Origin of the sequence: Achromobacter deleyi (genome assembly GCF_016127315.1) — a bacterium.
Lineage (GTDB): Bacteria > Pseudomonadota > Gammaproteobacteria > Burkholderiales > Burkholderiaceae_B > Achromobacter > Achromobacter insuavis_A.
Genome location: NZ_CP065997.1, coordinates 6658857 through 6769846 on the forward strand (window position 1 = coordinate 6658857; position 110990 = coordinate 6769846).

The following is a 110990-nucleotide window of genomic DNA, read 5'->3' on the forward strand; positions in this document are numbered from 1 at the left end:
GGCCGGCCTGGAAGTGCTGCGGCGGCTGCGGGCCCGCAACTCCGCCCTGCCCGTCCTGATCCTGACCGCCGCCGACAGCATCGAGCAGCGCGTCAAGGGGCTGGATCTGGGCGCCGACGACTACATGGCCAAGCCGTTCGCGCTGTCCGAGCTGGAAGCGCGCGTGCGCGCCCTGACGCGGCGCGGCGCGGGCGGCGGCGCCACCCTGCTCAAGCACGGCCGGCTGGTGTTCGACCAGACCGGGCGCGTGGCCATGGTCGACGACCAGACGCTGGACCTGTCCGCGCGCGAAGTCAGCCTGCTGGAGATCCTGCTGACCCGCAGCGGCCGCATGGTCAGCAAGACCCAGCTGGTCGACCACCTGTGCGAATGGGGCGAGGAAGTCAGCACCAATGCCATCGAAGTCTACGTGCACCGCCTGCGCAAGAAGCTCGAACCGAGCGGCGTGAAGATCGTGACGGTGCGCGGCCTGGGCTACTGCCTGGAGCGGGATCAGGGTGCGGCCTACCTCGCCAGCTGAACCGCCCCAGCCGGAGGCGCTCAACCAGGAAGCGCTGGATGTGATGCAGGCCGGGGCCCGCGGCCCCAGCTTCGCGCCGCCGCAGCGCTCGCTGCTGGGCGAGATCCTCGACTGGATGCTGGCGCCACTGTTCCTGCTGTGGCCGATGAGCGTCGCCATCACCTACGTGGTGGCGCAGAACATCGCCAACGTGCCCTACGACCGCGCCCTGGCCAACAACCTGCACGTGCTGACGCGCCAGGTCCACGCCCAGGACGGCCGCGCGGTGCTGCGCATGACCGACCCGGCGCGCGATGTGCTGCGCGCCGACGAAACCGACAGCGTGTTCTGGCTGGCGCTCGGCAGCCGCGGCGAATACCTGGGCGGCGACCGCGCCCTGCCCCTGCCCGCCTCGGTCGGCCAGCCGCGGCCCGGCGAGGTCCAGTACGAGGACGACACCCTGCGCGGCTTCGGCGTCCGGCTGGCCTTCACCTGGGTCGACCTGAACCTGCCCAATACCCAGCCGGCGCTGCTGATCGTGGCCGAGACGGTCGAAAAGCGCACCCAGCTGGCCAACGACATCATCAAGGGCGTGATCATTCCGCAGTTCGTGGTGCTGCCGATCGCGGTGCTGCTGGTGTGGTTCGGGCTGTCGCGCGGCGTCGCGCCGCTCAATGCGCTGCAGCAGCGGCTGCGGGCGCGGCGGCCGGACGACCTGTCGCCGATCGACGAACGCGCCGCGCCCTCCGAGATCGCGCCGCTGGTCGCGGCCATGAACGACCTGCTCGACCGGCTGTCGGACAACGTCCAGGCGCAGCGCCGTTTCGTCGCCGATGCCGCGCACCAGCTGAAGACCCCGCTGGCGGGCCTGCGCACCCAGGCCGAGCTGGCCCTGCGCGACGCCAGCCCCGAGGAGATGCAGGCCAGCCTGCGCCAGCTGGTGACCGGCTCCGAGCGCGCCACCCGGCTGGTGAACCAGCTGTTGCTGCTGGCGCGGGCGGAAAACCCCAGCGCCATCGGCCTGGCCGCCACCGACCTGAACGCCATCGCCTACGAACAGGCGATGCACTGGGTGCCGCAGGCGCTGTCGCTCGGCACCGACCTGGGCTTCGAGGGCTCCGAGACCCCGGTGGAGATCAACGGCAACCCGCTGCTGCTGGCCGAGTTGCTCAACAACCTGGTGGACAACGCGCTGCGCTACACGCCGCGCGGCGGCCACATCACGGTGCGCGTGCAGGCGCTGGGGGATCAGGGCGTGCTGGAGGTCGAGGACTCCGGCCCCGGCATCGCGCCGGAAGAGCGCGAGCGCGTGTTCGACCGCTTCTACCGCGTGCTCGGCACGCTGTCGGACGGCAGCGGGCTCGGCCTGGCCATCGTCAGGGAGATCGCGCAGAAGCACCAGGCGACCGTCGTCGTCACCGACCATCCGACCCCGCACTCGAACCTTCCGGGCACCCGCATCCGGGTGGTCTTCCCGCTCTACGTCGAGCCGGTCGACGACCTCGGCGACTGAGGCCGGTCCACCCCGCTTGAAACCCTGACGGGCGCCTCGCTCCGGTCCAGGCGTTTTCCTGCCCGGCGCCGTCGCGCGCAGCGCTTGCCGCCATGCGAGTTCCCCGTTCCGTCCCTAGGACTATCCCTAGCCTCCCCAGTGGAGTTTACTTTTTGTTTCAAATTTAAGATTCAGGTAAGGGTCACGTCAGAACCTCGTCAGCCTCGCGCCCCAACCTTGCGATAGCTCGATGTCGGTCTCGCCGGCGGAGGGTCAAGCACGGCGGAAAACCGCCGGCCAGAAAAATCGAGGAGACATCATGAGCACAACTACCATGGCAGGTCGCGGTCCATCCGCGGATCCGCGCCCGATGACCAAGGATGAACGCCGCGTCATCTTTGCCTCGTCGCTGGGCACGGTGTTCGAGTGGTACGACTTTTATCTGTACGGTTCGCTGGCGGCCATCATCGCCCAGCACTTCTTCTCCGGCGTGAACCCGACCGCGGGCTTCATCTTCGCGCTGCTGGCCTTCGCCGCCGGCTTCGCGGTGCGTCCGTTCGGCGCGCTGGTGTTCGGCCGCCTGGGCGACCTGGTCGGACGTAAATACACCTTCCTGGTCACCATCGTGCTGATGGGCCTGTCCACCTTCCTGGTGGGCGTGCTGCCCAGCTACGCCAGCATCGGCCTGGCCGCTCCCGCCATCCTGATCGTGCTGCGCCTGCTGCAAGGCCTGGCGCTGGGCGGCGAATACGGCGGCGCCGCGACCTACGTCGCCGAGCACGCGCCGCACGGCCGCCGCGGCTTCTACACGTCGTGGATCCAGACCACCGCCACGCTCGGCCTGTTCCTGTCGCTGCTGGTGATCCTGGGCATCCGCACGGTCATGGGCGAAGACGACTTCAAGGCCTGGGGCTGGCGCATTCCGTTCCTGATCTCGGTCGTGCTGCTCGGCATCTCGGTGTGGATCCGCCTGCAGCTGAACGAATCGCCGACCTTCCAGCGCATGAAGGAAGAAGGCAAGGGTTCGAAGGCGCCGATCAAGGAATCGTTCGGCCAGTGGAAGAACCTGAAGGTCGTGATCCTGGCGCTGCTGGGCCTGACCGCCGGCCAGGCCGTGGTCTGGTACACGGGCCAGTTCTACGCCCTGTTCTTCCTGACGCAGACGCTGAAGGTCGATGCCAACACCGCCAACATCATGATCGCGATCGCGCTGCTGATCGGCACGCCGTTCTTCGTGATCTTCGGCGCGCTGTCTGACAAGATCGGCCGCAAGCCCATCATCATGGCGGGCTGCCTGATCGCCGCGGCGACCTACTTCCCGATCTTCCAGGGCCTGACGCACTTCGCCAACCCCGCGCTCGAAAAGGCGCAGGCGACTGCCCCGGTCACGGTCATCGCCGACCCCTCCACCTGCTCGTTCCAGTTCAACCCGGTGGGCACCTCGTCGTTCACCAGCTCGTGCGACGTGGTCAAGTCGTTCATGGCGCGCAATTCGGTGAACTACAAGAACGAAGCGGCCCCGGCCGGCGCGGTCGCCAAGGTCAAGATCGGCAACGACGAGTTCGCCTCGTTCGACGGCAAGACCATGGCGCCGGCCGACTTCAAGGCCAAGGCCGCCGAACTGGACAAGGCCCTGACCACCGCGATCCGCAGCCACGGCTACCCCGCCAAGGCCGATCCGGCGCAAAGCAACAACGTCATGGTCGTCGTGCTGCTGACCATCCTGGTGATCTACGTGACCATGGTGTACGGCCCGATCGCGGCGATGCTGGTGGAAATGTTCCCGACCCGCATCCGCTACACCTCGATGAGCCTGCCGTACCACATCGGCAACGGCTGGTTCGGCGGCTTCCTGCCCCCGGTCGCCTTCGCCGTGGTGGCCGCCACCGGCAACATCTACGACGGCCTGTGGTACCCGATCATCATCGCGGTCATGACCCTGGTCATCGGCACGCTGTTCGTGCGCGAATCCAAGGACAACGACATCAACGCCTAAACGACCATCCCCCGCCGGGCGGGACTGCTGCGCCTGCCCGGCCTTTCAAAAGCTCCTCTGGGAGCTTTTTTTTTGCGCGCGCGAAATGGCGGACTCGCGGCGCCCCTGATTCAGGACGCTGTCAGACCCCCGCCGTTAGACTGGCGCCTCAGATTACGGCCTTGCGCCTGATCGCCCGGCGATTGATCCCCCTGCCAGGCGGTTGCAGGGCTAGTGTTCTGACACCGATACCGCGTTCCCCGCGAGCCTTTTATGACGCGGTATTGTGTGCTCCCGTACCGGCCCGGCCTCTATTGAGCCGGGCCGCTTTTTTTTCCGAACGCGTTTCGCGCGCCCATGAAAAAGGCGGCCTCGCATCGGCCGCCCGGGTATTGCGCGCAACGCGCCTCAGCGGCGCATGCCCACGCCGATGACCAGCACGCCGGCCACGATCGCGGCGATACCGGCCCACATGGGAATCGGCACGGACTTCTCGGTCTCGGCCGTGGCCTTGACCGAACCGACCTGCAGCACGGTTTCCTCGGACTTGTAGCTGAAGCCCTTATACGCCAGGGCGGCGATGCCCAACACGATCAGGATGGCGCCGACGATCTTCATGCTTCTTCTCCTATTGCACACGGATGCCGCGGACATTACCGCATGGCCGCGCGGCTGTCAGTGACAGAACGTGTCGCCTGACCCCATCGTATTGCACCGCTGGGGCAAAGCCGTCCGCGTCGTATAGAATCTACCCTTTTGGCCGACGCTCATGTGGTTCAAGAATCTCAAGATTTACCGTCTCTCCTCGCCGTGGACGCTGACCGGCGAGCAGCTTGAAGAAACGCTTGCGCGGCATGCCTATCAGGCCGGCAACAACCTCGAAATGCAAAGCCTGGGCTGGGTCCCGCCGCGCGAGAACGGCGGGCTGGCGCACGTCGTCGGCGGGCAGATCCTGCTGAACCTGCGCGCCGAGAAGAAGCTGCTGCCCGGCACCGTGGTCAACCAGGTCGCCAAGGCGCGCGCCCAGGAGATCGAAGAGCAGCAAGGCTACAAGCCGGGCCGCAAGCAGATGAAGGAAATCAAGGAGCGCGTCACCGACGAGCTGCTGCCGCGCGCCTTCAGCGTGTACCGCGACACCCGCGTCTGGATCGACCCGCAGAACCACTGGCTGGTGATCGATGCCGCCGCTTCGGCCAAGGCCGACGAAGTCATCGGCCTCCTGGCCAAGTGCGTGGATCCGTTCCCGCTCGAAAACCTGTACGTGGCCCAGTCGCCCGCCTCCGCCATGACCGGCTGGCTGGCCGAGGACGAAGCACCGTCCAACTTCAGCATCGACCAGGACACCGAGTTGCGTTCGTCCGGCGAAAGCGGCGCGGCCATCCGCTACGTCAAGCACTCCATCGACGCCGATGACGTGCGCCGCCACATCCAGTCGGGCAAGCAGTGCACCCGCCTGGCCATGACCTGGGCCGACCGCATTTCGTTCGTGCTGACCGAAGGCCTGGACGTCAAGCGCGTCGCGCCGCTGGACGTGCTCAAGGAAGGCAACGACACCGTCGCCACCAATGACGACGAAAAGTTCGACTCCGACATGATGCTGATGACGGGCGAGCTGGCCAAGATGCTGGCCGAGCTGGTCGACGCGCTGGGCGGCGAAAAGAAGATCTGAGCCCCGCGCTCCGGCTTCACCGCGACGGGCCGCTCCTCAGGGAGCGGCCTTTTTCATGGCGCGGGGCCGTGCGGTCGCCGTCAGGCGGCGACGCTGCGGTCGCGGCCCAGCTGCTTGGCCTGGTAGAGCGCCTTGTCGGCGCGGTCGATCAGGTAGGCGTAGTCCGGGTGGCCATCGAAGGCCGCCACGCCGATGCTGGCGGTGATGCGCAAGGTGCCCACTTCCGGAATGGTGAAGGCGTGGCGGCGGATCTCGGCGCCCAGCTTCTCGGCCACCAGCAGGGCCGCGTCGCGCGCCGTGTCCACCAGCACCACCAGGAATTCCTCGCCGCCATAGCGGAACACGAAGTCGCTCGATCGACAGGACTGGTGCACCACCTCGGCGAACTGCCGCAGTATCTGATCGCCGCCGGCGTGGCCGTGCTGGTCGTTGACCGCCTTGAAGTGGTCGATGTCCAGCAGCAGCACCGAGAACGTCGACCGCTCGCGCGTGGCGATCAGGATCTCGCGGCCGATCACCGACGGCAGGAAGCGCCGGTTGAGCACGTTGGTGAGCGGGTCGCTGCCGCTCTCGATCTCGGCCACCATGTCGAACAGGCCGTTGAGCAGGTGCTTGATGCGCGCCACCAGTTCCTGCAGTTCGCGCACCTGGTCCGGCAGCCCCGCCAGGTCGGCCTGCAACAGACCGGGCAACACCACGTCGTCCAGCCGCGCCACCGCCTCGGTGATCTGCCGCAGCGCCGGCGCGCTCTCGAACAGCACGCCGCCCTTGTGCTGCAGCCACAGGCCGAACTCGGAGGCCGCCAGGCGCGGCAGCACCTGTTCCGGCGCGCGGTAGTGCAGGCCGATCAGCACCGCCTGGCTCCATTCGAGCAGGGCGGCGCGCTGGCGCTCGCGTTCGGTGGAAATGTTCTGGCCCAGCGCGAACAGCCGGTAGGCCTCGTCGTTGCGGGCGCCGCGGTTGATGTCGCGCATGAAAGCGCGGCTCATCTGCTCGATCGCCAGGTCGAACAGGTTGCAGACGTACTGCGTCGCGACCGATGCCGCCACGCCGTCCAGGTCGCTGGCGCGCAGGCGCAGCGCGATTTCGTTCTTCAGGATGCGGGCGCCGGCCATCACCAGGTGGATCGGGATGTGCACGCGCGCATGCACCTCGCCCACCTTCTTCTGCACCGCCATCAGCGCCGCGATGTCGCCCTGCTCGCGCACGCACAGCAGGCCCTTGAGCCAGCCCTTCATGCCCTTGTGCAGGCGGGTGGCGACGATCTCGTGCGACAGGCGCGGGCCGGCCTCGGCATCGGCCAGCAGCGTGGAATAGAAGGCGTCGACCAGCTCGTTGGCGCTGTCCGACACCACTGCCGCGACCTGGCCGCGGGTATAGGCATCGACCGACGAATAGACCGCCTGCCAGGCCTGGGCATTGGACGCGCTCAGGTAGCACGCCTGCCCGGCGGGATCAGGAGAAGACGGGACCGCGCGACTGCTCGAAGACATAAGACCATCCGACCGAAGATTCCATGGCGTGTCTCGGAGCGACACGCGACAGGAAAAACCAGCGCGGATTATGCTTGAAATCGCCGGCGTCGGCCGTCATGACGGCCGCGCCACGCTGCCCCGCGAACGCCTTACTCCAGCCCGTGGAACACGGAGTCGTCCGGACCGATGTGCGACGGGTGCTGCCAGGTCACATCGCGCAGCGAGTGCTGCACCAGCCCTTCCACGCCCAGCAGCACCGCGAAGATGGCCATGCGGATGGGGATGCCGTTGTCGGTCTGGCGGAAGATCGCCAGGCGCGGGTCATGGTTCAGGTCCACGCTCAGGTCGTTGGCGCCCGGCCGGCTGTCGCGCGGCAGCGGGTGCATGACGATGGTGTCCGGGCCGCAATAGGCGTCGATGATGGCGCGGTTGATCTGGAAGTCGGGCGTGTAGCCTTCGTTCTCTTCGTTGGCGAAACGCTCTTTTTGCACCCGCGTCGCGTAGATCACGTCGGCGCCCGCCAGGCCGTCGGCCAGCGAGGTCTTCTGCTCGATGATGTTGCCGTTGCGGCTGGCCTGCTCGATGATGTACGAAGGCATTTCCAGGCCCTTGGGCGACACCAGCGAAAACTTGACGTTCTTGTACAGCGCCATCAGCTTGATCAGCGAATGCACCGTGCGGCCGTACTTCAGGTCGCCGACCATGGCGATGTGCGCGCCGTCGAGCAGCTTGCCCAGGCGCGAGAACTCCGTGAGGATGGTGTACAGATCCAGCAGCGCCTGGCTCGGGTGCTCGCCGGGGCCGTCGCCGCCGTTGACCACCGGAATGTTGGTGGCGCGCGCGAATTCGGCCACCGAGCCCTGGTCGGGATGGCGGATCACCATCGCATCGACGTAGCCGCTCATGACGCGGCTGGTGTCGTAGATGGATTCGCCCTTGGCCATCGACGAGAAGGTGAAGCCGGTGGTGTCGCAGACCGAGCCGCCCAGGCGGCAGAAGGCCGAGCCGAAGCTGACGCGGGTACGGGTGCTGGCCTCGAAGAACAGGTTGCCCAGCACCGCGCCTTCCAGCACGCGCGAGACCTTCTGGCGGCGTGCGATGGGCTGCATCATGTCGGCCACGCGGAACAGGTCCTCGACCGATTCGCGGGTGAACTGGTCCACCGACAGCAACTGGTTCTTGCCCTCGACCGCGATCCGCTCACGCAGCGGGCCATCTTGTACGCTTTGCGTATATTTTTCGAGCAGCACGCCGTTCTGGACGATCTCGCTGACGAAACGCTGCACCACTTCCGGCATCGCGCGGAATTCCTGCGAGCCCTCCGGCAGCAGCCAGGTATCGAGCGCGCGGCGTTTGACGCCGATCCGGGTCGCGAACACGTCGCGCGTGAGATTCAGGCGGCGCATCGCATCGCGCAGGAAAGCTTGCTGGGAAATGGTCATGACAGGTCCCGAAGAAAGGGTTTATATACGCACTGCGCATATTATTCCCAACGCAAGTGCATGTCCAACACTTTTGCGCACACGGGTTTACCCTCGAAACTCAGCGTCGAGCGTAGGTCGTCATCTGTGGCGCGGCATCCGTCGTGCCCTGCCCGGCCGCCAGCCAGCAACCCGCGCAGAACGCCAGGGCGCTGACGAGGTAGCAGAGCATGGCCAGCACCTGCGCCGGCAGGTGCGCGCGGGTCATATGGCCGGTGTAGCCCTGGCGCAACAGGCTGACCTGGGCCAGGTAGGCGAACAAGACCCCGAGGCAGGCCAACAGCAGGCCGGCCAGCAACAGCAGCAGGGGCAGTTGCAGGTCGGGCGCGGCGATATCGCCCCCGACGATGCCCAGCGAAAACGCCGCCAGCCCCAGCGCGGCGCCGCCGTTCAGCCAGCCCAGGAAGCGGAACGCGCCTGCCAGCAGCGTGAACGGCAGGCCGGCGGCGCGGAGCTGCTGGGCGCGCGGGTCCATTTAGTCTTCCTTGCGGCAGACCGGCGTGGCGGTCTGGATCGAGGCGCGGGCGGCGGCGATCTCGGCCGCGTTCCAGCGGCCCTGGCCCAGCACGGTCACGGTGACCTTGGCCTTGGCCGGGCCGTCGGACTCGGCCGAAATCAGCTCGAGAATCTTGGCGGTTTCGCCCACCTTGTAGACCTGGACTTCGTCCGGCGCGCCCTTCTCGCCGAGGACGTGCTTCCAGGCATACGCCACGTTGTACGGATGCTGCACGTTCACGTGGCAGGTGCGCACGTATTCGCCGGCGCGGCGGAAGGCCGCCTGGTAATTGGTATCCACGCTGAAGGTTTCCTTCAGCACGGTATCGGCCTCGTAAACGCCCGTGCTGGCGCAACCGCCCAGCAACGCCATCAACGAGACACCCACCCATACAGACTTGCGCATGATTCTTCCTGCCATCGGATTCGGATTCCCGCGATTATGCCAGCGGCCGCAAAAAGGCCACGCCCGAAATGTCGCGACATTTCTGCGTGGCCCTGGGCGCGCCCGGGGGCGCGCGGAACGCCCGGCACCCTTTACTTGGTCGCGGCGCCCTCGATCTTCTCGCCGCCGCGCTGGATATCCTTGCCAGCGCCGGCGACGGTATTGCACCCCGCCGACATGGCGGCAATCGAAAGCAGCATGACGAGAATCACTTTGTTCTTCATGGGCATCTCCTGTCGAGGCGTGAAAACCGAAGCCAGCATACCGCAAAGGCCACCGTTTGCGCAGGGTGCGCCCCCTCCCCCGTACGCCTGTCGCGTATTTGGCGGCAATGGATTAGGATGCGCTATGAACAAGAAACACGTATCGGAAAACGCGGGCGGCACGCCCCAGGCATGGGGCTGGGAACAACCGCAATGCCGCGGACAGGCGGCGCTGGCGCTCTTCATCGACGATCTGCACCGCATCCTGCAGAACTACACCGCCGGCAAGCTGGCCGCGAGCAGCACCCTGGCCGACGCCCAGGAACAGGTCGACCAGTTGCTGGCCCGATACAACGAGATCGCCGCCGCCCCCGAGATCTTCCTGGGCCAATCGGTCCAGCTCAAGGAAGGCGTCGATCGCAGCGGCGTCTCGCACACCGTACCCATTTTTTCCGCGCGGCTGAAGCAGTCCCTGGTCGCGATGCTTGGACAAGGACCCGGCTGACCCCACCTCCGGCGTGCGCCAGCCGCCGGACAGAACCACTCCAAAGAGAGGGAGACCGAAGCATGAATACAGACAATGTCGTGGAGTTTCTCCGCCTGCTGTCGCTGGATGTCTCGCTGGGCGCGGCCGCCCAGCACGCCGCGAGCCAGGCGGATGCGCCTCTGGCGTTGGCCCGCCTGGCCACCGCGCACGGCTTGCCTTGCAGCGCCTCCGACTGGTCGATGTTCACGCGCGACTGCCTCGATGCCGCCGACAGCGCCGAAAGCGAAGCCTTCTCTGGCGACGCCAAGATCTGGCAGCTGGTGCAGGATCCGGGCCAGGGCACCAGCATGCCGGCCAGCGCCATCACCCGCGTCATGGGCATCGCCACGCAACCCGATGGCCCGACCGTGGTCGGCCACGTCGTCAATGACCTGGCGCCGCGTCCGGCCCAGGGCGCCTCGCCCTACCCCGGCAGTTCCTGAGCCGGCGCGCCGGCCATCCCCAGAAACGCCGCCACGCCGTTGGCGGCCACCACCCCGCTGGCCATGCACGCGGTCAGCAGGTAACCGCCGGTCGGCGCTTCCCAATCCAGCATTTCCCCCGCGCAGAACACGCCCGGCGCCTGGCGCAGCATCAGGCCGGGCCCAAGCGCGTCGAACGCCACGCCGCCCGTGGTGCTGATGGCCTCGTCCATCGGACGGGTGCGCACCAGCGTGAGCGGCAGGGCCTTGATCAGGCGGCCCAGGCGCGCCGCGTGGCGAAAATCATCGGCGCCCGCGCACTCGCGCAGCAGCCCCGCCTTGACGCCGGTCAGCCCCAGCCGGCTCTGCAGGTGGCTGGACATCGAGCGCGCGCCACGCGGATGGGTCACGGCCTCCAGCACCCGCTCCTGCGTCCAGCCGGGCGCCAGGTCGAGCAAGGCGACCGCCTGCCCCGCCGCCTCGATGCGGTCGCGCAGCGGCGCCGACAACGCATAGACCAGGCTGCCCTCGATGCCGTTTTCCGTGACGACGAACTCGCCCTGGCGAGCGGGCCCCGGCCCCGCCTCGCCAACGCAGCGCAGCGTGACGGACTTGACCGGCTGGCCGGCATGGCGCTGCCGGAAGTGTTCGGACCATGCCACGTCGAAGCCGCAGTTGGCCGCGCGCAGCGGCGCCGTGGCGATCCCGTGGGCCGCCAGTCCGGGCAGCCAGGCGCCATCCGACCCCAGCTTGGCCCAGCTGCCGCCGCCCATGGCCAGCACCACCGCATCGGCCGCGCAGGTGCGCAGGCCGTCAGGCGTGTCAAAACGTAGATCGGTCGCGCCTGGCGCCTCGTCCGACGGCCAGCCGAGCCAGCGATGGCGCATGTGGAAGCGCACGCCGCTGGCGCGCAGGCGGGTCAACCAGGCGCGCAACAGCGGCGCCGCCTTCATCTCGGCGGGAAAGACCCGGCCCGACGAACCGACGAAGGTCTCGATGCCGAGTTGCGCCGCCCATTCTCGCAAGCCATCGGCGTCCAGCGCGCGCAGCCAGGGCGCGATCTGGCCCGCGCGTTCGCCATAGCGCGCCAGGAACGGCGCCGCGGCCTCGCTGTGGGTCAGGTTCAAGCCGCCGCGCCCGGCCATGAGGAACTTGCGGCCGACCGACGGCATCGCGTCGTATATGTCGACCTGCACGCCCTGCGCGGCCAGCCCCTCGGCCGCCATCAGGCCGGCCGGCCCGCCGCCGATAACGGCCACGCGCTTGGCGGACGGACTCATGGCGCCCGGGGGCGGATGCGGGTTGGAATGCATGGCGGCGGAATTCAGGAAGGCCAGGGCGGGACGGGCCGCCGGGGCTGCGATTGTCGCACGCGGCGGCGCCACGCCCGGCCATCGGCCCCGCCGGACAAAAAAAAGCCCCGGATGGGGCATTTTTTCATCGCAGCGGCCAAGCCATTGATATTGCGGCGATATTTCGACATGCGCAACGCCTATCCCAAGGCTTGTCCACAGTCGCTGTGGGTAACTGCGCTAGGCGTTGCCGGCGGCCTGCATCGGCCCGGACCAGGGTTCGGCATCGAGCTGGAAGCGCAATTCCTGGTATTCGCCGTCGACCCCGACCGAGCGCAGCAGGCCCGAGCCCAGCGCCTGCCCCATCGCCCGGCGGCACAGGGTTTCGGGATCATCCGGCAACGACTGGAACACGCCATCGGGAATGCGCAGCCGCAGCAGCGCCTGGGGATCGCCGCGTTCGGCGGGCCGCCCGATATGGATGTGGGCCGGATAGCCGTGCGGGCACCAGATGCCCACGTGGTACTTGCCTTCGCTGCCGGTATCGGCGACGTAGCCGGGATGATCGTATTTTGCCGTGCCCATGGACCCTCCTCGTGTGCGGCGGATTCGCGCGCTTGAGCCATGGTAGCGCAGCGCCCGCCGCCTGTGCGGGCCCGCGCCCCCGGGAAACTCCGGGCTGGAACGCCGGCTTGATGCAGGGCAAGCGGGGGACGAAAAAAAACGCGACGATTGTCGCGGTCTTCGAAGCGCTGGGGGCGGCGGCGGGAACCGTGACCAGACCATCCGTGGAGAACCGTGCTGATTCTGCGTCGCGGGTTGCCCTCTGCCGTCATTCGAGAGCTATCGTGGTGGCAACGACCTTCCGCAGCATGCGATCCCCAACATCTCCCCTCAAGCGCCGCCCATGCCTCTCTACCATCGCCTGGCCAGTTCGACCCAGCGACTCGACATCGCCTTCCATCAGACTCTCGGGGCAGCATCATGCGTCTTTTGACCATTGAACACATCCCTCCGGCTCGCCGACGAACCGTCCCCATCTGGTATCCCGCCGTCATGCTCAGCTTGTCCGGCGAAGCGTTACGTCGCACGGGACTCGATTTCGAGACGGCGCAGGATGATCTCGACGCGGTCACCTTTGCGTATGCCGAGGTCGAGAGAATTCCCATCATGTTGATGCGCCACGCGTCCGAGCCCAAGCACGCCTACACGCTGATGGTGGATGCGGAAAGTGAAGCGAATGACCGTGGCTGGGGCGTCCTGAGCTTCGCGTCGGGCGTATTGGCCAGCCTGCACGTGGGACCTGGAGAAGTGATCTGGCGCAACGACGAACTGGACAGGCTGTTTCCTGCCAGGCTGAATCTCAAGCCGGGCAAATCGGCTTTCGAACAGCTCGACCTGAACCATATCGAACCGGTGTCGCTTGACGATGCAAGTCCATCGTCCGGGCCCGCCCACACGCCGCCGGCAAAAGCCAGGTTTTGATTCGCGCCGGCGGTGCGGGGTGCCGCGGCACTCTGCTCCCCGCCAGGAAGGGGGCGAATCACCCTCAACAAGGGAGCCCGGAAAGCAAAAAAGCCTTGATTTCGTCATGAAATCAAGGCTTCGAATGCTGGTTGCGGGGGCAGGATTTGAACCTACGACCTTCGGGTTATGAGCCCGACGAGCTGCCAGACTGCTCCACCCCGCGTCTGATGTGTGAATCATACATCATTTTGAAATCTTGTGCAGCGCACCCAGCGCATTGGACCGATTATTTTTGCTTTCCGAGCCCAAAAAACCCGTCAGGAAGGCCGCGACGCGCGCCAGCAGGCCGGGCGGATCCAGGCAGATGGCCTGCGTCTGGCCGACCGCCGTCAGCGTCAACGGACCGCCTTCCGGCAGGCAATGGCTTTCACCCGCGTTCAGGCGCATCGGCGGCGGCAAATAGCGGCCTGGCGGCATATCCGAGCGATACGGCGGCTCGGCCAGCATCAGGCTGCCGCTGACGCAGACGATCAGCGCCCCGCCGCGCAGGCGCACCTGGCGGCTGGCGCCGGCCAGCAGATCAAACCGTTGCGAACGGGGTTCGGGGGTGGGAAACAGGGCCATGGGAATCTCCAATCAGACCCCTACAGGCTACGTCCGCCCTGTTTTGCGCAACAGCCACACAATCCGGCTTTCTGTACCGATGCAGCCTCTCGATTTCGACGCTGTTATGGTGTACTTTGCGTGAATCTGTGCCTACCCTCAACCCAACCTCGGGGAGCATGATCGGCGCATGGACCCGCAACCGCTATACCTACGCCTGGCGAACCACTACCGGCGCGCCATCCAGACCGGGGTCCTGGCCCCGGACCAGCGCATGCCGTCCGTGCGCATGCTGGTGCGCACCCACCACGTCAGCCTCTCGACCGCGCTGCAGGCCTGCCGCCTGCTCGAGGATGACGGCCTGATCGAGGCCCGACCCCGCTCCGGCTACTTCGTCCTCAAGCCGCGCCGCAACAGCATCCCGCCCGTCAACGAACCGGACATCCGCCAGGCGCTGGGCACGGCCCAGTACGTCGGCATCCACGACCGCGTGTCGGACTTCATCGCCAAGTGCGAGGCCCATCCCGTCAGCGCCAACTTCGCGCTGGCCGCGGCGGTGCCGGAAGCCTATCCGATGGAAGACCTGAAGCAGGCGATGATCCGGGCGCTGCGACAGTCGCCCCAGGTGCTGGTCAGCCCGGTGCCGCCCCAGGGCCACCCCGACCTGCGCACGGTGCTGGCGCGGCGCGCGCTGGCCAACGGCATCAACGCCACGCCCGATGACGTCATCGTCACCCACGGCTGCATCGAGGCGTTGAACCTGGCGCTGCGCGCCGTGGCCCGGCCGGGCGACACCATCGCGGTCGAGTCGCCCACCTACTTCGGCCTGCTGCAGATCCTGGAAAGCCTGGGCATGCGCGCGCTGGAGATTCCCACCAGCCCGCAGCACGGCCTGTCGATCGAGGCGCTGGACCTGGCGTTCCAGACCCACGGCAACATCCGCGCGGTGGTGGTGGTGCCGAACTTCCAGAACCCGCTGGGCTGCGTCATGCCCGACGCCGAGAAGGCGCGCCTGGTGGCCCTGTGCGAACGCCAGCAGGTGCCGCTGATCGAGGACGACACCTATGGCGCGCTGAACGACGACGACACGCCGCTGGCCGCGGCCAAGTCCTGGGATCCGACCGGCAACGTCATCTATTGCTCGTCGCTGCACAAGACGCTGGCGCCGGGCATGCGGCTGGGCTGGCTGCTGGGTGGCCGCTGGAAGGCCCGCATCGCCATGCTGAAATTCGCGCAGAGCCGGCCCAACGAACCGCTGGCGCAGATGGCGGTGGCCGAATACCTGGGATCGCGCGCCTACGACCGGCACCTGGCGCGGCTGCGCCGGCAATTGAAGACGCAGCGCGAGCAGACCGCCGAAGCCATCGCCGCGCATTTCCCGCGCGGCACCCGCCTGAGCATGCCGACCGGCGGCATGCTGCTGTGGCTGGAGATGCCGGACGGCCGCTCGGGGCTGGATGTCTTCGAGGCCGCCCTGCAGCAGGGCATCCGCGTGGCGCCGGGCGCGATGTTCTCCAACGGCACGCGCTACAACCATTTCCTGCGCATCAGTTGCGGACAACGCCACACCCCCGAGATCGCGCGGGCGCTGATGACCCTGGCGCGCATCGTCGGCGAGCGCCAGCCATGAATCCGCACCTGCATCAATTCATCGTCGACTACGGCCTGTGGGCGGTGCTGGGCGGCACCCTGCTCGAAGGCGAAAGCGTGGTGGTGCTGGCGGGCTTCCTGTCGCACCAGCGCCTGCTGCACCTGCCCTACGTGATGCTGTGCGCGTTCGCCGGCTCGTTCATCGCCGACCAGGCGCTGTTCTATCTGGGCCGCCGCTACCGTGAACACCGCTACGTGCGGCGGGTGCGGGCCCAGCCCGCGTTCGGCAAGGCGCTGGCGCTGGTCGACCGCTATCCGCACGGCTTCATCCTGGCGTTGCGCTTTCTCTATGGGCTGCGCACGGTGGGACCGGTGGCGCTGGGGGTCTCGCAGGTCTCGTCGCTGCGCTTTCTGGCGCTCAACGCCATCGCCGCCGCGATCTGGGCGGTGTGCTTCAGCCTGGTGGGATATGTGTTCGGGCAGACCATCGAGTCCCTGCTCGGCCGCCTGCATGGCGTGGAGACCAAGCTGGCGGTGGCCGCGGTGATCGGCATCGCGACCTGGCTGGCCTATTGGCTGTACGCGCGGCGGCGCCGGTAGCCGTCGCGCCGCTCAGAAGACCAGCTTGCCGCTGGCGCGCAACACGTGCCGGCGGCGCGCCTTGCGATACAGGCGGCCGATGAACGGCAGCAGGGCCAGCCGCCGCAGGATGGGATGACGCTGGTCGAAGTCGTGCCAGGCCTTGAAGCCATGGCCCAGGCGCTCCCAACTTTGGCGCGCTTCGGGAGAAAGTTTGCCGGGGTCGAACGCCGCCAGCTTTGCCGCTTCCGAAACCCGGGCCGCGAGGCCACGATTCCGGTATTCCAATGGATACTGATTCCGCATGGGGCGGCATATTACCCGGCTTGCGGGACCTCTGCCGGCCCCTGTCGCGCGGTGGACACAGGCGGTTTTGGCGCCGCCTTTGACCGCACTTTGCAAGCCGTTGTAATTAAAGGAAAAAGGCTTTCTATGCCCGCGCTATCCCAAGGCTTGTCCACAGAAGTTGTGGGTAACTTCGGCGGACCGCGGGGGCCGGTGGCTACTTCAGCGCGGCGATGATCTGGTCGCGCACGCTCTCGAAACCCGCCACGTATTGGGGGTTTTCCGAACGGGCCAGCAGGCTGGAATAGTTCTGCTCCAGTTGCGCCTCGATCGCCTCGCGCAGGCCGGGCGAGCCCTTGGCCAGGTGCAGCATCGTCAGCAGCGCCGAGTTGAGCGCGTCGATGCGGCCGCCCTGGTGCGAAATGGTATGCACGATGACCGCGATTTGTTCCTGGATGTCCATGGAAAAGCCTCCTGGCAATGAATATCGGCGCAAATCCTAGCATGGGCCGGCCGGGCCGCTGGGCAAGCGCGGCCGTGCGCGCTAGCATCAAGCGTAGCGCGGCATCAACGGAGCGTGCCCATGAAGACGATCCACGACTATGTGCCCCCCGACGCGGCATCGCTGCGGCGGCTGCAGGAACGGCTGGGATACAGCGATGCGCAGATGGCCGAGCTGGCCGGCCTGGACGCCGCGGTGCCCTGGTCCAGCTACGTTGGCGGCCCGCAGCCGCGCGCGCTGGGACAACAGCGGCTGCTGGGCATCGCCGCCCGCCTGACGCTGGACGAGTCCGCCTGGCAGGGCGTGCTGGCGGCCATGCGCGAGGCCGGCGCGCGCTTCGACTACGATTCCGCCGGCGCGCCCCGCGCCGCGCCAGCGCCGGCCGCCCCGCCCGCCGCCCTCGAGGAAGACAAGTTCGGCATGCGGCTGGTCAGCGACCACGGCGCCTTCCACGAGATGGAACAACTGCGCGAGTTCGCCCATCACGTGCAGGAGTTCGGCGTCAGCGATCTGGTGCGCGAGGCCCGCTACGACAGCGCCGCCGACCTCTGCCGCTTCACGCTGGCGCCGGCGCGCGAACCGGACGCCGCCCGCCGCGACCGGGTCTTCGACGCGGCCTCCCGCACCATCACCCGCTTTGCCTTCGACGGCCGCGTCTATCAAGGCGGCATTCCGCCCGAATCCGACGGCTGAGCCGCGCATTGACTTGCGCCGCGTCGCCCCTGTATGGTCGGGCGCATGAATGAACGCCTAGACGCCATCGACCGGCAACTGCTCAGCCTGCTGCAGGCCAACGCCCGCGAACCGGCCGCCATCCTGGCGCGCAAGCTGGGGCTGGCGCGCACCACCGTGGTGGCGCGCATCGCCCGGCTCGAGCGCGAGAGCATCGTGGCGGGCTACGGCGTGCGGCTCGGCCGCCTGCTCGAAGAAGCTGCGGTGCGCGCCTACTGCTTCATCAGCGTCCTGCCCAAGACGCCGGCGGCGGTGATCCGCGAGCTCGAGAAGATGCCCGAGGTCGAGGAAGTGTCCTCGGTCAGCGGCCCGTACGACTACCTGATCTTCCTGCGCTGCGAAACCCATGAGCAGCTCGACGAGCTGCTGGACCGCATTGGCCTGATCGACGGCGTCAAGCAGACGCAAACCTCGATCGTGCTCAGCCGCAAGGTCGACCGCCGTAGCGCGGTCGGTGCGCCGTAGAGCGCTGTCCCCTCCCCGGCGGGCGGCGGGGGCGGCATAATGTTGTAATCTGGCCAATTGCCTTCTACGGATCTCCCATGCTCGCACGCCTTGCCTTCGTCTCCGCCATGCTCGCCCTGCTGACCGCGTGTTCCAGCATGAGCGAAGTGACGCCCACCGGCAAGAATGGCTACAGCGTCACCTACAGCTCCGGCACGCAGTTGCTGACCTGGGTCGAAATCAAGAACCAGGCCTTGCAGCGCGCCGACCAGTACTGCCAGTCCATCGGACGCAAGCTGCAGAAGCCGTCGGTGACGTCCAACCACGCCACGGGCCTGGGTTCCAAGCGCGCCACGGTCACGTTCGAGTGCGGCGAGATCGTAACGCCGAAGGACGCCAAGCAGTAATCCTGGAACACATCGTGAACACTCCCCCGCCCGTGGGCATCACCATGGGGGATGCCGCCGGCATCGGCCCCGAAATCGTCGTCAAGGCCTGCGCCCAGGGCCTGAATGCGCCCTGCGTGGTCTACGGCGACGCCGGCGCCCTGCGCCGCGCCGCGAGCGCGCTGGGAGCGCGCCTGGAGATCACGGAAATCGCGCACGCCGGCCTGGCCAGCGGCGATGCCAGCCACATCGAGGTCATCGCCTGTGGCCCCGCGCTGCCGCCCGACCTGCCCTTCGGCCAGGTCAACGCCGCGGCCGGACGCGCCGCCTACGACTACGTCTGCGCCTCCATCGACGACGCCCAGGCCGGACGCATCCGCGCCATCGTCACCGCGCCGCTGAACAAGCAGTCCATGCACGAGGCCGGCATCGACTATCCCGGCCACACCGAAATCCTGGCGGAGCGCTCGGGCACCGACGACTTCGCCATGATGCTCGCCAACGACGAACTGCGCGTGCTGCTGGTGACCATCCACGTCGCCCTGGCCGACGTCATGGCGCGCATCACGCCCGAGGCCGAGCTGACCGCCATGCGGCTGGCCGACCGCGCCTGCCGCCAGATGGGCATCGCCCATCCGCGCGTCGCGGTGGCCGGCCTGAACCCGCACGCCGGCGAAGGCGGCAAGTTCGGCCGCGAGGACATCGACATCATCGGGCCGGCCATCCGCCGTGCCCGCGACGAAGGCATCGACGCCAGCGGCCCCTGGCCCGGCGACACGGTCTTCATGCGGGCCCGCCGTGGCGAGTTCGACATCGTGGTGGCCCAGTACCACGACCAGGGCCTGATCCCCGTGAAGTACCTGGGCGTGGACCATGGCGTCAACGTCACCATCGGCCTGCCGTTCGTGCGCACCAGCGTCGACCACGGCACCGCCTTCGATATCGCCGGCAAGGGCCTGGCCGACCAGGCCTCGCTGATCGCCGCGTTCGACCTGGCGCTGGCCATGACGCCCTGACCCCCAGGGGCTCAACAGGCGGACACCCGCCCGGCCCGCCAGCGGCCTGCAAGCCCCCCCCGGGTCTACAATACGCCCCGATTCCGGCGCGCCAGGCGCGCCGCCGCTTTCCGTCATCCCCCTACCCCCCTCCATGTCACGCCTTGTCCGTCTCCTGCCCGACCGCTTCACCCTCTACCTGATCTGCACCGTCATCATCGCCAGCATCGTGCCCGCCCACGGGCAAGGCGTGGTGGTGTTCGGCTGGATCACCAACATCGCGGTCGGCCTGCTGTTCTTCCTGCACGGCGCGCGCCTGTCGCGCGAGGCCATCATCGCCGGCCTCACCCACTGGAAGCTGCACCTCACGATCTTCTCGGCCACCTTCCTGATGTTCCCGCTGCTGGGCCTGGCGCTCAAGCCGGTGCTGGAGCCGCTGGTCACCCCCGAGCTGTATCTCGGCATCCTGTTCCTGTGCTGCCTGCCCGCCACCGTGCAATCGGCCATCGCCTTCACGTCGATGGCGCGCGGCAACGTGCCGGCCGCGGTCTGCAGCGCCTCGGCCTCGAGCCTGCTGGGCATTTTCCTGACGCCGCTGCTGGTGGGCACCGTGGTCGCCAACGCCGGCAGCGCGCCGATCTCGTTCGACGCCGTCGGCAAGATCATGCTGCAGCTGCTGCTGCCGTTCGTGCTGGGCCAGTTCGCCCGCCGCTGGATCGGCGCCTGGGTGCACAAGCGCAAGGCGATGCTGAAGTTCGTCGACCAGGGCTCGATCCTGCTGGTGGTCTACACCGCGTTCTCGGAGGCCATCAACGAAGGCCTGTGGAGCACCACGCCGATCCCCGCGCTGCTGGGCCTGGTGGTGTGCTGCGCCGTCATCCTGGCGCTGGCGCTGGGCCTGTCGGCGCTGGCCGGCAGGATGTTCGGCTTCAACCTGCCGGACCGCATCACGCTGCTGTTCTGCGGCTCCAAGAAGAGCCTGGCCAGCGGCATTCCGATGGCCCAGGTGCTGTTCGCCGGCCACGCGGTGGGCGCCATCGTGCTGCCGCTGATGCTGTTCCACCAGATCCAGCTGATGGTCTGCGGCGTGCTGGCCGCGCGCTACGGCAAGCGGCCCGAAACGGAAGAGTGAATCCGCCCCGCCGCCATGTGAAAAACCCCCGAAGGTTGGATTTCGTCCAACTTTCGGGGGTCAGTTCATGGAGCTCGGTTTTTCTTGGGTCGGCGATGGACGCTCAGTACAGGTCCCGCGGCTGCGCGCCGGAGAAGTTCAGGAAGCGCGTGCTCGACCCCTGGAAGGTCAGGCGCACCGAGCCGATGGGGCCGTTACGCTGTTTGCCGATGATGATCTCGGCGGTGCCCTTGTCCGGCGAGTCGGGGTTGTAGACCTCGTCGCGGTAGATGAACAGGATCACGTCCGCGTCCTGTTCGATGGCGCCCGATTCGCGCAAGTCGCTCATCACGGGGCGCTTGTTGGGACGCTGTTCCAGGCTTCGGTTCAGCTGCGACAGCGCGATCAGCGGACAGTTCAGCTCCTTGGCCAGGCCCTTGAGCGAACGGCTGATTTCCGACACTTCGGTGGCGCGGTTCTCGCCCGAGCCGTTGCCCGACATCAGCTGCAGGTAGTCGATGATGATCAGGCCGAGCTGGCCGCACTGGCGCGCCAGGCGGCGCGCGCGGGCGCGCACTTCCATCGGGCTGAGCGCGGGCGATTCATCGATGTAGACCTGCGCGTCCTGCATCAGCTGCACCGCGTGGGTCACGCGCGGCCAGTCCTCGGCGATCAGCTTGCCGGTCCGCATGCGGTGCTGGTCGAGCAGGCCGACCGAACCTAGCATACGCATCGCCAGCTGCACCGCGCCCATTTCCATCGAGAACACCGCCACCGGCAGGCCCTCTTCGATGGCGACGTGCTCGCCGATGTTCATCGAGAACGAGGTCTTGCCCATGGACGGGCGGCCTGCCACGATGATCAGGTCGCCACCCTGCATGCCCGAAGTCATCTTGTCGAGATCGGTGAAGCCGGTGGGCACGCCGGTCACATCAGAAGTGCTTTCGCGGTGGTAGAGCTCGTCGATGCGTTCCACCACCTGCGTCAGCAGCGGCTGGATTTCCTGGAAGCCGGCGGCGCCGCGCGCGCCTTCCTGGGCGATCTGGAACACCTTGGACTCGGCCTCGTCCAGCAGTTGGCGCGCTTCCTTGCCCTGCGGGTTCATGGCGGCCGAGGAAATCTCGTCGGCGATCGACACCAGCTTGCGCAGCATGGCGCGCTCGCGCACGATTTCGCCGTAGCGGCGGATGTTGGCGGCCGACGGCGTGTTGTGCGCCAGCGCATTCAGGTAGGCCAGGCCGCCGGCGTCGTCGGCCTTGCCGGCGCTGACCAGCGATTCGTGCACGGTGATGACGTCGGCCGGCCGCGCCAGCCCGATCAGCCGGGCGATGTGGTGCCAGATGAGCCGGTGGTCGTGGCGGTAGAAGTCTTCTTCGACCAGCACGTCGGCGATGCGGTCCCAGGCTGCGTTGTCCAGCAGCAGGCCGCCCAGCACCGACTGCTCCGCCTCGATGGAATGAGGGGGAACGCGCAGGTATTCAAGCTGGGAGTCGGCAGGTGTGTTCATGGCTTCAATAATAACGGCTGCAGGATATCCGCGACGCGGAAGAAACCCTGCACATCGCGCGACGGCACGCGGCCCAGCAGGGGCCGCAGCGGCGTGGCGATGAAGGAAAGCACCCGGGTCAGGCGGCGCAGGCGGGCCTTGACCTCGGGGTCGGGATTGCATTCGAAATAGACGTCCAGCGCCAGTCTACCCAGCGTGCGGCCGACGTCGTCGGGCAATTTACGCAGCGAGGCCAGCGAGGCCAGCATCTGGAACAGATCATAGGCCTGGGCCAGCGGACGCGACAGTGTCGAGCCGATGTTCTCTTCGAAATCGATGCGCCACAGTTCGCCGTCCTGCAGGGTGATGTTGCGGATCTGCGCGCCGCCGTGCCACAGCCCACGGGCGTGGAAGGCGGCCAGGTCGGTGGCGGCCGCCCGCGTCAGCCACAGGCGCGAGGTGGTGTCCTCGTTGCGGATCAGGTCGGCCAGGTCCTCGCCGACGAATTCCAGCACAAGCAGGCCCTGCTCCTGCCACCAGACCTCGGGCACGCGGCAGCCGGCCTGCAACAGTTGGTTGAGGCGCCGGGCCTCGTGCTCCAGGCCATTGCGCAGCAGGATGCCGGGACGCGGAAATTCGCCCAGGAACAGCTTGCAGCCCACGCCGAGGAACAGCGCGCGCGCATAGCGCAGCACATAGCTGACCCCGCTCGCCAGGCTCGGCCGGCGGCGCTTGATGATGCAGCGCACCCCATCGATGGTGGCGTCCCGCACCGACGGCTCGCGCTCGGCGTCCAGGCTGTCGAGCCAGGCGCGCAATCCGGGGGGGGCGTTGTGGTGGACGGGCGGCTGGGTCAAGAGGTCCTCGGTGGCAACAGCATGGAAGGTGGGCATGCAGCCCGAAAGACTACACGCAAACACCGGATGGCAAAGCGGGCAAAAGCAACCGCGCCGTGAAAAGAAAAAAAGCCGGCACGCGGGCCGGCTTTCCTTCCTGGCGAGGAGTCCGGTTTAGGACAGTTCGCCTTCGACCAGCACCGTGACGTCGACGACGACGTCGGCGTGCAGGGCGACCTGGATCGGGAACTCGCCGACGGCCTTCAGCTGGCCATTGGGCATGCGCACTTGCGACTTCTCGATGCCTTCGAAACCGGCCTTCTTCAGACCTTCGGCGACGTCGGCGTTGGTGACCGAGCCGAACAGACGGCCGTCGACACCAGCCTTCTGGACGATCTTCAGCTGGTAGCCGTTGACGCGCTCACCCAGGGCCTGGGCGGCGGCCAGCTTCTCGGCCTGGATCTTTTCCAGTTCGGCGCGGCGGGCTTCGAATTCCTTCAGGGCGGCGTCGGTTGCGCGACGGGCCTTCTTCTGGGGGATCAGGAAGTTGCGGGCGTAGCCATCACGCACGCGGACGACTTCGCCGAGGTTACCCAGGTTGACGACTTTTTCGAGCAGAATAACTTGCATTTCAGTGCCCCGGATTAGTTGTGGTTGTCGGTGTAAGGCAACAGGGCCAGGAAGCGCGCGCGCTTGATGGCGGTGTCCAGCTGGCGCTGGTAGATTGCCTTGGTGCCGGTCAGACGAGCCGGGATGATCTTGCCGTTTTCTTGCACGAAGTCGCGCAGGGTGTCCAGATCCTTGTAGTCGATCTCTTCGACGCCGGCGGCGGTGAAGCGGCAGAACTTACGACGCTTGAAGAGCGGGTTCTGCTGCGTGAATTTGCGTTTTTCCTTGCGTTTTCCGAAGAAAGCCATGATATGTGCCTTATGTTTGAGAGGACCGGGTCTACCTTGATCGGGCCCGACTCCCCGTAACCTATCCGTATTCAGAAGGCGCTCTCGCGCCCGTCACCCATTCCCGTCAAGCCACCAGCGGATCGCGTCCTGCGCTGCCGCGGATCTTGCGCGCCTGCTGCAGATGCAGCTTGAACTTCACGGAGTCCTTGCGCACCGGGGCCAGAAACCCCTGCACGTGCAATTCGGACCCCAGCGCCGTTCCTTGCAACAGCAACGCCAGATCGCCCAGTGCCACGGCCGAGATCGTCAGTTCGACACGGCGCGGATGGCCGGCTTCGATGACCTCAGATTCGTGCGCCAGCACCATTTCCAGGGCTGGCAGACCGGCGGGAGTGTGGCGCAAAGGCTCGCATTCGAGAACGCGGGCGCTGAGTTCCAGCTTGTTCATCCTGCCAGGCACCGAGGGGACTTCATGGGATGGGCTCTCGCGTGAGCCCTGCTTACTCGGCCTGAGCCGCGACAGCTTCCGCCGAAGCCTTGCGGGCTTCTTCGCGCTCGACCGACTTCATCATGATCGAGGGCGTGGTCTGGGCCTTCTTGGTCTTGATGACCAGGTGGCGCAGCACGGCGTCGTTGTAGCGGAACGAGTGTTCCAGCTCATCCAGCGTGGCTTGGCCGCACTCGATGTTCAGGCAGACGTAGTGAGCCTTGACGAGCTTCTGGATCGGGTAGGCCAGTTGACGGCGACCCCAGTCTTCCAGGCGATGCACCGAGCCGCCTTGGCCCGTGACCAGCGCTTGGTAACGCTCGACCATGGCGGGCACTTGCTCGCTTTGGTCGGGGTGAACGATAAACACCACTTCGTAGTGACGCATGAGTAAAACTCCTTGAGGATGTCTTGCCCGCCGTTCGCCTGACACCGTCATCAGCCCGCGCGCACATCGTGCTCGCGGTCAGTTCCGGCTTTCCAGTGCTTTCTCTATCACTGGTCTTTTTCTTCAAGGCGTATGGCTTGCAAGGGGCAGCCCGCTACCCAAAAAACATGGGCGGTCGAGCAAGAAAGCTCTCGATTATCGCCGATCGGACCGCTGGACGCAAGCCAGCGGCGCTCAGGAAATCGGGGACGCGTTATCCGGCCCCGCCGCACGCGGCGTATCGGCCACACCGATCTCCTGCGGCCGGCTGACCACGCTGACCATCACGTAGCTGATGATCATGAGCAGGAACCACGAACCCAGCTTGTTGATCGAGACCAGCTCCCAGCCCTGCGACTGATTGGGATAGCGCCAGGCGTTGGCGAAGGTGCCGATGTTCTCGGCGAACCAGATGAACAGCGCCACCAGCACGAAACCCAGCAGCAGCGGCATGCGGCGGTAGTCCTGCCAGATGCGGAAATAGACCCAGGTGCGGGCGAACAGCAGCGCCGTCAGGCCGAACAGCGCCAGGCGAAAATCGACGATGAAATGGTGCGCGAAGAAATTCACGTAGATCAGCACCGACAGCGCCACGGTCGCGGCCAGCGGCGGATGGGCGCGGAAGCGGAAGTCGAACAGGCGCCAGACCCGCGCCAGGTAGCTGCCGACCGCGGCGTACATGAAGCCGGTGAAGAGCGGCACGCCGCCGATGCGCAGCACGCTCGCCTCGGGGTAGATCCAGGAGCCGGCCGCCGTCTTGAACAGTTCCATGCCGGTGCCGACCACATGGAACATCAGGATGACCTTGGCCTCGTCCCAGGTTTCCATGCGCAGGGCCAGCAGCGTAGCCTGGATGGCCAGCGCGGCCAGCGTCAGGAAGTCGTAGCGCGCCAGCCAGGCGTCCTGCGGATACCACCAGTGCGTGCCCAGCAGCAGCGCGCACATCAGGCCGCCGAACAGGCAGGCCCAGGCCTGCTTCACGCCGAAGCGGAAGAACTCGTAGCAGGCGACGCCCAGACGACCGCGGCCGGCCAAACCACTGGCCAGCCGCGCTTCCCACCCTTGCAGTCTCGCGATGAGCGGCCAGTCATTGGCCGCCGGATGCCGCACGGAGGACTCAGCCTTCCACCACGGCGTAGGCCGAGTGGTTGTGGATCGATTCGAAGTTCTCGGCCTCGACGCGGTAGCGGGCGATGCCGGGATGCGCGTTCAGGCGGGCCGCCACGTCGCGCACCAGGTCTTCGACGAACTTGGGGTTGTCGTAGGCGCGTTCGGTGACGTACTTCTCGTCGGGGCGCTTGAGCAGGCCCCAGAGTTCACACGAGCCTTCGTCTTCGATCAGGCGGATCACGCCGTCCATGCTGATGTCGGATTCCAGGATGGCCGAGACCGTCACGTGCGAGCGCTGGTTGTGCGCGCCGTATTCGGAGATGGCCTTGGAACACGGGCACAGGCTGGTCACCGGCACCTGCACCACCAGTTCGAACTCGACCTGGTCGCCCTGGGCGCGGGCGATCCACTGCACTTCGTAGTCCAGCAGGCTCTGCACGCCGGAGATCGGCGCCGACTTGTTGATGAAGTACGGGAAGGCCGCGGTGATGTCGCCGCGCTCGGCATGCAGCAGCGGCAGCATGTCGGCCGCCATGGCACGGAACAGCGTCGGCGTCATGGGGGTGCTGCGGTACTTTTCCAGCAACGCCACGAAGCGGGACATATGCGTCCCCTTTTCTTCGGGGGGCAGCGCCACCGTCAGGGTCCAGTTGGCCACGGTGCCCTGGGGCGAACCGTCGGCGCTCTCGACGAGCATGGGGTGGCGCACGCCACGGATGCCCACGCGCTGGATCGGGATGTGCCGCGTATCCGCCGAACTCTGGACGTCGGGCATCACGATGGCGGGGTCGATCGGAGAATTCATTTCGGCTTACCTGTCTGGGCGACGAGCGTGGCGTAAACACGCAGACCCAGGAATCTTTAAGAGGGGGCCATTATCGCCCAAAGTCCCGCCAGCGCCAGGGAAAACCCTTTCATTCGTAGGCTGCCGGGGCCGGAACACACTGTTTCGCCACACGGACCAAACCGGCGGTCCGGTCCGTGCGTGGGTGGAATCAGGCCAGCAGCGAGGCGTAGCGCGCGCGGATCGATTGCTCGATGCCGGCGGCGTCCAGGCCGATCCCGGCCAGCAGCGCCAGCTGGTCGCCGTGGTCGATGAACTCGTCGGGAAAGCCCAGCTGCAGCACCGGGATCGCGATGCCTTCGGCTGCCAGCACTTCCAGCACGGCGCTACCGGCGCCGCCCATGATCGCGGCGTCCTCGATCGTCACCAGCGCGTCGTGGCGGCTGGCCAGATCCAGGATCAGCGCGCGGTCGATCGGCTTGACGAAGCGCATGTCGGCCACGGTGGCGTCCAGCTTTTCGGCCACCGCCAGCGCCGGCTGCACCAGCGTGCCGAAGCCGAGGATGGCGATCTTGCGGCCTTCGCGGCGCACCACGCCGCGGCCCAGCTCGACCGTGTCCAGGCCGGCGGTTTCCACCGCACCGCAGCCCGCGCCGCGCGGATAGCGCACCGAGGCGGGGCCGGGATACTGATAACAGGTGGACAGCAACAGGCGGGTTTCGTTTTCGTCCGACGGCGTCGCCACCACCATGTTCGGCACGCAGCGCAGGAACGCGGTGTCGTAGTTGCCGGCGTGGGTGGCGCCGTCGGCGCCGACGATGCCGGCGCGGTCGAGCGCGAAGGTGACGTCCAGGTTCTGCAGGGCCACGTCGTGGATCAGTTGGTCGTAGCCGCGCTGCAGGAAGGTCGAGTAGATCGCCAGCACCGGCTTCTGCGACTCGCAGGCGATGCCGCCGGCGAAGGTCACGGCGTGCTGCTCGGCGATGCCGACGTCGAAGTAGCGCTGCGGGAAGCGCTTCTCGAATTCGACCAGGCCGCTACCCTCGCGCATCGCGGGGGTGACGGCGACCAGGCGCGAATCCTGTTCGCCCATCTCGCACAGCCAGTCGCTGAACACCTGGGTGAAGGTGCGCTTGCCCGGCGCCTTCGATTGCTGGATGCCGACGGCCGGATCGAACTTGCCCGGGCCGTGATACAGCACCGGATCGGCCTCGGCCAGCTTGTAGCCTTGCCCTTTCTTGGTGACCACGTGCAGGAACTGCAGGCCTTGCAGCGCCTTCAGGTTCTGCAGCGTCGGCACCAGCGCGTCGAGGTCGTGGCCGTCGATCGGGCCGACGTAGTTGAAGCCGAATTCTTCGAACAGCGTGGCCGGCGTGACCATGCCCTTGGCGTGTTCCTCGAAGCGGCGCGCCAGTTCGAGCACCGGCGGCACGTGCTGCAGCACGGCGCGGCCGACGTTCTTGGCGGCGGCGTAGAAGCGGCCCGACATCAGGCGCGCCAGGTAGCGGTTCAGCGCCCCCACCGGCGGCGAGATCGACATGTCGTTGTCGTTCAGGATCACCAGCAGGTTGATGTTGGCGGTGACGCCGGCGTTGTTCATGGCCTCGAAGGCCATGCCGGCCGACATCGCGCCGTCGCCGATGACGGCGATGTGCTGGCGCTGCACGCCGGCGTTGCGCGAGGCCACCGCCATGCCCAGCGCGGCCGAGATCGAGGTCGACGAATGCGCGGTGCCAAAGGCGTCGTATTCGGATTCGCTGCGCTTGGGAAAGCCCGAGATGCCGCCCAGCTGGCGCAGCTTGGCCATGCCGGCGCGGCGCCCGGTCAGGATCTTGTGCGGATAGGACTGGTGGCCCACGTCCCAGACGATGCGGTCATGCGGCGTATCGAAGACCTGGTGCAGGGCCAGCGTCAGTTCCACCGTGCCCAGGTTCGACGACAGGTGGCCGCCGGTCTTGGAGACCGACTCCAGCACGAAGCCGCGCAACTCGTCGGCCAGGCGCTTGAGCTCGCGACGATCCAGGCGCTTGAGGTCTGCCGGGGATTGGATGCGGTCCAGTAATTCTGTCGTCATGCTTGTATGGGGTTCGTATGCCCGGCCTGCGGCCAGCCCGGACGGGTCACGGTTCAACGGTCTCGGAGGACGATGAAATCAGCCAGTTCGGCCAGGCGCTTGCCGGCGTCGCCCAGCGGTTCGAGCGCGGCCAGCGCGGCCTCGCGCAGTTCGCTCGCGAACGCGCGGGCCTCGTCCAGGCCCAGCAGCGAGACGTAGGTCGGCTTGTTTTCGGCCGCGTCCTTGCCCGGCGTCTTGCCCAGGCTGGCGGAATCGGCGGTCACGTCGAGAATATCGTCCACCACCTGGAACGCCAGGCCCATGGCCTGGGCGTAGATGTCCAGCGCCTGGCGCGAGGCCGAGCTGGCGCCGGCGACGATGCCGCCCAGCGCCACGCTGCAGGCCAGCATCGCGCCGGTCTTCATGCTGTGCATCTGCTGCAGTTCGTCGCGCGACAGCCGGTGGCCGACGCTGAGCAGGTCGATGGCCTGGCCGCCGGCCATGCCCTGGCTGCCCGCCGCCCGCGCCAGCGACTGTGTCGCCTGCACGATCAGGGCCGGGGCGATGGGCATCGAGGCCAGCAGTTCGAAGGCCAGCGGTTGCAGTGCGTCGCCGGCCAGCATGGCGGTGGCTTCGTCGAACTGCACGTGAGTGGTGGGACGGCCGCGGCGCAGGACGTCGTCGTCCATGCAGGGCAGGTCGTCGTGCACCAGCGAGTAGGCGTGGATCAGCTCCACCGCCGCGGCGGCGCGGTCCAGCGAGGCCTCGACGGCCAGCACGCTGCCGCTGACCGGGCAGGCCTGGCCGGCGGCGTAGACCAGCGCGGCCCGCACCCGCTTGCCGCCGCCGAGCACGGCGTAGCGCATGGCTTCATGCAGGCGGACGGGCACGACGTCGGCGGGCGGCAGGAGGTCGTCGAGCACGTCTTCGACATGCCGCACGCGACCCTGCAGCCACTCCGGGAAAGCGAGTTGTATTTGCTTCATCCGATTCTTATTCGTCATCCAGCGCCGCGGCATCCAGCGGGCGCAGCAAGTCGCCCTCCAGGACCTTGACCTGCTGTTCGGCCTGGGCCAAGCGTTCCTGGCAGACGCGCGTCAGGGCCACGCCGCGCCGGTAGGCGGCGAGCGACTGCTCCAGCGGCAGCGAACCGTCTTCCATGGCCGCGACCAGCGATTCCAGTTCGGCCAGGGCCGTTTCGAAATCCTGGGGCAAGGGACGGTCGTCGGTCTGCGGATCGGCTTGAGAAGGTTTGGCCAAACGGGCCTCCGGGGGCACTAGGGGTGGATCAATCCGTGAATTGTACGAGATACCACGGCCCCGACACGACGCGCCGCCGCGCTCAGGCCGGAGCGCCCGCCAGGCCCGCGATGGCGGCCCGCAGCGCCGGCGCCACCTGGGTGCGCAGCCCGGCCTCGGGCAGCAGGCCCTCGGGACCGCCGCAACTCATGACGAACACGCCTTCTCCGGTGACGGACGTGAACGGCACCGCCACGGCGTTGATGCCCGATTGCCACTCGCCGATCGCGAAGCAGCAACCGGTGTCGCGCAGTTCGGCGCGGGCGCGCTCGATGGCGTCCTGCGCCGGCGCGGCCGGCCCCAGCCGCTCCAGCACGTCGGCGCAGGCCGCCGCCGGCAGGCTGGCCAGGTAGGCGCGGCCCATGGCGCTGTCCAGGCTGGCGCGGTAGCCCACCGGCAAGCGCAGGTACAGGGCGGACGAGCCGTGGATGGCCTCGACGTAGGTCATGGCGTCGCCGTCGAAGGCGCCCAGCGCCACCGCGCCGCCGGTCTCGCGCGCCAGGTCGGTCATCGAGGCCTTGGCCAGTTCGCGCACCTCCAGCCCGGCCAGCAGGCCGAAGCCCAGCGCCAGCACGCCGTAGCCCGGCGAATACTTGCCGGTGTCCGGGTGATAGCGCAGATAGCCCAGCTCGGTCAACGTGTAGGTGATGCGGCTGATGGTGGGCTTGGGCAGGCCAGTCAGGCGCGCCAGGTCCAGGTTGCCCAGCGCCGCCACGCCCGGCCGGAAGCAGCGCAGCACTTCCAGGCCGCGCGCCAGGGCGGTGATGAAGTCGGGCGACACCGGCCCCTCGCCCACGGCGCCGGCGCGCTTGCGGCGCGCGGGGGCGCTCAGCGCCAGCTTCTGGTCGGGCTTGGCCGCGGGATGGGGGATGCGCTTGGGGTCAGAAAAAGATTGCATTTCTATTCGCTTCGTTTTTATAGTTTATTCCGAATAACAAAATTAAATTCCAATTAACGGAATTTAAAACATCCATGGAGACCTGGCAAGCCCTGCCCGCCCCCGCCCTCACCGGCAGGCGGACCGGGCCAAGCCGGGCCCGGCCGACCACTCTCAAGCACGCGATTTCAAGGGGAAAACATGATTCGCAAGCGCTACCCGTTCCTGGCGGGTCTACTGCTCAGCGTCGCCGCGCTGGGCGCCCAGGCAGATACCTACCCGTCCCGCCCGATCAAGGTGGTCTCGCCGTTCCCGGCGGGCGGCGCCACCGACGTGCTGACGCGGGTGCTGGCCGAACGCATGGCCAAGACGCTGGGCCAGCCCATGATCGTCGAGAACAAGGCCGGCGCCGGCACCTCGATCGGCGCCGCCTTCGTCTCGCGCGAGGCGCCGGACGGCTACACCATCCTGATGGCCACCAACTCCACGCTGGTCACCAACCGCTACCTGTATAAAGAGCTGCCCTACGATCCCGATGGCTTCGCGCCCATCGGCATGGTCGGGATCGGCCCGCTGGTGCTGCTGTCCAGCCCCAAGCGCCCGTTCAACAGCACCGCGGACGTGGTCGCCTACGCCAAGCAGAATCCGGGCAAGCTGACCTTCGCCACGTTCGGCGCGGGCACCTCGTCGCACCTGGCCGGCGAACTGTTCAAGGAACGCGCCGGCGTCGACATCCTGCACGTGCCGTTCAAGGGCGCGACGCAGGCCCTGCCGGCCCTGATCAGCGGCGACGTGGACCTGTTCTTCGACATGGTCGCCACCGGCATGCCGCAGGCCGAGGCCGGCAAGGTCAAGGTATTCGCGATCACCAGCCCCACCCGCCTGGCCACCGAGCCGAAGCTGGCGACGCTGGCCGAGCAAGGCTATCCGGCCTTCGACATGACCGCCTGGTTCAGCTTCGTGGCCCCCAAGGGCACGCCGGCGCCGGTGCTCGACAAGCTGCAGGCCGCCCTGGCCGAGACGCTCAAGGACGAGGCCGTGAAAAAGCGCATGCTCGACATGGGAATCGAGCCGCGCTCGGGCAGCGCCGCCGAACTGGACAAGCAGGTCAAGAACGAACAGCCCATCGTGTCGCAGCTGATCAAGCAGGCCAACATCGTCCTGCAGTGATGGCAGCCGCCGTTTCGTGACAAAACGTTCGCGGCGCCGCCCCGGCCCGCGAACCCGCGGCCCCGCGGGGCCACCGACCGACAGCGCCCTGCGGGCCCTGTCGGTTTTTCATGCGCCCCCTAACCCCTGGATACAGAACCCGCATCGCCCCGGCTGCTAAGGTGAAAAGCGAGGATGGCCGCCGCGCCCGCCCCCCGATACACCTTCACCAGGGAGCCCGATGCCACTGACCGATGACCGCTACGCCCGGCTGGATGCCGCCCGCTGGCTCGCCGCCGCGGCGGTGGTGCTGCTGCACAGCGCCGCCCTGATCGTCAGCGACCCGTCGGCCTATGGCAACGGCGCCTGGCTGGCCGCCAATCTGTACGACTCCGCGGCCCGCTGGTGCGTGCCGGTGTTCGTGATGGTCAGCGGCGCCCTGCTGCTCGACCCCGACAAGCCGCAGGACGCGCGTCGCTTCTACAGCAAGCGGGTCACGCGGATCTGCGCGCCGCTGCTGTTCTGGACCCTCTTCTACCTGGCCTGGCGCACGGGACTGGACTGGTGGGACGACGGCCACGTCGACTTTTCGTTCTGGCCGCGCAAGGTCGCCCAGGGCGAGCCCTACTACCACCTCTGGTACCTGTACATGATCGTGGGGCTGTACCTGTTCGCGCCGCTGGTGCGCCTGCTGTACGTGCGCAGCACGCCGCGCTCGCGTTCGCTGTGGGTGGTGGGCATCCTGGGCCTGGCCATCCTGGACGCGCTGTACCGCCGCGCGCTCGGCGCGCAGCCCGGCTTCTTCCTGACCTGGTTCCTGCCCTACCTGGGCTATTTCGTCGCCGGCCGCCAGATATTCGATGGCGAACTGCGCGTGCCGCGCCCCGCGCTGATGCTGGGCGCCAGCGTCGCGGCCACGGCCCTGGGCGTGTACGCCATGTCCAACTCGCGGACACTGGACACCTACTTCTACGACTACTTCAGCCTGACCGTGCCGTTCATGTCGCTGGCCGCGTTCCAATGGATCGTCTCGTCGCCGCGCCTGCCCCGCCTGGCCTCGCTGGCGCCGCTGACGTTCGGGGTCTACCTGATCCATCCACTGTTCCTGGACGTGGCGCACCGGGCCGGCGCCATCGGCGGCGGGCGTCGCGACGCCTGGGTCGTGCCGTTGCTGACGCTGGCCGTGTTCGCCCTGTCGGCGGCCAGCAGCTGGCTGTTGCGACGCCATCCCGCCACTCGCAGACTGGTCTGAAAAACCTACGGCGCGAAGGGTTAATCACGATTTGCGCGGGCTCAAACCGCCAGGGCCGGATCTTCACGAAGCTTCACCGATCTTCACGGGCGGGGGGAATGGGGTTGGGGTACAATTCACGGCTTACTTGATCGGCCAGACACCGATTTTTCTTCGCGCCAGAACGGATTTAGCCATCCCCTTCCGAACAGCTAGGGCGTGGTGAAGCTCAAGCCGTCCTGGCTTTTTAACGCCGGGCCGCCCCAAGAAAGAGGCCCCCATTGAGGGCAGCCCGCCCACCGCGTACGCAGTACTGAGTGGGCACGGCGTTGGGGGAAATATTCATCCGAGCGGAGGGAATCATGACCGACATCGGTCGGATGGCACATGTTGTGCCAGCTCGCACCCAGCTACCCGTCAGTGCTTACTTTGACGAAGCCCTCTTTGCCCGCGAGCAAGAACTCATTTTCAAGCAATCCTCGCTGTACGTCGGCCACCAGAAGCTGGTGCCCGAAATCGGGGATTGGCGCACGTTGGCCCAGGAAAATGGAGGGCGCGTGCTGGTTCGCAACCAGCAAGGCGTTGAACTCATCTCAAATGTCTGCCGCCACCGCCAGGCATTGATGCTGGGCGGCGAAGCCGGCGACGTGACCGGCCACTGCAATTCGCACGGCAGCCTCAAGGCCACCGGCGGCAATATCGTCTGCCCGCTGCACCGCTGGACCTACAACAACCAGGGTGAGCTGCTGGGCGCGCCGCAGTTCGACACCACGCCCTGCATGAACCTGCAGAAGTTCCGCCTGCGCGATTGCCACGGCCTGCTGTTCGAAGGCCCGCGCGACCCGGCCTCCGACATGGCGCCGCTGTTCGCGCGGCCCGAGTTCGACTTCGGCGACTACGTGCTGGACCACGTCGAAGTGCACCAGTGCAACTACAACTGGAAGACCTTCATCGAGGTGTATCTGGAGGACTACCACGTCGGCCCGTTCCACCCGGGCCTGGGCCGCTTCGTCACCTGCGACGACCTGACCTGGGAATTCAACGACTGGTACAGCCTGCAGAAGGTCGGCGTGCACAACGCGCTGGCCCAGCCGGGTTCGGACGTCTACAAGCAATGGCACGACCGCCTGCTGTCGTTCCGCGATGGCGACGCGCCCGATTTCGGCGCGGTCTGGGTCACGTATTTCCCGACCCACATGATCGAGCTGTATCCGCACGTGCTGGTGCTGTCGACGCTGTACCCGAAGAGCCCGCAGGAAACCGTCAACGTGGTCGAGTTCTACTACCCCGAGGAAATCGCCGCCTTCGAGCGCGAGTTCGTCGAGGCGCAGCGCGCGGCCTACATGGAAACGGCGATCGAGGACGACGAGATCGCCGAGCGCATGGACGCCGGCCGCAAGGCCCTGATGCTGCGCGGCGTGAACGAGACCGGCCCCTACCAGTCGCCGATGGAAGACGGCATGCAGCACTTCCACGAGTGGTACCGCCGCACCATGCAGGAGCGGCTCTGAGGCCACGACACGCATGAAAAAGGGCTCGCCATCGCGAGCCCTTTTTTTCGCCCAGGCGCGGCCGCCTGCGGCGCGCGGTCAGCGGCCCAGCGCGCCGGCGACCGTGCGTTCGCCGATGGCCAGCCCGACCGTCATGCCCACGCCGGAGTGCATCACCGCCACGGTGGTGGCGGCGTCCACCGGCATCACCGAGAACGGCGCCGGGCCATGCGTGCCATAGACGCCCTGCCAGCGCTCCAGCACCCGCAGCCGCGCGCCCAGCGCCTGCGACGCCAGGTCCAGCATGGCGTTGTCGATGGCCTCGTCGTTGAACGGGAAGGCATCCTGGCCATAGCGATGCGAATCACCGATGATCAGCTCGCCATGGGGCGTGGGGCTGATCAGCAGGTGGATGCCGTTTTCCAGCAGCATCGGCGTGCGCGCCTGGATCTGGTCGCGCAGCGCCAGCGCCGACGGCAGATCCGAGAAGGCGCCGTAATGCACGCACGACAGGCCCGTCAGGAGCGGACGGTCCAGCGCCATGGGGCGCGTCTCGAAGGCCGCGCGCAGCATCTGCAGGCGCGTCACTTCCAGGTTCAGCGGCGCGAACCGCTCGGGCAGCAGCGTCAGGTAATCGTGGCCGGGGCAGACGAACACGTGCGAACCGGTGAAGTCGCCCGCGGTGGTCGCGACCTGGCCCTGCTCGACGGCGCGCGCCAGCGTGCCGGTGATGAAGGCGACGCCCAGCGATTCGGCCAGGTAGCGGGTGATGGCCGGCAGCGCTTCGCGCGAATAGATCTGCAGGTCGTCCAGGCCACGCAGCGCGGCGCAGTGGTGCGCAAGCTGGCCGTCGTACAGTTTGGCCACGTCGCGGCCCGACAGCAGCTCGGCGCGATAGCCTTCCTGTTGCAGGCGGGTCCGCGCGAACTCGTCCAGCACGTCGGCTTCGCCGGCGTCGCGCGCCAGCACCAGCGCGCCGTTGGCGCGCACATGGAAGCCGGCCTTCGACGCCAGGTCCAGCCACAGCTCGCGCGCCTGCTGGGCGTGCGACAGCATCATGCCGGGGGCCTGGCCGGTGACGATCACCTGGCCGAAATTGCGGATGGTCGCGCCATGCGCCTGGCGGCTGCGTTCGATCACGGCCACCGACAGGCCGCGCTTGGCGGCGGCCCAGGCGTGGGCGATGCCGAGCATGCCGGCGCCGACCACGACTACGTCGAATTTTTTCATTTGGAAAACGAGGCAGAAAGGTTGCGCGGGAGGCGCCCGCCCGGGCGCCTTCCCTGCCGCGGCGGCGTGGCCGCCGCGGTTGCCCGATTACTTCTTCTTGGGCTCGGACTTGCCGTCGTAGCGGCGGGTCCACTCGGCGATGATGCGATCGCGGTTGGTGGCGGCCCAGACGAAGTCGTTCTTGATCATGCGCTTGGTCAGGTCGGCCGGCAGGTTGGGGTTGGACGTGGCGATCGAGGGAATCGCCAGCACCGCGAAGTTGGTCTTGTACAGTTCGTTGGCTTCGCGGCTGGCCGAGAAGTCGGCCAGCTTGCGCGCGGCTTCCAGGTTCTTGGTGCCCTTGACGATGGCGGTGGCTTCGACTTCCCAGCCCAGGCCTTCCGACGGGAACACGGCTTCGACCGGCGCGCCGTCGGCCTTCAGCTTGGCGGCGCGGTAGTCGAACGACACGCCGATCGGGAATTCGCCGGCGGCGGCCATGTTGCAAGGCTTGGAGCCCGAGTGCGTGTACGAACCGATGTTCTTGTGCAGGGCGTCCATGTAGGCCCAGCCCTTCTCTTCACCGAAGATCTGCAGCCAGGCGCTGACGTCCAGGAAGCCCGTGCCCGACGAGGCCGGGTTCGGCATGACGATCTTGCCGGCGTAGACCGGCTTGGTCAGGTCCTGCCACGATTCGGGCTTGGGCAGCTTCTGCTTTTCGGCTTCGACGGTGTTAAAGCAGATGGCGGCGGCGAAGCCGTCCATGCCGACCCAGGTAGGCTCGGCCTTGGCATCGCGCATGTTGGCGGCGATCTGGTCCAGGCCCTTGGGGGCGTAGGGCTGCAGCATGCCTTCCTTGTCCATCAGACCCAGCGAGGTGCCGGCCAGGCCCCAGATCACGTCGGCCTTGGGGTTGCCCTTTTCGGCCAGCAGCTTGGCGGTGATGATGCCGGTGGAGTCGCGCACCCACTGGATCTTGATGTCGGGGTTGGCCTTCTCGAAGGCGGCCTGGTAGGCCTTGATCTGGTCGGCTTCCAGCGCCGTGTAGACGGTCAGCGTGGTCTCGGCGGAAGCGGCGCCGGTGATGCCGGCGAAGGCGGCGGCCAGGGCAAGCAGCGTGAAGCGTTTCATGAAGGTACTCCGTGGGTGAGCGGAAAAAGGGTGAGTCGGGTCGCCGCGGCCGGCGGATGCCCGCCGCGGTGTGTTGCGAAAAAAGGGGGATTCAGGGTCGGCGGTCGCGGCCTCAGGGTCGCTGTCCCGCCGCCAGGCGGGATTCGATATCGGCGATGACGCCGGGCAGGTCGGCCACGGTGTCGATCAGGTAATGCGGCGCGGCGCTCGACAGTTCGCGGCCGGCGCGTTCGCGGGCCGCCTGGCGGCCGTTGTCGTCCAGGCTCAGGTATTCGTCCAGCGTCAGGCCGGCGGCGTTGCCCGACAGCAGCAGGCCGACGGTCCACATGCCGGCGCGGCGGCCTTCCTCGATGCCGGGGGCGGTGTCGTCGACCTTGACGCAGCCGGCCACATCCGTCAGGCCCAGTTCCACCACGTTCTTGAGCGCCATGGCCGGCGCCGGACGGGCGCGCGGCACGTCGTCGCTGGCGACGATGCAATCGGGTTCCAGGCCTTCGCCAGCGGCGCGTTCCACCACGCGGCGCATCACGCTATCCGGGTAGCCGGAGCACGAACCGATCTTCAGGCCGCGCTGGCGCAGCGCGCGCAGCAGCTCGGCCGCGCCGGGAATGGCGGCAGAGTACTGCGCCACCTTGTCCAGTTGCATCGGCAGGAAGCGCTCGTAGATCGCCGTCACGTCGTCGTCGGTCGGCAGGCGGCCGAATTGGGCCTGGTACTGGTTGGCGATGGCGGGCTCGTCGCACAGCGCGCGGATGTGGTCCCACTTGCCCACGCCCATCGGGCCGCGGGCCTGCTCCAGCGTGACTTCCATGCCGAACTCGGCGAAGGCGTCGACAAACACCTTGGTCGGCGCGAACGAACCGAAGTCGACCAGCGTGCCGGCCCAATCGAAGATCACCGCTTCCAGGCGGACGGGCAGAGTCGAAACAGTCATGAGGGTCTTCCTTGCAGAATATTCAATCAAAGGGCCACGGGCCGGCGCCAGGCCTGGCTGCGCGCCACCAGGGCGCGGCTGGCCAGGTGCAGCAGCAACGCCGCCACCGCCGAGCTGGCCATGATCACGCTGCACATGGCGGCGGCCGGGCCGATGAAGCCGGCGTCATCCATGTTCAGCACCGCGACGGCGGCCAGCACCGTGGACGGGCTGTACAGGAACACCACGGCCGACACGGTGGTCATGGCGGAAACGAACAGGTAGCGGGCAACGTCCAGCGCGGCCGGCAGGCACATCGGCAGCGTCACGCGCAGGAAGGTGGTCAGGCGCGGCACCTTGAGCGAGGCCGAGGCGGCCTCGAACTCGGGGTCCAGCGCATTCAGCGCGGTGGCGGCCGTCAGGTGCGCGCTGGTGTAGAAGTGCACCACCGTGCACAGCACCAGCAGCGGCATGGTGCCGTACAGCACGTTGAGCGGATTGGCGGCGCCGTTGAAGAAGAAGATGTAGCCCAGGCCCAGCACCAGGCCGGGCACGGCCATCGGCATCAGCGCCAGCATGCCCAGCACGCCGCGCAGGCCGCGCGACGAGGCGCTGCGGGCCGGCACCTTTTCCATCATCCAGGCGCCCAGGAACACCACCACCGTGCCGATCACCGCGGTGCAGAAGGCCAGTTCCAGGCTGTTGCGCCAGGCCAGCCAGCCGCCGCCATCCATGTTGTCGAAATCGTACGAACGCAACGACAGCGACAGGTTGTACGGCCACATCTTCACGAACGAGGCCCACACCGCCACGCCGATGATCAGCAGCAGGAACCCGGCCATGGCGCCGGCCAGCAGCAGGAAAGCCGCATCGCGCCGGCGGTTGGCGCCGGCCGCGTAGGGCTGGGCGCGGCCGCTCAGCTGGGCGCCCTGGCGGGCCCGCAGGCGGCGGTCCAGCACGAAGGTCAGCAGCGCCGGCAGCAGCAGCAGGATGCCGATGGCGGCGCCCTTGGGGAAGTTCTGCTGGCCGACCACCGCCTTGTAGGCTTCCATCGCCAGCACGTTGTAGTCGCCGCCCACCACCTTGGGCACGCCGAAGTCGGTCACGGTCAGCGTGAACACCACGCAGCAGGCCGAGAACACCGCGTAACGCGTGCCGGGCAGCGTCACCGTCATGAAGGTGCGCAGCGGACCCGCGCCCATGGCGCGCGCCGCATCGTAGAGGCGGCCATCGGCCAGCGTCAGGCCGGTCAGCAGGATCATCAGCGCATGCGGGAAGGTGTAGAACGCCTCGCCCACCACGATGCCCCAGAAGCCATAGATGGTGGCGCCACCGAACAGGCCTTTCAGCAGGCCCTGGTTGCCCAGCAGGTAGACCAGCGCGATCCCCGGCAGCAGCGACGGCGCCAGCAGCGGCAGCAGCGCGATGGTGCGCAACAGGCCTTTGCCGGGAATGCGGCTGCGCGTCAGGGCATAGGCGAAGGCGTAGGCGCACGGCACCACCAGCATCATGGTGACCACGCCCACGGTCAGGCTGCGCCCGACCATGCTCAGGAAGCCATCGGCGCCGATGATGCCCAGCACCACCGACAGGCCTGCCCAGTCGCCATTGGCATCGGTGACCGACTTGGCCAGGATGGCCACCAGCGGCAAGGCCAGGAACAGCGCCAGGCCCAGCGCCAGGGCGCCCTGCCCCAGCGTCAGCCCGAAGGCGCCGACCCAGGCGGGCAGCGGCCGGCGGCCCAATGACGGGGCGACGGGCACGGCGGACGTGTCGGCGGACACGGACATGGCGGCGGGAACGGGGCTCGAAGCCGGATCAAGCGTAGGCGCGAATCGCATGGCGCGGCAGCTCCACCCAGCAACGGCTGGCAGCGTGAGGGCCCAGCAGGGCGTCTCCGGTTTCGGGGGACACGATCGAGTGCACGGTGGCGCCGGGCACGCCTTCCAGGCGCAGCGCCAGGCGGTAGCCGCGGCCCAGGAACACGCCGTCCAGCACGTCGGCCAGCATGCTGTTGGGTTGCTCCGGACGCGCCACGCTCACGCGCACCGCCTCGGGCCGCACGAACAGCTTGCCGACGTTGCGCTCCAGCGCCTCGTCCACCGCCAGTTCCTGGCGGCCGACACGGGCGCGGTGCGCGTCGATGCGCTCGAACGGCAGCCAGTTGGCCTCGCCGACGAAATCGGCGATGAAGGCCGAGCCCGGCTGGCGATACAGCTCGCGCGGGGTGCCGAATTGCTCGATGACGCCGCCGTTCATGACCGCGATGCGGTCGGCCATGACCATGGCCTCTTCCTGGTCGTGCGTCACCATCAGCGTGGTGATCGACAGGCGCTTCTGCAGCGCGCGTAGCTCGATGCGCAGGTGTTCACGCACGCGGGCGTCCAGCGCCGACATCGGCTCGTCCAGCAGCAGCAGGGACGGCGACGGCGCCAGCGCGCGGGCCAGGGCGACGCGCTGCTGCTGGCCGCCGGAGATCTGTCCCGGATATTTATGGGAAGCGCCGGCCAGGCCCACCAGCGTCAGCATTTCCTCGACCCGGTCGGCCACGTGCTTGCGATGGGCGCGCTTGCCGCTCAGGCCGTAGGCCACGTTCTGGGCCACGGTCAGGTTGGGAAACAGCGCGTAGGACTGGAACAGGATGCCGTAGTCGCGCTCCTGCGGCTCGGCGTGGGAGATGTCGCGGCCCGACAGCAGAATGGTGCCGCTGTCCTGGCGCTCGAGCCCGGCGATGGCGCGCAGCAGCGTGGTCTTGCCGCAGCCCGAAGGGCCCAGCAGGCACACCAGTTCACCGGCGCGGATATCCAGCGACACATCCGACAACGCCGTGTGGCTGCCAAAGCGCTTGACGAGATTGCTGACCGAAAGAAAGCCCCCGCGCTGCGCTCCGGGCGGGGGCGAAGCGCCCGTCGGAACTGTATTGGTATCGCGTTGGAGCTGTTGGGCCATGGGGCCTCCGGTCTGGGAACGAAGGCAGTATGGAAGGCGCGTATTGAGTGTTTATGACACTTCGCGCAAATGCAGTAATAAAAACATCAAATTATTTTGGTGTACTGGCGGTCTTGCGCATTGCGTCCATTTACAGGCCCCGTACACCGTGCTCGTCGCCGAACTCAAATCCTTCTATGCCGTGGCTCGCTGCGGCACCGTCACCAAGGCCGCCGCCCAGCTGGGCGTGAGCCAGCCCACGGTGACGGGGCAATTGCGCCAGTTGGAGTCGCGTTACGGCGTCGAGCTGTTCCACCGCCAGGGCCGCGGCATGCGGCTGTCGGACGCCGGGCACAGCCTGATGCCGATGGTGGAAAAGCTGGTGCAGCAGGAAACCGAGATCGATTTCCGGCTGCGCGACGCCAGCGATCTGCGCGAGGGCAACCTGCGCATCGGCGCCACCGGCCCGTACTACATCATGGACACGGTGCGCCGCTACAACCAGCTCTACCCCGGCATCGACCTGACCGTGGCCATCGGCAACTCGCAAAGCATGCTGCAGGCGCTGCATGACTATCGCATCGAGATTGCCACGTCCTCGTTTCTGATGGATGACAAGCATTTGTACCGCCGCATGATCGCGGCCGACCCGATCCGCGTGGTGACGCATCGCGACCACCCGCTGGCGCGGCGCGGCAAGGTGGCGCTGGCGGACCTGGCCGACCACGCGCTGCTGCTGCGCGAGCCCGGCTCGATGACGCGCCAGCTGACCGAAGAGGCGTTGCAGGCGGCCGGCGTATCCGTGCGGCGCACCCTGGAAATCGGCAGCCGCGAGTCGATCCGCCAGGCGATCCTGTGCGAACTGGGCATCAGCCTGATCCCGTCGCGTGAAATCCCGTCCCATCCCGAACTGGCGGCCCTGGACATCGAGGGCGCCGACGTCGTGATGCATGAATACCTGTACTGCCTGCGCGAGCGCCAACCGGTGCAACTCATCGCGCGCTTTCTGGAGATGGCGCCGGCAGCCGGATGATCCTCGGATCACTGCCCGCCTCTTCCCCTTGCGGCCACTCAGGAGACAACCATGGCCTTGACCTTGCAGGATATCGAACAGCTTTTCCTGGAACGCGGGCACCGTTCCTACCATGGCGAATCCGTCAGCCACCTGCGGCACGCGCTGCAGACCGCGGCGCTGGCCGAACGCCACGGCGCCAATGCCCAATTGATCACCGCCTGCCTGCTGCACGACCTGGGCCACCTGATCGCGGACCATCCGGACACGCCCACCCTGCGCGGCATCGACGACAAGCACCAGTACTTCGTGCTGCCGTTCCTGCGCGGGTTGTTCAGTTCGGCGGTGCTGGATCCGATCCGGCTGCACGTGGAGGCGAAACGCTACCTCTGCTACGTGGAGCCGCAGTATGAAGCGTCGCTTTCGGCGGATTCGAAGCGCAGCCTGGCGCTTCAGGGGGGCAGCTTCGATGCGGGCCAGGCGGTGGATTTCGCCAGCATGCCGGGCGCGCCGGATGCGATCCGCCTGAGGCGCTGGGACGACATGGCCAAGGTGCCGGGTCTGGCCACGCCGCCGCTGGACCATTTCCTGGAGATCGCCGAAAGCGTCTCCGGGCGGGTCAAGCTGGCGGCGGTCTGGTAACACCGCGAAGGGCGTCAGGCCTGGCTTCGGCCAGGCCCCTGCCGCGCGCTCATTCGCCCTTGGCCACCGGCCGGGACGGATCGCTGCACCACTCGCTCCACGAGCCCGGGTAGAGGCGCGAGCCGGCCAGGCCGGCGATTTCCATCGACAGCAGGTTGTGGCAGGCGGTGATGCCCGAGCCGCACTGGTGCACGATGGCCGCGGGGTCGCGGCCGTCCAGCAGCGTGGTGAATTCCTCGCGCAACTGCGCCGCGTCCTTGAAGCGGCCGTCGGCCTGCAGGTTCTGGCCGTTCGGGCGGTTCAGCGCGCCCGGAATGTGGCCGGCCACCGGATCCATCGGCTCGACCTCGCCGCGATAGCGGTTGGCCGCCCGCGCGTCGATCACGGTGAAGGCCGGACGGGCGATGTTGTCCAGCACCGCCTGCACGTCGACGCTGCCGACCCGCGGCGCGGCCGGCGTCACTGGCGCGCCGGCCCACACCGGCGCGGCCGCCTCGGTGGAGGTCGGCAGCCCGGCGGCCTGCCAGGCCTGCCAGCCGCCGTCGAGCACGGCGACGCGGTCGTGGCCCAGCCAGCGCAGCATCCACCACAGGTGCGCGGCGTACATGCCGCCGCTGGCGTCGTAGGCCACCACCAGGGTTTGCGGCGTGACGCCGTGCGCCGCCATCAACGCGCCGAACTGGCCGCGATCGGGCAACGGATGGCGGCCGTTCCTGCCGGTCCGGGGGGCGGCCAGCTCGGTTTCGTGGTCGAGGTAGCGGGCGCCGGGGATGTGGCCCGCGGCGTAGGCGTCACGGCCGGCCGCGTGGTTGGTCAGGTCGTGGCGCACGTCGAACACGCGCACGTCCGCCGCGCCCAGGTGCGTGGCCAGGTCGGCCGCGGAAATCAGGGTCATGCTCATCGGGAAAACTCCTCTGATGGGATCGGGTTCGCGCGGTCAGACCGGCTTGGGATCGCGCAGGGTGCGCCAGACCGACAGCAGGCCCGCCGAGATGATCAGGCCCATGCCGGCCCAGGCCAGGCCGTCCAGGGTATCGCCCCAGAAGCCCATGCCGAGCAGGGCCGCGAAGATGATCGTGCTGTACTGCAGGGCCGCGGTCAGCAGCGCCGACCCCAGGCCGAACGCCCGCGTCATGGCCAGTTGGCCGAACAGGCCGGTCACGCCCACGCCCAGCAGGGAGCTGTAGCCGGTCCAGTCCGCGTGGCCCCAGCCCTCGAAGCCCAGGCCGGCGAAGCTGGACGCGCACACCGCCACCGAAAAGAACAGCACCGTGCGCCATTCCGGCTCGCCGATGCGGCCCAGCTGGCGGATCTGCATCATGGCGATCGCCGACATGGCGCCCGCCCCCAGGCCCAGCAAGGCGGCCAGCCACTGGTCTTCGTTGATGCTGGGCCGCAACACGGCGATCACGCCCAAAAAGCCCAGGGCCACGGCGGCGATCCGCACCGGGTCGCGCTGCGCCCCGCCCCACCCCAGCATCCAGCAGGCGATGAACAGCGGCGCCGTGTAGTTCAGGCTGGTGGCGGTGGCCAGCGGCAGATGGGAAATGGCGAAGAAACCGAGCCACATCGAGGTGACGCCGGACAGGTTGCGCCACAGGTGCAGCTTCCAGCTGGTGGGCACGATGGACTGGCGCCCGGCGCGCGCCCACAGCAGCAACAGCACCGCGGACGGCAGGCCACGGAACAGCACCACTTGCGGCAACGACGCGCCGTGCTCGGTGCCCAGCTTCACGAACGACCCCATGATGGCGAACATGGCGGACGCCAGCAACATCCAAAGTGCCTGCATTTTGGGGGTTTGCGCTCAGGTGAAAGTGAGGGGGAAATAGGGGAAAGCGATACTATACTCTCGGTCACCGGGAGCGGCGCCGGCAGTCGGGGAACTGCCATGCCGCGGCACAGTCCAATCCCGCACAAGTCCCGCTCGCTGAGGAACAAAAAAAGCATGAAACGCATCATCCTTTTCGTCATTACCAACCTGGCCGTCATGCTGGTGCTGTCGGCCACGCTGCGCATCCTGGGCGTAGACCGCTACCTGACCGCCAACGGCCTGAACCTGCAGGCGCTGCTGATCTTCTCGGTGGTGGTCGGCTTCACCGGCGCCATCATCTCGCTGCTGATCAGCAAGCCGATGGCCAAATGGAGCACCGGCGCCCAGGTGCTGGACCCGAACGCGCCGCGCAACCAGCGCGAGGCCTGGCTGCTGGACACCGTCCACCAGCTCGCCGACCGCGCCGGCATCGGCCGCCCTGAGGTCGCCATCTACGACGGCGCGCCCAACGCGTTCGCCACCGGCGCCTTCAAGAACGACTCGCTGGTGGCGGTGTCGACCGGCCTGCTCGAGAGCATGAGCGAAGAGGAAGTCGCCGCGGTGCTGGCCCACGAAGTGGCCCACATCGCCAACGGCGACATGATCACGCTGACCCTGATCCAGGGCGTGGTCAACACCTTCGTGGTGTTCCTGGCGCGCGTGGTCGGCTACTTCATCGACCGCGTGGTGTTCAAGAACGAACGCGGCCTCGGCCCGGGCTACATGGTCACCGTGATCGTCTGTGAGATCATTTTCGGCATCCTGGCCTCGATCATCGTGGCCTGGTTCTCGCGCCAGCGCGAGTACCGCGCCGACGCCGGCTCGGCCCACCTGATGGGCGCCCGCGAACCCATGATCCGCGCCCTGGCCCGCCTCGGCGGCCTGGAACCGGGCGAGCTGCCCAAGTCGTTCGAAGCCTCCGGCATCACCGGCAAGGGCGGCCTGGCGGCCATGTTCGCCTCGCACCCGCCGATCCCGGCCCGCATCGCCGCGCTGCAGAACGCCCGCGTGATCTGATCCCGGCAAAAGGCCCGTTGGAAAAGCCCCTCACGCCGCGCCCTCGGCTTGCTGCCCCGCCGAGGGGGACGTTTTCATCTTGAGGCGGGCCGGCAATGAAAAAGCCCCTTGAGCGATCAAGGGGCTTTTTGTTTGGGACGGGCCCGCCTCAGCACTCGACGATGTTCACCGCCAGGCCGCCACGCGCCGTTTCCTTGTACTTGGTCTTCATGTCGGCGCCGGTCTCGCGCATGGTCTTGATGACCGAATCCAGCGACACATAGTGCTGGCCGTCGCCGCGCAGCGCCATGCGGGCGGCGTTGACGGCCTTGATCGAGGCCATGGCGTTGCGTTCGATACAGGGAATCTGCACCAGCCCGCCGACCGGGTCGCAGGTCAGGCCCAGGTTGTGCTCCATGCCGATCTCGGCCGCGTTCTCGACCTGCTCGACCGAGCCGCCCAGCGCCGCGGCCAGGCCGCCCGCCGCCATCGAACAGGCCACGCCGACTTCGCCCTGGCAGCCGACCTCGGCGCCCGACAGCGAGGCGTTGTACTTGTACAGCAGGCCCACGGCCGCCGCGGTCAGCAGGAAGTCGCGCACGCCCTCGCGGTTGGAACCGGGGACGAAGCGGTCGTAATAATGCAGCACCGCCGGGATGATGCCCGCCGCGCCGTTGGTGGGCGCCGTCACCACGCGGCCGCCGGCGGCGTTTTCCTCGTTGACGGCCATGGCGTACAGGTTGACCCAGTCCATCACCGACAGCGGATCGGACAGCGTGCGCTCGGCGCGCTGGGTCAGGTTGCGGTACAGCTCGGGGGCGCGGCGGCGCACCCGCAGCGGACCGGGCAGTTCGCCGTCGGCTTCCGGGTAGTTGATGCCGCAGCCGCGCGAGACGCAGTCCTGCATCACCTGCCAGATGCGGTCCAGCCCGCCCGCGATCTCGCCGGCATCGCGCCAGGTCAGCTCGTTCTTCATCATCAGCTGGGCCACGCTCAGCCCGCTTTCGCGGCACATGGTCAGCAGCTCGCGGCCGGTGCGGAACGGATACGGCAGCTGGTCATGCGCGGCGATGACCTGGCTGTTGGACGCGCCCGCGGTCACCACGAAGCCGCCGCCCACCGACAGGTAGCGGGCCTCGCGCAGCGACTGCCCCTCGGCGTCGAAGGCGTGGAATTTCATGCCGTTGGGGTGTTCGGCCATGGCTTCGCGGCGGTAGAACATCATGTGTTCCTTTTCCACGAACGGCACCGGATAGCGGCCCAGCAGCGGCAGTTGGCGGCTGGCCCGCACCGACGCGATCATGCCGGCGATGGCGGCGGGGTCGACCGTATCGGGCGCCTCGCCCATCAGGCCCAGCAGCACGCCCTTGTCGGTGCCGTGGCCCTTGCCGGTGGCGCCCAGCGAGCCATAGAGCTCGGCGCGCACGTTGGCCACCCGCGGCATCAGGCCGTCGCGCTCCAGGCCCTGCGCAAACAACAAAGCGGCCCGCATGGGGCCGACGGTATGGGAACTCGACGGACCTATGCCTATTTTGAACAGATCGAAGACGGAAACGGCCACCGGAAATCCCCTGCATCCAAGAATGATCCGGCAATGATACGCGCAAGGTCCGGCCGTGCGCAGCAAAGCCCCGCGGGGCGTATGCTGTATTCCAGGCACGGGTTTCCCCGCCCGCCCCGGCATGCGATCATTACAGAATTATTTCTTGTCATAAAAAGAATGGAACTGCCCCAGGATGTCCGGACTTATCACCCTGCTTGACTTCGCCGGCTACGTCGCCCTGCTGCTCTGGGGCGTCCACATGGTCCAGACAGGCGTGCAGCGCGCCTTCGGCGCCGCCCTCGGCGCCGCGCTGGGCCGCGCCCTTGGAACCCGCTTGCGGGCCTTCGCCGCCGGCCTGGGCATCACCGCCGCGCTGCAGAGCAGCACCGCCACCGGCCTGATGATCACCGGCTTCGCCGCCGGCGGCGTGGTCGGCCTGGTGCCGGCCCTGGCCGCCATGCTGGGCGCCAACGTCGGCACCACGCTGATCGTGCAACTGCTGTCGTTCGACCTGACCTCGCTGGCGCCCATCCTGATCCTGGCCGGCGTCTGGATGTTCCGCCGCTATCCGCCGGGCCGCACCCGCGACCTGGGCCGGGTCTTCATCGGCCTGGGCCTGCTGCTGCTGTCGCTGCACCAGTTGGTGGAACTGTTCGAGCCGTTCCAGACCGCCCCCATGCTGGGCATGATCCTGGACGCCCTGGCGACCCAGCCGGTGGCCGCCGTGCTGCTGTCGGCCGCCTTCACCTGGGCGGCCCACTCCAGCGTCGCCGTGGTGGTGCTGGTCATGTCCCTGGCCAGCCACCACATGGTGGCGCCGCACGTCGCCTTCGCACTGGTGCTGGGCGCCAACCTCGGCACCGCCATCAACCCCATGATCGAAGGCGTCACCGGCGACGACCCCGCCGCCCGCCGCCTGCCGCTGGGCAACCTGCTGACCCGCATCCTGGGCGTGCTGGCCGGCCTGGTGCTGCTGCCGTGGCTGCAACCGCTGATGAGCGAGATGTCCAGCGACCCGGCCCGCGCCGTCGCCAACTTCCACACCCTCTTCAACGCCGTCATCGCGCTGGCGTTCCTGCCGCTGCTGGCGCCCTACGCCGCCCTGCTGACCCGCTGGCTGCCCAAGCGCACCGACCCCAACGACCCGGCCCGTCCCCAATACCTCGACGAATGGGCCCACGACGTGCCCGCCGTCGCCCTCGGCAACGCCGCGCGCGAAGCGCTGCGCATGGCCGACATGCTGCAGACCCTGCTGCTGTACGCCCGCGCCGGCTTCAAGCGCGACAACCGCCACCGCATGGTGCAGGCGCGCCAGCTCGACGCCGCCCTGGACAAGCTGGAAAACGCCATCACCACCTACCTGGCCACCCTGGACCAGGAAAACATGACGCGCGGCGACCTGCAGCGCATGGACGACATCCTGGCCTTCACCAGCAACATCGGCCACGCCGGCGACATCGCCCACCACGGCCTGCTCAGCCACATCGCCAAGCTGCGCAAGCAGGGCTGGACCTTCTCGCCCGAACAGCGCGCCAGCCTCGACGACACCCTCGGCGAACTGATCGCCAACCAACGCCAGGCCGCCGCCCTCTTCGTCAACGACGACCTGCGCCAGGCCCGCGCCCTGGCCGGCGAGAAGTCGCGCTTCCGCACCATCGAGACCCAGGCCGCCGACGTCCACCTGCAAAAGATCAAGGCCGGCCAGGTCGACGCCGCCGAAGTCGGCGCCCTCTACCTCGACATCCTGCGCGACATGAAGGGCATCAACTCCCACCTCGTCGGCGCCGCCGCCTACCCCCTCCTGGCCCGCCACGGCGAACTCCTCCCCAGCCGCCTTCGCGAAGCGGGGAATTGAGGCCCCCACGCGGCGCGCGCTTCGCGCGCTTGCTGCCCCCCGAGGGGGCTGGCCCGCCTTCGGGCGGCCGGGCGGCGGGCCTGCCATCCTAGCGGGGGGATTGCGATGGTTCCCTCGCTGCCCCTCATTGGCTGCCACCGTTGGGGGCTAACCCGGCTTGAGGCACTGACGAAACTAAGCGGCGGCTATCACGGCGGGTCCGTCATCCGGGGAAGCGATGGCTCCCTCACTGCCCCTCAATGGCTGCCACCGATGGGGCTACCCCGGCTTGAAGCAGGCATGCCACAAGGCGGCGACCGTGGCACGTGCGAGGTATGCAGGACGCTCACCGCGCGTCCTCCCGCATGACAGGACAGCCAGCCTCCCCGCGCCGCATCCTCTCCCAACGCCCACACCGCCCCCCGCGCGCAGCGAGCCAAGCCCCAAAGCCGCACACCACGTATGCCAGGACCGGCTGCCCGCGCAGCCGGTCCTGGCGGGCCCCGCAAACCTCTCGCATGCCGCCGCGGTCCAGCAGCGCCCCATGCCTCGAAACCGCTAGCCCGGCGCGGGTGGCGCACGGGTGGGCGCGCCGTCAGATGCGCCCGGCGGAAACCGTAGGGAGCCGAAGGCGGACGAGGTTGAGCACGGGGAAGTCCGGAGCGAACGCTCCGGACCGCAATCGCAGGCGCGCCCACCCGTGCGCCACCCGCGCCGGGCGGCCCACGAAGCAACAACCGCCCAAAAAAAACCGCCACGCAAACGCGCAGCGGCTTCATCACGCCCAGAGGAAAAATCCCCCTCAAAGGTACCGCTCGAACCACTCAAGCATCCTCCCCCACCCATCCTTGGCCGCCTCAGCCTGATAACTCATCCTGTAATCCGCCATGAACGCATGATCCGCCTGCGGATACACCACGAACTCCGACCGCCGGGCATTCTCGTTCCCCGCCGCCAGCTTGCCCTTCATGATCTCGATATCCGACACCGGAATCCCCGTGTCCTTGGCGCCATACAGTCCCAGCACCGGCGCGTGCAGCTCATTGACCACATCGAACGCATAGCGCTTGATCAACGGCCCATGGCCCGCGCTCAGCTTGCCGTACCAGGCCACGCCCACCTTCACGTCCGGATTGTGCGCCGCATACATCCACGTCAGGCGGCCGCCCCAGCAGAACCCCGTCACCGCCACCCGTTTCGGATCGCCGCCGTGCTGCGCGGCCCAGGCCACGCTGGCGTCCAGATCGGCGAACACCTGTTCGTCGGACACTTTGCTGACGATCTCGGCGATCAGCTTGGGGATATCGGTATAGGTCGACGCGTCACCCTGGCGCTCGTACAGGTTCGCGGCCACGGCCAGGTAGCCAGCCTTGGCCACGCGGCGGCAGACATCCTTGATGTGCTCGTGCACCCCGAAGATCTCCTGCACCACCAGCACGACCGGCAGGTCGCGCTTGCCCTCGGGGGCGGCGTAGTAGGCGCTGATGGATCCATCGGCCACGGGCAATTGGAAATCCCCGTGAACCAGCCCCTGGGTGTCCGTGTGGATCACGGTGGGGGCGACGTTGCCGGCGGCGGCGGAAAAACTCATGGCGAACTCCTGTGTAGGGATCAACGCGGAGCCGGCGCGCCGCGGTTCGCCATCGGGGGCGAGCGCGACAGGACCGGCCAGGATCGGAAGCAAAGCCGGGTATCGCGACCGCCACGCTTCAATGTGTGTGGACGTGCTCCGTGCGGGCCGCGCCAGCGCCCGCCTCGTGCTCATGCCCGTGGTGCATCAGGGTCGTCACGCTGTAGATCAGCACCACGCCCACGCCCACCAGCAGCAGTTGCGGCACCGCATCGGCCAGGGATACCCGTTCGTGCATCTGCGGCATCAGGTCGGCCACCGAGATGTAGAGGAAGCTGCTGGCGGCAACCACCAATACGTACGGCACCCAGTCCTGGGCCTGCTGCAGCACGAAGTAACCTATTATGCCGCCCAAGGCTGAACACAAGCTGGTGAACAGGATCAGCGCGAAGGCGCGGCGGCGCGCCAGGCCGGCATTGAGCAGCACGACGAAGTCGCCCAGCTTGTGCGGCACTTCGTGCACGATGATCGAGGCCGCCGTCAGCACGCCCAGCAGCGGGTCGGTCAGGAAGGCCGCCGCCACCAGCACGCCGTCGCACAGGTTGTGCAGCGAGCTGCCGACCAGGATCAGCACGCCCCCGCGTCCCGCCTCATGCCGGTCATGGCCATGATGATGGTGGTGCCCGTCGCCCTCGTGGTGATGGCTGTGGCGCAGCAGCGCGATCTTCTCCAGCACGAAAAATCCGATCAGCGACGCCAGCATCAGCCCGAACAGCACATGGGCGTCGGCCACCCCGCTCTCGAAGGCTTCCGGCAGCAGGTGCAGCAGCGCCACCGACAGCAGCACCCCCACGGACAGGCTGACCATGTGATGCAGGTAATGGGCGAACACCTTGTAGGCCAGCCAGCTGGCGACAAGGACGGCGATGAGGCCACCGGTGACGGTGGCAAGCAGGACCCAGAGCAGCAGCATTTGGGGGACGTATTATGGTCAGGGGGAAGCGCAACATTATATTGTTGCAGCCGCAAAAGCGGAAATGGGCCACCGGACGCTGCGCGGCCCGGACGGCCCGATCCAAGCAATCCACGGCGAGCGGCCCGTTCACGGGCGCGCCGCCGTCCAGGCGTGTCAGTGCGCCTGTTCCCAGTTCTTGCCCACGCCCACCTCGGCCACCAGCGGCACGCGCAGCTCGGCCACGGTGCACATCAGCCGCGGCAGGGCTTCCTTGACCACTTCCAGTTCCGCGTCGGGCGCTTCCAGCACCAGTTCATCGTGCACCTGCATGATCATGCGGGTCTGCAGTTTCTCGGCCTCGAGCCAGTCCTGCACCGCCACCATGGCCATCTTGATCAGGTCGGCCGCGGTGCCCTGCATCGGCGCGTTGATCGCCGCGCGCTCGGCGCCCTGCCGGCGCGGGCCCGAGGCGCCGCGGATCTCCGGCAATTGCAGCCGGCGCCCGAACACGGTCTCGACATAGCCCTGCTCGCGCGCCACGCGGCGCGTGTTCTCCATGTACATCGCCACGCCGGGATAGCGGGCGAAGTAGCGGTCGATGTAGGCCTGCGCCGCGTCCCGCGTGATGCCCAGGTTCGACGCCAGGCCGAACACGCCCATGCCGTAGATCAGGCCGAAGTTGATGGCCTTGGCCGCGCGCCGCTGCTCGGACGAGACGTCCGCCAGCGACACGCCGAACACTTCCGAGGCCGTGGCGCGGTGGATGTCCTCGCCGGCGGCGAAGGCGCGCTGCAGGTTGGCGTCGTCCGACACGTGCGCCATGATGCGCAGCTCGATCTGCGAATAGTCGGCCGACAGCAGCAGGCCCTGCTCGGCGATGAACGCCTCGCGCACCCGGCGCCCGGCCTCGGTGCGCACGGGAATGTTCTGCAGGTTGGGATCGGACGAGGCCAGCCGGCCGGTGATCACCGCGGCCTGCGAATAGTGCGTGTGCACGCGACCGGTATCCGGGTTGATCATGCGCGGCAGCTTGTCCGTATAGGTGGACTTGAGCTTGGACAGCCCGCGGTATTCCAGCAGCACCTGCGGCAGCGGGTAGTCCTGCGCCAGCTTGCTCAGCACTTCCTCGTCGGTCGACGGCGCGCCGCCGGCGGTCTTGCGCACCACCGGCAACTGCATGCGGCCGAACAGGATCTCGCCCAGCTGCTTGGGCGAATTCAGGTTGAAGGGCTGACCGGCCAGTTCGTAGGCCTTCTGCTCGAGTTGCAGCATTTCCTGGCCCAGCTTGTGGCTCTGGCGGCCCAGCTCGGCGGCGTCGACCTTGACGCCGTTGCGCTCGATGGTGGTCAGCACCGCCGACACCTGCATTTCCAGCAGGTAGATGCGTTCCAGCCCGGCGTCGGCCGCCACCTGCGGGCGCAGCACCTGGTGCAGCTGCAGCGTGAAGTCGGCGTCCTCGGCGGCGTAGTGGCCGGCCTTGTCCACCGCCACTTCGTCGAAGCCGATCTGCTTGGCGCCCTTGCCGCACAGGTCTTCGTACGAGACGCCGCTGCGGCCCAGGTAGCGCTGCGCCAGGTCGTTCAGGCCGACGCCGCGATGCGACTCCAGCACGTAGGCCTGCAGCATGGTGTCTTCGGCGATGCCCGCCAGGCGGATGCCTTCGTTGGCGAACACGTGGGTGTCGTACTTGGCGTGGTGCAGCAGCTTGGCGCGCGAGGCGTCCTGCAGCCACGGGCGCAGACGCTCCAGCACGTCGGCCTTGGGCAACTGGGTCGCGCCATCCGGGCCGTGGTGCGCCACCGGGATGTAGCAGGCCACGCCCGGCGCCACCGCCATCGACAGGCCGACCAGCTTGGCCCGCATCTCGTCCAGCGAGGTGGTCTCGGTGTCCAGCGCCACCAGCTCGGCGCCCTGCGCCAGTTCCATCCAGGCGTCGAACGCCTGCCAGTTGTCAATGATGCGGTAGTCCAGCTCGGCCGGCGCGGCCGGCGCTTCGACCGCCACGCGGGCATCGCCCGTGGGCACGCGCTCGGCGTCGCCGGTCAGGTCACGCAGCCAGGTGCGGAAACCGTAGCGTTCGTACAGTTCGGTCAGCGTGGCCTCGTCGCGGCCGCGCGGGGTCAGGTCGTCGACGCTCTCGACATGGCCGGTCAGGTCGCAATCGCACTTGACGGTCAGCAACTGGCGCGTCAGCGGGAAGTTGGGGATGGCTTCGCGCAGGTTGCTACCGGCCACGCCCTTGATGCCCTCGGCGCCCTCGACCAGCTTGTCGATCGAACCGAATTCCGAGATCCACTTGGCGGCCGTCTTGGGGCCGACCTTGGTCACGCCCGGCACGTTGTCGACGGTGTCGCCCACCAGCATCAGGTAGTCGACGATGCGGTCCGGCGGCACGCCGAACTTGTTGACCACGCCGGCCTCGTCCAGCACCTCGCCGCTCATGGTGTTGACCAGCGTGACGTGGCTGTTGACCAGCTGCGCCAGGTCCTTGTCGCCGGTGGACACCACCGTGTGCACGCCGCGCTCGGCGGCGCGGCAGGCCAGCGTGCCGATCACGTCATCGGCCTCGACGCCCTCGATGGCCAGCACCGGCCAGCCCAGCGCGCGCACGGCGCGGTGGATGGGCTCGATCTGCGCCGCCAGGTCTTCCGGCATGGGCGGGCGGTGCGACTTGTATTCCGGATACAGATCGTCCCGGAACGTCTTGCCACGCGCATCGAAAATACATGCGGCATACTCTGCCTTATAGTCGGATACAAGCTTGCGCAACATATTGACCACGCCGTACAGCGCACCCGTAGGTTCGCCTTGCGCATTGCGCAAATCAGGCATAGCGTGAAAAGCGCGGTACAAGTAGCTTGAACCGTCGACCAGCAATAAGGTTTTTTTCATGGTTACAAAGGCAGATATGGCAACAACTGCGGCAACAATTGCGGCGACGCCCGCCGAAAAACAAATTCCGCTGATTATGTCAGAGATACGGACGGCGGCCGAAAAGCTCGCGAACATCGGGCCAGCAGTCAGTGTCTTCGGCAGTGCGCGCGTCAGCCGCAACTCCCCCCACTACGAAACCACCGTGGCAATCTCGGCCGCCCTGGCCGAGGCGGGATTCGCGGTCATCGCGGGCGGCGGCCCGGGCATCATGGAAGCCGCCAACAAGGGCGCGTTCGAAACCGGCGGCACCAGCATCGGGCTGAACATCAGCCTGCCGCACGAAGCGCACAACAACGAGTATCAAACCATCAGTCTCTCGTTTGAGTACTTTTTTTCACGCAAAGCCACGTTTTTCATGCACAGCTTCGCCTACGTGGCGATGCCGGGCGGCTTCGGCACCCTGGACGAGCTCTTCGAAGCGTTGACGCTGATCCAGACCGGCAAGGTCCCGGCCGCGCCCATCGTGCTGGTGGGCAGCGAGTACTGGTCGGGCCTGGTCGAATGGCTGGGCGGCCAGGTGCTGGGCAATGGCATGATTGGCGCGCATGACCTGGATCTTTTCATCATCGAGGACGATCCCCGCAAGGTCGTGCGCAAGGTGGTCGAATTCCACCAGAAGGCCAGTTCGGAAGCGCAATACGCGCCTTCCCTGCCGGCCTGACCGGCGCCGGCCCGCCTCAAGCGGGCCGGACACCACGGGCGGCCTCCCGCAAGTGCCGCCCCGTGCCGCCTACCTGCGCATGAACGACGGCAGCACGTCGGCCGGAATCGGGCAGACGTAGGGCTGGCCGCGGCGCATTTCCAGCAGTTCCTCCTTGGCGCGCGCCAGCGCCTCGGGCTGGCCATACAGGTCGGCGGCGGTGGCCGCGATGACCTTGGCCGCGTGCACCATGCCCTTGTGCGCCAGCGACAGCTTGCCCTGCGCCACCATCTGCCAGGAATGGAACGGCGTGCCGTAGGCGTAGCAGGCGCCCCAGCATTGCGCCGTGGGCGTCACCCAGCTGACGTCGCCGACGTCGGTCGAGCCATAGCTGATCTCGTGCTTGCCGGGCTCGTACGGTGCCACCCCGCTGAACAACGGCGTCGGATTGCGCAGCACCGCGCCCAGGTTCTTGCCGGCGTTGTCGATGTCGTCGGCGGAAATCGCGTCCCACATGCGGCGCGCGGCCTGCTGTTCACCCTCTGTGTACGCGGGCCCCTGCAGCGCCTGCATGTTGGCGTACATGACCTGGTTGAGCACGTCGTTGGGAATGTAGTTCGAGCAGGCCTTGTCGAACACGATCTCCAGCTCGCAGTCGGTCATCAGCGCCGCGCCGCGGGCCACGTTCTTGACCCGCTCGTACAGCTCGGCCGCCTGTGCGTTGATCGGCGCGCGCACCAGGTACAGCACCTCGGCGCGGGCCTGCACCACGTTCGGCGAAATGCCGCCGCTGTTGGTCACGGCGTAGTGCACCCGTGCGTCCGGCACCATGTGCTCACGCAGATAGTTCACGCCCACGTTCATCAGCTCCACCGCGTCCAGCGCGCTGCGGCCCAGATGCGGCGAATTGGCGGCGTGCGCGGCCACGCCGCGGAAGCGGAAATAGGCCTGAATATTGGCCAGCGACGACTGGTGGAAGATGCCCGTGTGCGAAGCCGGATGCCAGGTCAGCGCCGCGTCGAGGTCGTCGAACAGCCCGGCGCGCGCCATGAAGGTCTTGCCCGACCCGCCCTCCTCGGCCGGACAGCCGTAGAAGCGGATGCGGCCCGGCAGGCCGTTGCTTTCCAGGAACTCCTTGACCGCCACCGCGGCGAAATGCGCGGCCGTGCCCAGCAGGTGGTGGCCGCAACCGTGGCCGTTGCCATTGGGCGTTTCCGGCGATGGCTGACAGGCGAAGGCGCCGCTTTCCTGGCTCAGCCCCGACAGGGCGTCGTACTCGCCCAGGATGCCGATGACCGGGCCGCCCGCGCCGGCCTCGGCGACGAACGCCGTCGGGATCCCTGCCGCGTCGCGCGTGACGCGAAAGCCGGCCTCTTCCAGCATGGCGATGTGCAGTTCGGCCGATTTGTGCTCGTCATAGCGCAGCTCGGCCAGGCTCCAGATGCGGTCGCTCAGTTCCGCATAGCGGTCGCTGCGGGCGTCGATGAACGGGGCAAGTTTGTCGATGGCTCCCATCGTGTCTCCAGTGGCGGTTCTACAGGGTCTACAGGCGCCGGCGACGACACGCCGCCGGCGGTGCAACGCTTACTCGTCAAGCTTGATGGCGGCAGTTTCAATGATTTTCCGATTGGCGGCCAGCGTCTCGGCAATGCGCTGCGCGAAGGCCCGCGGCGTGCCGGTCTCGGGCGCCGCGCCGAGGGTGGCCAGCCGCTGCACCAGGGCCGGATCCGCCATGGCCTGCCGCACTGCGTCATTGAGTTTCTGCACCACCGCATCGGGCGTGCCCGCTGGCGCCACCAGGCCGAACCAGGTCTGTCCCAGGGCATTGAGCTGCGGATAGCCAAGCTCGGCCAGCGTCGGCAGCTGCGGCAGGCCCGCCAGGCGCGTCGGCGCGGCCACCGCGATCGGGCGCAGCTTGCCCGCCTTGATCAGCGATTGCGCCGAAACGTATTGGTCCTGTTGCACCTGCACCTCTCCGCCCACCGCCGCGGTCAGCGCCGGGCCCATGCCGCGATACGGCACGTGCAGCACCTCGACCTTGAGGTCGGCATTCATGGCCGCCAGGTTCAGGTGGCCAAGCGAGCCGACGCCCGGCGAACCGAAGGAATACTTGCCGGGATGGGCGCGCAGCTCGGCCAGGAACTGCGCGAAATCGGTGGCCGGAAAGGCCGGATTCACCATCCACACCACCGGCACGTTCGCCACCGAGCCAACCGGCTTCAACTGGGTCGCGGGATCGACGCGGCCAGTGCCGTACAGCAGCGGATTGACGGCCATGGTGCTGACCGTGGCCATGCCCAACGTGTAGCCGTCAGGCTCGGCCCGCGCCACGGCCTCGGTGCCGATCAGGCCGCCGGCGCCGGCGCGGTTTTCCACCACCACGCTCTGGCCCAGTTCCTTGCGCAGGCCATCGGCCACGGCCCGCGCCAGCACATCGGTGGAACCGCCCGGCGCGAACGGCACGATCAGGCGCACCGGCTGCGAGGGATAGGCGCCCTGCCCGAGCGCCACGGAGGAAGCGCCGACCAGGGCGGCGCAGACGACAGCATGCAACAGACGGGACTTCATGGAATGGCGAATCCTCGAGTGGAAACCGGTAGCCGGCATCACGCCATTCTGGGCAGGGCATATCCTTATTTCAAATACATTAATGCGGCAATACATTCACATTTTGAATAGCTTATTCGCTCGTGCCATGGACGTCGCCCCCGCCACCCTGCTTGCCCGCCTCCTGGCCAAGGGACGCCTGCGCCACCTGCAACTGCTGGCCGGCGTGGCCGAACTGGGCAGCCTGCAGCAGGCCGCCGCCCAGATCGGCATGAGCCAGCCGGCCGCCACCCACGCGCTGGCCGACATCGAATCCCTGCTGGGCGTGGAACTGTTCGAGCGCCACGCCCGCGGCATGCGCGCCACCCGCAGCGGACAGTTGATGGCCGATTGCGCGCGCGGCATGCTGACCACGCTTCGCGCCTCGACCGACTCGGTCGCCGCCCTGCGCGGCGGCGCCTCGGGCAACCTGCGCCTGGGCGCCATTCCGGCGGCCAGCAGCGGCCTGCTGGCCGAACGCCTGCCGGCCTACATGCGGACCCATCCCCACCTGCAGGTGGACTTCCAGGAAGGCAGCCGCGAACAATTACTGCCGCTGGCGGCCGCGGGCAACCTGGACCTGCTGCTGTGCCGGCGCCCGGAAGCGGTGCCCGCCGGCCTGGAATTCGTCCCGCTGCAACAGGATGCCGCCATCATCGTCGCCACGCCGGGCCATCCGCTGCTGGCCCGCGATGCCGCGCCCACGCTGGCGCAGGTGGCCTCCCAGTTGTGGATACGGCCACGCCCCGAACTGGCGATCCACGCCGTCTTCACCGCCTTCTTCGAGCGCGCCGGCGTGGTGCCGCGGCTATGCCGCCTGGCCAGCGCCGCGCCCCCCATGCCGCTGCTGATCGCGGTCATGCAGGCGCAGCAGGCGCTGGCCATGGTGCCGCTGACGCTGGCCGGCTGGTATCTGCAGCATGGCCATTTCGAGCGCCTGCGGATCGAGTCGCCGGGCGCGTTCCAGCCCATCGGCGCCATCGTCGGCGAGGCCGGTCCGGGCCGTGAATTCCTGCAGTGGCTGATGCGCGCGCCAAACCGGCAGGTCCGCTAGCCGCCGCGCCGAGGCCGGCTCAACGCAGCGCCCGCTCGATCGCCTCGCGCGCCTGGCCGATGAAGGGGTCTTCGCCCGGCCGCGGCGGCAACAGGCGAAATTCGACGTCGGGCAATGGCGGCAGGCCCGGCGCCTGCAGGCGGCCGATGCCGGGCGTCAGCGCCGACTCGTTCAGGCAGGCCACGCCCAACCCCGCCGCGATCGCCAGTTGCAGCCCGGCCACGCCCGAGGCCACATGCGCCACCGCGTACGGCACCGCGCGCCGCGCCAGCAGCCGCTCGGCGTACTGGCGCAACGCGCAGGTCTCGGGCAGCGCCAGCAACGGCAGCGGCGCCACCGGCGCCGGCGCCGGCGCACCCTCGGCCGCCATCCACAGCAGCGATTCGCGCCGCAGCAACGGCCCCTGCGGCCGCCCTTTCGACGCGCCGCGCTCCTGGATCACCATCGAAATGCCGACATCCACTTCGCCGCGTTCGTAGGCCGCCTCGATCGTGCCGCTCTTCATGATGGTGACGTGCATGCGCACCTGCGGATACTGCTCGTTCAGGCGCCGCAGCAGCCGCGCCACGTCGCCAGGACGGAAGTAATCGGTGATGCACAGCCGCAGTTCACCGCGCAGCGCCACGCCGCGCAGGTCGCGAAAGGCCTCGTCGCTCAGCGCCAGGATGGCGCGCGCATGCGCCAGCAGGCGCTCGCCGGCGGGAGTGGCGATCACGCCCGCCTTGCCGCGGATCAGCAGCGGCTGGCCGGCCCGCTCCTCCAGCTTGCGCATCTGCTCGCTGACCGACGACTGCGACAGGAACACCTTGGGCGCGGCGGCGGTCAGGCTGCCCGCGTCCAGCACCGCCACCAGGGTGCGCAGCTGGTCGAGATCGAATCCGGACATGATTTATCCAACGGTTTATACGATGGATGAAATCGTAAATTCCCGCTTTTCCGATGTCAATGCGGTCCCTACACTGGCTCCATTCCCCCTCACCCAAGGAGCCTGTCATGCCCCACATCGTCATCCACGTTTCCGGCCAGCCCGATGCCGCCCGCAACCGCCGCATCGTCGATTCGGTCGCCAGCCTGACGCAATCCGTGCTCGGCAAGAAGCTGCCGGTCATCGCCATCACGCTGCAGCACATCCCCCACGACCAGTGGTTCATCGGTGCGCGTCCCCTGTCGGAACTGGGCAAGAACGCCTTCCACCTGGACATCAGCGTCACCGACGAGACCAACACCAAGGCCGAGAAGGCGCGCTTCATCCAGGAGATCTACGCGGCCTTCGGCGAGGTCCTGGGCGAGCTGCACGAATGCTCCTACGTGCACGTGATCGACGCGCGCGCCGCGGCCTATGGCTATGGCGGCAAGACGCAGGAATACCGGCACCAGCACGCCTGAGACCCACGCGCCGCGCCGCCGGTCGATCACCAACCGGCGATCGACGAAAAAAAGCCGCACACCCCGAAAGGTGTGCGGCTTTTCCGTTTTCAGCCGCGGGGCACGAACCCCGCTTCGCCTCAGACGGCGGATTCGCGCGCGGCGCGCTTGCGGTCGTTTTCCTGCAGGTGACGCTTGCGCAGGCGGATCGACTTGGGCGTGATTTCGACCAGTTCGTCGTCGTCGATGAATTCCACGGCGTATTCCAGCGACATCTGGATCGGCGGCACCAGGCGCACGGCTTCGTCGGTGCCCGAGGCGCGCACGTTGGTCAGCTGCTTGCCCTTGATCGGATTCACGACCAGGTCGTTGTCGCGGCTGTGGATGCCGATGATCATGCCTTCGTACAGCGCATCGCCCGGGTTCACGAACATGCGGCCGCGATCCTGCAGCTTCCACAGCGCGTAGGCCACGGCGTCGCCGTTGTCCTGGCTGATCAGCACGCCGTTGCGGCGTTCGCCGATCGAGCCTTCCTTGATGGGCGCGTATTCGTGGAAGATATGGCTCATCAGGCCGGTGCCGCGCGTCAGCGTCAGGAACTCGTTCTGGAAGCCGATCAGGCCACGGGCGGGGATCAGGTATTCCAGGCGGGTGCGGCCACGGCCGTCCGGCTGCATGTCCTGCAGATCGCCCTTGCGGCGGCCCAGTTCTTCCATCACGCCGCCCTGGTGGGCGTCTTCGACGTCGATGGTCAGCGACTCGAACGGCTCGCACTTCACGCCGTCGACTTCCTTGAACACCACGCGCGGACGCGACACGGCCAGCTCGTAGCCTTCGCGGCGCATCGTTTCCAGCAGGATCGTCAGGTGCAGTTCGCCGCGGCCCGACACTTCGAACACGGTGTCGTCGCCGGTGTCGCGCACGCGCAGCGCCACGTTCGACTTCAGCTCGCGGTCCAGGCGGTCGCGCAGTTGGCGGCTGGTGACGAACTTGCCTTCACGGCCGGCCAGCGGCGAGGTGTTGACCATGAAGTTCATGGTCAGCGTCGGCTCGTCGATGCGCAGCATCGGCAGCACTTCCTGCGTCACCGGGTCGGTCACGGTGCAACCGATGCCCAGGTCTTCGATACCGTTGATCAGCACGATGTCGCCGGCTTCGGCTTCATCCACCACGATGCGCTCCAGGCCGTGGAACTTCAGCACCTGGTTGATGCGGCCGCGGCCGCCCTGGCCGTCGGGGCCGAACTTGTACGCCACATCCATGCCGGGACGCATGCGGCCGCGGTTGATGCGGCCCACGCCGATCTTGCCGACGTAGCTGTTGTAGTCCAGCGAGATGATCTGCATCTGCAGCGGGCCGTTGGGATCGTCGTCACGCTGCGGCACGTGCTGCAGGATGGCTTCGAACAGCGGGCGCATGTCGCCTTCGCGCACGTCCGCGGTCAGGCCGGCGTAGCCGGACAGGCCCGAGGCGTACACCACCGGGAAGTCCAGCTGCTCGTCGGTCGCGCCCAGCTTGTCGAACAGGTCGAAGGTGGCGTTGATGACGAAGTCGGTGCGGGCGCCCGGACGGTCGACCTTGTTGACCACCACGATCGGCTTCAGGCCCAGGGCCAGCGCCTTGCGGGTCACGAAGATCGTCTGCGGCATCGGGCCTTCGACGGCGTCGACCAGCAGCAGCACGCCGTCGACCATCGACAGCACGCGCTCGACTTCGCCACCGAAGTCCGCGTGCCCCGGGGTGTCGACGATGTTGATGTGCGTGCCTTCGTATTCAACGGCACAGTTCTTGGCCAGAATCGTGATGCCGCGTTCTTTTTCCAGGTCGTTCGAGTCCATGACCCGTTCGGTCAGCGCCTGGTTTTCGCGGAAGGTGCCGGATTGGCGCAGCAGCTGGTCGACCAGGGTGGTTTTACCGTGGTCCACGTGGGCGATGATGGCGACGTTGCGCAAGGCGCGAGTCATAGCGAGTCCTTTAAGGTGGTGGCGGGCAGCAAGCCCGCCGGCAATTCGTTCAGTGCAAGCAATGCCTGCTTGGGGTCTGGCATCGCCTGCAAGGCATCCAGCGCAACGGCGCGTTCCAGAGAAAATGGCCCGACGTGCGTGCGCCGCAGCGCCGCCAGGTGGGCGTAACAGCCCAGCGCGCGCCCGATGTCCTGGGCCAGCGTCCGGATGTATGTGCCTTTACTGCAAGCCACATCGATCTCTGCCTGCGTCCCGTTCAGGGACAGCAGCTCGATGCGGTAAATCGTAATCTGCCGCGGCGGGCGTTCCAGTTCGATGCCCTGGCGCGCGTATTCGTACAGCGGCTTGCCGTCGCGCTTGAGCGCCGAATACATGGGCGGAATCTGCTCGATCGTGCCCGAGAAACGTGACAGCGCTTCGCGCAGGGCCTGTTCCTCGACCACGAAACCGGGCGCGGCGGTGGACACCACGTTGCCGGTCAGGTCGCCGGAATCGGTTTCCTCCCCAAATTGAAGCGTAGCGCGATATGCCTTGTCGGCGTTGAGCATCGCGCCGGAAATCTTGGTTGCCCGGCCCATGCAGCACACCAGCAGGCCGGTGGCGAAGGGGTCGAGGGTGCCGGTATGGCCGGCTTTCGCCGCGTCCATGGCACGCTTGGCGCGTTGCAGCGCGTGGTTGCTCGACAAACCTACGGGTTTGTCGAGCAACAGCACACCGTCGAGCGCAAGCCCGCGTCGTTTAGCCATCGTCGGAATCCGGAAATTAAAGCAGTGACGACAGCCCGATCAGGACTGGTCTTCAGGTTCGTCGGGCACGCCCGAGTGCGGGCCGGGCCGGTTTGCGCGGTCGATGAGGATCGACATTTCGATACCACGGGCAATCTGCTCGTCGTGGAAGAAGCGCAAAGTGGGGACAGTGTGAATGTGCAGCAGCTTGTACAGCTGGGAGTGCAGCCAGCCGGCCTTCTCGTTCAGCAAGGCGGTCGCGGCCTCGGGCTCGGCGCCCAGGACCGTGAAATACACCTTGGCATGCGCGTAGTCGGTCGACAGTTCCACACCGGAGAGCGTGATCAAGCCAGCGCGGGTCGTGTCGATCTCGCGCTGGATGATCCCGGCCAGATCCTTCTGGATCTGGTCGGCCAGTCGCAGATTGCGACCGGGGATGGCTTTGGACTTGTGACGGCTCATTAGAAACAATGCCTCGCGACGCCTTACAGCGTACGCGCGATTTCCTTGATTTCAAAGACTTCCAGCTGGTCACCCACCTGGATGTCGTTGTTGCCGCGCAGCGTAAGACCGCAATCGAAGCCCGACTTGACTTCCTTGACGTCGTCCTTGAAGCGGCGCAGCGAATCGAGCTGACCGGTCCACTGGACCACGTTGTTGCGCAGCAGGCGGACCTGCGAATCGCGACGCACCAGGCCGTCGAGCACCATGCAACCGGCGATGTTGCCGATGCGGGAGATGCTGTAGACCTCGCGGATCTCGACCAGGCCGATGATCTCTTCCTTCTTCTCGGGCGCCAACATGCCCGACATGGCTGCCTTCACTTCGTCCACGGCGTCGTAGATGATGTTGTAGTAGCGCACGTCGATGCCGTTGGTCTCGGCCAGCTTCTTGGCGCTGGCTTCGGCGCGGACGTTGAAGCCGATCACCACGGCGTTCGAGGCGATCGCCAGGTTGATGTCGCTTTCCGAGATGCCGCCCACGGCCGCGTGCACCACTTGCACACGGACTTCGTCGGTCGACAACTTGGTCAGCGACTGCACCAGCGCTTCCTGCGAACCCTGCACGTCGGTCTTGACGATCAGCGCCAGGGTCTGGGTGCCTTCGCCCAGGTTGTCGAACATCGATTCCAGCTTGGCGGCCTGTTGGCGTGCCAGCTTGACGTCGCGGAACTTGCCCTGGCGGAACAGCGCGATTTCGCGCGCCTTGCGCTCGTCGGACAGCACCATCAGCTCGTCGCCGGCGGCCGGCACTTCGGTCAGGCCCTGGATTTCCACCGGGATCGACGGGCCGGCGGCCTGGATCGGCTTGCCGTTCTCGTCGAGCATGGCGCGGACGCGGCCGAAGCTGGCGCCAGCAAGCACCACGTCGCCACGGTTCAGCGTGCCGCTCTGGACCAGGATGGTCGCAACCGGGCCGCGGCCCTTGTCCAGGCGGGCTTCGATCACCAGGCCCTTGGCGGCCGAGTCGACCGGAGCCTTCAGTTCCAGCAGTTCGGCTTGCAGCAGCACGTTCTCGAGCAGCGCGTCGATGCCCTCGCCGGTCTTGGCCGACACCGGCACGAACGGCACGTCGCCGCCGTATTCTTCCGGCACCACTTCCTCGGCGACCAGTTCCTGCTTGACGCGCTCGGGGTTGGCGCTGGGCTTGTCGATCTTGGTCATGGCCACCACCATCGGCACGCCTGCGGCCTTGGCATGGTGGATGGCTTCACGCGTCTGCGGCATCACGCCGTCGTCGGCCGCGCAGACCAGGATGACGATGTCGGTGGCCTTGGCGCCACGGGCACGCATGGCGGTGAACGCCTCGTGGCCCGGGGTATCCAGGAAGGTCACCATGCCACGCTCGGTTTCCACGTGGTAGGCGCCAATGTGCTGCGTAATGCCGCCGGCTTCGCCCGCGGCAACCTTGGCGCGGCGGATGTAGTCCAGCAGCGAGGTCTTGCCGTGGTCGACGTGGCCCATCACGGTCACGACCGGAGCGCGCGGCAGCTGTTCGGCTTCCGACACGCTGGCGGTTTCATCCAGGAAGGCTTCCGGATCGTCGAGCTTGGCGGCGATCGCCACGTGGCCCAGTTCCTCGACCACGATCATGGCCGTTTCCTGGTCCAGCACCTGGTTGATGGTGACCATCTGGCCCAGCTTCATCAATTGCTTGATGACTTCGGCGGCCTTGACGGACATCTTGTGGGCCAGGTCGGCCACGCTGATGGTTTCCGGCACGTGCACTTCACGCGCGATGAATTCCTGCGGCGCCGGCTCGTTGCGGCGGTCGTTGTGCTGGTTGCGGCCACCGCGGCCGCCACTCTTGCCACCGCCCTTGCCGCCGGCACGCCAGCCGTCACGGCTGGCCGGCGCCGCCGGCTTGTCGGCCGGCTTCTTGCGCGAGGCGTCATCCGACCAGGTCGAGGCGACCTCGGCCGTCTTGATGGTCTTCTTGGTGCCGGGCGCGGCGGGCTTGGCGTCCTTCTTGGCGCCAGGCGCGGCGCCGGGCTTGCCGGCCGGCTTGTGCAGCGTGCCCGAGATCGGAGCGGCCGCCGCGGGCGGGGCTTCCGGTTCGGGGGCGCGCAGCACCTTGCGCGGGCGGTTCAGCATCTCGCGCAGCGCGGCGGCTTCGGCCTCGGCGGCACGGCGGGCCTCGTCGCGGCCGGCGCCAGTGGCGGAGGCGGCGAGCGGCGGGCCGGCGCGGCGGTTGTCGGCGCGGTTGCCGATCTTGGCGGCGGGCGCAGCGGACTCGACCGGCTTGGCGGCGGGTTTGACGGGTTCAGACTTCGCGGCAGGCGGCACCTGGGCGACAGGCGCGGCGGCCTGGGATGACGATGGTTCGGACGTATTGGCTAGCACAACGGGTTCCGGCTTGGCTTCTTCAGCCTTGGGCTCGGTGGATTCAGTCTTGACTTCGGGCTTGGCCTCTTCGGCCACGGGCTCGGCAGGAGCGGGCGCCGACGTCGGTTCCGGTTCAGGCTGGGCCTGGACTTCGGCGGCGGGAGCCGCGACGGGGGCGGGCACTTCGGCCGCGACGGATTCAACAGGCGCGGGCGCTTCAACCGGCGCGGGCGCTTCTACAGCAACGGGCTCTTGCACCGGGGCCGGAGCGGGAGCCTGGACCGGCGCGGCGTCGCGCGGTTCGACCGGCGCGGCCACTTCGGACGCGACGGGTGCGGACACCTGCTGGGCTTCTTCCGCGCCCGCTTCCTCTTCGGCGCGAGCGGCGGCGGCTTGCTCAAGGGCGATTTCGGAGGGATCACGCTTGACGAACACGCGCTTCTTGCGCACCTCGACCTGGATGGTACGCGAGCGGCCGGTGGCGTCAGCCTGGCGGATCTCGGAGGTCTGGCGGCGCGTCAAGGTGATCTTCTTGCCTTCGGTCGCGCCGTGGGCGCGACGCAGCGATTCGAGCAATTTCGCCTTGTCGCTGTCGGTGACGGAATCGTCCACCGATTTGAGGTCAACGCCGGCCGAGCGCAGCTGTTCCAGCAGCACATTGGCAGGCATTTTCAGCTCGGTAGCGAACTGGGCGACGGTGTTACTCGACATTAGGCTCTCTCTTCCCTATATGCAGCTATTACAAACAACGTGAACATGCGGCGGACTTGACGGCCATCCGCCGCAGACCCGTGTCCTTTTGGTTATTCTTCATCGAACCAATGGGCGCGGGCACGCATGATGAGGTCGCTGGCTTCCTGCTCGGTCAGGCCGGCGATTTCCGCCAGCTCGTCCGTCGCCAGTTCGGCCAGATCATCACGCGTATGCACTTGACGCTCGGCCAGCTTGGCGGCCAGTTCGGGCGTCACGCCTTCGAGTTCGAGCAGATCCTGCGCCGTTTCAAGGCGCTCTTCCTGGGCGATGGCCTCGGTCAGCAGCGCATTGCGGGCACGGGCGCGCAACTCATTGATGGTGTCTTCGTCGAACGCCTCGATCTCCAGCAGTTCCTGCATGGGGACGTAGGCGATTTCCTCGATACCGGTGAAACCTTCGTCGATCAGGATGTCGGCGACTTCCTCATCGACGTCCAGCTTGTTCATGAACGTGGTGCGCAGGCCCGAACGCTCGACTTCCTGGCGGTTCAGGCTTTCTTCCGGCGTCATGATGTTGATCTGCCAGCCGGTCAGCTCGGAAGCCAGGCGCACGTTCTGGCCCTTGGCGCCGATCGCCTTGGGCAGGTTTTCCTCGTCGACCACCACGTCCATCGCGTGCTTGTCTTCGTCCACCACGATGGACTCGACGTTGGCCGGCGCCAGGGCGCCGATGACGAACTGCGCGGGATCTTCCGACCACAGCACGATGTCGACCTGCTCGCCGCCCAGCTCGTTGCGCACGGCGGTCACGCGCGAACCGCGCATGCCGACGCAGGTGCCGATGGGGTCGATACGCTTATCGTATGCCACCACGGCGATCTTCGCACGCACGCCGGCGTCGCGAGCGGCCGCCTTGATCTCGAGCAGGCCCTGCTCGATCTCGGGCACTTCATTCTCGAACAGCTGGCGGATGAACTCGGGCGAGGTGCGCGACAGGATCACCTGCTGGCCGCGGGCCGCATGGTCGACGCGCAGGACGAAAGCGCGGACGCGGTCGGCGACCCGGAGGTTTTCCTTCGGGATCATTTCGGAGCGCGGCAGGCGCGCTTCGATCTTGCCGGTCTCGATGATGGCGTCGCCCTTGTCCATGCGCTTGATGGTGCCGGACACGATGGTTTCGCCGCGGTCGAGGAAGTCGTTCAGGACCTGCTCGCGCTCGGCGTCACGGATCTTCTGCAGGATCGCCTGCTTGGCGGCCTGGGCGCCGATACGGCCGAACTCGATCGGCTCGAGCGGTTCCTCGATGTACTCACCCACCTGGATGTTGGGCACGATCTCGACGGCGTCCGACAGCATTTCCTGCTTGTCGGGTTCTTGCAGGCCCGCTTCGTCGGGCACCACCAGCCAGCGGCGGAAACCTTCGTGGTCACCGGTTTCACGATCGATGGCAACACGAATGTCCGCATCATCCTTGAAGCGCTTTTTCATGGCCGAGGCCAGCGCGCTTTCCAGCGCCCCGAACACGACATCACGCGTGACGTTCTTTTCACGCGCCAAGGCATCGACCAACAGAAGAATTTCGCGACTCATCGCTTTTTGCCCTTGAAATCCAGAACGGGGTCCAGTTTTGCACGCTCGATATCCTCGACCGTGAAATTCAACACCTGGACTTCGTTCTTTTTTGCCTCAAATTCGAGACCGAACACGGTCTTGTGCATCCCAGCCGCGGCGTCCGGAGCTGCGGGCGCGTCTTCCTCGGGCACGGTCAACGTGCCGGAAAAGACCTTGCGTCCGTCCAATGCCTCGCGCAGCTTGATCTCGATGCGTTCGCCTGCGAAACGGCGGAATTCGGCCTCGTTGCGCAGCGGGCGATCAATGCCCGGCGAACCGACTTCCAGCCGCTTGTAGTCGATGTTCTCGACCTCGTACACCCGCGACAATTGGCGGGACACTTGCTCGCAGTCTTCGATGCGCACACCGCCGACCCGATCGATCGTGACGCGCAAAAGGCCCAGCGCGGCACGTTCGACGTCGACGAGTTCGACGTCCATGCCGGCCAGTGCCTCTTCGGTCAATGCGAATAAATCAGCCATATACTCAAAAAAAATGGGCTGCACGCCCAGCCCACCGTATTGCACAGTGCCCAGCCGCCACCCTACTGCACGTAAGGAGCAATGCTGGGCAGTGCCCTATATTGCGACCTAAATTTCGGCTCGCGCCGCCCTTGCGACGCACCCGCCAACTCAGCGAGGGCAGTCAGCCCAAACCCGTTTCACCGAGACCACCTGCGCCGCAAAACCACTGCGACCACATGGGCTCCAGCCATGAAACCGGCCAACGGCCCATCTGACGCCCCGTCAGCGACCCGCCTGCCCAGACAGTCCGTACAACCCGCGCAGCCATGAAAAACGCCGCATGAGCGGCAAAGCAACGGCGCGAACCGACAGGCCAACGGCGTTAACGGACAGACGCGAAGCCATGAAAACCATTGATTTTACCAGATAAACCGGAAAAACGCCTGATTCGTCACGGGCTTACGCTTATGTGGGACGGATCGAGCCAGCGGCGCCGCGCGGACGCCGCTCCGGCGGGGGTTTAGCGCCCCCGGCCGCCCCGGCCACCCATCACGCCCAGGCGCGACTCATGGGCCGATGCGCCGCGAGGCTGCCAGTCGTCGCCACGCGGCGACGCCGCATTACGGGCCGCGCGCGGCTTGCCGCCGGCGCCCGGACCCTTGTTACCGCCACCCGCGCCACCGCCACCGGCGCGCGGACCGTCAGCCTTGTTGCCGCCACGGCCGGCGCCCGCCGGCTTGCCACCGCGAGCGGCATTGCCGCCACGCGCGGCCGGCTTGCCGCCGCCACCCGCCTTGCCACCCGCCGGCTTGCGACCGGCGCCCGCCGGCGCATCCACCGCACCCGTCGCCGCGGCCGGACCATTGGCGGCTGCGGCGCGCGCGCCGCGCGGCTTGCCGCCGCCGCCCGCCTTGCCACCCGCACGACCGCCCGGCTTGCCGCCGCCACCCGTGCCACCACCCGCCGCGCCGCGGCCACCCGCGGGCTTGCCGCCCTTGCGGTTGCCGGCGGCTTCGCCCGCCAGGGGGTGACCGTTGGCGTAGCCGCCGGCGATCATCAGGCCAGTACCAAAAGGATCGGACGGACACGCCGCCGCCTGGCCGGCGCTGCCGGCACGGCCGCCCTGGATCTTGCCGCGGCGGCCGATACGGGCGCCGTTCATGCCATTGCGATCCATCGTGCCGAAGCCCGGAGGCAAGGCGCTGTCATGCGATTGCGGCTGCTTGGAACGGCGGCGGTTGCCGCCGGATTCGTCGTCTTCACGCAACAGGCCCAGCTGCACCATCAGCGCGGTGACCAGCGAGGCGTCGAGTTCTTCCCAGCGGCCACGGCGCAGCGTGCGCGGCAGCACCACATCACCGAAGCGGGTGCGGATCAGTCGGCTGACCGTCACGCCCACCGCCTCGAACATGCGGCGCACTTCGCGGTTGCGCCCTTCCTGCAGGGTCACGCGGTACCAGCGGTTGCTGCCGTCGCCGCCCAGGTAGTCGAGCGCGCCGAACGCGGCCACGCCGTCTTCCAGCTCGATGCCGTCGACCAGCGACTGGCGCTGCGCCTCGTCCATCTCGCCCAGCACGCGCACCGCGTATTCACGCTCGGTGCCGTAACGCGGGTGCATGATGCGGTTGGCCATGTCGCCCGAGGTCGTGAAGATCAGCAGGCCTTCGGTATTCAGGTCGAGGCGGCCGACCGACAGCCACTTGCCGGTGCGCAGTTTGGGCAGGCGCGCGAACACGCTGGCGCGGCCGCCCGGATCGTCATGACTGACGATCTCGCCGGCCGGCTTGTGATACAGGATCACGCGCGGCGGCTTCTTGGTGTTGGTGCGCATGATGGGCTTGCCATTGACGCGCACCTGGTCGTTCGGGGCCACGCGCTGGCCAATATGGGCCGGCTCGCCGTTGACCGACACGCGGCCGGCGACGATCAACTCTTCCATCTCGCGGCGCGAGCCGATGCCGGCGTCGGCCAGCACCTTGTGCAGCTTCGGCATCACCGCTTCGCTGTTCAGGTACTTGCCCAGGCGCTGCTCCATGCGGTCAGCGGTTTCCAGGTACGACAGGGCCTGCTCGGCTTCCTGCTCGCCCCCACGGCTGTCCGCGTTGTCGGCGGCAGCCTGGGCGGGCGCGGCGGCCTGCCCTTCGGCAGCCGGCGCCTGCTCGGCGGCGGCGTCGCCGCGACGGCGGCGGAACGGGGTGCGCAGCTTGCGGCCACGGCCGCGGGCCTCGCCTTCGGCGGCCGGCTCGCGGCCAGCGGAGGCTTCCGCCGGCGCATTGGAAACGGCGTCATCCGGACGGGGATTGTCGTCCTGCATTGCTGTATTCGTTGTCACTGGGACAGCTCCGAATTTCAAACTTGGGGAGGCCTGCCGGTGGCAGGCGCATCATCATCGGGGGACTCCGGTTCGCGCTCAGCCTCGGGCTGAGCGGAATCCGGCTCGGCAGGCTCCGCCACGGCGGAGCCGGTATCAGGCTCAAACGGCCCGGCGCCAGGCACCAGGGGTTCGGCCTCGTCTATCGGTTCGGTCGGTTTCGCGCTTTCCGCGTGCTCGACAAGTTCATCCGCGGCGCCGGATTCGGCGCGTGCGTCGGAACTGCCAGTCTCTGCGGGGTTTTCGGACAACCCGCTATGCGCCTCTTGGGCGACATCCACACCCGGCGCATCGGCTTCATCGAAGCGCCCGGCATTCTCGATGCCCACGGATGGCGCATCGGACAAGATTTCGGCTTGCGCCCGGACGGTGGAATCGTCGGCGGGAATCGCGTCTTCTTCTGAGCGCGAAAGCGGGGATTCTACGCCATCATCCGCCGCGATGGGGGCACCGTCGTCCGAAACAGACAATTCCGCCTCTGGAATACTGGCTTGCACGCCCGCCTCGGCAAGGGTGCCCTGCCCTTCGCCATTATCGGCGACGGCAGCAGTTTCTGCACCCTCGGCGGACTCTGTGCCCTCGGCGGAATCAACGCCTTCGGCGGCGTCGGCGGCGTCCGCCAACTGCTGCACTTCGCCCAGGTCCAGGCCAGCCAGCGCGGCGGCGGCATGCGTGGATTCCAGCGCGGGCAATTCGTCCAGCGCGCGCAGGCCGAGGTCATCGAGGAACTGGCGCGTGGTGCCGAACAGGGCCGGACGGCCCGGCGCATCGCGGTGGCCAATGACTTCGATCCAGCCGCGGTCTTCCAGCGCCTTCACGATGTTCGACGACACGGTCACGCCGCGGATGTCCTCGATGTCACCGCGCGTCACCGGCTGGCGCCAGGCCACGATGGCCAGGGTTTCCATCACCGCGCGGGAGTACTTCGGCGGCTTCTCGGGATTGAGTCGTTCCAGGTAGCGCTGCATGTGCGGGCGGCTCTGGAAACGCCACCCCGTCGCCAGCTGCACCAATTCCAGGCCGCCATCGGCCCAGTTGTTCTGCAGCGTTTCCAGCAACGTGCGCAAGGCGCTGTTGTCGAATTGTTCATCGTCCCCGAACAGCTTGCGCATTTCGGACAGTTGCATCGGCTGCACCGCGCAAAGCAGCGCGGTTTCCAGCACGAGTATCGCCTCGCTATCGTTCATCGAGATTCAAATTCAAAAAGGGCTAACTTGCGTTAGGTTGAAAATAAGGCTACTATTCTTTTCTCAGACGCGGGGTGGAGCAGTCTGGCAGCTCGTCGGGCTCATAACCCGAAGGTCGTAGGTTCAAATCCTGCCCCCGCAACCAAATTGATCAAGGCCTGGCGAATGCGCCGGGCCTTTTTCATTTGCGGCCGGCACGTTGAAAACAAATACGTTGAAAACACGCAGGGCGCCATCAGCCAAGGCGAGCCCACGCCAGGCAGCGACCCGCGCAGCCGCCCGAACCACGCCATGGGCGGGACGGCTACAGACAGCGCTGGTTTGCGTATTTCTCACGAGAATCCTGTATTTACCACCAACCGCCGCGGGCTCGCGCGGCGATACTCACGCCATTCAAGATGGGCTGCGCGCAGCCCCCGGCCATGGCGGGGACAAATCCATCAGCGACGGATTCGTTCAAGCAAAATCTGGAAAGCTGGCAAATGCGCCAACACGCCTGCGGAACACGCCACCATTTGGCGCCATTCCCGCGGCAACCGACATTGCGGTAATCGATATTGCGGTATTCGAGATCAAGGACCTGAATCGTCAGGCATCGGCCAATGGCACCCTGCGCCTGCGGCCGTCATCCGGAAAATCCGGTGCGCCTCTCCCCTGGTGCTCCTGGCGCCCGGCCCTGCGGGACCTGGCCTGACAAGCCGGGAACCCAATACGCCGGAACCACGATTCTTAGATATTTTCCAAGACTGCATGCTGGCGGACGATGGCAAAGGCCCTGAAGCACAGCGCCCGGCCCGTCGAGGCAGCACCCAAATTATACCGTTATATACCCCGCCCTCAACCCGGCGCCTCGAAGCGAGGACGGCTTAGGACTGATCCCAAGGGGCAGGCCCGAGCCGTTCCACCAGGAAATCCAGCATCGAGCGCAGGATCAGGGGCATCTGCCGGCGCGACGCGTACACGCCGTAGATGCCGAGTTCCTGCGGTTTGGCCTGCGGCAGAATGACCTTCAGACGCCCCTGCGCCACATACTCGGCGGCGTAGTAAGTTGGCAACATCGCGACGCCGGCGCCTTCCAGCGCCGCCTGCAGCAGCACCGACACCTCGTTGGCGCTGATGTTGCCGCTGACCGGCACGTCGACCGGCACGCCCTCGCGCTCGAAGCGCCACAGGCTCTTGCCGAAATAGGAGTGGGTCAGGCAGTTGCGCAGCGACAGGTCCTCGACCCGCGCCGGCTCGCCCTCGCGCTGCAGGTAATCAGGCGAGGCGCAGACGATGGAACGGCAGACGGCCAGCTTGCGCGCGATCAGGTTCGGATCGAGGTCATTGGTGATGCGCACAGCCAGGTCGACCCGCTCCTCGACCAGGTTGACCGTCCGGTCGACCAGCATCAGGTCCACCGAGGTGCCCGGATGCAGCTTGACGTAGTCGGTGATGACCCGCGCCAGGTGCCGGGAGCCGAACGACATGCTGGTGGTCATGCGCAACAGGCCGCGCGGCGTATCCTCGGGCGTGGAGACCGCGCTGCGCAGGTCGCCCACCATGTCGAGCATCTGCCGGCAGCGCGGCAGCGTCTCGGCGCCGGCTGGCGTCAGGCTGAGGCGGCGGGTGGTGCGATGCAGCAGGCGCACGCCGACCCACTGCTCCATTTCGGCCAGGTAGCGCGACACCATCGCGCGCGACATATCCAGATGAACCGCCGCCGCCGACAAACTGCCTCTGTCGGCGACCTCGACGAATACCTGCATCGCTTTCAATCGGTCCATGATTGTCTCGATTCTTGCACCAGACTTTCTGGTTATACCGTATTTCCATGCATTTTCAGCACATGAAATGACGGCCATCCAGCCATTTCAAGACAATCGGCAGGCGTGCCGGCCGCACCAGCGAGCAGCGCTATGGCCGACCCATCAGGCGGGGAACTGGCCCAACGCCGCGCACACCTCGGCCCGCACCGCATCCACGTCCGCCCCTCTGACGATATAGACCAGCCGCGACAGGCGGTCATCGCCCGGCCACTGGGGCAACGCCCGGATCGGATAGAGCTCGCCATGGACGCCATGAACTTCGCAGGGCAAGGCTTCACCTTCGAAGCACACCAGCCCCTTCATCCGCAACAGTGCCGGGCCGAACCGCTCCTGCACGCGCGACACACCCGCCAGGAAGGCGGCGCGCCCGATCGGCGCGACCAGCGTCAGCGAAAAGCTCGCCACCTGCGCGTGGCGCGCGGCCATCGGCTTGGCGAACGCCCGCAGCCAGCCCGCCAGGTCGGTGCCGTCACGCCGCGCCTGCGTGTCGGGGCCCTCCTGCAACGTGCCGACCAACGGCGCGTCGGTGCGCTGCACGCAGCGCCGCGCGCCCGGATTGACCGCGGCCACGGCCTGCTCCACCGCGCGCAATTGCGCGGCGTCAGCCAGGTCGGATTTGCCGAGGACGACCGTATCGGCCAGGGCCATTTGCCGCAGCGCTTCCGGCTGCGTCTCCATCTGCTGCGGGCCATGGCGCACGTCGACCACCACGATGGCGCCCTGGTAGGCATAGCGCTCGGCCAGGAAGCGGTCGTGCTTGAGCGTGAAGAGCACCGGCGCCGGGTCCGCCAGGCCACTGGTCTCGATCAGCACCCGGCGAAATGGCTTGATGCGGCGATTGAGCGCCAGCATGAACAGCTCGCGCAGGGTGTCAGCCACCGCGCCGCTGACCACGCAGCACAGGCAGCCGCCCTCGATCAACACGATGTTGTCCTGCGCCAGGCGGACCAGATGATGGTCCACGCCGATGTCGCCGTATTCATTGACGATGACCACCGCGTCGGCATAGGCCGGCTCACGCAGCAGGCGATTGAGCAGCGTCGTCTTGCCGCTGCCCAGGAACCCCGAAATCACCGTCACGCCGATGCGCTTGTCGCCTTCCGCTGCCATCACCCCACGGGCTCTCGCCCCGCCCTCGCTATTGCGCCGCGCCCCAGATGGGGAACGGATCCCGAATCGTAGCCAATTCGATCGCCGGGCGGGTCATTTCTTCCTGCGTCATCAGGCACGCCTGAAGCCGCGCCGTCAGCGCCGCCTGATCCATGCCGATGCCGATCAGCACCAGTTCCTGGCAGCGGTCGCCATAGATGGGATCCCAGTCGGCCACGATGCGGGCGCGCGACTCGACATCCTCCGGCCAGCGCTCGCGCGGCAGCGCGGCCCACCAGTATCCGGCCGCACCATGACGCGTGACGGGGCCGGCCTGTGACCAGGAGGCGGCGAACGCGGGCCGCGTCACCAGCCAGAAATAGCCCTTGGAGCGCACCACGCCAGGCCATTCCTCGTGAATGCAATCCCACAGGCGCTGCGGATGGAACGGCCGCCGCGCGCGAAACACGAAGCTGCCGATGCCGTACTCCTCGGTTTCCGGCGTGTGCTCGCCGCGCAGCACCTTGAGCCAGCCCGGCGCCTGCGCCGCTTCCTCGAAGTCGAAGCGTCCCGTATCCAGCACGCGCGCCAGCGGCACCCGGCCGAACTCGCCGCGCACGATGTCGGCGCGCGGATTGAGCTGGCGCAGGATCGACTCGAGCCGCTCCAGTTCGTCCGCCGCGATCAGGTCGGTCTTGTTCAGCACCATGACATCACAGAACTCCACCTGCTCGATCAGGAGGTCGACCACGGTGCGCTCGTCTTCCTCGCCCAGCGTCTCGCCACGCGCGGCCAGGCGATCGTGGCTGGCGTAGTCGCGCAGGAAATTGAAGGCGTCCACCACGGTGACCATGGTGTCCAGCCTTGCCACGTCGGACAGGCTGAGGCCGTCCTCGTCGCGGAAGGTGAAGGTCTCGGCCACCGGCAGCGGCTCCGAAATGCCGGTGGACTCGATCAGCAGGTAATCGAAGCGTCCCTCGGCGGCCAGGCGGCGGATCTCGATCAACAGGTCTTCGCGCAACGTACAGCAGATACAGCCGTTGCTCATTTCCACCAGTTTTTCGTCCGCCCGCGACAACGCCGCCCCGCCCTCGCGCACCAGCCGGGCGTCGATGTTGACGTCCGACATGTCATTGACGATGACCGCCACGCGCCGCCCTTCGCGGTTGTTCAGCACATGGTTGAGCAAGGTGGTCTTGCCCGCGCCGAGAAAGCCCGACAGCACCGTCACCGGCAGGCGCGCGTCCGACCGCGCCAATCCCGAATCAGGCCCCACGCTCAGCCCCTGCTCCAGCCCCGCACTCTCGCCATTCGTCCGCATGATGCCTCGCCAAAAAGAAATGTTATTACATAACAAATCTTACGCGCGCCTCGGTCCTGGAAGCAAGGCCGCAATGATGGGGGGGTGGGTGATAACAATGAGGGGAGGATGACGGGCCAGCCAGGCCAGGCCCGAACCTCGCCAAACGAACAAACCGCGCGACAAAAACCAAAAGGGCCACTCACTTGCGTGAGTGGCCCTGAATTCTTTGGCTCCCCGAGCTGGGCTCGAACCAGCGACCTGCGGATTAACAGTCCGTCGCTCTACCGACTGAGCTATCGGGGAACTGCTAAGAAACGAGATTATGAAGGAAAAATGCGAAGTGTGCAAATCGGACTTTTTTTCGCGCCACGCACTTCCCAGGTTTCCCATCGCCAAAAAACTCTGATATGATTTCGGTCTTTCCAGATCGGGCCCCATAAACAGGGCATGAAACGGGGAAGAAAAAGATGTTTTGCTTGAAGTTCTGGCTTGCCGGAAACGAAGCAAATGGTCTTGCCGGCATAGCTCAGTTGGTAGAGCAGCGCATTCGTAATGCGAAGGTCGTAGGTTCGACTCCTATTGCCGGCACCAGAATTCAAAAAAGCAGCCCTCGGGCTGCTTTTTTCATTTCCGCCCCCGGCGCGATCGCGCGCCCCGCCCCGCCGGGAACTCCGGCCGCGCGCCCGGCGTCCAACCCGCTGGACACCTTGGGGGGACGACAATCATGCGCATCCTTCTCGTTGAAGACGACACCATGATCGGCGAAAGCGTGCTGGACTGCCTGCGCGCGGAACACTACGCCGTCGACTGGGTCAGGGACGGCCACGCGGCCGAACTGGCCCTGCGCACCGACCCCTACGACCTCGTGCTGCTGGACCTCGGGCTGCCGCGCCGCGATGGCCTGTCGCTGCTGCGCGACCTGCGCGGCCGCAAGGACCGCACGCCGGTCCTGATCGCCACCGCGCGCGACGCCGTCAGCGACCGCATCGCGGGCCTGGACGCCGGCGCCGACGACTACATCGTCAAGCCCTACGACGTCGATGAACTGCTGGCGCGCATGCGCGCCCTGATCCGCCGCAGCGCGGGCCGCGCCGAACCGGTGTTCGAGCACGACGGCATCGTCATCGACCCGCAGTCGCACGCCGCCACCGTCGACGGCACGCCCGTGCCGCTGACCGCGCGCGAATGGGCGGTGCTGGAACCGCTGATCGCCCGCCCCGGCATGATCTTCTCGCGCGCCCAGCTCGAGGAAAAGCTGTACAGCTGGAAAGACAGCGTCAGCAGCAACGCGGTCGAGGTTTATATTCATGGCCTGCGCAAGAAACTGGGTCAGGACCTGATCCAGAACGTCAGAGGCGTCGGCTATGTCATTCCCAAAACATGAGCATCCCGCTTAGCTATTCGCTGCGGGCCCGGTTGCTGTTCTTCCTGCTGGCCGCGATCGCGGTCGGCGCCCTGGTGCAGGGCGCTATCGCCTATCGCAGCACGCTGCAGCAGGCCGACGACATCTTCGATTCGCTGCTGCAGCGCACCGCGCTGTCGCTCGGCACCGGCGACGGATTGCTGCGGATGGGCCCCTCCCATGCCAAGGGCTCGGCCACGCCGATGGCCGACGACCTCATCATCCAGATCTGGACGCCGGATGGCGTGCGCGTGTTCAACTCGCGTTCGCGCCGGCCCCTGCCCGACCAGATCATCCTGGGTTTCGCCGACGCCGAAGTCGAAGGCAGCACCTATCGCGTCTACTCGCTGGCCACGCCATTCCAGGTGATCCAGGTCGCGCAGGACATGCAGGTGCGCAAGCGCATGGCAGGCGCGCTGGCCTGGCGCACGGTCGCGCCGATCGCGGCGGCGGCGCCGCTGCTGATGCTGATCGTCTGGTGCGTGGTGAGCTGGTCGCTGCGGCCCGTCAAGCGCGCCCGGGCGCAGGTGGCCGACCGCCGGCCCGAGGACCTGTCGCCCATCAACGTGCCCGACCTGCCCGATGAGATCCGGCCGCTGATGCAGGAACTGAACCTGCTGCTGGAACGGATGCGCGGCGCCTTCGCGCAGCAGAAGCAATTCGTCGGCGATGCCGCGCACGAGCTGCGCTCGCCGCTGGCGGCGCTGAACCTGCAACTGCAATCGCTGCGCCGCGCCAGCGACGACGACAGCCGCCGCGTGGCCGAACAACGGCTGGCGGCGGGCATCGAGCGCGCCACGCGGCTGGTGGAGCAATTGCTGTCGATGGCGCGGCACGAGAACAACGCCGAGCAGCCGCCCGCTGAAGCCGTGGACCTGGCCGACGTGGTGCGCCTGGCGCTGTCCGAGACGCTGCCCGCGGCCAACGCCAAGGACATCGGCGTCGAACTGCGGGGCGCGCCGCAAGCCACGGTGCGCGGACGCCGCGACGACCTGGTGCTGCTGGCGCGCAATCTGCTCGACAACGCCATCAAATACGCCCCCGCCGGCGGCCACATCGAGATCCGGCTGGAAACGCCCCCGGAAGGCGCCCGGCTGCTGATCGACGACGACGGCCCCGGCATCCCGCCGGCCGAGCGCGCCCGCGTGTTCGACCGCTTCTACCGGCTGGAAGGCAACGCCCAGCCCGGCAGCGGCCTGGGGCTGGCGATCGCCCGCGCCATCGCCCAGCGCCATGGCGCGGCCATCACGCTCGAGGACGTTCCCGGCGGCACGGGCCTGCGGGCCCTGGTGGCGTTTCCGCCCGCGCAGGCGCCGACTTAAGATTCACCTAAGTGTCAGGCCCGAAGATAGCGCCATGTCCCCACACATGACGCAGGAGCCGACATGAAGACCTCGCAAATGAACCCCTCGCGCCTGGTGCTGGCGCTGCTGGCCGCCGGCGCGATTGGCGGCGCGGGCGCCACCGCCGCGTTCGGCGGCATTTCGATGGCGGCCAGCGCGCCGTCCGCCGTGGCAAGCGCCGCCGCAATTCCGACTGCCCCTACGCCGGGTGCCCCTATGCCGGGCGCCCCTACGCCGGGCGCCCCTACGCCGGGTGCCCCCAATTTCGTGCAGATCACGCATGACTACGGCCCCGCCGTGGTCAACATCAGCATCAGCGGCACGCGCAAGGTGTCCGATGACGACGACGATCCCTTCGCCCAGTTCTTTGGCCAGATCCCCGGCGCGCGCGGCGGCATGCCATCGCGCGAGGTGCCGATCCGCGGCGAGGGCTCGGGCTTCATCGTCAGCAGCGACGGCGTCATCCTGACCAACGCCCACGTCGTGCAAGGCGCCAAGGAAGTGACCGTCAAGCTGACCGACCGCCGCGAATTCCGCGCCAAGGTGCTGGGCGCCGATCCGCAGACCGACGTGGCCGTCATCAAGATCGACGCCAAGAACCTGCCGGTGGTGAAGGTCGGCGACGTCAACCAGCTGCAGGTGGGCGAATGGGTGCTGGCCATCGGCTCGCCCTACGGCCTGGAGAACACCGCCACCGCCGGCATCGTCAGCGCCAAGGGCCGCTCGCTGCCGGACGACACGTCGGTGCCGTTCATCCAGACCGACGTTGCGGTGAACCCCGGCAACTCCGGCGGCCCGCTGTTCAACGACCGCGGCGAAGTCGTCGGCATCAATTCGCAGATCTACAGCCGCACCGGCGGCTTCCAGGGCCTGTCGTTCTCGATCCCCATCGACGTGGCGTACAAGATCAAGGACCAGATCCTCGAACACGGCAAGGTGCAGCATGCGCGACTGGGCGTGACGGTGCAGGAGGTCAACCAGGACCTGGCCAACTCGTTCAAGCTCGATACGCCGTCCGGCGCGCTGGTCTCCAGCGTCGAGAAAGGCAGCGCGGCCGAGAAGGCCGGCCTGCAGCCCGGCGACGTGGTACGCAAGATCAACGGCCGCACCATCGTGTCGTCCGGCGACCTGGCGTCGCTGATCACGCTGGCCACGCCGGGCGAGAAGATCACGCTGGACCTGTGGCGCAACGGCGCCCCCAAGGAAGTCGTGGCGACGCTGGGCGGCGTGCCGAAGGACCGCACGCAGACCGCCGGCGACAGCCGCGACGTGCAGAAGGGTCAGCTCGGCCTGGCCTTGCGCCCGCTCTCGCCGCAGGAGCAGGAAGCGGCGGGCACGCAGGGCCTGTTGATCGAGCAATCGGCGGGTCCGGCCGCCAAGGCCGGCATCCAGCCGGGTGACGTGCTGCTGTCGCTCAATGGCGTGCCGGTGCACAACGTCGGCCAGGTCAAGGAAGCGCTGTCCAAGGCCGGCAAGACGGTGGCGCTGCTGGTGCAGCGCGGCGAAGACAAGATCTTCGTGCCGGTGCAGTTGGGCTGAGCCCGATCGACGGGCAGGCGACGGGCAGGCCGGGAAGAGATCCCGGCCGGCCCGCGCCTCATTCGGCGTCGGGCTGCTTGCCCGGCGCGGCGGCGTCGAAGGCCGGCAAGGCGCGGCAGGCGGCGTCGATGCGCACGACCGTCGGCATTGCGCTCAGGTCGCATTCGAAGCGGCGGGCATTGGCCACCTGCGGCACCAGGCACAGGTCGGCGATGGTCGGCGTGTCGCCATGGCAGAACGCGCCGGTGGCGGCCGAGCCGGCCAGTTGCGCTTCCAGGGCTTCCAGCCCCTGGCGCACCCAATGCTGGTACCAGGCCGTCTTGGCGGCCTCGTCCACGCCCAGCGTGTGCTTCAGGTACTTCAACACCCGCAGGTTATTCAAAGGATGGGTATCGCAGGCGATGCCCAGCGCCAGGTCGCGCACGCGCGCGCGGCCAATCGGGTCTGCCGGCAGCAGCGGCGCCTGCGGATGCGTTTCCTCGAGATACTCGATGATCGCGAGCGACTGGCCGATGACCGCGTCGCCATCGACCAGCGTGGGCACCAGCGCGGTCGGATTGACCTTGCGGTAGTCGGCCGACAACTGCTGGCCGCCGTCCTTGAGCAGGTGCACCGCCAGGTATTCGTACGGCAGGCCCTTCAGGTTCAGCGCGATGCGCACGCGATACGCGGCCGAGCTGCGGAAATAGCTGTACAACTGCATGAGGTCTCCTCGATTCTTGTTCTGGACGACGCCCGCGGGGGGCGTCGCGCCTATTCCAGCGATTCGGTCTGCGCGGCCTTGCGCGACAGCCCCTTGGGCAACGGGAACGCCACGTTCTCTTCCAGGCCCGGCATGGTGCGCACCGACACGGCGCCCAGTTCCTTGACCCGCGCGATCACCTGCTGCACCAGGATCTCGGGCGCGGACGCGCCGGCGGTCACGCCGATGCGCTTGCGACCCTCGAGCCAGGCCGGGTCGATGGAATGCGCGCCGTCGATCAGGTACGACGCCACACCCTTGCGGTCCGCCACTTCGCGCAGGCGGTTGGAGTTTGAGCTGTTGGGGCTGCCCACCACCAGCACCAGGTCGCATTCGGGCGCCAGCACCTTGACCGCGTCCTGGCGGTTCTGGGTGGCGTAGCAGATGTCGCTTTTCTTGGGCTCGACGATGCTGGGGAAACGCGCTTTCAGCGCCTTGGACACGGCCGCGGCGTCGTCCACCGACAGCGTCGTCTGCGTGACGTAAGCCAGGTTGTCGGGGTCGGTGACCTGCAGGCCCGCCACGTCCTCGACGGTCTCGACCAGGTACATGCCGCCCTGGGCCTGGCCCAGCGTGCCCTCGACTTCCGGATGGCCCTTGTGGCCGATCATGATGATCTCGCGGCCGGCCGCGCGCATGCGGGCCACCTCGATGTGCACCTTGGTCACCAGCGGGCAGGTGGCGTCGAACACCTGCTGCCCGCGCGCCTCGGCCTCGGCCCGCACCGCCTTGGACACGCCGTGGGCCGAGAACACCACGATGGCGCCGGCGGGCGCATCGTCCAGTTCGTCGATGAAGATGGCGCCCTTGGCGCGCAGGTCTTCGACCACGTAGCGGTTGTGGACGATCTCGTGGCGCACGTAGATCGGCGCGCCGTGCAGCTCGAGCGCGCGCTCGACGATGTCGATGGCGCGATCGACGCCGGCACAGAAGCCGCGCGGCTGCGCCAGCAGGACTTCGGCGCCGGCGGCGGTGACAGCCTGGCTCATCAGAGGACTCCCAGCAGCGCCACGTCGACCCGCAAGCTGATGCCCGCGAGCGGGTGGTTGAAATCGAACAACGCCGATTCCTCGTTGATTTCCTTCAGGACGCCCGAATAGCGGCCGCCGTTGGGCGCCGCGAACTCGACCAGATCGCCCGGCTCGAACGTGGCGTCGGCGCCGGCGTGCTCGGCGAGCATCTTGCGCGTGACGCGCTGGATCAGCTCGGGGTTGCGGTCGCCATAGGCGTCGGCCGGCTCCAGCGTGACGCTGAAGCGGTCGCCCTCGGCCTTGCCCAGCAAGGCGGTTTCCAGGCCCGGCGCCCATTGGCCGCTGCCCATCTGCAACGTGGCCGGACGGCCGTCGAAGGTATCGGTGAACACCGAATCCTTGCCGGGGCCCGAAGCCAGGGTGATGCGGTAATGCAGCGTCAGGTAGGAGTCCGGACGGACCAAAACATTCATTTCGTTAGAGGCGATGCTCAAGATCTGCCACCGTAGTCAGACAGTAAGTGAACCCTGATTTTAGAGCCTCTTATGAAATTGTCTGTCCGGGTGTCCAAACACGAGCGTCCCCGCGAGCGCCTGCTGCGCCTGGGCGCCTCGTCGTTACAAAATACCGAGCTGCTCGCCATCGCCCTGCGCACCGGGGTGCCCGGGCTGAATGTGCTGGACCTTTCCAGCCAGCTGCTGGACCGGTTCCGCGGCCTGCGCGGGCTGCTGGGAGCCTCCCCGGAAGAGCTGCTGGCCGTGCCTGGCCTGGGCACGGCCAAGGCCTGCGCCCTGGCGGCGATCCTGGAACTGGCCAAGCGCGCCATCGAGGAAGAACTGACGCTCGCCAGCACCCTCGACCATCCCTCCCGGGTGAAACAATATTGCAAGGTCACGCTGGCCCACCGCCGGGTCGAACACTGCATCGCGCTCTACCTGGACAGCCAGCTGCGGCTGATCGCCAGCGGCGAACTGGCCCGCGGCACGCTGTCGCAAGCCTCGGTCTATCCGCGCGAGGTGGTGCGCGAGGCCCTGCGCCATCATGCGGCGGCGCTCATCATCGCCCACAACCACCCGTCCGGCCTGGCCCAGCCCAGCGCGGCCGACCTGGCGTTCACCCGCCACCTGAAGCAGGCGCTGGCGCTGGTCGACATCGCCCTGGTCGACCACCTGATCGTCGCCGGCGACGACGTCTCCTCGATGGCGGAACATGGCCGCCTCTGACGGGCTGCGCACGCGGCGGGAATTCGTTAGACTACGGCCCGATATTGTTTTAGGCTTAACCTAATTTCCGCTTTCGCGACCCCGCGCCTTCCATGAAACGCCTGTGGGATATCTCCCCTCCCGTCTCCACGGCCTCGCCCGTGTTTCCTGGCGATACGCCGTATCGCCAGCAATGGAAGTGGTCGCTCGCGCCCGGCTGTCCCGTCAACGTCAGCGAAATCACCCTGTCGCCGCACGTGGGCGCGCACGCCGATGCGCCGTTGCACTACCAGAACGGCGCCGCGGCCATCGGCGCGGTCTCGCTCGAACCCTTCCTGGGCCCCTGTCGCGTCATCCACGCCATTGACTGCGGTCCGCTGATCACCCCGGAGCACCTGCTCCACGCCGCCAACAACCTGCCGCCGCGCATCCTGGTGCGTACCGCCAAGCATGCCGCGCAGGAATGGTGGACGGACGACTTCTCGGCCTACGCGCCCCAGACCATCGAATGGCTGGCCGAACGCGGCGTCATGCTGATCGGGTTGGACACCCCCAGCATCGACCCCGCGTCCAGCAAGACCCTGGACAGCCATCACACCATCCTGCGGCACGACATGCGAGTACTGGAGAACCTGGTGCTCGACGACGTGCCGGAGGGCGATTACGAACTGATCGCACTGCCGCTGGCTTTGATCCAGGCTGACGCCAGCCCGGTGCGCGCCGTCTTGCGCGAACTGGGCTGATACCGGCCACCGGGCAGGCTGCGCGCGAGACGCGGCGCGATGAACGCGCCGTCTCATCGCGCGCGTCCCGCCCCTTCGAAGAAGCACGACCATGAAGACTCCTTCCGATCCGCGCATGGCGCTCGCCTGCGCCCGCCTGCCGCATTCCGGCTGGCGCAGCCTGCCCGCCTCCGCCCGCCGCGCCGCCCCGCCCTGCCAGGGAGGCCGCGCATGAGCCAGAACCAACGCCCCGAAGACATCGTCCGCGAGGAAAAGGCGCAGCTGGATTTCACGCGCGACATGACCTACGGCGATTACCTGCACCTGGACGAGCTGCTGGGCGCGCAGCACCCGCTGTCGCCCGAGCACAACGAGATGCTGTTCATCATCCAGCACCAGACCAGCGAACTCTGGATGAAGCTGATGCTGCACGAATTGCGCGGCGCCATCGCCAACCTGGCGGCGGACCGCCTACAACCGGCCTTCAAGATGCTGGCCCGGGTCAGCAAGATCATGGAACAGCTGGTCCACGCCTGGGACGTGCTGGCGACCATGACGCCGCCCGAGTACTCCGCCCTGCGCCCCTACCTGGCGCGCTCCAGCGGCTTCCAGAGCTACCAGTACCGCCAGATCGAGTTCCTGCTGGGCAACAAGAACGCCGCCATGCTCAAGCCGCACGCGCATCGCGCGGACCTGCTGGCGCAGGTGCAGCAGGCCTACGAGACGCCCTCGCTGTACGACGAATCGCTGCGCCTGCTGGCGCGGCACGGCGTGGCGGTCCCCGCCGATCGCCTGGAACGCGACTGGACCCAGCCCTACCAAGCCTCGGAAGGGGTCGAACAGGCCTGGCTGACGGTCTACCGCGATACCGACCGCTACTGGGACCTGTACCAGCTGGGCGAAAAGCTGACCGACCTGGAAGACGCCTTCCGCCTGTGGCGTTTCCGCCACGTCACCACGGTCGAGCGCGTCATCGGCTTCAAGCGCGGCACCGGTGGCACCTCGGGCGTGGATTACCTGCGGCGCATGCTTGAAGTGGTGCTGTTCCCGGAAATCTGGAAACTGCGCACCGATCTGTGATCGGCGCGACCATCCGTCCCCGGATGAAAAATCCGGGCGCTCCCCAGCAGAGCGCCCCGGATTGCCTGCCCCTGCCGGCGATTCCCATGCTAGAATGCACAGTTACTTTTCGGATACGTGGCAAGAACGCCTGAAAAAAGCGATTCGTGCTGGCGACCCTAACTTTTGACGTGACTCCCTTGAGGGAGTCCTAGGAAAGCACCATGAAAGAAGGCATTCACCCCGAATACCGCGAAGTCGTCTTCGCCGACCTGCAAACGGGCAGCAAGTTCATCACCCGCTCGACCGTTCACACGCGCGAAACCGTCGAACTCGATGGCAAGACGTACCCGCTCTTCAAGTGCGACGTGACCTCCGAATCGCACCCGTTCTACACGGGCGCCCAGACGCGTATCGTCGAAACCGGCCGTGTGGAAAAGTTCCGCGCCCGTTTCGCCCGTACCGCCGGCACGGTCAAGTCCGCTTCCTGATCCTGTCGCTCCTACGGGAGTCACAGCAAAAAGGCAGCCTCCGGGCTGCTTTTTTTTCCCCTGACCCTGCTCCTACGCAAACCGGGGGCTGGCGCTTCCCGATCACTCGGTTACATTAACGCCCGTGTCCCCACTTTCCATTTCCACTCCGGCCCGGCTGACGTCCGTGGCCACCGCGAAACTGCCCAGGCTGATTCTGCTTGGGCTGGCGCTGGCGTACATCATCGCCGGCCTGTTCATGCGCGACCCGTGGAAAACGGACGATGCGGTCGGCCTGGCGACCATGATCACCGCCATCCGTGAAGGCGGGATCACCTGGCTGCTGCCGCAAGTGGGGCACCTGGCCCACGCCGAGGAAGGCCCGCTGATCACCTGGGTCGGCGCGATCAGCATCTGGCTGTTCGGCCCCTTCATCGGCGACATCACCGCCGGCCGCCTGCCCAACCTGTTGTGGTTCGGCGTGACGGCCATGAGCGTCTGGTACGGCACCTACCTGCTCGGCCGCCGCGCCGAAGCCCAGCCGCTGGCGCTGCCCTTCGGCGGCGAACCGGAGCCGCGCGACTACGGCCGCATGCTGGCCGACGCCGCGCTGCTACTGCTCCTGGCCACGGTCGGCATCCTGCAGCGCACCCATGAGACCACCGTGGTGCCCGCCATCATGGCCTGCCAGGCGCTGGCCTTCTATTCGCTGGCGCGCACCGTGGACCGCCCCGTCACCGGCTCGACCACGCTGGGCATTGCGCTGGCCGCCAGCTTCCTCACGCGCGGCTGGATCGGCGCCCTGCCGATCATGGTCGCCGCTTTGCTCGCGTTCTATCCGCGCGGCCCGCTCTGGAAATGCAAGCGCTGGCTGCCCTGGGCCGCGCTGGTCGCCGCCGTCCTGATCCTGGCCTGGTGGATTCCGGCGACCCAGAGCAGCGAATACTGGATCCGCAACTGGAAGACCTGGAACCTGGCGTCCTTCGCCGTGCCCAGCTGGCACGATGTGGGCCGCACCCTGCGTGACCTGCCCTGGTACCTGTGGCCGACCTGGCCGCTGGCGCTGCTGGCCATCTGGCGCTGGCGCGCCTGGATCTACGCCCCGCACATCTGGCTGCCGCTGATGCTGCTGGTCTGCTCGGCCCTGGTGCTGTTCGGGCTGGACGAGGCCAGCGACTCCGAATACGTGCTGCTGGCCGTGCCCTGCGCGGTGCTGGGCGCGTTCTCGCTGCCAACCCTGCGGCGCGGCGTGGTCAACACGCTGGACTGGTTCGCCGTGATGTGTTTTTCGCTGACCGCCGCCACCGCGTGGCTCGGCTGGATCGCCCTGCACTTCCAATGGCCCGCGCAGATTTCGCGCAACATCGGCCGCCAGACGACCGGCTATGAGCCCGTCATCTCGTGGGTGGCGTTCGCGCTGGCGGTGATCTTCACCATCGGCTGGATTGCGTTGGTGGTCTGGCGCCTGCGGGTCAAGCCGCAAGCCCTGTGGCGCGGCACCGTGCTGTCCGCCGGCGGCTTGACCGTCACCTGGATCCTGCTGGTGCTGTTGTGGCAGCCCGCGGTCGACTATGCCCGCAGCTATCGCACCGTGTCCGGCGAACTGGCCCAGGCCCTGGAGCAGAACATCCGGCCGGGCGAATGCGTGCGCGGCCTGAGCCTGGGCAGCGGCCAGCGCGCCTCGTTCCTGATCTTCAACAACCTGACGTTCACGTTCGACTCGAAGTGCACGCTGGTGCTGCAGCAGACCACCAACCAGAGCCTGCGCGACAACACCGCCGCCTACAGCGACAGCGCCGACGTGCTGTGGCAGGGCGGCCGCCGCGCCGATCGCCAGGAAGTCTTCCGCCTGCTGCGCGTCGGCCCCACGCGATGACTCCCGCCCCCGCGGCGCCGGCCAGTTTCGGCGCCACCCTGCGCGGCATCGCCAAGCAGGCCTGGCCGGTCCTGATCAGCCAATGGGCCGGCATCTCGTTCGGCGTCCTCGACACCGCCATGACCGGCCACGCCAGCGCCAATGACCTGGCGGCGATGGCCCTGTCGGCCTCCATCTACATCACCGTCTTCGTCGGCCTGATGGGCGTGGTCCACGCCCTCATCCCGATCCTGGCGCAGCATTTCGGCGCCGGCAACAACCGCGAGGTCGGCCGCAGCTGGGGTCAGGGCGTGTGGCTGGCGCTGGGACTGTCGGTGGTGGGCGGCATCCTGATGCTGTTCCCGGATTTCTGGCTGTCGATGTCGGGCAACGTCGATCCCGGCGTGCGCGAGCGCATCGCCTCGTACCTGCGGGCGCTGAGCCTGGCCCTGCCGGCCGCGCTGGTGTTCCGCACCATCTACGCGCTCGGCACCTCGGTCTCGCGGCCCAAGCTGGTGATGGCGATCAACCTCACCGCCATCGGCTTCAAGGCCTTCTTCAACTGGCTGTTCATCTACGGCAGCCTGGGCCTGCCCGCCATGGGCGCCACCGGCGCCGGCCTGGCCACGGCGGTGGTGTCGTGGATGAGCCTGGGGCTGGGCCTGTGGGTCATCACCCACGACCGCTATTACCGCCGCTTCCACCTGCACGTCGGCCGCCCTGACTGGAAGACGCTCAAGGAGCTGCTGCGCCTGGGCATCCCCATGGGCGGCTCCTATCTGGTGGAAGTCTCGGCCTTCACCTTCATGGCGCTGCTGGTGGCGCGCGAAGGCACCTTCGTGACCGGCGGCCACCAGATCATGTCGAACCTGGCCGCGCTGTGCTACATGATGCCGATGGCGTTGGGCGTGGCCACCGCCGCCCTGACGGCGCAGGCAATCGGCGCCGGCAACCTGGCGCATGCCCACCGCACCGGCATGGCCGGGCTGGTGCTGGGACTGATGGGTGCCCTGCTGACCGCGGTGGCGCTGCTGGCCGGCCGTCCGCTGATCCTGGCGGCCTATACCGACAATCCCCAGGTGGCCGCCGTGGCCACCACGCTGCTGGCGGTGCTGCCGCTGTTCCACCTGTTCGACTCCATGCAGTGCATCAACTCGTATCTGCTGCGCGCCTACAAGGTGGCGGTGGTGCCGCTGCTGCTGCAGACCGTGGCGCTGGCCGGCGTCGGCCTGGTCGGCGGCTGGTGGTTCGGTTTCGGGCCGGGCCGCGGCGGCCTGGACGGGCTGCGCGAGATCCTGGTGCCCGGCTCGCCCCAGGGCGCGGGCAGCATGTGGCTGATGGCCATGGTCGGCCTGGCGCTGTCGGCCACCCTGCTGCACTTCTGGTACCGACACATCGTGCGCGCCGTGGCGCGCTAGGCAGGTGCCGGTCCAATAAAAAAGCAGCCCATGGCTGCTTTTTTTGTTTCCGCGCGCCGCGTGGCGATGGCCACGCGGCGTGGCCATGCTCAGCCCTTCGGGCGCTTGTCGATCACGCGGCGGGCCTTGCCCGTCAATGTGCGCTCGACGTGGCCGGCATCCGACACCTGGATGCGGGCGCTGACGCCGATGTGCGTCTTGACCGCGTGCTGCAGCTGCTTGCCCAGCGCGGCGCGCTCGGCGTCCGACAGGCTCGAGAACTCGGCCCGGACTTCCGTCAGGATCTCGAGCTCGTCCATATTGCCGGTGCGCGACAGCACCAGTTGGTAGTGCGGCGCCAGCTGCGCGATCTTGAGCACCAGTTCCTCGACCTGGGTCGGGAACATGTTCACGCCGCGCACGATCAGCATGTCGTCGCTGCGGCCGGTGATCTTGCCGATGCGGCGCATGCTGCGCGCGGTGGGCGGCAGCAGGCGGGTCAGGTCGCGGGTGCGGTAGCGGATGATGGGCATCGCTTCCTTGGTGAGCGAGGTGAACACCAGTTCGCCCGGCTCGCCGTCCGCCACGGGCTCGCCCGTGTCCGGATTGATGATCTCGGCGTAGAAGTGGTCTTCCCACACCACCGGACCGTCCTTGGTCTCGACGCACTCGCTGGCCACGCCCGGGCCCATCACTTCGGACAGGCCATAGATATCGACCGCGTCGATGCCGGCCTCGGCCTCGATGTCGGCGCGCATCTGGCCAGTCCAGGGCTCGGCGCCGAAGATGCCGATGCGCAGCGAAGTTTGACGCGGATCAATCCCCTGGCGACGCTGCTCCTCCAGAATATTGCAGAAATAGGAGGGCGTGACCATGATGATGTCCGGACGGAAATCGTTGATCAGCTGCACCTGCTTTTCGGTCTGCCCGCCCGACATCGGGATGACCGTGCAACCCAGGCGCTCGGCGCCGTAATGCGCGCCCAGGCCGCCCGTGAACAGGCCGTAGCCGTACGCCACGTGCACCGTATCGCCGGGCTTGCCGCCCGCCGCGCGGATCGAGCGCGCCACCAGGTTGGCCCAGTTGTCCAGGTCGCGCTGGGTGTAGCCCACCACGGTCGGCTTGCCGGTCGTGCCGCTGGAGGCATGGATGCGCGAGATGCGCTCGCGCGGCACCGCGAACATGCCGAACGGATAGTTCTCGCGCAGTTCCTTCTTGGTGGTGAACGGGAACTTCGAAATATCCGACAGCTGCTTCAGGTCGTCGGGATGCACGCCCATCTCGTCGAACGCCTTCTTATAGTGAGGCACGTTCTCGTAGGCGTGCTTGAGCGACCACTTCAGGCGCTCGAGCTGCAACGCGCGCAGCTCATCCTGGCTGGCATGCTCGATGGGGTCCAGCCCCGGCTTGCTCATGGTGTTGGACATGGTTATCTCTCTCCTGGAATGCTCTACCCTCCGTGCCGGGGGACGCGCCGCGCGCCCGCCTCGGCCGGTGGCCTTGTCTCTGATTGGTTGATGCGTTCAAGCCTCGGCTGGCGTGCCGACGATCTGCCCCTTGATGCGGTAGGAACGGCCACGGAACAGGGCGACGTTGCGGCCGTCCTGGTTGGTGATGGTCACGTCGTACACCCCGGTGCGGCCCGCCAGCGAACGCTCTTGCGCCACCGCGGTCAGCAGGTCGCCCTCGAAGCCGGGGGCCAGGTAATCGATGGTGCAGCCCGACGCCACGGTGCTGACGTTGCGCGAATTGCAGGAAAAGGCGAAGGCGCTGTCGGCCAGCGCGAAGATGAACCCGCCATGGCAGGTCTTGTGGCCGTTGAGCATGTCGGGACGCACCCGCATGGTCAGGCGCGCATAGCCCGGCGCCATTTCCTCGACCTTCATGTCCAGGCCCTGCGAGGCCGCGTCGCCGGCGTACATCACCGTGCCCACGGCCTGCGCCAATTCCTGCGGATCCGTCGGCGCCTCGACGGGCGGAACGTGCGTGCTGCTCATCATTGCCCCTTGAACTGCGGTTCGCGTTTGCCCAGGAAGGCCGCCACGCCTTCGGCGTAGTCGGCGCTGCGGCCCAATTCACGCATCATGTCGCGCTCCAGGTCCAGCTGGGTCGCCAGGTCATTGCCCAGGCTGGCCTGCAAGGCGCGCTTGGTGTAGGTCAGGCCCTTGGTCGGCGCGCGCGAGAAATGCTGCGCCAGATTCTCCAGCGTCGCGTCGAACGCGTCGTCCGCCACGCATTGCCAGATCAGGCCCCAGGCCTCGGCCTGGCGCGCGCTGAGCTTGTCGCCCAGCAACGCCAGCCCCATGGCGCGGGCGCGCCCCACCAGGCGCGGCAACACGAAGGTGCCGCCCGTGTCGGGAATCAGGCCCAGCTTGCAGAACGACTGGATGAAGTTGGCCGATTCTTTGGCGATGACGATGTCGCCGGCGAACGCCAGGTTGGCGCCGGCGCCGGCCGCCACGCCATTGACGCCCACCACCACCGGCATCGGCAAGGCGTTCAGGCGGCGCACCAGCGGCGCGTAGAACTTGTCGACGGTCTCGCCCAGGTCGGGCGGCGTACCGTCGGGCGCCGGCTTGCGCTCGCTCAGATCCTGCCCGGCGCAGAAGCCGCGGCCCGCGCCGGTCAGCACCAGCACGCGCGCGCCTTCGGTTTCGACCCGGGTCAGCGCATGCGCCACTTCGCCATGCATGTTGGCGGTGAAGCTGTTGAGCTTGTCGGGGCGGTTCAGCGTCAAGCGGGCAATGCCACCGGCCAATTCGAATTGGATGTCTTGATAGGTCATGTGCGGATCCACCGTTCAGATGTGGCGGCGGGTCTGCACCACGCGGAAGCGGTTGGACACGTAGGCTGAATCGGACAGCGCCGCGTTGGCCGCCGGGTTGGCGCCGGTGCCGTGGAAGTCGCTGAAGGCCGCGGTCTGGTTGACGAACACCGCGCCGGTCAGGTTCAGCGACAGCGACACGCCGGACTCTTCCGCCGCTTCCTGCACCTGCTCGGCCACGTCGTTGCTGGTGGTGTAGGCCGACAGCGACAGCGCGCCGTGCTCGATCACGCTGTCACGCGCGATCTGGATGCTGTGCGCGGTGGAGTCGGTGGCGACCACGAAGGCGATCGGGCCGAACCATTCCTGGCTGATGGCGGCGTTGCCGGCCTCGGCGCGCAGCAGCAGCGGCGTGCGCACGCGGGCGTTCTCGAACTGCGGGTGCGTCAACGTCTTGCTGTCGGCCACCACCGGCAGGCCCAGCGCGCGGGCCTTCTCGATGCGCTCGACGATGCCTTCGTTCTGGATCGCGCCGGTCAGTTCGACGGCCTTGGCGGCGTCGGCGCCGAGCTTGTCGACTGCGGCGCCCAGGGCGGCGGCGACCTCATCGAAGCTGACCCGGCCTTCCGGCGTCTGGATGCCGTCGCGCGGCACGTAGATGTTCTGCGGGGCCGTGCACATCTGGCCCGAATACAGCGCCAGCGAGAACGCCAGGTTGCGCGCCACGCCCTTCAGGTCGGCGGCCGAATCGATGATGACCTGGTTGACGCCGGCCTTCTCGGTGTAGACCAGCGCCTGGCGGGCGTTGTTCTCGAGCCAGTCGCCGTTGGCGGTGCTGCCGGTGAAGTCGATGATCTTGACCGCGGGATCCAGCGCCAGCTGGCGCGCGGTGTCTTCTTCGGCGGTGTGCGCGGCCAGCAGCACCACGTCGGGATCGAAGCCGGCTTCCTGCAGCACTTCGCGCGCGACCTTGACGGTCAGCGCCAGCGGCAGGATCGCGCCCGGGTGCGGCTTGACGATGACGGTGTTGCCGGTCGCCAGGCTGGCGAACAGGCCGGGATAGCCGTTCCAGGTCGGGAAGGTCGAGCAGCCGATCACCAGCGCCACGCCACGCGGCACCACGGTGAAGTGCTTTTCCATGCGGATGGGGTCGTTCTTGCCCTGCGGCTTCTCCCAGATGGCGACGCCGGGGATGCGCGACATTTCCTGCCAGGCATAGGCCACGGCCTCGAAGCCGCGGTCCTGCGCATGCGGGCCGCCGGCCTGGAAGGCCATCATGAAGCCCTGGCCGGTGGTGTGCTGCACGGCGTAGGCCATTTCGAAGCTGAGCTTGTTCAGGCGCGCCAGGATTTCCAGCGACACGCCCACCCAGGCCTGCGGGCCGGCGCGGCGCCAGTCCTGCAACGCGCGCTTGGACGCGGCCACCAGCTTTGCGGCTGGCACGTGCGGATAGGTGATGCCCAGGTCGAAGCCAAAGGGCGACTTCTCGCCGCCGACGGTGCCGTCGGCGGCGTGCAGGTTCAGCGGGAACGGCTTGCCGCGCAGGGCCTCGAAGGCGGCGCGGCCGTCATCATTGGCGGTCTCGCCATAGTTGCGGGGGCTGGGCGACTCGGCAAACGGGCTCCAGTAGCCGCGCAGCGCGGCGGCGGCCAGGGCTTGTTCCAGCAGGGGCTGATGGCGTTCGAAGAATTTCTGGGACACTGCGTCTCTCCAAATGGAATAGGGGTCTGACTGGCGCGCGCCGGGTCAGGTTTCCTGGTCGAAGTCGATCACCAGGCGGTCGCTGACCGGAAAGCTCTGGCAGCTCAGGATAAAGCCTCGCGCCACTTCGTAGTCTTCCAGGGCGAAGTTGGCATCCATGTCCACTTCACCCTCGACCACCTTGCAGCGGCAGGTGGAACACACCCCGCCCTTGCACGAATACGGCAGTTCGATGCCCTGCGCCAGCGCCGAATCCAGCACGCTGTCTTTGTTCTTGTCGATCACGAACTTGCGGCTGTGGCCGTCCTGCACCACCGTCACCTCGCACTGGCCCTTGCCGGGCGCCTGGCGGGCGTCCTGCCCCGTGCGCAACGCGCGCGGCCCCTTCGGGGCGCCGAACAGTTCGAACTTGATGTTCGCCTTCGGGATGCCGCGGGCCTGCAGCCGCTCGACCACGCTCTCGGTCATGGTCTGCGGACCGCAGACAAAAGCGTAGTCGATATCCTCGGGGCTCATCCAGGCCGACATCAGCTGGTCGACCTTGTCGCCGTCCAGGCGGCCGTTGAACAGCTCGATGTCCTGGGTCTCGCGGCTCATGACGTAGACCAGCGAGAAGCGGTCCATGTACAGGTTCTTCAGGTCCTCGATCTCTTCGCGGAACAACACCGCCGAGGAGGCGCGGTTGCCGAAGAACAGCGTGAACTTGCTGTTCGGCTCGGTCGACAGCGCGGTCTTGACCAGCGAGAACACCGGCGTGATGCCGCTGCCAACCGCGAAGGCCACGTAATGGCGCTGGTTCTGCGGCGCGAAGTCGACGGTGAAATTGCCGGCCGGCGCCATCACTTCCAGCGTCTGGCCCGGCTGCAGCTCGTGGTTGGCCCAACTGGAGAAGACGCCTTCATCGACCTTCTTGATCGCCACGCGCAGCAACTTGTCGCGCGGCGCCGAACAGATCGAATAGGAGCGGCGCAGTTCCTCGCCGTTGAGCTGCGTGCGCAGCGTCAGGTATTGGCCCGGCAGGAAAGCGAATTCATCGACCAGTGTGTCGGGCAGGTCGAACGTCACGACCACCGCGTCGCGCGTGTTGCGCGCCACCGAGGCCACTTTCAGGGGGTGGAATTGGTTCAGGCTCATTCTCGAAACCACTCTCAGTGAGTCTTGAAATAATCGAACGGCTCGCGGCAGCTGACGCAGCGGTACAGCGCCTTGCACGAGGTCGATCCGAAGTTGCTGACCAGGCGCGTGTCGCGCGAGCCGCAGCGCGGGCACTCGATGGCGGGCCCGGCGTTGCGCCGGCTGATGCCCGAGATGTCGATGGCCTGCTGCGCCGGCGCGGCGATGCCGTAGCCCTTGAGCGCGGCGCGACCCTTCTCGCTCATCCAGTCGGTGGTCCAGGCGGGCGACAGGCGCGTCTCGACGCGCACCTCGCCGATGCCGTGGCGCGCCAGCACCTGGCGGATGTCCTCGGTGATCTCGCGCATCGCGGGGCAGCCGGAGTAAGTCGGCGTGATGACGACGACGCAGGCGTCGCCATCCCAGGCCACGTCGCGCACCACGCCCAGGTCCACCACCGACAGCACGGGGATCTCCGGATCGGGGACCTCCTGCAGCCAGGCGTAGACCTGCTCGATGGACGCGGACGCCAGCGTGTTCACCACGTCGCTCCCGGATAGGCGCGCGGCAGATGCTGCATTTCCGCCAGCACGTAGCCCAGCTCCTCGGTGTGCCGGCCCTGGCGGCCGCCGCTGTGGGCCGGATGATTCGCGGCCGCGGCGTCGGGCACCGCCAGCGTGGCTTCCTCGAGCACTTCGCGCACGTGCTGTTCCCAGGGCGCGCGCAGCGCGGCCAGTTCACAGCCGATGCCGCGCGCCGCCATGTCCTGGTCGATCGCGTCGTCGGTGAACAGTTCGCCGGTGAAGCGCCAGGCGTCGTCAATCGCCGCCTGCATCCTGGCGTGGCTGGTCTCGGTGCCATCACCCAGGCGCACCACCAGGTCGGACGAGCGCCGCACGTGGTAGGTCACTTCCTTGAGCGACTTGGCGGCGATGCCGGCCACGCGCTCGTCCGACGACTGCGCCAGGCGCTGCAGCAGGAAGTAATGCCAGACGTCGAACAGGAACTGCCGCGCCATGGTGTCGGCGTAGTTGCCGTTGGGCCGTTCGACCAGCAGCGCGTTGTGGAACTGGTGGGCATCGCGCAGGTAGGCCAGCGCGTCCTCGTCGCGGCCCGCGCCCTCGACCTCGCCGGCCAGCGTCAGCCACATGCGGGCCTGGCCCAGCAAATCGAGCGCGGTGTTGGTCAGCGCCAGGTCCTCTTCCAGGATCGGGCCGTGACCGGTCCAGGCGCCCAGACGTTGCGACAGGATCAGCGACGTGTCGCCCAGGCGCAGCAGGTATTCGAAGAAAGTCTTGTCCATGTCTCCCCCGCCGCCTTACATGTGCTTGATTTCTTCAGGCATCGGAAAGAACGTGGGATGCCGGTAGACCTTGCTGTTGGCCGGCTCGAACAAGGGATCCTTGTCGCCCGGGCTGCTGGCGGAGATGTCGGAGGCGCGCACCACCCAGATGCTCAGGCCTTCATTGCGGCGGGTATAGACGTCGCGGGCGTGGTTGATCGCCATTTCGGCGTCGGGCGCGTGCAGGCTGCCGACGTGCTTGTGCGCCAGGCCGTGCTGGCTGCGGATGAACACTTCCCACAGAGGCCAGTCTTTGCTCATGATGGATATCCTCGGATGCCGGGCGCGCATCGCGCCCCGGGTATGGATGAGTAAGGAGTTGGAAGGCCGGGCGCCGCCCGGCCAGGGCTCAGGCCGCCTTGCGCTCGGCCTGCTTGTCGGCGTAGGCGACCAGCGCGTCGCGCACCCAGGCGCCGTCTTCGTGCGCCTTGACGCGCGCCGCCAGGCGCTCGCGGTTGCACGGGCCATTGCCCTTGAGCACGGCGTAGAACTCGCTCCAGTCGATCTCGCCGAAGTCGTAGTGGCCGCGCTCGGCGTTCCACTTCAGTTCGGGATCGGGCACGGTCAGGCCCAGGTACTCGGCCTGCGGCACGGTCTGGTCGACCATCTTCTGGCGCAGTTCGTCGTTGGAGAACAGCTTGATCTTCCAGGCCATGGACTGGGCGCTGTTGGGCGAGTCGGCATCGGACGGGCCGAACATCATGAGGGCCGGCCACCACCAGCGGTTCAGCGAGTCCTGCACCATCGCCTTCTGTTCGGGCGTACCGTGCAGGCACATCTGCATCAGCAGATCGTAGCCCTGGCGCTGGTGGAAGGACTCCTCCTTACAGACCCGCACCATGGCGCGGGCGTAGGGGCCGTAGGAGCAGCGGCACAGCGGAATCTGGTTGATGATGGCCGAGCCGTCGACCAGCCAGCCGATCATGCCGATGTCGGCCCAGCTGAGCGTGGGGTAGTTGAAGATGCTGGAGTACTTGGCGCGGCCGGCGTGCAGGTCGTCGATCAGGTCGTCGCGCGAGACGCCCAGGGTCTCGGCGGCGCTGTACAGGTAGAGGCCGTGGCCGGCTTCGTCCTGCACCTTGGCCAGCAGGATGGCCTTGCGCTTGAGCGACGGGGCGCGGGTGATCCAGTTGCCCTCGGGCAGCATGCCGACGATTTCGGAGTGCGCGTGCTGCGAGATCTGGCGCACCAGGGTCTTGCGGTAGGCCTCGGGCATCCAGTCCTTGGCCTCGATCCGCACGCCATCGTCGATGCGGCGCTGGAACGTCTGTTCGCGGCCTTCGAGCTGGTCCGCGGTCTTGACCTGCTTGACGCCGGTTTCGACGAGTTGAGCGTACATGGTTGTCTCCTTGAGACGGTTTGCGATAGCGCAAAGCAAACGCCGCGCAGTGCCGTCATGTCATAGGCGGATTATTTAATACAAAAAAACCATTGTCAAACTCAAATCTGTATCACATTGGATTTATGTATCATATCGAGGATCCCGATATCGGCCGCTCGCGGCCCCCCTTATGGCAAACCCTCAGTCGCCCCTGGACCGTTACCTGTCACGCCTCATCAAGAGCGATCCGCCGCGCGCCAAATCGCTCTGCGTCAGCCTGCTGGGCGACGCCCTGGCCCCCCATGGCGGCGCCATCTGGCTGGGCGACCTGATCGAGCTGCTGGCGCCCCTGGGCATCAACGAACGCCTGCTGCGCACCAGCGTGTTCCGGCTGGTGGCACAGAACTGGCTGCAGTCCGAACGCCATGGCCGCCGCAGCCTCTACCTGATTTCCGAGCAGGGCCTGCGCCACACGGCGCACGCCTCGCAGCGCATCTACGTGGGCGCGCCTCGCGACTGGAACGGGGAATGGACGCTGGTGGCGTTGCCGCGCACCGGCAACGGGCTGGCCGAACGCGCGGAACTGCGCCGCGAGCTGGTCTGGGAAGGGTTCGGCATGATCGCGCCGGGGCTGTTCGCGCATCCGCACACCGAGGCGCGCGCGGCCCACGACATCCTGGAAAAACTGGGCATTCCGGACAAGGCGCTGGTACTGTCGGCGCGCGACCTGGCCGGCGCCGGCGGCCTGCCGATCGCCAGCCTGGCCTCGCAGTGCTGGAACCTGGACGACGTGGCCGAGCAGTACCGGCAATTCAGCAGGAATTTCGGACCACTGGAAAAGCTGCTGGAAGCGCCCCCGTCACCGCCGGACGCGTTCATCACCCGCGTCATGCTGCTGCACAATTGGCGCCGGATCGTGCTGCACGACCCGCACCTGCCCGGCCCCATGCTGCCGGACAACTGGCCCGGCCATGCGGCGCGCGAGCTCTGCGGCCGCATCTACTGGCAGGTGTTCGACGCCTCGGAGGCGCATCTGAACACCCTGGCTGGCCGCGACAACGAACGCTACGCGCCACTGGCCGCCGACATCGCGACGCGCTTCGGCGGTCGTCCGGCCTGACGGGGCCGCCGCGGGATGGCCATCAGCCCCCGCCGCCCTCTTCCGGCATCACGACGCCCAGCGTATCGATGTGAAGTTCGCCTGCCGCCGGGGCGCGTTCCAGCCCCCTGGCCCGGGCGATGAAGGACAGCGTCCAGCGCGCCAGCACCGGCCGGCCCAGGGCCGCGCCCGTGTCGGCGTCGATGCCGCTGGGCACGTCCAGCGCCAGCACCGGCACCCGCCAGCCATTGACCGTATCCACCAGCGCCTGCCAGTCCGGGCCCAGGGGACGGTTCAATCCGATGCCGAACAGGCCGTCGATGACCAGGTCCGGCACCAGGCCGGGCTCAAGCCCCGGCGATACGGCGCCGCCCGCCGCGATCCAGCCGGCGTAGGCGCGGGCGGCATCGTCGGGCAGCCGCTGCGCGCCGGCGGGCAGCACCACGCGGACATCGTGGCCGCACTGCCGCAGCCGGGTCGCCGCCTCCAGCGCATCGCCGCCATTGTTGCCGGGGCCTGCCAGCGCCAGCAGCGTGGCGCCGGGCGCCACCCGGCGCGCCACGAAACTGGCGGCCGCCGCGCCCGCCAGCGGCATCAGCCGCCGGCCTTCAGCCAGGGCCTGGCGTTCGGCAGCGCGGATCCGGGCGACGGAATGGGAAGTCGGCATGGCGGCTCGCGGACGGCTGCCGCCGGATCGGCGGCTTACACCTTCAGGAAGTGTTCGCGGTAATACTTCAGTTCGTCGATCGATTCATAGATGTCGGCCAGCGCTTCGTGACGGCTCTTCTTCTCGAAACCCTTGTACACGGCCGGCGCCCAGCGGCGCGCCAGTTCCTTGAGCGTGCTGACATCCAGGTTGCGGTAGTGGAAGAACTGTTCCAGGCGCGGCATGTAAGCAAACATGAAACGACGGTCCTGGCTGATGGTGTTGCCGCACAGCGGCGACTTGCCGGCCGGCACGTGCTGCGCGAGAAACGCCAACAGCGTATCCTCTGCCTGCGCTTCGGAAATCGTCGAGGCGCGGACCTTGTCGATCAGGCCGCTCTTGCCGTGGGTGGACTTGTTCCAGCTGTCCATGGCGTCGAGCAGGCTGTCCGACTGGTGCACGACCAGCACGGGGCCTTCGGCGACGACGGTCAGGTCGGCCTCGGTCACCACCACGGCGACCTCGATGATGCGCTCTTTCTCAGGGTCCAGGCCGGTCATTTCCATGTCGAGCCAGACCAGGCGGTTTTCGTTCACAGCCATATAATTTGCCTATAAAAGACGCGATTTTCAAACCCGCGATTTTCGCACATACCCATTTGAGCCGGCCGCATTGCCCATGTTCACATTGCTGTTCGTTGCCTTCCTGCTGACCGATATCGCCGTGCGCATGTGGCTGGCCAGTCGCCAGATCCGCCACGTGGCGCGCCATCGCGACCAGGTGCCGCCGGAATTTTCCCACCGGATCGGCCTGGCGAGCCATCAGCGCGCCGCCGATTACACGGTCGCCCGGGTCAGGCTGGGCATGTTCGAACGCACCTATGACGCCATCCTGCTGATCTGCCTGACGCTGATGGGCGGCCTGCAGGCCATCGACCTGCTGGTAGGCCAGCTTACCAGCAACGACTTCCTGCGCCAGATGCTGTTGCTGGTGGCGGTGGCGCTGCTGCTGGGGTTGCTGGGCCTGCCCTTCACGCTGTGGCGACAGTTCAAGCTGGAAGCCCGCTTCGGTTTCAACCGCATGACGCCCGAGCTGTTCATCTCGGACGCGGCCAAGGGCCTGCTGGTGGCGGCGGTGCTGGGGCTGCCGCTGGCGGCCGCCGTGCTGTGGCTGATGGGCAGCGCGGGGCAATACTGGTGGATCTGGGCCTGGGCGCTCTGGACCGTGTTCAACCTGGCGCTGCTGATCGTCTACCCGATGTTCATCGCCCCGCTGTTCAACAAGTTCACCCCGCTGTCCGACCCCGAGCTGGCCGGCCGCATCCAGCGCCTGGCGCAGCGCTGCGGCTTCGCGCTCAGCGGCCTGTTCGTGATGGACGGCTCGCGCCGCTCGGCCCACGGCAACGCCTATTTCACCGGTTTCGGCCGCTCGCGCCGCATCGTGTTCTTCGACACGCTGCTGGCGCGCCTGAACGCCGACGAGATCGAGGCGGTGCTGGCACACGAGCTGGGCCATTTCGCCAAGCGCCACATCATCAAGCGCATCCTCTTCAGCTTCGCGGCCGCGCTGGGCTTTTTCGCCATCCTGGGCTGGGTCGCGCAGCAACCGTGGTTCTACGTGGGCCTGGGCGTGCTGCCGCAGCTGGGCGGCCGCAACGACGCCATGGCGCTGCTGTTGTTCTTCCTGGCCATTCCCGTTTTCACCTTCGTCTTCACGCCGCTGGCCAGCTGGTACTCGCGCCGCGACGAGTTCGAGGCCGACCGCTACGCGGCCGAGCAGAGCTCGCCCGACCGCCTGGTGTCCGCCCTGGTCAAGCTCTACGACGACAACGCCGCCACCCTGACTCCCGATCCCGTGCACTCCGCCTTCTACGACAGCCATCCCCCCGCCGCCGTGCGCATCCGCCACCTGACGGCGCCCGCGGCATGAGCATGAACGACCGGAACAAGGCCGCCTTCCAGGACGCGCCCCAAGGCAGCGCGCCCGCCAACGCCGCCAACGAAGGCCGCATCATCGCGGCGCACGGCCGCCACTACACCGTCGAGCTGGCCGATGGCAGCCTGCGCAAGTGCTTTCCGCGCGGCAAGAAGGCCGGCGCCGCCGTCGGCGACCGCGTCCGCATCACGCCCCAAGGCCAGGACGAAGGCGCCATCGACGCGATCCTGCCGCGGCGCAACCTGCTGTACCGCTCCGATGAAATGCGGTCCAAGCAATTCGCGTCAAACGTGGACCAGTTGCTGATCGTCGTGGCGGTGCAGCCGACCTTCTCCGACGATCTCACCGGCCGCGCGCTGGCCGGCGCCTGGAGCGCCGGCATCGAGCCGCTGATCATCCTGAACAAGACCGACATCGCCGACGCGCTGACCGCAGCCCGCGCCCGCCTGGCGCCGATCGCCGCACTGGGCGTGGACATCATCGAACTGAGCGCGCTGGAACCCGAAAAGGTCCACACGCTGCTGGCGCCGCGCCTGGCCGGCCGCACCAACCTGCTGCTGGGGCAGAGCGGCATGGGCAAGTCGACGCTGCTGAACGCGCTGGTGCCGGACGCCGCCGCGCCCACCCGCGAGCATTCGACGGCGCTGGACATGGGCAAGCACACCACCACCAGCACCCGTCTCTATCACCTGCCCGCGCCGGGCGGCGACCTGATCGACTCGCCGGGCTTCCAGGCCTTCGGCCTGCAGCACCTGAGCCGCGAGGACATCATCCGCGGTTTTCCGGAGTTCACCCAGCCGATCGAGTCGTGCCGTTTCTACAACTGCACCCATCGCCACGAGCCGGGCTGCGGCGTGGTCGCGGCGCTGGACGCGGGCGCGATCGATCCGGCGCGCTATGCGCTGTACCTGCGCATCCTGGACGAGAACCTGGCGGGACAGCAACGGTATTGAGGGGCCCGCCTGGCGGCGGCTGGCCGGCGCGGCGATCCGCGCGCCAGCCGTATCAACGCGGCTGGAAGCCGTTGCGCAACAGGTGATAGAGGTTGCGCAGCATGCCGGCCGTGGCGCCCCAGATGAAGTGCCTGCCATACGGCATACCGTAATAGTGGCGCACCCGGCCATCCTCGAGCCGCGCCTCGTACAGGCGGTGATTGGCCGGATCCATCAGGAACGACAGCGGCACCTCGAACACCTCGGCCACCTCGAACGCGTCCGGCGCCAGCTGGAAGCCGGGGGTCACCAGCGACACCACGGGAATGATCGAGAAACCCGTGGCGGTCAGGTACGGCGGCATGCTGCCCAGCACCTCGACGTGGTTGGCCGGCAGCCCGGTTTCCTCGTGCGCCTCGCGCAGGGCGGCGTCGATCGGGGTGGCGTCGCTGGTCTCGATGCGGCCGCCCGGAAAACTGATCTGGCCGGCGTGGTCGTGCAGGTGGGCCGCGCGCTGGGTCAGCATGATGTGCACGCCGTTCTCGCGGGTCACCAGCGGAATCAGCACGGCCGCCGGCACCGGCGCGCCTTCGCGGCCGGGATAGCGCAGGTCGTTGTCGCGCGACAGCTCGAGCGTCCAGGTGGCAGGCTGGCTGAGCGTGCCGCGCAGCTGGTCGGGCGTGAGCAGGCCGGACGGCACCGCCAGCAGGGAATCGTTGGCGACGACCCAGGGTTGCGACGCCGGATCGAATCCGGGACGCGCCAATGGCCGTCGTGGCCGAGCGGAAGACGAGGAATCAGACATTCGGCTTTTCAAAAAGAAAAAGGCACCCTCGCAGGTGCCTTTTTAACCCGGAAACCCGTGCCGAACGAAAACGCTGGATGGCGTGTGCGTCCGACACTGGTAGGGCCGTGTGCCGATAAGCGATCAAGCCGCCGAGGCTTGCTTGCTGACCAGCTTTTCCTTGATACGCGCCGACTTGCCCGAGCGGTTGCGCAGGTAGTACAGCTTGGCGCGGCGCACGTCGCCGCGGCGCTTGACTTCGATGCCGGCGATTTGCGGCGAGTACAGCTGGAACGTACGTTCCACGGCTTCACCCGACGAAATCTTGCGCACGGTGAACGCGGAGTTCAGGCCGCGGTTGCGCTTGGCGATCACGACGCCTTCGAAAGCCTGCACGCGCTTGCGGGTGCCTTCAACGACGTTCACGCTCACGATGACGGTGTCACCGGGAGCAAATTCAGGCTTGGCTTGGCCGCCGGTCAGGCGGGCAATCTCTTCCTGTTCCAGGATAGCGATAAGGTTCATTGAGAACTCCTAGATCATCATGCCTTTGCGGACTAAAAACTTTGCCGTTCGATGTTGTTCACGCCTGCCAAAAAAGGCCAGGCCATGTACCGCAAGCAGAGGATGAGATTTGGCAAACCAATGATTCTACACCAAAAATTGGCCGACGCCTCAGGTAACATGGCGCCCTGCCCGCGGGTTTGCGGTACCCTAGCGGTTTCTGTAACAAACACGTCATCAGACGCTGTTCCCTCATGTCGTATTCGTCCCTGTTATTGGTCGTCCTGGCGGCGATGGCCCACGCAACGTGGAATCTGCTCGCCAAGCGCGCGGCCATGGTGGGCGCTCCCTTCGTCTTCGCCTATGGGCTGTGCGCCTCGGTGCTGTACGCGCCGTGGGTCGTGTGGGTGCTGCTGCATGACGGCATGACCTGGACCTGGCCGGTGGTCGGGGCGATCCTGACTTCCAGCCTGTTGCATCTGGGCTACAGCCTGTGCCTGCAACGCGGCTATCAGGTCGCGGACCTGTCGGTGGTGTATCCGATCGCCCGCGGCACGGGCCCCCTGCTCTCGACCACCGGCGCTTTCCTGCTGCTGCGCGAACCGGCCACCACTACCGGCATCGCCGGCATGCTGTGCGTCGTGATCGGCGTGCTGCTGATCGCCACCCAGGGACGGCTGTCGATCTTCCGCAACGCCCAGGCCTGGGTGGGCGTGCGCTGGGGCATGGTGATCGGCCTGTTCATCGCCGCTTACACCGTGGTGGACGCCTATGGCGTGAAAGTGCTGCTGATCAGCCCGGTGCTGTTCGACTGGTTCACCTGTGTCACCCGCACCGCCATGATGACGCCACACATGGTGAAGCGCCGCGCCCAGGCGTGGGAGCTGATGCGCGGCCACTGGCACCTGGCCCTGGCGGTGGGCCTGCTGTCGCCGCTGGGCTACATCCTGGTGCTGTATGCGCTGCGCAACGGCGCGCCGCTGAGCCTGGTGGCGCCGGCGCGGGAAATGTCGATGATGCTGGGCACGCTGGCAGGCATGTTCCTGCTGCGTGAGAAAGTCGGCCCCGGCCGCCTGGCGGGCTGCCTGTCGATCCTGGCGGGCGTGGTGCTGCTGGGTTCGACCTGACGCCCTGCCCTCAAAAGCCGCCGGCCACGCCCAGCCACATCAGAGCGGGAATCATCGCGCCCCACGCCAGCACCAGCACCACGTCCAGCACCATGCTTTTCACGCTGACCTGATCCGACACGGGTTCGACCGTGGCATTGCCCAGGCTGCGCTCGCGCGGCGCCTGGACGGCATTGCCAACCGGCACGGCGTCGGCCGCGGCCGGCGGAAACGGCCACCGGCCCGGCAGCGTCCCCGACCGCTTGCGCGGCTCGACTTGCGCGGACGTCGCCACGCCGCCGGCGGCGGGAACCGAAAGATCGATGGACGCGGCGCCATTCGCATGGCCGACCGCCGGCGCGGCCGACCAGGGCATGGCCAGCCCCGTGAAACGGGCATAGACGGCACGGGCGCGCTGCGCCGCGCGGCGCAGCGGGGTCAGGGAAACGGCGGCGAGATCATCCGGCAGGACGGAGAGTTGAGCGGTGTTCATGAGGAACTCCTAGTAACGCGGTCAAGAACCGCGGCAACGCGCCGCGGCGGCAACCCACGGCCGGGCCGTGGGTCAATCGAACAACGACAATTGCCCGGCGACCATGGCGCGCAATTGGCGCGCGCCGCGCCCGTAGGCGCCGGCAACCGGCAAGGCACTGGCAAAAGGGACCCCTGAAGACGCTTTCGCGCCAGCCGGGGATGGGAAAACGGGGGCACCGGCGGCGGCCGGCGAGAACAAGGCGGCGGAACCACCGGCGGGCGCCGGCGGCTGGAAACGGTCGCAGTCGAGCGCCAGCCGATGGCGGTTCAGGCCGAGCTTGCGGGTGGCCACGGCGAAGCGCTGGCGCAGCAGGTCGGCCCAGATGCCGGTGCCGCGCATGCGCGAACCGAAGTTGGGGTCATTGCGGCGGCCGTTGCGCAGGTCTTCGATGCGATGGAGCACGCGCTGGGCGCGATCCGGGTAGTGGGCGTTGAGCCAGTCCTCGAACAGGGTTTTGACTTCCCACGGCAGGCGGATGACGGTGTAACTGGCGTAGTGCGCGCCCGCCGCCTTGGATTCCTGCAGGATGTGTTCCATGGCGTCATCGTTGATGAACGGGATCACGGGCGCCACCAGCACCCCGACCGGCACCCCGGCGGCGGTCAGGTTGCGCACGGCTTCCAGGCGGCGCCAGGGGGCGGCCGCGCGCGGTTCGAGCGTGCGGGCCATATCGGCGTCCAGCGTGGTGATGCTCATGTAGACCACCACCAGCTTGTGCTCGGCCAGCGCGGCCAGCAGGTCGAGGTCGCGGGCGACCAGGGCGTTCTTGGTGACGATGGTGACCGGATGGCGGGTTTCGAGCATCAGCTCAAGCATGCCGCGCGTCAGGCGCCAGTCGCGCTCGATGGGCTGGTAGGCATCCGTGGCCGAGCCGATGTTGATGGGCGACGGCTTGTAGCCGGGGCGGCTGATTTCCGCCCGCAGTGCCTCGACCGCGTTGGCCTTGGCCACCAGCCGGGTCTCGAAATCGAGGCCGGGGGAATAGCCCAGGTAGGAGTGGGTCGGGCGGGCGTAGCAATAGACGCAGCCGTGCTCGCAACCGCGGTAGGGATTGACGGCCACGTCGAAGGGGATGTCGGGCGAGTCATTGCGCGACAGGATCTTGCGGGCCTCTTCGGCCGTGACGGTGGTCTTGGGGGCGGCAGGCGCCCGGCGGACGTCGGGCAGGATGGGAATGACGGAAGTATTGGGGACAGCGTCAACGAAATCAGCCGGGAGTCCCGAAGTGGACCAGCCATCGTCGACCTGCACGCGGTCATCTTTCTGGAAGCGATGCCGAACATTAGTAACCGCACCCCGACCGCGCAAGGCGGCGGGGGCGGCAGCCGGGGACCCAGAACCGGCGGGAAAAGAATGATCGGTGCGTGCCATGAAACTACTGTACAAAAACCCAGTGGTTTTGACAAGCACCAAAAGCCTTTTCGTAAGACAGCCCCACTTTACCGCAAGACGAAGACGGCGTCCGGACAATTCGATTTCATGTTGCGATATCGCCCGAAAACCCGCGCCACCATTGGGTTTGGAATAAAAACAACACCCCCGGGACCGGTGCAGGGCGGGCCTTTTCCACCCCGACTGGCGGTTTACCGAAGCATGCCCGCCGCCGCGGTCTGATGGGTGGCTTCGTCGATCAGGATGAAGGCGCCGGTGGCGGGCACATCCGCGTATCGATCGACCGCCAACGACTCGCGCGTCGTGAACGCGACGCGACCTATGTCGTTCATGCGCAGCGTGCCTTCGGTGTTCTCCACTTCCTGCAGTTCGTGGATGTCGCGATGCGAGAGCACCGCGCGAATCTTCGCCGACGTCAGTCGCGTGCCATGCTTGAGCAGATACTTGCGCGCGGGGTTGAGCGCCTGCGCATCGAGCCAGCACAGCTCCGCCTCGAACTCGCGCGCGACCTGCGCCGGCGCCGCCGCGTGCACGATCACGTCGCCGCGCGACACGTCGACATCGCGGTCCAGCACCAGCGTGACCGAGTCGCCCGCCACCGCTTCATCGAGCGCGCGATCGAACAGCCGCACTTCCTGCACGCGCGCCGTCACGCCCGACGGCTGCACGGTGATCTCGTCGCCGGGACGCAGCACGCCGCTGGCGATGCGGCCGGCGTAACCGCGGAAGTCATCCTTGCGGCTGCCGTCGTGACGCGCCACCCACTGCACCGGAAAGCGCAGCGGACCCGCGCCGTTGTCGCCGCTCAGTTCCAGCGATTCCAGCAGCGTCAGCAATGGCTGGCCCGAATACCACGGCGTCTTGTCCGACCGCGTCACCACGTTGTCGCCGTTCAGCGCCGACAACGGCAGCGCGTCGAAGTGCGCAATGCCGAGCTTGCCCGCCAAATCGGCGTAGGCGTCGCGGATGCGCTCGAACACGGCCGGGTCCCAATCGACCAGGTCCATCTTGTTGACCGCCACCACGATGTGGCGGATGCCCAGCAGCCGCGCGATGGTGCTGTGGCGCTTGGTCTGCGGCAGCAGCTTGCCGTCGGCGGCGCGGGTGGCGTCGATCAGGATCACGGCCACGTCGGCGGTGGACGCGCCGGTGACCATGTTGCGGGTGTACTGCTCGTGGCCGGGCGCGTCGGCGATGATGAACTTGCGCGCCGGGGTCGAGAAATAGCGGTAGGCCACGTCGATGGTAATGCCCTGCTCGCGCTCGGCCTCCAGGCCGTCGGTCAGCAGCGAGAAGTCGATGCCGCCCTCGGCCACGCGCTTGTACTTGGCGCGCGAGATGGCGTCGAGCTGGTCGGCGAACACGCCCTTGCTGTCATACAGCAGGCGGCCGATCAGCGTCGATTTGCCGTCGTCGACCGAACCCGCGGTGATCAGGCGCAGCACGCCCGTGCCGGCGCCCGAAAGAAAAGAATCGTTTACTGCGTTCATATGCGTCCCCTGTCGGCCGGCCTGGCGCCGGCCACTCGTGCGATCAGAAATAGCCTTCCTTCTTGCGGCGCTCCATCGAGGCCTCGGAAGTCTGGTCGTCCATGCGCGTGGCGCCGCGCTCGGTGATGTCGGTCACCGCGGTCTCGGCGATGATGGCGGCCGTATCGGTGGCGTCGGAGGCCACCGGGCAGGTGCAGGAAATGTCACCCACGGTACGGAAGCGCACCGACAGGCGCTCGACCGTGTCGCCGTCCTGCGGCGGCGTCAGGCGCGTGACCGGCACCAGCAGGCCCTTGCGCCGCACCACCTCGCGCTCGTGGCTGAAGTAGATCGACGGCAGCGCCAGCTGCTCGCGCTGGATGTACTGCCAGACGTCCAGCTCGGTCCAGTTGGAGATCGGAAACACCCGCATGTTCTCGCCGCGGTGCACCTTGGTGTTGAACAGGTTCCACAGTTCGGGACGCTGGGCCTTGGGGTCCCACTGGCCGAACTCGTCGCGGAACGAGAAGATGCGCTCCTTGGCGCGCGCCTTTTCCTCGTCACGGCGGGCGCCGCCGATGCAGGCGTCGAAGCCGAATTCCTCGATCGCCTCCAGCAGCGTCACGGCCTGCGCCGCGTTGCGCGAGTCGGTCTCGCGCCGCAGCACCACGCTGCCGCGCTTGATCGAGTCTTCGACGCTGCGCACGATCAGCGTCTCGCCCAGCTCGGCCGCGCGGGCGTCGCGGAAGGCGATCACCTCGTCGAAGTTGTGGCCGGTGTCGATGTGCATCAGCGGGAACGGAAAGCGCCCCGGACGGAAGGCCTTTTCGGCCAGGCGCAGCAGCACCACCGAATCCTTGCCGCCCGAGAACAGCAGCACGGGCTTCTCGCTTTCGGCCGCCACCTCGCGCATGATGAAAATGGCTTCCGATTCCAGCCAGTCCAGGTGGCTGCGTTGGATCACTGCGGACATAGGTATTCCCCTAAAACGAATTCTTGAGACGTGACGGGAGTCAGGCGCGCGTGGTTTCCGCGACGATGCCGATGACCCGGTTGCCTGCATGCAGGCCGCATTCCTTGGAGTCCGACGACTCCCACCACCAGCGCCCGGCCCGCAGGTCTTCGCCCGGGCGGATGGCGCGGGTACAGGGCTCGCAGCCAATCGACGGATAGCCCTGGTCGTGCAGCGGGTTGTAGGGAATGCCGAGGGCGCGGATCACGCCCCAGACATCCGCCTCGCTCCACTCGGCCAGCGGGTTGAACTTGTACAGGCCGAAGGTCGGATCGTGCTCTTCCAGGTGCAGCTCGCCGCGCGTGGTCGATTGCGCCCGCCGCTGGCCGGTGATCCAGGCGCCGCGTCCGGCCAGCGCGCGCTTGAGCGGCTCGACCTTGCGGATCTGGCAACAGGCCTTGCGCAGCTCGACGCTTTCGTAGAAGGCATAGGCGCCGTGCTCGGCCACGTGGCGCTCGACCGCGCCGGCCTCGGGCCGGTACACGGTGACTGCGCGTCCGTAGCGCTCGCGCACCGCGTCCAGCACGCCCAGGGTTTCAGCGTGCAGCCGGCCGGTGTCGAGCGTGAAGACCTCCAGGTCCAGGCCGGTGCCGTAGATGGCATGCGTCAGCACCATGTCCTCGGCCGCCAGGGACGAGGCCAGCGCGGCGTCGGGATGGCGCTGGCGCGCGTCCGCCAGGCGCGCGACCAGTTCGTGCCAGCGCGCCGCGAGGACCGGCTCCAGGCCGGCGGCGAGATCGGCGGCCGTCATGCCTGCACCGCGAAGACACGCGCCCGGCGCGGGCGGGCCAGCAGGATGTCGCCATCGCGCAACGCCAGTTCGCGATACAGGTGCTCGGGCACCTCGGCTTCGATCACGGCGTCGGAATCCTCGCTGGCCAGTTCCAGGTACGCGCTGGGTCCGGCCAGATAGGCATGGGACAGGCGCACCGGGATGCCCGCGCCGCCCTCCCGATAGCGCTCGATGTCGAATTCGTGCGGCCGCACATAGGCGGTGGCGCGCTGCGACTCGGCCTGCGCCAGCTCGGGTGCAGGCAACGACAGGCCCGCCCCTTCCCAGACGCCGCGGGTGGCCACGCCTTGCAACTGGTTGACGTCGCCCAGGAAGCCATAGACGAACGGCGTGGCCGGCCCTTCCCAGACCTCGCGCGGGGTGCCGACCTGCTCGATCCTGCCGGCATTCATCAGCACCACGCGGTCGGCCACTTCCAGCGCCTCTTCCTGGTCGTGGGTGACGAACACGCTGGCCACGTTCAGCTCGTCATGCAGGCGGCGCAGCCAGCGCCGCAGTTCCTTGCGCACCTTGGCGTCGAGCGCGCCGAACGGCTCGTCCAGCAGCAGCACCCGCGGCTCCACCGCCAGCGCGCGCGCCAGGGCGATGCGCTGGCGCTGGCCGCCCGACAGCTGCGCCGGATAGCGATCCGCCAGCCAGTCCAGCTGCACCAGGTTCAGCAGGTCGTGCACCTTGCGCCGGATCAGGTCTTCGGACGGCCGCTGCGAGCGATGCTTGACGCGCAGCCCGAAGGCGACGTTCTCGAACACCGTCATGTGCTTGAACAGCGCGTAGTGCTGGAACACGAAACCGACCTGGCGCTGGCGCACGTCGACCGCGGTGGCGTCCTCGCCGGCGAACAGCACGCTGCCCGTATCGGCCGACTCCAGCCCCGCGATGATGCGCAGCAATGTGGTCTTGCCACAGCCCGAAGGCCCCAGCAGCGCCACCAGCTCGCCCGTCTCGATGTGCAGCGATACGTCGTTGAGCGCGCGGAACTGGCCGAAGCGCTTGGATAGATTGCGAACCTCGATACTCATGCTTGTCTCCGTCTGGCCGGCCGCGTCAGGCGACGGCCGGCTTGATGGCCACCGCGGGCCCGGGATACTCGACCGGCAATTCCGCCGCCTTCAGATAACGCGCGTTGCGCCACTCGACCACGTTCTTGGCCACCAGCGTCACCAACGCCAGCAGCGCCAGCAGCGAAGCCACCGCGAACGCCGCCGAATACTGGTATTCGTTGTAGAGAATCTCCACATGCAGGGTCATGGTGTTGGTCAGGCCGCGGATCTGGCCCGACACCACCGAGACCGCGCCGAACTCGCCCATGGCGCGCGCATTGCAGAGGATGGCGCCGTACAGCAGACCCCACTTGATGTTGGGCAGCGTCACGCGCCAGAAGATCTGCCAGCCGCTCGCGCCCAGCGTCAGCGCGGCCTGCTCTTCCTCGCTGCCCTGCGCCTGCATCAGGGGGATCAGCTCGCGCGCCACGAACGGAAAGGTCACGAACAGCGAGGCCAGGATGATGCCGGGCACGGCGTAGACGATCTTGAAGTCATGGTCCTGCAACCAGCCGCCGAACCAGCCCTGCGTGCCGAACAGCAGCACGAACACCAGGCCGGCCACCACCGGCGACACCGAGAACGGCAGGTCGATCAGCGTGATAAGGAACTGCTTGCCGCGGAACTGGAACTTGGTGATGGCCCAGGCCGCGGCCACGCCGAACACCAGGTTCACCGGCAGCGCGATCGCGGCCACCAGCAGCGTCAGGCGGATCGCGGCCAGCGCGTCGGGCTCGACGATCGCTTCCAGGTAGAGCGCCCAGCCCTTGCGGAAGGCCTCGTAGAACACGGCGGCCAGCGGCACCAGCAGGAACAGCGCCAGGAAGCCCAGCGCCAGGA

Annotated in this window: 109 protein-coding genes and 4 tRNA genes (2 of these 113 cut by a window edge); 40 read left to right on the forward strand and 73 right to left on the reverse strand. The window is 67.5% G+C overall.

Annotated features, from left to right (window positions below):
- From I6I07_RS30095 to I6I07_RS30105, 3 genes are all read left to right on the forward strand, one after another.
- Positions 1–520, forward strand: the 3' portion of a protein-coding gene (locus I6I07_RS30095; RefSeq protein ID WP_006393745.1) for a response regulator transcription factor. Its footprint begins 170 nt before the window's first position; only the last 520 of its 690 coding nucleotides appear in the window; the start codon falls outside the window, past its left edge; the stop codon is at positions 518–520.
- A 115-nt stretch (positions 521–635) separates the two neighbouring features.
- Positions 636–2012, forward strand: a complete 1377-nt coding sequence (locus I6I07_RS30100) for a sensor histidine kinase (protein ID WP_198487727.1) — start codon at positions 636–638, stop codon at positions 2010–2012.
- A 313-nt stretch (positions 2013–2325) separates the two neighbouring features.
- A complete protein-coding gene (locus I6I07_RS30105; RefSeq protein ID WP_420094602.1) occupies positions 2326–3987 on the forward strand; it encodes an MFS transporter in 1662 nt (553 codons plus the stop codon).
- A 387-nt stretch (positions 3988–4374) separates the two neighbouring features.
- Here I6I07_RS30105 and I6I07_RS30110 read toward each other — a convergent pair whose 3' ends face one another.
- Entirely contained in the window at positions 4375–4584 is a 210-nt protein-coding gene (locus tag I6I07_RS30110; RefSeq protein WP_006388393.1) for a hypothetical protein, read from the reverse strand.
- Between the two features lie 151 nt (positions 4585–4735).
- Here I6I07_RS30110 and I6I07_RS30115 point away from each other — a divergent pair, with 151 nt between their 5' ends.
- The gene (locus I6I07_RS30115) at positions 4736–5635 is read left to right on the forward strand and encodes a recombination-associated protein RdgC (RefSeq protein ID WP_198484830.1); all 900 of its coding nucleotides are present in this window, start codon (positions 4736–4738) and stop codon (positions 5633–5635) included.
- 80 nt (positions 5636–5715) lie between these two features.
- On the opposite strand, the gene I6I07_RS30120 is transcribed toward I6I07_RS30115, so the two are convergent.
- The 5 genes from I6I07_RS30120 to I6I07_RS30140 all read right to left on the reverse strand — a co-directional run bounded on the left by I6I07_RS30120 (position 5716) and on the right by I6I07_RS30140 (position 9755).
- Complete coding sequence (locus I6I07_RS30120) at positions 5716–7128, reverse strand: diguanylate cyclase (protein ID WP_198484831.1); 1413 nt, start codon at positions 7126–7128, stop codon at positions 5716–5718.
- Between the two features lie 131 nt (positions 7129–7259).
- Positions 7260–8552 carry an aspartate carbamoyltransferase gene (locus tag I6I07_RS30125; protein ID WP_198484832.1) on the reverse strand — a complete coding sequence of 431 codons (1293 nt, stop codon included), beginning with the start codon at positions 8550–8552 and terminating at the stop codon, positions 7260–7262.
- A gap of 100 nt (positions 8553–8652) precedes the next feature.
- Entirely contained in the window at positions 8653–9066 is a 414-nt protein-coding gene (locus I6I07_RS30130) for a hypothetical protein (protein WP_198484833.1), read from the reverse strand.
- Positions 9067–9492 (reverse strand): BPTD_2524 family lipoprotein, encoded by a 426-nt coding sequence (locus tag I6I07_RS30135; protein ID WP_006393738.1) that lies wholly within the window; start codon positions 9490–9492, stop codon positions 9067–9069. It lies immediately after the preceding gene.
- Between the two features lie 131 nt (positions 9493–9623).
- Positions 9624–9755, reverse strand: coding sequence for an entericidin A/B family lipoprotein (locus I6I07_RS30140; protein WP_006388387.1), 132 nt, complete (start codon positions 9753–9755; stop codon positions 9624–9626).
- A 124-nt stretch (positions 9756–9879) separates the two neighbouring features.
- Between I6I07_RS30140 and I6I07_RS30145 the strand changes: the two genes are divergently transcribed.
- Both I6I07_RS30145 and I6I07_RS30150 read left to right on the forward strand, forming a co-directional pair.
- Positions 9880–10239: a hypothetical protein gene (locus I6I07_RS30145; protein ID WP_198484834.1), complete on the forward strand. Its 360-nt coding sequence runs from the start codon at positions 9880–9882 to the stop codon at positions 10237–10239.
- 62 nt (positions 10240–10301) lie between these two features.
- Positions 10302–10703, forward strand: coding sequence for a hypothetical protein (locus I6I07_RS30150; RefSeq protein WP_198484835.1), 402 nt, complete (start codon positions 10302–10304; stop codon positions 10701–10703).
- Here I6I07_RS30150 and I6I07_RS30155 read toward each other — a convergent pair.
- Both I6I07_RS30155 and I6I07_RS30160 read right to left on the reverse strand, forming a co-directional pair.
- Entirely contained in the window at positions 10685–11995 is a 1311-nt protein-coding gene (locus I6I07_RS30155; protein ID WP_420094533.1) for a TIGR03862 family flavoprotein, read from the reverse strand. The two genes, I6I07_RS30150 and I6I07_RS30155, sit on opposite strands and share 19 nt — an antisense overlap.
- 219 nt (positions 11996–12214) lie before the next feature.
- The gene (locus I6I07_RS30160) at positions 12215–12559 is read right to left on the reverse strand and encodes a hypothetical protein (protein WP_006393734.1); all 345 of its coding nucleotides are present in this window, start codon (positions 12557–12559) and stop codon (positions 12215–12217) included.
- A 399-nt stretch (positions 12560–12958) separates the two neighbouring features.
- Between I6I07_RS30160 and I6I07_RS30165 the strand changes: the two genes are divergently transcribed.
- On the forward strand, positions 12959–13459 hold the full coding sequence (locus tag I6I07_RS30165) for a hypothetical protein (protein WP_198484836.1): 501 nt from the start codon (positions 12959–12961) through the stop codon (positions 13457–13459).
- A gap of 128 nt (positions 13460–13587) precedes the next feature.
- Here I6I07_RS30165 and I6I07_RS30170 read toward each other — a convergent pair.
- Positions 13588–13664 (reverse strand) — tRNA-Met (locus I6I07_RS30170).
- 20 nt (positions 13665–13684) lie between these two features.
- Entirely contained in the window at positions 13685–14065 is a 381-nt protein-coding gene (locus I6I07_RS30175; RefSeq protein ID WP_198484837.1) for a hypothetical protein, read from the reverse strand.
- Positions 14066–14234: 169 nt separating this feature from the next.
- On the opposite strand from I6I07_RS30175, the gene I6I07_RS30180 reads away from it, so the two are divergent.
- Together I6I07_RS30180 and I6I07_RS30185 are read left to right on the forward strand one after the other, a co-directional pair.
- Positions 14235–15674 (forward strand): PLP-dependent aminotransferase family protein, encoded by a 1440-nt coding sequence (locus tag I6I07_RS30180; protein ID WP_198484838.1) that lies wholly within the window; start codon positions 14235–14237, stop codon positions 15672–15674.
- Positions 15671–16234 (forward strand): DedA family protein, encoded by a 564-nt coding sequence (locus tag I6I07_RS30185; protein ID WP_006393729.1) that lies wholly within the window; start codon positions 15671–15673, stop codon positions 16232–16234. Before I6I07_RS30180 ends, I6I07_RS30185 begins: the two co-directional genes overlap by 4 nt.
- A 12-nt stretch (positions 16235–16246) precedes the next feature.
- On the opposite strand, the gene I6I07_RS30190 is transcribed toward I6I07_RS30185, so the two are convergent.
- Both I6I07_RS30190 and I6I07_RS30195 read right to left on the reverse strand, forming a co-directional pair.
- A complete protein-coding gene (locus I6I07_RS30190; protein WP_232625829.1) occupies positions 16247–16501 on the reverse strand; it encodes a hypothetical protein in 255 nt (84 codons plus the stop codon).
- Between the two features lie 214 nt (positions 16502–16715).
- Positions 16716–16961, reverse strand: a complete 246-nt coding sequence (locus I6I07_RS30195; RefSeq protein WP_006393727.1) for a hypothetical protein — start codon at positions 16959–16961, stop codon at positions 16716–16718.
- A 120-nt stretch (positions 16962–17081) separates the two neighbouring features.
- Here I6I07_RS30195 and I6I07_RS30200 point away from each other — a divergent pair, with 120 nt between their 5' ends.
- The 5 genes from I6I07_RS30200 (at position 17082) to I6I07_RS30220 (ending at position 20689) form a co-directional block, all read left to right on the forward strand.
- Entirely contained in the window at positions 17082–17693 is a 612-nt protein-coding gene (locus I6I07_RS30200) for a hypothetical protein (protein WP_198484840.1), read from the forward strand.
- Between the two features lie 45 nt (positions 17694–17738).
- Positions 17739–18197 carry an Lrp/AsnC family transcriptional regulator gene (locus tag I6I07_RS30205; protein ID WP_171663306.1) on the forward strand — a complete coding sequence of 153 codons (459 nt, stop codon included), beginning with the start codon at positions 17739–17741 and terminating at the stop codon, positions 18195–18197.
- Positions 18198–18274: 77 nt separating this feature from the next.
- The gene (locus I6I07_RS30210) at positions 18275–18583 is read left to right on the forward strand and encodes a hypothetical protein (RefSeq protein ID WP_198484841.1); all 309 of its coding nucleotides are present in this window, start codon (positions 18275–18277) and stop codon (positions 18581–18583) included.
- A gap of 14 nt (positions 18584–18597) precedes the next feature.
- Entirely contained in the window at positions 18598–19578 is a 981-nt protein-coding gene (pdxA, locus tag I6I07_RS30215) for a 4-hydroxythreonine-4-phosphate dehydrogenase PdxA (protein WP_198484842.1), read from the forward strand.
- A gap of 133 nt (positions 19579–19711) precedes the next feature.
- The gene (locus I6I07_RS30220) at positions 19712–20689 is read left to right on the forward strand and encodes a bile acid:sodium symporter family protein (RefSeq protein WP_198484843.1); all 978 of its coding nucleotides are present in this window, start codon (positions 19712–19714) and stop codon (positions 20687–20689) included.
- A 103-nt stretch (positions 20690–20792) separates the two neighbouring features.
- Here I6I07_RS30220 and I6I07_RS30225 read toward each other — a convergent pair whose 3' ends face one another.
- The 12 genes from I6I07_RS30225 to I6I07_RS30280 all read right to left on the reverse strand — a co-directional run bounded on the left by I6I07_RS30225 (position 20793) and on the right by I6I07_RS30280 (position 30947).
- Positions 20793–22175: a replicative DNA helicase gene (locus I6I07_RS30225; protein WP_006393719.1), complete on the reverse strand. Its 1383-nt coding sequence runs from the start codon at positions 22173–22175 to the stop codon at positions 20793–20795.
- Positions 22172–23011: an RIO1 family regulatory kinase/ATPase gene (locus I6I07_RS30230; protein ID WP_198487729.1), complete on the reverse strand. Its 840-nt coding sequence runs from the start codon at positions 23009–23011 to the stop codon at positions 22172–22174. Before I6I07_RS30230 ends, I6I07_RS30225 begins: the two co-directional genes overlap by 4 nt.
- A 153-nt stretch (positions 23012–23164) precedes the next feature.
- Positions 23165–23620: a 50S ribosomal protein L9 gene (gene rplI / locus I6I07_RS30235; protein ID WP_054433364.1), complete on the reverse strand. Its 456-nt coding sequence runs from the start codon at positions 23618–23620 to the stop codon at positions 23165–23167.
- 14 nt (positions 23621–23634) lie between these two features.
- Positions 23635–23907 (reverse strand): 30S ribosomal protein S18, encoded by a 273-nt coding sequence (gene rpsR / locus I6I07_RS30240; protein WP_006218308.1) that lies wholly within the window; start codon positions 23905–23907, stop codon positions 23635–23637.
- A gap of 106 nt (positions 23908–24013) precedes the next feature.
- On the reverse strand, positions 24014–24337 hold the full coding sequence (gene priB / locus I6I07_RS30245; RefSeq protein ID WP_054433365.1) for a primosomal replication protein N: 324 nt from the start codon (positions 24335–24337) through the stop codon (positions 24014–24016).
- A 52-nt stretch (positions 24338–24389) separates the two neighbouring features.
- Positions 24390–24764, reverse strand: a complete 375-nt coding sequence (gene rpsF, locus I6I07_RS30250) for a 30S ribosomal protein S6 (protein ID WP_006393715.1) — start codon at positions 24762–24764, stop codon at positions 24390–24392.
- Between the two features lie 234 nt (positions 24765–24998).
- Positions 24999–25913 carry a DUF817 domain-containing protein gene (locus I6I07_RS30255; protein WP_198484844.1) on the reverse strand — a complete coding sequence of 305 codons (915 nt, stop codon included), beginning with the start codon at positions 25911–25913 and terminating at the stop codon, positions 24999–25001.
- Between the two features lie 7 nt (positions 25914–25920).
- The gene (gene folE2, locus I6I07_RS30260; RefSeq protein ID WP_198484845.1) at positions 25921–26718 is read right to left on the reverse strand and encodes a GTP cyclohydrolase FolE2; all 798 of its coding nucleotides are present in this window, start codon (positions 26716–26718) and stop codon (positions 25921–25923) included.
- A gap of 190 nt (positions 26719–26908) precedes the next feature.
- Complete coding sequence (dxs, locus tag I6I07_RS30265) at positions 26909–28771, reverse strand: 1-deoxy-D-xylulose-5-phosphate synthase (protein WP_198484846.1); 1863 nt, start codon at positions 28769–28771, stop codon at positions 26909–26911.
- 53 nt (positions 28772–28824) lie between these two features.
- On the reverse strand, positions 28825–29736 hold the full coding sequence (locus tag I6I07_RS30270) for a polyprenyl synthetase family protein (protein ID WP_198484847.1): 912 nt from the start codon (positions 29734–29736) through the stop codon (positions 28825–28827).
- 7 nt (positions 29737–29743) lie between these two features.
- A complete protein-coding gene (locus I6I07_RS30275) occupies positions 29744–30010 on the reverse strand; it encodes an exodeoxyribonuclease VII small subunit (RefSeq protein ID WP_006393710.1) in 267 nt (88 codons plus the stop codon).
- Positions 30011–30092: 82 nt separating this feature from the next.
- On the reverse strand, positions 30093–30947 hold the full coding sequence (locus I6I07_RS30280; RefSeq protein ID WP_198484848.1) for an IclR family transcriptional regulator: 855 nt from the start codon (positions 30945–30947) through the stop codon (positions 30093–30095).
- 180 nt (positions 30948–31127) lie between these two features.
- Between I6I07_RS30280 and I6I07_RS30285 the strand changes: the two genes are divergently transcribed.
- The 3 genes from I6I07_RS30285 to I6I07_RS30295 all read left to right on the forward strand — a co-directional run bounded on the left by I6I07_RS30285 (position 31128) and on the right by I6I07_RS30295 (position 34817).
- Positions 31128–32096, forward strand: coding sequence for a Bug family tripartite tricarboxylate transporter substrate binding protein (locus I6I07_RS30285; RefSeq protein ID WP_198484849.1), 969 nt, complete (start codon positions 31128–31130; stop codon positions 32094–32096).
- 220 nt (positions 32097–32316) lie between these two features.
- Positions 32317–33327, forward strand: a complete 1011-nt coding sequence (locus I6I07_RS30290; protein ID WP_198484850.1) for an acyltransferase — start codon at positions 32317–32319, stop codon at positions 33325–33327.
- A 341-nt stretch (positions 33328–33668) separates the two neighbouring features.
- Entirely contained in the window at positions 33669–34817 is a 1149-nt protein-coding gene (locus tag I6I07_RS30295; RefSeq protein WP_198484851.1) for an aromatic ring-hydroxylating oxygenase subunit alpha, read from the forward strand.
- Between the two features lie 78 nt (positions 34818–34895).
- Here the strand turns inward: I6I07_RS30295 and I6I07_RS30300 are convergent, their stop codons facing one another.
- The 5 genes from I6I07_RS30300 to I6I07_RS30320 all read right to left on the reverse strand — a co-directional run bounded on the left by I6I07_RS30300 (position 34896) and on the right by I6I07_RS30320 (position 40998).
- Positions 34896–36026, reverse strand: coding sequence for a TIGR03364 family FAD-dependent oxidoreductase (locus I6I07_RS30300; RefSeq protein WP_198484852.1), 1131 nt, complete (start codon positions 36024–36026; stop codon positions 34896–34898).
- Positions 36027–36113: 87 nt separating this feature from the next.
- Complete coding sequence (locus I6I07_RS30305) at positions 36114–37136, reverse strand: putative 2-aminoethylphosphonate ABC transporter substrate-binding protein (protein ID WP_054433374.1); 1023 nt, start codon at positions 37134–37136, stop codon at positions 36114–36116.
- 112 nt (positions 37137–37248) lie between these two features.
- Entirely contained in the window at positions 37249–38070 is an 822-nt protein-coding gene (phnX, locus tag I6I07_RS30310) for a phosphonoacetaldehyde hydrolase (RefSeq protein WP_198484853.1), read from the reverse strand.
- A 26-nt stretch (positions 38071–38096) separates the two neighbouring features.
- Positions 38097–39839 (reverse strand): putative 2-aminoethylphosphonate ABC transporter permease subunit, encoded by a 1743-nt coding sequence (locus tag I6I07_RS30315; protein WP_420094603.1) that lies wholly within the window; start codon positions 39837–39839, stop codon positions 38097–38099.
- 28 nt (positions 39840–39867) lie between these two features.
- Positions 39868–40998 carry a putative 2-aminoethylphosphonate ABC transporter ATP-binding protein gene (locus tag I6I07_RS30320; protein ID WP_198484855.1) on the reverse strand — a complete coding sequence of 377 codons (1131 nt, stop codon included), beginning with the start codon at positions 40996–40998 and terminating at the stop codon, positions 39868–39870.
- 148 nt (positions 40999–41146) lie between these two features.
- Between I6I07_RS30320 and I6I07_RS30325 the strand changes: the two genes are divergently transcribed.
- Together I6I07_RS30325 and I6I07_RS30330 are read left to right on the forward strand one after the other, a co-directional pair.
- A complete protein-coding gene (locus I6I07_RS30325; RefSeq protein WP_198484856.1) occupies positions 41147–42010 on the forward strand; it encodes a LysR family transcriptional regulator in 864 nt (287 codons plus the stop codon).
- Between the two features lie 51 nt (positions 42011–42061).
- Positions 42062–42631 carry a phosphonate degradation HD-domain oxygenase gene (locus tag I6I07_RS30330; RefSeq protein WP_198484857.1) on the forward strand — a complete coding sequence of 190 codons (570 nt, stop codon included), beginning with the start codon at positions 42062–42064 and terminating at the stop codon, positions 42629–42631.
- A gap of 49 nt (positions 42632–42680) precedes the next feature.
- Here the strand turns inward: I6I07_RS30330 and I6I07_RS30335 are convergent, their stop codons facing one another.
- Both I6I07_RS30335 and I6I07_RS30340 read right to left on the reverse strand, forming a co-directional pair.
- Positions 42681–43532: a sulfurtransferase gene (locus I6I07_RS30335; RefSeq protein ID WP_198484858.1), complete on the reverse strand. Its 852-nt coding sequence runs from the start codon at positions 43530–43532 to the stop codon at positions 42681–42683.
- 36 nt (positions 43533–43568) lie between these two features.
- A complete protein-coding gene (locus I6I07_RS30340) occupies positions 43569–44423 on the reverse strand; it encodes a DMT family transporter (RefSeq protein ID WP_198484859.1) in 855 nt (284 codons plus the stop codon).
- Between the two features lie 156 nt (positions 44424–44579).
- Between I6I07_RS30340 and htpX the strand changes: the two genes are divergently transcribed.
- Entirely contained in the window at positions 44580–45461 is an 882-nt protein-coding gene (gene htpX / locus I6I07_RS30345; protein WP_006393695.1) for a protease HtpX, read from the forward strand.
- Between the two features lie 148 nt (positions 45462–45609).
- Here the strand turns inward: htpX and I6I07_RS30350 are convergent, their stop codons facing one another.
- The gene (locus I6I07_RS30350) at positions 45610–47001 is read right to left on the reverse strand and encodes an L-serine ammonia-lyase (RefSeq protein WP_198484860.1); all 1392 of its coding nucleotides are present in this window, start codon (positions 46999–47001) and stop codon (positions 45610–45612) included.
- Positions 47002–47176: 175 nt separating this feature from the next.
- Here I6I07_RS30350 and I6I07_RS30355 point away from each other — a divergent pair, with 175 nt between their 5' ends.
- Positions 47177–48838 (forward strand): Na/Pi cotransporter family protein, encoded by a 1662-nt coding sequence (locus I6I07_RS30355; protein ID WP_198484861.1) that lies wholly within the window; start codon positions 47177–47179, stop codon positions 48836–48838.
- A gap of 781 nt (positions 48839–49619) precedes the next feature.
- Here the strand turns inward: I6I07_RS30355 and I6I07_RS30360 are convergent.
- The 3 genes from I6I07_RS30360 to polA form a co-directional block, all read right to left on the reverse strand.
- Entirely contained in the window at positions 49620–50408 is a 789-nt protein-coding gene (locus I6I07_RS30360) for a dienelactone hydrolase family protein (protein WP_198484862.1), read from the reverse strand.
- Between the two features lie 118 nt (positions 50409–50526).
- The gene (locus tag I6I07_RS30365) at positions 50527–51360 is read right to left on the reverse strand and encodes a ZIP family metal transporter (protein ID WP_061072071.1); all 834 of its coding nucleotides are present in this window, start codon (positions 51358–51360) and stop codon (positions 50527–50529) included.
- A 156-nt stretch (positions 51361–51516) separates the two neighbouring features.
- Positions 51517–54234 (reverse strand): DNA polymerase I, encoded by a 2718-nt coding sequence (polA, locus tag I6I07_RS30370; protein WP_198484863.1) that lies wholly within the window; start codon positions 54232–54234, stop codon positions 51517–51519.
- 76 nt (positions 54235–54310) lie between these two features.
- On the opposite strand from polA, the gene I6I07_RS30375 reads away from it, so the two are divergent.
- The gene (locus tag I6I07_RS30375; RefSeq protein WP_035360111.1) at positions 54311–54937 is read left to right on the forward strand and encodes a TIGR00730 family Rossman fold protein; all 627 of its coding nucleotides are present in this window, start codon (positions 54311–54313) and stop codon (positions 54935–54937) included.
- 69 nt (positions 54938–55006) lie between these two features.
- Here I6I07_RS30375 and I6I07_RS30380 read toward each other — a convergent pair whose 3' ends face one another.
- Both I6I07_RS30380 and I6I07_RS30385 read right to left on the reverse strand, forming a co-directional pair.
- Positions 55007–56431 (reverse strand): M20 family metallopeptidase, encoded by a 1425-nt coding sequence (locus I6I07_RS30380; protein ID WP_198484864.1) that lies wholly within the window; start codon positions 56429–56431, stop codon positions 55007–55009.
- 69 nt (positions 56432–56500) lie between these two features.
- Complete coding sequence (locus I6I07_RS30385) at positions 56501–57484, reverse strand: Bug family tripartite tricarboxylate transporter substrate binding protein (protein ID WP_198484865.1); 984 nt, start codon at positions 57482–57484, stop codon at positions 56501–56503.
- Positions 57485–57611: 127 nt separating this feature from the next.
- Here I6I07_RS30385 and I6I07_RS30390 point away from each other — a divergent pair, with 127 nt between their 5' ends.
- Positions 57612–58556 (forward strand): LysR family transcriptional regulator, encoded by a 945-nt coding sequence (locus tag I6I07_RS30390; RefSeq protein ID WP_198484866.1) that lies wholly within the window; start codon positions 57612–57614, stop codon positions 58554–58556.
- Between the two features lie 19 nt (positions 58557–58575).
- Here the strand turns inward: I6I07_RS30390 and I6I07_RS30395 are convergent, their stop codons facing one another.
- On the reverse strand, positions 58576–59442 hold the full coding sequence (locus I6I07_RS30395) for a LysR family transcriptional regulator (RefSeq protein ID WP_198484867.1): 867 nt from the start codon (positions 59440–59442) through the stop codon (positions 58576–58578).
- A 107-nt stretch (positions 59443–59549) separates the two neighbouring features.
- On the opposite strand from I6I07_RS30395, the gene I6I07_RS30400 reads away from it, so the two are divergent.
- Positions 59550–59942, forward strand: coding sequence for a tautomerase family protein (locus I6I07_RS30400; protein WP_198484868.1), 393 nt, complete (start codon positions 59550–59552; stop codon positions 59940–59942).
- Between the two features lie 119 nt (positions 59943–60061).
- On the opposite strand, the gene typA is transcribed toward I6I07_RS30400, so the two are convergent.
- The 8 genes from typA to scpB all read right to left on the reverse strand — a co-directional run bounded on the left by typA (position 60062) and on the right by scpB (position 71760).
- Positions 60062–61885, reverse strand: coding sequence for a translational GTPase TypA (gene typA, locus I6I07_RS30405; RefSeq protein ID WP_006393682.1), 1824 nt, complete (start codon positions 61883–61885; stop codon positions 60062–60064).
- Complete coding sequence (gene truB, locus I6I07_RS30410) at positions 61882–62631, reverse strand: tRNA pseudouridine(55) synthase TruB (RefSeq protein ID WP_035360110.1); 750 nt, start codon at positions 62629–62631, stop codon at positions 61882–61884. Before truB ends, typA begins: the two co-directional genes overlap by 4 nt.
- A 39-nt stretch (positions 62632–62670) precedes the next feature.
- Positions 62671–63072 carry a 30S ribosome-binding factor RbfA gene (rbfA, locus tag I6I07_RS30415; protein WP_006388333.1) on the reverse strand — a complete coding sequence of 134 codons (402 nt, stop codon included), beginning with the start codon at positions 63070–63072 and terminating at the stop codon, positions 62671–62673.
- A 23-nt stretch (positions 63073–63095) separates the two neighbouring features.
- Positions 63096–66146, reverse strand: coding sequence for a translation initiation factor IF-2 (gene infB / locus I6I07_RS30420; protein WP_198484869.1), 3051 nt, complete (start codon positions 66144–66146; stop codon positions 63096–63098).
- Between the two features lie 92 nt (positions 66147–66238).
- The gene (gene nusA, locus I6I07_RS30425) at positions 66239–67717 is read right to left on the reverse strand and encodes a transcription termination factor NusA (RefSeq protein WP_006396231.1); all 1479 of its coding nucleotides are present in this window, start codon (positions 67715–67717) and stop codon (positions 66239–66241) included.
- On the reverse strand, positions 67714–68220 hold the full coding sequence (gene rimP, locus I6I07_RS30430) for a ribosome maturation factor RimP (RefSeq protein WP_116521256.1): 507 nt from the start codon (positions 68218–68220) through the stop codon (positions 67714–67716). Before rimP ends, nusA begins: the two co-directional genes overlap by 4 nt.
- Positions 68221–68722: 502 nt before the next feature.
- Positions 68723–70516 carry a 23S rRNA pseudouridine(2605) synthase RluB gene (gene rluB, locus I6I07_RS30435; RefSeq protein WP_198484870.1) on the reverse strand — a complete coding sequence of 598 codons (1794 nt, stop codon included), beginning with the start codon at positions 70514–70516 and terminating at the stop codon, positions 68723–68725.
- A 35-nt stretch (positions 70517–70551) separates the two neighbouring features.
- Positions 70552–71760, reverse strand: coding sequence for an SMC-Scp complex subunit ScpB (gene scpB / locus I6I07_RS30440; RefSeq protein ID WP_198484871.1), 1209 nt, complete (start codon positions 71758–71760; stop codon positions 70552–70554).
- Positions 71761–71828: 68 nt separating this feature from the next.
- On the opposite strand from scpB, the gene I6I07_RS30445 reads away from it, so the two are divergent.
- Positions 71829–71905: transfer RNA gene (locus I6I07_RS30445), tRNA-Met, on the forward strand.
- Between the two features lie 721 nt (positions 71906–72626).
- On the opposite strand, the gene I6I07_RS30450 is transcribed toward I6I07_RS30445, so the two are convergent.
- From I6I07_RS30450 to I6I07_RS30465, 4 genes are all read right to left on the reverse strand, one after another.
- A complete protein-coding gene (locus tag I6I07_RS30450) occupies positions 72627–73526 on the reverse strand; it encodes a LysR family transcriptional regulator (RefSeq protein WP_085943751.1) in 900 nt (299 codons plus the stop codon).
- 144 nt (positions 73527–73670) lie between these two features.
- A complete protein-coding gene (locus I6I07_RS30455; protein ID WP_198487730.1) occupies positions 73671–74678 on the reverse strand; it encodes a CobW family GTP-binding protein in 1008 nt (335 codons plus the stop codon).
- A 28-nt stretch (positions 74679–74706) separates the two neighbouring features.
- Positions 74707–75978, reverse strand: coding sequence for a zinc metallochaperone GTPase ZigA (zigA, locus tag I6I07_RS30460; RefSeq protein ID WP_232625830.1), 1272 nt, complete (start codon positions 75976–75978; stop codon positions 74707–74709).
- Between the two features lie 209 nt (positions 75979–76187).
- Positions 76188–76263 (reverse strand) — tRNA-Asn (locus tag I6I07_RS30465).
- A 212-nt stretch (positions 76264–76475) separates the two neighbouring features.
- Here I6I07_RS30465 and I6I07_RS30470 point away from each other — a divergent pair.
- The 4 genes from I6I07_RS30470 (at position 76476) to I6I07_RS30485 (ending at position 80244) form a co-directional block, all read left to right on the forward strand.
- Positions 76476–76551, forward strand: a tRNA-Thr gene (locus I6I07_RS30470).
- A 133-nt stretch (positions 76552–76684) separates the two neighbouring features.
- Entirely contained in the window at positions 76685–77344 is a 660-nt protein-coding gene (locus tag I6I07_RS30475; RefSeq protein WP_198484872.1) for a response regulator, read from the forward strand.
- Entirely contained in the window at positions 77341–78684 is a 1344-nt protein-coding gene (locus I6I07_RS30480) for an ATP-binding protein (protein WP_198484873.1), read from the forward strand. The genes I6I07_RS30475 and I6I07_RS30480 overlap by 4 nt, the downstream gene beginning before the upstream one ends.
- 63 nt (positions 78685–78747) lie before the next feature.
- Positions 78748–80244 (forward strand): DegQ family serine endoprotease, encoded by a 1497-nt coding sequence (locus tag I6I07_RS30485; RefSeq protein ID WP_198484874.1) that lies wholly within the window; start codon positions 78748–78750, stop codon positions 80242–80244.
- Between the two features lie 58 nt (positions 80245–80302).
- Here I6I07_RS30485 and maiA read toward each other — a convergent pair whose 3' ends face one another.
- From maiA to I6I07_RS30500, 3 genes are read right to left on the reverse strand one after another with little or no spacing between them, the layout of a single operon-like run.
- Complete coding sequence (gene maiA, locus I6I07_RS30490; RefSeq protein WP_006393671.1) at positions 80303–80947, reverse strand: maleylacetoacetate isomerase; 645 nt, start codon at positions 80945–80947, stop codon at positions 80303–80305.
- A 50-nt stretch (positions 80948–80997) separates the two neighbouring features.
- The gene (gene ispH / locus I6I07_RS30495) at positions 80998–81975 is read right to left on the reverse strand and encodes a 4-hydroxy-3-methylbut-2-enyl diphosphate reductase (protein WP_006393670.1); all 978 of its coding nucleotides are present in this window, start codon (positions 81973–81975) and stop codon (positions 80998–81000) included.
- Positions 81975–82451 (reverse strand): FKBP-type peptidyl-prolyl cis-trans isomerase, encoded by a 477-nt coding sequence (locus tag I6I07_RS30500; protein ID WP_175142229.1) that lies wholly within the window; start codon positions 82449–82451, stop codon positions 81975–81977. The genes ispH and I6I07_RS30500 overlap by 1 nt, the downstream gene beginning before the upstream one ends.
- 51 nt (positions 82452–82502) lie before the next feature.
- On the opposite strand from I6I07_RS30500, the gene radC reads away from it, so the two are divergent.
- The 7 genes from radC (at position 82503) to I6I07_RS30530 (ending at position 88683) form a co-directional block, all read left to right on the forward strand.
- Positions 82503–83180, forward strand: coding sequence for a RadC family protein (radC, locus tag I6I07_RS30505; RefSeq protein ID WP_198484875.1), 678 nt, complete (start codon positions 82503–82505; stop codon positions 83178–83180).
- Positions 83181–83272: 92 nt separating this feature from the next.
- A complete protein-coding gene (kynB, locus tag I6I07_RS30510; protein WP_006393667.1) occupies positions 83273–83902 on the forward strand; it encodes an arylformamidase in 630 nt (209 codons plus the stop codon).
- A 91-nt stretch (positions 83903–83993) separates the two neighbouring features.
- Entirely contained in the window at positions 83994–84116 is a 123-nt protein-coding gene (locus I6I07_RS31855) for a hypothetical protein (protein WP_255353143.1), read from the forward strand.
- Entirely contained in the window at positions 84113–84961 is an 849-nt protein-coding gene (gene kynA / locus I6I07_RS30515; RefSeq protein WP_198484876.1) for a tryptophan 2,3-dioxygenase, read from the forward strand. Before I6I07_RS31855 ends, kynA begins: the two co-directional genes overlap by 4 nt.
- A gap of 203 nt (positions 84962–85164) precedes the next feature.
- Complete coding sequence (locus I6I07_RS30520; protein ID WP_198484877.1) at positions 85165–85431, forward strand: type B 50S ribosomal protein L31; 267 nt, start codon at positions 85165–85167, stop codon at positions 85429–85431.
- Between the two features lie 124 nt (positions 85432–85555).
- Entirely contained in the window at positions 85556–87286 is a 1731-nt protein-coding gene (locus tag I6I07_RS30525; RefSeq protein WP_198484878.1) for an ArnT family glycosyltransferase, read from the forward strand.
- Positions 87283–88683 (forward strand): MATE family efflux transporter, encoded by a 1401-nt coding sequence (locus tag I6I07_RS30530; RefSeq protein ID WP_198484879.1) that lies wholly within the window; start codon positions 87283–87285, stop codon positions 88681–88683. Before I6I07_RS30525 ends, I6I07_RS30530 begins: the two co-directional genes overlap by 4 nt.
- An 89-nt stretch (positions 88684–88772) precedes the next feature.
- Here the strand turns inward: I6I07_RS30530 and paaK are convergent, their stop codons facing one another.
- The 9 genes from paaK to paaA all read right to left on the reverse strand — a co-directional run bounded on the left by paaK (position 88773) and on the right by paaA (position 96921).
- Positions 88773–90089, reverse strand: coding sequence for a phenylacetate--CoA ligase PaaK (gene paaK, locus I6I07_RS30535; protein WP_198484880.1), 1317 nt, complete (start codon positions 90087–90089; stop codon positions 88773–88775).
- Positions 90090–90185: 96 nt separating this feature from the next.
- Positions 90186–90659, reverse strand: a complete 474-nt coding sequence (gene paaI, locus I6I07_RS30540; RefSeq protein ID WP_006393660.1) for a hydroxyphenylacetyl-CoA thioesterase PaaI — start codon at positions 90657–90659, stop codon at positions 90186–90188.
- Positions 90659–91447 (reverse strand): 2-(1,2-epoxy-1,2-dihydrophenyl)acetyl-CoA isomerase PaaG, encoded by a 789-nt coding sequence (paaG, locus tag I6I07_RS30545; protein WP_198484881.1) that lies wholly within the window; start codon positions 91445–91447, stop codon positions 90659–90661. Before paaG ends, paaI begins: the two co-directional genes overlap by 1 nt.
- 15 nt (positions 91448–91462) lie before the next feature.
- Positions 91463–93127 carry a phenylacetic acid degradation protein PaaN gene (paaN, locus tag I6I07_RS30550; RefSeq protein ID WP_198484882.1) on the reverse strand — a complete coding sequence of 555 codons (1665 nt, stop codon included), beginning with the start codon at positions 93125–93127 and terminating at the stop codon, positions 91463–91465.
- Positions 93128–93172: 45 nt separating this feature from the next.
- On the reverse strand, positions 93173–94261 hold the full coding sequence (paaE, locus tag I6I07_RS30555) for a 1,2-phenylacetyl-CoA epoxidase subunit PaaE (RefSeq protein ID WP_006393657.1): 1089 nt from the start codon (positions 94259–94261) through the stop codon (positions 93173–93175).
- A 14-nt stretch (positions 94262–94275) separates the two neighbouring features.
- The gene (gene paaD / locus I6I07_RS30560; protein ID WP_198484883.1) at positions 94276–94782 is read right to left on the reverse strand and encodes a 1,2-phenylacetyl-CoA epoxidase subunit PaaD; all 507 of its coding nucleotides are present in this window, start codon (positions 94780–94782) and stop codon (positions 94276–94278) included.
- Positions 94779–95543, reverse strand: a complete 765-nt coding sequence (gene paaC / locus I6I07_RS30565; RefSeq protein ID WP_198484884.1) for a 1,2-phenylacetyl-CoA epoxidase subunit PaaC — start codon at positions 95541–95543, stop codon at positions 94779–94781. Before paaC ends, paaD begins: the two co-directional genes overlap by 4 nt.
- 15 nt (positions 95544–95558) lie before the next feature.
- Positions 95559–95843 carry a 1,2-phenylacetyl-CoA epoxidase subunit PaaB gene (gene paaB / locus I6I07_RS30570; protein WP_006388300.1) on the reverse strand — a complete coding sequence of 95 codons (285 nt, stop codon included), beginning with the start codon at positions 95841–95843 and terminating at the stop codon, positions 95559–95561.
- 88 nt (positions 95844–95931) lie between these two features.
- Positions 95932–96921 (reverse strand): 1,2-phenylacetyl-CoA epoxidase subunit PaaA, encoded by a 990-nt coding sequence (gene paaA, locus I6I07_RS30575; RefSeq protein WP_006393654.1) that lies wholly within the window; start codon positions 96919–96921, stop codon positions 95932–95934.
- Between the two features lie 172 nt (positions 96922–97093).
- Between paaA and paaX the strand changes: the two genes are divergently transcribed.
- Positions 97094–98023: a phenylacetic acid degradation operon negative regulatory protein PaaX gene (gene paaX / locus I6I07_RS30580; protein ID WP_198484886.1), complete on the forward strand. Its 930-nt coding sequence runs from the start codon at positions 97094–97096 to the stop codon at positions 98021–98023.
- A gap of 22 nt (positions 98024–98045) precedes the next feature.
- Here paaX and I6I07_RS30585 read toward each other — a convergent pair whose 3' ends face one another.
- A complete protein-coding gene (locus I6I07_RS30585) occupies positions 98046–98669 on the reverse strand; it encodes an NAD(P)H-hydrate epimerase (RefSeq protein ID WP_198484888.1) in 624 nt (207 codons plus the stop codon).
- 35 nt (positions 98670–98704) lie between these two features.
- Positions 98705–99250: an oligoribonuclease gene (gene orn, locus I6I07_RS30590; RefSeq protein ID WP_006393651.1), complete on the reverse strand. Its 546-nt coding sequence runs from the start codon at positions 99248–99250 to the stop codon at positions 98705–98707.
- 76 nt (positions 99251–99326) lie between these two features.
- On the opposite strand from orn, the gene I6I07_RS30595 reads away from it, so the two are divergent.
- Positions 99327–100577, forward strand: coding sequence for a M48 family metallopeptidase (locus I6I07_RS30595; RefSeq protein WP_198484890.1), 1251 nt, complete (start codon positions 99327–99329; stop codon positions 100575–100577).
- A gap of 2 nt (positions 100578–100579) precedes the next feature.
- Entirely contained in the window at positions 100580–101536 is a 957-nt protein-coding gene (rsgA, locus tag I6I07_RS30600) for a ribosome small subunit-dependent GTPase A (RefSeq protein ID WP_420094534.1), read from the forward strand.
- A 52-nt stretch (positions 101537–101588) separates the two neighbouring features.
- Here rsgA and I6I07_RS30605 read toward each other — a convergent pair whose 3' ends face one another.
- Together I6I07_RS30605 and rplS are read right to left on the reverse strand one after the other, a co-directional pair.
- Complete coding sequence (locus I6I07_RS30605; RefSeq protein ID WP_198484894.1) at positions 101589–102320, reverse strand: CoA pyrophosphatase; 732 nt, start codon at positions 102318–102320, stop codon at positions 101589–101591.
- A 123-nt stretch (positions 102321–102443) separates the two neighbouring features.
- A complete protein-coding gene (gene rplS, locus I6I07_RS30610; RefSeq protein WP_006218237.1) occupies positions 102444–102824 on the reverse strand; it encodes a 50S ribosomal protein L19 in 381 nt (126 codons plus the stop codon).
- A gap of 233 nt (positions 102825–103057) precedes the next feature.
- On the opposite strand from rplS, the gene I6I07_RS30615 reads away from it, so the two are divergent.
- On the forward strand, positions 103058–103930 hold the full coding sequence (locus I6I07_RS30615; RefSeq protein ID WP_006393647.1) for a DMT family transporter: 873 nt from the start codon (positions 103058–103060) through the stop codon (positions 103928–103930).
- 10 nt (positions 103931–103940) lie between these two features.
- Here I6I07_RS30615 and I6I07_RS30620 read toward each other — a convergent pair whose 3' ends face one another.
- The 7 genes from I6I07_RS30620 to cysW form a co-directional block, all read right to left on the reverse strand.
- Positions 103941–104402: a hypothetical protein gene (locus I6I07_RS30620; RefSeq protein ID WP_198484896.1), complete on the reverse strand. Its 462-nt coding sequence runs from the start codon at positions 104400–104402 to the stop codon at positions 103941–103943.
- 72 nt (positions 104403–104474) lie between these two features.
- Entirely contained in the window at positions 104475–105815 is a 1341-nt protein-coding gene (locus I6I07_RS30625) for a PA0069 family radical SAM protein (protein WP_198484898.1), read from the reverse strand.
- A gap of 212 nt (positions 105816–106027) precedes the next feature.
- Complete coding sequence (locus I6I07_RS30630; RefSeq protein WP_198484900.1) at positions 106028–107326, reverse strand: sulfate adenylyltransferase subunit 1; 1299 nt, start codon at positions 107324–107326, stop codon at positions 106028–106030.
- 43 nt (positions 107327–107369) lie between these two features.
- Positions 107370–108278, reverse strand: a complete 909-nt coding sequence (gene cysD, locus I6I07_RS30635; protein WP_006393643.1) for a sulfate adenylyltransferase subunit CysD — start codon at positions 108276–108278, stop codon at positions 107370–107372.
- 40 nt (positions 108279–108318) lie between these two features.
- A complete protein-coding gene (locus I6I07_RS30640; RefSeq protein WP_198484902.1) occupies positions 108319–109068 on the reverse strand; it encodes a phosphoadenylyl-sulfate reductase in 750 nt (249 codons plus the stop codon).
- Positions 109065–110129, reverse strand: a complete 1065-nt coding sequence (locus I6I07_RS30645) for a sulfate/molybdate ABC transporter ATP-binding protein (protein ID WP_198484904.1) — start codon at positions 110127–110129, stop codon at positions 109065–109067. The genes I6I07_RS30640 and I6I07_RS30645 overlap by 4 nt, the downstream gene beginning before the upstream one ends.
- A gap of 25 nt (positions 110130–110154) precedes the next feature.
- A protein-coding gene (gene cysW / locus I6I07_RS30650; protein ID WP_198484906.1) for a sulfate ABC transporter permease subunit CysW crosses the window boundary here: on the reverse strand, positions 110155–110990 show its 3' portion. Its footprint extends 64 nt past the window's final position; the window shows 836 of its 900 coding nt (coding positions 65–900); its start codon lies off the right edge, out of view; the stop codon is at positions 110155–110157.

Excerpts from the sequence above, each read along its gene's own strand:
- radC (WP_198484875.1), top strand. The coding sequence starts at position 82,503 with ATGAAATTGTCTGTCCGGGTGTCCAAACACGAGCGTCCCCGCGAGCGC.
- paaX (WP_198484886.1), top strand. The coding sequence starts at position 97,094 with ATGGCAAACCCTCAGTCGCCCCTGGACCGTTACCTGTCACGCCTCATC.
- kynB (WP_006393667.1), top strand. The coding sequence starts at position 83,273 with ATGAAACGCCTGTGGGATATCTCCCCTCCCGTCTCCACGGCCTCGCCC.
- I6I07_RS30175 (WP_198484837.1), bottom strand. The coding sequence starts at position 14,065 with ATGGCCCTGTTTCCCACCCCCGAACCCCGTTCGCAACGGTTTGATCTG.
- I6I07_RS30195 (WP_006393727.1), bottom strand. The coding sequence starts at position 16,961 with ATGGACATCCAGGAACAAATCGCGGTCATCGTGCATACCATTTCGCAC.
- I6I07_RS30105 (WP_420094602.1), top strand. The coding sequence starts at position 2,326 with ATGGCAGGTCGCGGTCCATCCGCGGATCCGCGCCCGATGACCAAGGAT.
- I6I07_RS30455 (WP_198487730.1), bottom strand. The coding sequence starts at position 74,678 with ATGGCAGCGGAAGGCGACAAGCGCATCGGCGTGACGGTGATTTCGGGG.
- I6I07_RS30530 (WP_198484879.1), top strand. The coding sequence starts at position 87,283 with ATGACTCCCGCCCCCGCGGCGCCGGCCAGTTTCGGCGCCACCCTGCGC.
- I6I07_RS30630 (WP_198484900.1), bottom strand. The coding sequence starts at position 107,326 with ATGAACGCAGTAAACGATTCTTTTCTTTCGGGCGCCGGCACGGGCGTG.
- priB (WP_054433365.1), bottom strand. The coding sequence starts at position 24,337 with ATGAACAAGCTGGAACTCAGCGCCCGCGTTCTCGAATGCGAGCCTTTG.
- rpsF (WP_006393715.1), bottom strand. The coding sequence starts at position 24,764 with ATGCGTCACTACGAAGTGGTGTTTATCGTTCACCCCGACCAAAGCGAG.
- scpB (WP_198484871.1), bottom strand. The coding sequence starts at position 71,760 with ATGAACGATAGCGAGGCGATACTCGTGCTGGAAACCGCGCTGCTTTGC.
- I6I07_RS30150 (WP_198484835.1), top strand. The coding sequence starts at position 10,302 with ATGAATACAGACAATGTCGTGGAGTTTCTCCGCCTGCTGTCGCTGGAT.
- I6I07_RS30365 (WP_061072071.1), bottom strand. The coding sequence starts at position 51,360 with ATGCTGCTGCTCTGGGTCCTGCTTGCCACCGTCACCGGTGGCCTCATC.
- rbfA (WP_006388333.1), bottom strand. The coding sequence starts at position 63,072 with ATGAGCCGTCACAAGTCCAAAGCCATCCCCGGTCGCAATCTGCGACTG.
- I6I07_RS30625 (WP_198484898.1), bottom strand. The coding sequence starts at position 105,815 with ATGGCACGCACCGATCATTCTTTTCCCGCCGGTTCTGGGTCCCCGGCT.
- I6I07_RS30225 (WP_006393719.1), bottom strand. The coding sequence starts at position 22,175 with ATGAACACACCTGCCGACTCCCAGCTTGAATACCTGCGCGTTCCCCCT.
- paaE (WP_006393657.1), bottom strand. The coding sequence starts at position 94,261 with ATGAGCCTGAACCAATTCCACCCCCTGAAAGTGGCCTCGGTGGCGCGC.
- I6I07_RS30125 (WP_198484832.1), bottom strand. The coding sequence starts at position 8,552 with ATGACCATTTCCCAGCAAGCTTTCCTGCGCGATGCGATGCGCCGCCTG.
- polA (WP_198484863.1), bottom strand. The coding sequence starts at position 54,234 with ATGAAAAAAACCTTATTGCTGGTCGACGGTTCAAGCTACTTGTACCGC.
- I6I07_RS30290 (WP_198484850.1), top strand. The coding sequence starts at position 32,317 with ATGCCACTGACCGATGACCGCTACGCCCGGCTGGATGCCGCCCGCTGG.
- rimP (WP_116521256.1), bottom strand. The coding sequence starts at position 68,220 with ATGGCTGATTTATTCGCATTGACCGAAGAGGCACTGGCCGGCATGGAC.
- rsgA (WP_420094534.1), top strand. The coding sequence starts at position 100,580 with ATGAACGACCGGAACAAGGCCGCCTTCCAGGACGCGCCCCAAGGCAGC.
- maiA (WP_006393671.1), bottom strand. The coding sequence starts at position 80,947 with ATGCAGTTGTACAGCTATTTCCGCAGCTCGGCCGCGTATCGCGTGCGC.
- I6I07_RS30160 (WP_006393734.1), bottom strand. The coding sequence starts at position 12,559 with ATGGGCACGGCAAAATACGATCATCCCGGCTACGTCGCCGATACCGGC.
- truB (WP_035360110.1), bottom strand. The coding sequence starts at position 62,631 with ATGGCTAAACGACGCGGGCTTGCGCTCGACGGTGTGCTGTTGCTCGAC.
- I6I07_RS30395 (WP_198484867.1), bottom strand. The coding sequence starts at position 59,442 with ATGTCCGGATTCGATCTCGACCAGCTGCGCACCCTGGTGGCGGTGCTG.
- zigA (WP_232625830.1), bottom strand. The coding sequence starts at position 75,978 with ATGCGGACGAATGGCGAGAGTGCGGGGCTGGAGCAGGGGCTGAGCGTG.
- I6I07_RS30475 (WP_198484872.1), top strand. The coding sequence starts at position 76,685 with ATGCGCATCCTTCTCGTTGAAGACGACACCATGATCGGCGAAAGCGTG.
- I6I07_RS30340 (WP_198484859.1), bottom strand. The coding sequence starts at position 44,423 with ATGCAGGCACTTTGGATGTTGCTGGCGTCCGCCATGTTCGCCATCATG.
- I6I07_RS30450 (WP_085943751.1), bottom strand. The coding sequence starts at position 73,526 with ATGGACCGATTGAAAGCGATGCAGGTATTCGTCGAGGTCGCCGACAGA.
- I6I07_RS30120 (WP_198484831.1), bottom strand. The coding sequence starts at position 7,128 with ATGTCTTCGAGCAGTCGCGCGGTCCCGTCTTCTCCTGATCCCGCCGGG.
- I6I07_RS30130 (WP_198484833.1), bottom strand. The coding sequence starts at position 9,066 with ATGGACCCGCGCGCCCAGCAGCTCCGCGCCGCCGGCCTGCCGTTCACG.
- I6I07_RS30330 (WP_198484857.1), top strand. The coding sequence starts at position 42,062 with ATGGCCTTGACCTTGCAGGATATCGAACAGCTTTTCCTGGAACGCGGG.
- rluB (WP_198484870.1), bottom strand. The coding sequence starts at position 70,516 with ATGCAGGACGACAATCCCCGTCCGGATGACGCCGTTTCCAATGCGCCG.
- I6I07_RS30315 (WP_420094603.1), bottom strand. The coding sequence starts at position 39,839 with ATGTCCGTGTCCGCCGACACGTCCGCCGTGCCCGTCGCCCCGTCATTG.
- I6I07_RS30180 (WP_198484838.1), top strand. The coding sequence starts at position 14,235 with ATGGACCCGCAACCGCTATACCTACGCCTGGCGAACCACTACCGGCGC.
- I6I07_RS31855 (WP_255353143.1), top strand. The coding sequence starts at position 83,994 with ATGAAGACTCCTTCCGATCCGCGCATGGCGCTCGCCTGCGCCCGCCTG.
- I6I07_RS30200 (WP_198484840.1), top strand. The coding sequence starts at position 17,082 with ATGAAGACGATCCACGACTATGTGCCCCCCGACGCGGCATCGCTGCGG.
- I6I07_RS30520 (WP_198484877.1), top strand. The coding sequence starts at position 85,165 with ATGAAAGAAGGCATTCACCCCGAATACCGCGAAGTCGTCTTCGCCGAC.
- folE2 (WP_198484845.1), bottom strand. The coding sequence starts at position 26,718 with ATGAATTCTCCGATCGACCCCGCCATCGTGATGCCCGACGTCCAGAGT.
- nusA (WP_006396231.1), bottom strand. The coding sequence starts at position 67,717 with ATGAGTCGCGAAATTCTTCTGTTGGTCGATGCCTTGGCGCGTGAAAAG.
- paaI (WP_006393660.1), bottom strand. The coding sequence starts at position 90,659 with ATGAGCAGCACGCACGTTCCGCCCGTCGAGGCGCCGACGGATCCGCAG.
- I6I07_RS30210 (WP_198484841.1), top strand. The coding sequence starts at position 18,275 with ATGCTCGCACGCCTTGCCTTCGTCTCCGCCATGCTCGCCCTGCTGACC.
- I6I07_RS30360 (WP_198484862.1), bottom strand. The coding sequence starts at position 50,408 with ATGAGTTTTTCCGCCGCCGCCGGCAACGTCGCCCCCACCGTGATCCAC.
- cysD (WP_006393643.1), bottom strand. The coding sequence starts at position 108,278 with ATGTCCGCAGTGATCCAACGCAGCCACCTGGACTGGCTGGAATCGGAA.
- I6I07_RS30615 (WP_006393647.1), top strand. The coding sequence starts at position 103,058 with ATGTCGTATTCGTCCCTGTTATTGGTCGTCCTGGCGGCGATGGCCCAC.
- rpsR (WP_006218308.1), bottom strand. The coding sequence starts at position 23,907 with ATGGCTTTCTTCGGAAAACGCAAGGAAAAACGCAAATTCACGCAGCAG.
- I6I07_RS30480 (WP_198484873.1), top strand. The coding sequence starts at position 77,341 with ATGAGCATCCCGCTTAGCTATTCGCTGCGGGCCCGGTTGCTGTTCTTC.
- paaG (WP_198484881.1), bottom strand. The coding sequence starts at position 91,447 with ATGACCTATCAAGACATCCAATTCGAATTGGCCGGTGGCATTGCCCGC.
- I6I07_RS30300 (WP_198484852.1), bottom strand. The coding sequence starts at position 36,026 with ATGAAAAAATTCGACGTAGTCGTGGTCGGCGCCGGCATGCTCGGCATC.
- I6I07_RS30220 (WP_198484843.1), top strand. The coding sequence starts at position 19,712 with ATGTCACGCCTTGTCCGTCTCCTGCCCGACCGCTTCACCCTCTACCTG.
- I6I07_RS30645 (WP_198484904.1), bottom strand. The coding sequence starts at position 110,129 with ATGAGTATCGAGGTTCGCAATCTATCCAAGCGCTTCGGCCAGTTCCGC.
- I6I07_RS30165 (WP_198484836.1), top strand. The coding sequence starts at position 12,959 with ATGCGTCTTTTGACCATTGAACACATCCCTCCGGCTCGCCGACGAACC.
- I6I07_RS30270 (WP_198484847.1), bottom strand. The coding sequence starts at position 29,736 with ATGAAGCAAATACAACTCGCTTTCCCGGAGTGGCTGCAGGGTCGCGTG.
- I6I07_RS30295 (WP_198484851.1), top strand. The coding sequence starts at position 33,669 with ATGACCGACATCGGTCGGATGGCACATGTTGTGCCAGCTCGCACCCAG.
- I6I07_RS30115 (WP_198484830.1), top strand. The coding sequence starts at position 4,736 with ATGTGGTTCAAGAATCTCAAGATTTACCGTCTCTCCTCGCCGTGGACG.
- rplS (WP_006218237.1), bottom strand. The coding sequence starts at position 102,824 with ATGAACCTTATCGCTATCCTGGAACAGGAAGAGATTGCCCGCCTGACC.
- I6I07_RS30485 (WP_198484874.1), top strand. The coding sequence starts at position 78,748 with ATGAAGACCTCGCAAATGAACCCCTCGCGCCTGGTGCTGGCGCTGCTG.
- I6I07_RS30400 (WP_198484868.1), top strand. The coding sequence starts at position 59,550 with ATGCCCCACATCGTCATCCACGTTTCCGGCCAGCCCGATGCCGCCCGC.
- htpX (WP_006393695.1), top strand. The coding sequence starts at position 44,580 with ATGAAACGCATCATCCTTTTCGTCATTACCAACCTGGCCGTCATGCTG.
- I6I07_RS30205 (WP_171663306.1), top strand. The coding sequence starts at position 17,739 with ATGAATGAACGCCTAGACGCCATCGACCGGCAACTGCTCAGCCTGCTG.
- I6I07_RS30385 (WP_198484865.1), bottom strand. The coding sequence starts at position 57,484 with ATGAAGTCCCGTCTGTTGCATGCTGTCGTCTGCGCCGCCCTGGTCGGC.
- I6I07_RS30110 (WP_006388393.1), bottom strand. The coding sequence starts at position 4,584 with ATGAAGATCGTCGGCGCCATCCTGATCGTGTTGGGCATCGCCGCCCTG.
- typA (WP_006393682.1), bottom strand. The coding sequence starts at position 61,885 with ATGACTCGCGCCTTGCGCAACGTCGCCATCATCGCCCACGTGGACCAC.
- I6I07_RS30280 (WP_198484848.1), bottom strand. The coding sequence starts at position 30,947 with ATGCAATCTTTTTCTGACCCCAAGCGCATCCCCCATCCCGCGGCCAAG.
- I6I07_RS30380 (WP_198484864.1), bottom strand. The coding sequence starts at position 56,431 with ATGGGAGCCATCGACAAACTTGCCCCGTTCATCGACGCCCGCAGCGAC.
- I6I07_RS30605 (WP_198484894.1), bottom strand. The coding sequence starts at position 102,320 with ATGTCTGATTCCTCGTCTTCCGCTCGGCCACGACGGCCATTGGCGCGT.
- I6I07_RS30355 (WP_198484861.1), top strand. The coding sequence starts at position 47,177 with ATGTCCGGACTTATCACCCTGCTTGACTTCGCCGGCTACGTCGCCCTG.
- I6I07_RS30335 (WP_198484858.1), bottom strand. The coding sequence starts at position 43,532 with ATGAGCATGACCCTGATTTCCGCGGCCGACCTGGCCACGCACCTGGGC.
- I6I07_RS30390 (WP_198484866.1), top strand. The coding sequence starts at position 57,612 with ATGGACGTCGCCCCCGCCACCCTGCTTGCCCGCCTCCTGGCCAAGGGA.
- ispH (WP_006393670.1), bottom strand. The coding sequence starts at position 81,975 with ATGAGCCAGGCTGTCACCGCCGCCGGCGCCGAAGTCCTGCTGGCGCAG.
- paaK (WP_198484880.1), bottom strand. The coding sequence starts at position 90,089 with ATGTCCAACACCATGAGCAAGCCGGGGCTGGACCCCATCGAGCATGCC.
- paaC (WP_198484884.1), bottom strand. The coding sequence starts at position 95,543 with ATGGACAAGACTTTCTTCGAATACCTGCTGCGCCTGGGCGACACGTCG.
- orn (WP_006393651.1), bottom strand. The coding sequence starts at position 99,250 with ATGGCTGTGAACGAAAACCGCCTGGTCTGGCTCGACATGGAAATGACC.
- I6I07_RS30375 (WP_035360111.1), top strand. The coding sequence starts at position 54,311 with ATGTCAGAGATACGGACGGCGGCCGAAAAGCTCGCGAACATCGGGCCA.
- infB (WP_198484869.1), bottom strand. The coding sequence starts at position 66,146 with ATGTCGAGTAACACCGTCGCCCAGTTCGCTACCGAGCTGAAAATGCCT.
- I6I07_RS30100 (WP_198487727.1), top strand. The coding sequence starts at position 636 with ATGCTGGCGCCACTGTTCCTGCTGTGGCCGATGAGCGTCGCCATCACC.
- I6I07_RS30595 (WP_198484890.1), top strand. The coding sequence starts at position 99,327 with ATGTTCACATTGCTGTTCGTTGCCTTCCTGCTGACCGATATCGCCGTG.
- I6I07_RS30320 (WP_198484855.1), bottom strand. The coding sequence starts at position 40,998 with ATGGCCCAACAGCTCCAACGCGATACCAATACAGTTCCGACGGGCGCT.
- I6I07_RS30620 (WP_198484896.1), bottom strand. The coding sequence starts at position 104,402 with ATGAACACCGCTCAACTCTCCGTCCTGCCGGATGATCTCGCCGCCGTT.
- dxs (WP_198484846.1), bottom strand. The coding sequence starts at position 28,771 with ATGACGACAGAATTACTGGACCGCATCCAATCCCCGGCAGACCTCAAG.
- I6I07_RS30145 (WP_198484834.1), top strand. The coding sequence starts at position 9,880 with ATGAACAAGAAACACGTATCGGAAAACGCGGGCGGCACGCCCCAGGCA.
- kynA (WP_198484876.1), top strand. The coding sequence starts at position 84,113 with ATGAGCCAGAACCAACGCCCCGAAGACATCGTCCGCGAGGAAAAGGCG.
- rplI (WP_054433364.1), bottom strand. The coding sequence starts at position 23,620 with ATGCAAGTTATTCTGCTCGAAAAAGTCGTCAACCTGGGTAACCTCGGC.
- phnX (WP_198484853.1), bottom strand. The coding sequence starts at position 38,070 with ATGACTGTTTCGACTCTGCCCGTCCGCCTGGAAGCGGTGATCTTCGAT.
- I6I07_RS30585 (WP_198484888.1), bottom strand. The coding sequence starts at position 98,669 with ATGCCGACTTCCCATTCCGTCGCCCGGATCCGCGCTGCCGAACGCCAG.
- paaA (WP_006393654.1), bottom strand. The coding sequence starts at position 96,921 with ATGTACGCTCAACTCGTCGAAACCGGCGTCAAGCAGGTCAAGACCGCG.
- I6I07_RS30135 (WP_006393738.1), bottom strand. The coding sequence starts at position 9,492 with ATGCGCAAGTCTGTATGGGTGGGTGTCTCGTTGATGGCGTTGCTGGGC.
- I6I07_RS30185 (WP_006393729.1), top strand. The coding sequence starts at position 15,671 with ATGAATCCGCACCTGCATCAATTCATCGTCGACTACGGCCTGTGGGCG.
- I6I07_RS30640 (WP_198484902.1), bottom strand. The coding sequence starts at position 109,068 with ATGACGGCCGCCGATCTCGCCGCCGGCCTGGAGCCGGTCCTCGCGGCG.
- I6I07_RS30305 (WP_054433374.1), bottom strand. The coding sequence starts at position 37,136 with ATGAAACGCTTCACGCTGCTTGCCCTGGCCGCCGCCTTCGCCGGCATC.
- I6I07_RS30140 (WP_006388387.1), bottom strand. The coding sequence starts at position 9,755 with ATGAAGAACAAAGTGATTCTCGTCATGCTGCTTTCGATTGCCGCCATG.
- I6I07_RS30155 (WP_420094533.1), bottom strand. The coding sequence starts at position 11,995 with ATGCATTCCAACCCGCATCCGCCCCCGGGCGCCATGAGTCCGTCCGCC.
- I6I07_RS30285 (WP_198484849.1), top strand. The coding sequence starts at position 31,128 with ATGATTCGCAAGCGCTACCCGTTCCTGGCGGGTCTACTGCTCAGCGTC.
- paaB (WP_006388300.1), bottom strand. The coding sequence starts at position 95,843 with ATGAGCAAAGACTGGCCTCTGTGGGAAGTGTTCATCCGCAGCCAGCAC.